At 61.2% G+C, this 114,088-nt stretch carries 105 protein-coding genes, 1 tRNA gene and 1 pseudogene (2 of these 107 running past the window's edge); 53 read left to right on the top strand and 54 right to left on the bottom strand.

All coding sequences use genetic code 11. The features are described 5' to 3' along the window. The 3 genes from lon to clpP form a co-directional block, all read right to left on the bottom strand. Positions 1–1,152, bottom strand: the beginning of a protein-coding gene (gene lon, locus AF337_RS23535; protein ID WP_049734040.1) for an endopeptidase La. Its footprint begins 1,266 nt before the window's first position; only the first 1,152 of its 2,418 coding nucleotides appear in the window; the start codon lies at positions 1,150–1,152; its stop codon lies beyond the left edge, outside the window. A gap of 422 nt (positions 1,153–1,574) precedes the next feature. Next, positions 1,575–2,852, bottom strand: a complete 1,278-nt coding sequence (clpX, locus tag AF337_RS23530) for an ATP-dependent Clp protease ATP-binding subunit ClpX (RefSeq protein WP_003573940.1) — start codon at positions 2,850–2,852, stop codon at positions 1,575–1,577. Positions 2,853–3,150: 298 nt separating this feature from the next. Further along, positions 3,151–3,780: an ATP-dependent Clp endopeptidase proteolytic subunit ClpP gene (gene clpP, locus AF337_RS23525; protein ID WP_003573944.1), complete on the bottom strand. Its 630-nt coding sequence runs from the start codon at positions 3,778–3,780 to the stop codon at positions 3,151–3,153. Positions 3,781–4,185: 405 nt separating this feature from the next. Between clpP and AF337_RS23520 the strand changes: the two genes are divergently transcribed. Then, positions 4,186–5,439, top strand: a complete 1,254-nt coding sequence (locus AF337_RS23520; RefSeq protein ID WP_049734149.1) for a GGDEF domain-containing protein — start codon at positions 4,186–4,188, stop codon at positions 5,437–5,439. Positions 5,440–5,580: 141 nt separating this feature from the next. Beyond that, a complete protein-coding gene (locus tag AF337_RS23515) occupies positions 5,581–6,825 on the top strand; it encodes a cytochrome P450 (RefSeq protein ID WP_049734039.1) in 1,245 nt (414 codons plus the stop codon). A gap of 47 nt (positions 6,826–6,872) precedes the next feature. On the opposite strand, the gene AF337_RS23510 is transcribed toward AF337_RS23515, so the two are convergent. Together AF337_RS23510 and AF337_RS23505 are read right to left on the bottom strand one after the other, a co-directional pair. Then, the gene (locus tag AF337_RS23510; RefSeq protein WP_049734038.1) at positions 6,873–8,996 is read right to left on the bottom strand and encodes a bifunctional diguanylate cyclase/phosphodiesterase; all 2,124 of its coding nucleotides are present in this window, start codon (positions 8,994–8,996) and stop codon (positions 6,873–6,875) included. 234 nt (positions 8,997–9,230) lie between these two features. Continuing rightward, on the bottom strand, positions 9,231–9,575 hold the full coding sequence (locus AF337_RS23505) for a cupin domain-containing protein (protein WP_049734037.1): 345 nt from the start codon (positions 9,573–9,575) through the stop codon (positions 9,231–9,233). 166 nt (positions 9,576–9,741) lie between these two features. Here AF337_RS23505 and AF337_RS23500 point away from each other — a divergent pair, with 166 nt between their 5' ends. Beyond that, entirely contained in the window at positions 9,742–10,938 is a 1,197-nt protein-coding gene (locus tag AF337_RS23500) for an adenylate/guanylate cyclase domain-containing protein (RefSeq protein WP_082336855.1), read from the top strand. On the opposite strand, the gene AF337_RS23495 is transcribed toward AF337_RS23500, so the two are convergent. The 3 genes from AF337_RS23495 to AF337_RS23485 form a co-directional block, all read right to left on the bottom strand. Further along, on the bottom strand, positions 10,939–11,634 hold the full coding sequence (locus tag AF337_RS23495) for a hypothetical protein (protein ID WP_049734035.1): 696 nt from the start codon (positions 11,632–11,634) through the stop codon (positions 10,939–10,941). A gap of 211 nt (positions 11,635–11,845) precedes the next feature. After that, positions 11,846–13,129, bottom strand: a complete 1,284-nt coding sequence (locus AF337_RS23490) for an O-acetylhomoserine aminocarboxypropyltransferase (protein WP_049734034.1) — start codon at positions 13,127–13,129, stop codon at positions 11,846–11,848. A gap of 117 nt (positions 13,130–13,246) precedes the next feature. Continuing rightward, on the bottom strand, positions 13,247–13,675 hold the full coding sequence (locus AF337_RS23485) for a CoA-binding protein (RefSeq protein ID WP_049734033.1): 429 nt from the start codon (positions 13,673–13,675) through the stop codon (positions 13,247–13,249). Between the two features lie 120 nt (positions 13,676–13,795). Here AF337_RS23485 and AF337_RS23480 point away from each other — a divergent pair, with 120 nt between their 5' ends. Continuing rightward, positions 13,796–14,119 carry a hypothetical protein gene (locus tag AF337_RS23480; RefSeq protein ID WP_049734148.1) on the top strand — a complete coding sequence of 108 codons (324 nt, stop codon included), beginning with the start codon at positions 13,796–13,798 and terminating at the stop codon, positions 14,117–14,119. 476 nt (positions 14,120–14,595) lie between these two features. Beyond that, positions 14,596–15,432 (top strand): EamA family transporter, encoded by an 837-nt coding sequence (locus AF337_RS23475; RefSeq protein ID WP_049734147.1) that lies wholly within the window; start codon positions 14,596–14,598, stop codon positions 15,430–15,432. Positions 15,433–15,649: 217 nt separating this feature from the next. Here AF337_RS23475 and AF337_RS23470 read toward each other — a convergent pair whose 3' ends face one another. Together AF337_RS23470 and AF337_RS23465 are read right to left on the bottom strand one after the other, a co-directional pair. Next, a complete protein-coding gene (locus AF337_RS23470; RefSeq protein WP_049734032.1) occupies positions 15,650–16,471 on the bottom strand; it encodes an enoyl-CoA hydratase in 822 nt (273 codons plus the stop codon). Between the two features lie 97 nt (positions 16,472–16,568). Then, positions 16,569–16,799, bottom strand: a complete 231-nt coding sequence (locus AF337_RS23465; protein ID WP_049734031.1) for a DUF1127 domain-containing protein — start codon at positions 16,797–16,799, stop codon at positions 16,569–16,571. Between the two features lie 73 nt (positions 16,800–16,872). Here AF337_RS23465 and AF337_RS23460 point away from each other — a divergent pair, with 73 nt between their 5' ends. From AF337_RS23460 to AF337_RS23430, 7 genes are all read left to right on the top strand, one after another. Then, entirely contained in the window at positions 16,873–17,772 is a 900-nt protein-coding gene (locus AF337_RS23460; protein WP_184342860.1) for a LysR family transcriptional regulator, read from the top strand. 315 nt (positions 17,773–18,087) lie between these two features. Further along, the gene (rplM, locus tag AF337_RS23455; RefSeq protein WP_010069368.1) at positions 18,088–18,552 is read left to right on the top strand and encodes a 50S ribosomal protein L13; all 465 of its coding nucleotides are present in this window, start codon (positions 18,088–18,090) and stop codon (positions 18,550–18,552) included. A 2-nt stretch (positions 18,553–18,554) separates the two neighbouring features. Next, the gene (gene rpsI / locus AF337_RS23450) at positions 18,555–19,022 is read left to right on the top strand and encodes a 30S ribosomal protein S9 (RefSeq protein ID WP_049734030.1); all 468 of its coding nucleotides are present in this window, start codon (positions 18,555–18,557) and stop codon (positions 19,020–19,022) included. Between the two features lie 314 nt (positions 19,023–19,336). Further along, a complete protein-coding gene (gene cml, locus AF337_RS23445) occupies positions 19,337–20,521 on the top strand; it encodes a CmlA/FloR family chloramphenicol efflux MFS transporter (protein WP_049734029.1) in 1,185 nt (394 codons plus the stop codon). A 218-nt stretch (positions 20,522–20,739) separates the two neighbouring features. Beyond that, positions 20,740–21,702 carry an agmatinase gene (gene speB, locus AF337_RS23440; RefSeq protein WP_049734028.1) on the top strand — a complete coding sequence of 321 codons (963 nt, stop codon included), beginning with the start codon at positions 20,740–20,742 and terminating at the stop codon, positions 21,700–21,702. A 58-nt stretch (positions 21,703–21,760) separates the two neighbouring features. After that, on the top strand, positions 21,761–22,693 hold the full coding sequence (gene argC / locus AF337_RS23435; protein ID WP_049734027.1) for an N-acetyl-gamma-glutamyl-phosphate reductase: 933 nt from the start codon (positions 21,761–21,763) through the stop codon (positions 22,691–22,693). A 4-nt stretch (positions 22,694–22,697) separates the two neighbouring features. Further along, positions 22,698–23,489 (top strand): sulfite exporter TauE/SafE family protein, encoded by a 792-nt coding sequence (locus AF337_RS23430; RefSeq protein WP_049734026.1) that lies wholly within the window; start codon positions 22,698–22,700, stop codon positions 23,487–23,489. 18 nt (positions 23,490–23,507) lie between these two features. Here the strand turns inward: AF337_RS23430 and AF337_RS23425 are convergent, their stop codons facing one another. Beyond that, positions 23,508–24,611 (bottom strand): COX15/CtaA family protein, encoded by a 1,104-nt coding sequence (locus AF337_RS23425; RefSeq protein WP_049734025.1) that lies wholly within the window; start codon positions 24,609–24,611, stop codon positions 23,508–23,510. Positions 24,612–24,726: 115 nt separating this feature from the next. On the opposite strand from AF337_RS23425, the gene AF337_RS23420 reads away from it, so the two are divergent. Both AF337_RS23420 and AF337_RS23415 read left to right on the top strand, forming a co-directional pair. Continuing rightward, positions 24,727–24,936, top strand: coding sequence for a DUF2842 domain-containing protein (locus AF337_RS23420; protein ID WP_003573983.1), 210 nt, complete (start codon positions 24,727–24,729; stop codon positions 24,934–24,936). 119 nt (positions 24,937–25,055) lie between these two features. Then, complete coding sequence (locus tag AF337_RS23415; RefSeq protein WP_049734024.1) at positions 25,056–26,297, top strand: GNAT family N-acetyltransferase; 1,242 nt, start codon at positions 25,056–25,058, stop codon at positions 26,295–26,297. A gap of 4 nt (positions 26,298–26,301) precedes the next feature. On the opposite strand, the gene AF337_RS23410 is transcribed toward AF337_RS23415, so the two are convergent. After that, positions 26,302–28,467 carry a GumC family protein gene (locus tag AF337_RS23410; protein ID WP_049734023.1) on the bottom strand — a complete coding sequence of 722 codons (2,166 nt, stop codon included), beginning with the start codon at positions 28,465–28,467 and terminating at the stop codon, positions 26,302–26,304. A 191-nt stretch (positions 28,468–28,658) separates the two neighbouring features. Here AF337_RS23410 and AF337_RS23405 point away from each other — a divergent pair, with 191 nt between their 5' ends. Genes AF337_RS23405 through AF337_RS23390 form a run of 4 tightly spaced genes read left to right on the top strand, consistent with a single transcriptional unit; the run spans position 28,659 to position 33,256 of the window. Continuing rightward, positions 28,659–29,234 carry a polysaccharide biosynthesis/export family protein gene (locus AF337_RS23405; protein ID WP_003573986.1) on the top strand — a complete coding sequence of 192 codons (576 nt, stop codon included), beginning with the start codon at positions 28,659–28,661 and terminating at the stop codon, positions 29,232–29,234. A gap of 3 nt (positions 29,235–29,237) precedes the next feature. Further along, a complete protein-coding gene (locus AF337_RS23400) occupies positions 29,238–30,407 on the top strand; it encodes a glycosyltransferase family 4 protein (RefSeq protein WP_049734022.1) in 1,170 nt (389 codons plus the stop codon). Between the two features lie 54 nt (positions 30,408–30,461). Next, positions 30,462–32,027, top strand: a complete 1,566-nt coding sequence (locus AF337_RS23395; RefSeq protein WP_049734021.1) for an undecaprenyl-phosphate glucose phosphotransferase — start codon at positions 30,462–30,464, stop codon at positions 32,025–32,027. Next, complete coding sequence (locus AF337_RS23390) at positions 32,024–33,256, top strand: O-antigen ligase family protein (RefSeq protein WP_049734020.1); 1,233 nt, start codon at positions 32,024–32,026, stop codon at positions 33,254–33,256. The genes AF337_RS23395 and AF337_RS23390 overlap by 4 nt, the downstream gene beginning before the upstream one ends. A gap of 65 nt (positions 33,257–33,321) precedes the next feature. Here the strand turns inward: AF337_RS23390 and AF337_RS23385 are convergent, their stop codons facing one another. The 3 genes from AF337_RS23385 to AF337_RS23375 form a co-directional block, all read right to left on the bottom strand. Beyond that, positions 33,322–34,152 carry a carbohydrate ABC transporter permease gene (locus AF337_RS23385; RefSeq protein ID WP_049734019.1) on the bottom strand — a complete coding sequence of 277 codons (831 nt, stop codon included), beginning with the start codon at positions 34,150–34,152 and terminating at the stop codon, positions 33,322–33,324. Next, on the bottom strand, positions 34,152–35,045 hold the full coding sequence (locus AF337_RS23380) for a carbohydrate ABC transporter permease (protein ID WP_049734018.1): 894 nt from the start codon (positions 35,043–35,045) through the stop codon (positions 34,152–34,154). Before AF337_RS23380 ends, AF337_RS23385 begins: the two co-directional genes overlap by 1 nt. Positions 35,046–35,173: 128 nt before the next feature. Continuing rightward, positions 35,174–36,508, bottom strand: coding sequence for an extracellular solute-binding protein (locus tag AF337_RS23375; RefSeq protein WP_049734017.1), 1,335 nt, complete (start codon positions 36,506–36,508; stop codon positions 35,174–35,176). Positions 36,509–36,684: 176 nt separating this feature from the next. Between AF337_RS23375 and AF337_RS23370 the strand changes: the two genes are divergently transcribed. Beyond that, positions 36,685–37,299 (top strand): GNAT family N-acetyltransferase, encoded by a 615-nt coding sequence (locus AF337_RS23370; protein WP_049734016.1) that lies wholly within the window; start codon positions 36,685–36,687, stop codon positions 37,297–37,299. 20 nt (positions 37,300–37,319) lie between these two features. On the opposite strand, the gene AF337_RS23365 is transcribed toward AF337_RS23370, so the two are convergent. Continuing rightward, positions 37,320–39,077, bottom strand: coding sequence for a glucosidase family protein (locus tag AF337_RS23365; RefSeq protein ID WP_049734015.1), 1,758 nt, complete (start codon positions 39,075–39,077; stop codon positions 37,320–37,322). A 362-nt stretch (positions 39,078–39,439) separates the two neighbouring features. Here AF337_RS23365 and AF337_RS23360 point away from each other — a divergent pair, with 362 nt between their 5' ends. The 3 genes from AF337_RS23360 to AF337_RS43760 are packed head-to-tail and all read left to right on the top strand — an operon-like array spanning position 39,440 to position 41,174. Further along, entirely contained in the window at positions 39,440–40,621 is a 1,182-nt protein-coding gene (locus AF337_RS23360) for an ROK family transcriptional regulator (protein WP_049734014.1), read from the top strand. Positions 40,622–40,670: 49 nt separating this feature from the next. After that, positions 40,671–40,964 (top strand): helix-turn-helix domain-containing protein, encoded by a 294-nt coding sequence (locus AF337_RS23355; RefSeq protein WP_049734013.1) that lies wholly within the window; start codon positions 40,671–40,673, stop codon positions 40,962–40,964. Between the two features lie 60 nt (positions 40,965–41,024). Beyond that, the gene (locus AF337_RS43760) at positions 41,025–41,174 is read left to right on the top strand and encodes a hypothetical protein (RefSeq protein ID WP_167347793.1); all 150 of its coding nucleotides are present in this window, start codon (positions 41,025–41,027) and stop codon (positions 41,172–41,174) included. Between the two features lie 3 nt (positions 41,175–41,177). Here the strand turns inward: AF337_RS43760 and AF337_RS23350 are convergent, their stop codons facing one another. After that, positions 41,178–41,390, bottom strand: a complete 213-nt coding sequence (locus AF337_RS23350) for a hypothetical protein (RefSeq protein ID WP_049734012.1) — start codon at positions 41,388–41,390, stop codon at positions 41,178–41,180. Positions 41,391–41,585: 195 nt separating this feature from the next. Here AF337_RS23350 and AF337_RS23345 point away from each other — a divergent pair, with 195 nt between their 5' ends. Beyond that, positions 41,586–41,819, top strand: a complete 234-nt coding sequence (locus AF337_RS23345; RefSeq protein WP_049734145.1) for a DUF982 domain-containing protein — start codon at positions 41,586–41,588, stop codon at positions 41,817–41,819. A 2-nt stretch (positions 41,820–41,821) separates the two neighbouring features. On the opposite strand, the gene AF337_RS23340 is transcribed toward AF337_RS23345, so the two are convergent. Then, positions 41,822–42,040 (bottom strand): hypothetical protein, encoded by a 219-nt coding sequence (locus AF337_RS23340; RefSeq protein ID WP_049734011.1) that lies wholly within the window; start codon positions 42,038–42,040, stop codon positions 41,822–41,824. Positions 42,041–42,600: 560 nt separating this feature from the next. Here AF337_RS23340 and AF337_RS23335 point away from each other — a divergent pair. Next, a complete protein-coding gene (locus tag AF337_RS23335; RefSeq protein ID WP_049734010.1) occupies positions 42,601–43,233 on the top strand; it encodes a class I SAM-dependent methyltransferase in 633 nt (210 codons plus the stop codon). An 81-nt stretch (positions 43,234–43,314) separates the two neighbouring features. Here AF337_RS23335 and AF337_RS23330 read toward each other — a convergent pair. The 7 genes from AF337_RS23330 to bcsN all read right to left on the bottom strand — a co-directional run bounded on the left by AF337_RS23330 (position 43,315) and on the right by bcsN (position 53,454). Then, positions 43,315–43,391 (bottom strand) — tRNA-Pro (locus AF337_RS23330). Between the two features lie 98 nt (positions 43,392–43,489). Beyond that, complete coding sequence (locus AF337_RS23325) at positions 43,490–44,158, bottom strand: HAD family hydrolase (RefSeq protein ID WP_049734009.1); 669 nt, start codon at positions 44,156–44,158, stop codon at positions 43,490–43,492. Between the two features lie 101 nt (positions 44,159–44,259). After that, the gene (locus AF337_RS23320) at positions 44,260–46,659 is read right to left on the bottom strand and encodes a hypothetical protein (RefSeq protein WP_049734008.1); all 2,400 of its coding nucleotides are present in this window, start codon (positions 46,657–46,659) and stop codon (positions 44,260–44,262) included. After that, positions 46,656–47,699: a family 8 glycosyl hydrolase gene (locus tag AF337_RS23315; RefSeq protein ID WP_049734007.1), complete on the bottom strand. Its 1,044-nt coding sequence runs from the start codon at positions 47,697–47,699 to the stop codon at positions 46,656–46,658. Before AF337_RS23315 ends, AF337_RS23320 begins: the two co-directional genes overlap by 4 nt. Further along, positions 47,696–50,170 carry a cellulose biosynthesis cyclic di-GMP-binding regulatory protein BcsB gene (locus AF337_RS23310; RefSeq protein WP_049734006.1) on the bottom strand — a complete coding sequence of 825 codons (2,475 nt, stop codon included), beginning with the start codon at positions 50,168–50,170 and terminating at the stop codon, positions 47,696–47,698. Before AF337_RS23310 ends, AF337_RS23315 begins: the two co-directional genes overlap by 4 nt. Then, positions 50,167–52,359, bottom strand: a complete 2,193-nt coding sequence (bcsA, locus tag AF337_RS23305; RefSeq protein WP_049734144.1) for a UDP-forming cellulose synthase catalytic subunit — start codon at positions 52,357–52,359, stop codon at positions 50,167–50,169. The genes AF337_RS23310 and bcsA overlap by 4 nt, the downstream gene beginning before the upstream one ends. A gap of 111 nt (positions 52,360–52,470) precedes the next feature. Next, the gene (gene bcsN, locus AF337_RS23300) at positions 52,471–53,454 is read right to left on the bottom strand and encodes a cellulose biosynthesis protein BcsN (protein ID WP_049734005.1); all 984 of its coding nucleotides are present in this window, start codon (positions 53,452–53,454) and stop codon (positions 52,471–52,473) included. Between the two features lie 330 nt (positions 53,455–53,784). Here bcsN and AF337_RS23295 point away from each other — a divergent pair, with 330 nt between their 5' ends. Further along, complete coding sequence (locus AF337_RS23295) at positions 53,785–54,099, top strand: DUF1236 domain-containing protein (protein ID WP_049734004.1); 315 nt, start codon at positions 53,785–53,787, stop codon at positions 54,097–54,099. 63 nt (positions 54,100–54,162) lie between these two features. Here the strand turns inward: AF337_RS23295 and AF337_RS23290 are convergent, their stop codons facing one another. Further along, positions 54,163–55,809 (bottom strand): ATP-binding protein, encoded by a 1,647-nt coding sequence (locus AF337_RS23290; RefSeq protein ID WP_049734003.1) that lies wholly within the window; start codon positions 55,807–55,809, stop codon positions 54,163–54,165. 269 nt (positions 55,810–56,078) lie between these two features. Between AF337_RS23290 and AF337_RS23285 the strand changes: the two genes are divergently transcribed. Beyond that, positions 56,079–56,426, top strand: coding sequence for a response regulator (locus tag AF337_RS23285; RefSeq protein ID WP_049734002.1), 348 nt, complete (start codon positions 56,079–56,081; stop codon positions 56,424–56,426). A gap of 52 nt (positions 56,427–56,478) precedes the next feature. Here AF337_RS23285 and AF337_RS23280 read toward each other — a convergent pair whose 3' ends face one another. The 6 genes from AF337_RS23280 to AF337_RS23255 all read right to left on the bottom strand — a co-directional run bounded on the left by AF337_RS23280 (position 56,479) and on the right by AF337_RS23255 (position 60,904). Beyond that, positions 56,479–57,018 carry a MerR family transcriptional regulator gene (locus AF337_RS23280; protein WP_049734001.1) on the bottom strand — a complete coding sequence of 180 codons (540 nt, stop codon included), beginning with the start codon at positions 57,016–57,018 and terminating at the stop codon, positions 56,479–56,481. 148 nt (positions 57,019–57,166) lie between these two features. Continuing rightward, positions 57,167–57,505 carry an integration host factor subunit alpha gene (locus tag AF337_RS23275; protein ID WP_003574027.1) on the bottom strand — a complete coding sequence of 113 codons (339 nt, stop codon included), beginning with the start codon at positions 57,503–57,505 and terminating at the stop codon, positions 57,167–57,169. A gap of 106 nt (positions 57,506–57,611) precedes the next feature. Beyond that, a complete protein-coding gene (locus AF337_RS23270; protein WP_049734143.1) occupies positions 57,612–58,583 on the bottom strand; it encodes a beta-ketoacyl-ACP synthase III in 972 nt (323 codons plus the stop codon). Between the two features lie 20 nt (positions 58,584–58,603). Next, positions 58,604–59,650 carry a phosphate acyltransferase PlsX gene (gene plsX / locus AF337_RS23265; RefSeq protein WP_049734000.1) on the bottom strand — a complete coding sequence of 349 codons (1,047 nt, stop codon included), beginning with the start codon at positions 59,648–59,650 and terminating at the stop codon, positions 58,604–58,606. Positions 59,651–59,748: 98 nt separating this feature from the next. Beyond that, positions 59,749–60,303 (bottom strand): YceD family protein, encoded by a 555-nt coding sequence (locus AF337_RS23260; RefSeq protein ID WP_049733999.1) that lies wholly within the window; start codon positions 60,301–60,303, stop codon positions 59,749–59,751. 10 nt (positions 60,304–60,313) lie between these two features. Then, complete coding sequence (locus AF337_RS23255) at positions 60,314–60,904, bottom strand: ubiquinol-cytochrome C chaperone family protein (protein WP_082336853.1); 591 nt, start codon at positions 60,902–60,904, stop codon at positions 60,314–60,316. 188 nt (positions 60,905–61,092) lie between these two features. On the opposite strand from AF337_RS23255, the gene AF337_RS23250 reads away from it, so the two are divergent. Further along, complete coding sequence (locus AF337_RS23250) at positions 61,093–61,626, top strand: outer membrane protein assembly factor BamE (protein WP_007626276.1); 534 nt, start codon at positions 61,093–61,095, stop codon at positions 61,624–61,626. 167 nt (positions 61,627–61,793) lie between these two features. Here AF337_RS23250 and AF337_RS23245 read toward each other — a convergent pair whose 3' ends face one another. From AF337_RS23245 to AF337_RS42495, 4 genes are all read right to left on the bottom strand, one after another. Further along, entirely contained in the window at positions 61,794–63,932 is a 2,139-nt protein-coding gene (locus AF337_RS23245; protein ID WP_049733997.1) for a sodium-translocating pyrophosphatase, read from the bottom strand. A 198-nt stretch (positions 63,933–64,130) separates the two neighbouring features. Further along, positions 64,131–64,613, bottom strand: a complete 483-nt coding sequence (nusB, locus tag AF337_RS23240) for a transcription antitermination factor NusB (protein ID WP_003587419.1) — start codon at positions 64,611–64,613, stop codon at positions 64,131–64,133. Between the two features lie 3 nt (positions 64,614–64,616). Further along, on the bottom strand, positions 64,617–65,072 hold the full coding sequence (gene ribH, locus AF337_RS23235; RefSeq protein WP_003574043.1) for a 6,7-dimethyl-8-ribityllumazine synthase: 456 nt from the start codon (positions 65,070–65,072) through the stop codon (positions 64,617–64,619). Between the two features lie 3 nt (positions 65,073–65,075). Then, positions 65,076–65,285, bottom strand: coding sequence for a hypothetical protein (locus AF337_RS42495; RefSeq protein WP_152971163.1), 210 nt, complete (start codon positions 65,283–65,285; stop codon positions 65,076–65,078). A 130-nt stretch (positions 65,286–65,415) separates the two neighbouring features. Here AF337_RS42495 and AF337_RS23230 point away from each other — a divergent pair, with 130 nt between their 5' ends. From AF337_RS23230 to AF337_RS23205, 6 genes are all read left to right on the top strand, one after another. Then, positions 65,416–65,775, top strand: a complete 360-nt coding sequence (locus AF337_RS23230) for a hypothetical protein (RefSeq protein WP_049733996.1) — start codon at positions 65,416–65,418, stop codon at positions 65,773–65,775. Between the two features lie 177 nt (positions 65,776–65,952). Continuing rightward, on the top strand, positions 65,953–66,456 hold the full coding sequence (locus AF337_RS23225) for a cupin domain-containing protein (protein ID WP_049733995.1): 504 nt from the start codon (positions 65,953–65,955) through the stop codon (positions 66,454–66,456). Positions 66,457–66,466: 10 nt separating this feature from the next. Further along, the gene (locus AF337_RS23220; protein ID WP_049733994.1) at positions 66,467–66,982 is read left to right on the top strand and encodes a GNAT family N-acetyltransferase; all 516 of its coding nucleotides are present in this window, start codon (positions 66,467–66,469) and stop codon (positions 66,980–66,982) included. A gap of 299 nt (positions 66,983–67,281) precedes the next feature. Beyond that, on the top strand, positions 67,282–68,145 hold the full coding sequence (locus tag AF337_RS23215) for a glycosyltransferase family 2 protein (protein WP_244471299.1): 864 nt from the start codon (positions 67,282–67,284) through the stop codon (positions 68,143–68,145). 66 nt (positions 68,146–68,211) lie between these two features. After that, positions 68,212–68,949 carry a class I SAM-dependent methyltransferase gene (locus AF337_RS23210; protein ID WP_049733992.1) on the top strand — a complete coding sequence of 246 codons (738 nt, stop codon included), beginning with the start codon at positions 68,212–68,214 and terminating at the stop codon, positions 68,947–68,949. 2 nt (positions 68,950–68,951) lie between these two features. After that, on the top strand, positions 68,952–69,938 hold the full coding sequence (locus tag AF337_RS23205) for a fatty acid desaturase family protein (protein ID WP_049733991.1): 987 nt from the start codon (positions 68,952–68,954) through the stop codon (positions 69,936–69,938). A 44-nt stretch (positions 69,939–69,982) separates the two neighbouring features. Here the strand turns inward: AF337_RS23205 and AF337_RS23200 are convergent, their stop codons facing one another. Further along, complete coding sequence (locus AF337_RS23200) at positions 69,983–71,005, bottom strand: hypothetical protein (protein ID WP_152971162.1); 1,023 nt, start codon at positions 71,003–71,005, stop codon at positions 69,983–69,985. Positions 71,006–71,152: 147 nt separating this feature from the next. Between AF337_RS23200 and AF337_RS23195 the strand changes: the two genes are divergently transcribed. Both AF337_RS23195 and AF337_RS23190 read left to right on the top strand, forming a co-directional pair. Then, positions 71,153–72,334 (top strand): ATP-grasp domain-containing protein, encoded by a 1,182-nt coding sequence (locus AF337_RS23195; RefSeq protein WP_244471297.1) that lies wholly within the window; start codon positions 71,153–71,155, stop codon positions 72,332–72,334. After that, positions 72,331–73,545, top strand: coding sequence for a Gfo/Idh/MocA family protein (locus AF337_RS23190; RefSeq protein WP_049733988.1), 1,215 nt, complete (start codon positions 72,331–72,333; stop codon positions 73,543–73,545). Before AF337_RS23195 ends, AF337_RS23190 begins: the two co-directional genes overlap by 4 nt. A 225-nt stretch (positions 73,546–73,770) precedes the next feature. On the opposite strand, the gene AF337_RS23185 is transcribed toward AF337_RS23190, so the two are convergent. Next, entirely contained in the window at positions 73,771–74,880 is a 1,110-nt protein-coding gene (locus tag AF337_RS23185) for a DegT/DnrJ/EryC1/StrS family aminotransferase (RefSeq protein WP_049734142.1), read from the bottom strand. Between the two features lie 197 nt (positions 74,881–75,077). On the opposite strand from AF337_RS23185, the gene AF337_RS23180 reads away from it, so the two are divergent. From AF337_RS23180 to rfbA, 5 genes are read left to right on the top strand one after another with little or no spacing between them, the layout of a single operon-like run. Further along, positions 75,078–77,054, top strand: coding sequence for a hypothetical protein (locus AF337_RS23180; protein WP_049733987.1), 1,977 nt, complete (start codon positions 75,078–75,080; stop codon positions 77,052–77,054). A gap of 24 nt (positions 77,055–77,078) precedes the next feature. After that, complete coding sequence (gene rfbC, locus AF337_RS23175; RefSeq protein WP_049733986.1) at positions 77,079–77,657, top strand: dTDP-4-dehydrorhamnose 3,5-epimerase; 579 nt, start codon at positions 77,079–77,081, stop codon at positions 77,655–77,657. Positions 77,658–77,663: 6 nt separating this feature from the next. Next, positions 77,664–78,719: a dTDP-glucose 4,6-dehydratase gene (rfbB, locus tag AF337_RS23170; protein WP_049733985.1), complete on the top strand. Its 1,056-nt coding sequence runs from the start codon at positions 77,664–77,666 to the stop codon at positions 78,717–78,719. A gap of 1 nt (position 78,720) precedes the next feature. Further along, positions 78,721–79,608, top strand: coding sequence for a dTDP-4-dehydrorhamnose reductase (gene rfbD, locus AF337_RS23165; protein WP_049733984.1), 888 nt, complete (start codon positions 78,721–78,723; stop codon positions 79,606–79,608). A gap of 10 nt (positions 79,609–79,618) precedes the next feature. Next, positions 79,619–80,488: a glucose-1-phosphate thymidylyltransferase RfbA gene (gene rfbA / locus AF337_RS23160; RefSeq protein ID WP_049733983.1), complete on the top strand. Its 870-nt coding sequence runs from the start codon at positions 79,619–79,621 to the stop codon at positions 80,486–80,488. A gap of 46 nt (positions 80,489–80,534) precedes the next feature. Here rfbA and AF337_RS23155 read toward each other — a convergent pair whose 3' ends face one another. The 7 genes from AF337_RS23155 to AF337_RS23125 form a co-directional block, all read right to left on the bottom strand. Beyond that, positions 80,535–81,146 carry a riboflavin synthase gene (locus AF337_RS23155; RefSeq protein WP_049733982.1) on the bottom strand — a complete coding sequence of 204 codons (612 nt, stop codon included), beginning with the start codon at positions 81,144–81,146 and terminating at the stop codon, positions 80,535–80,537. Beyond that, positions 81,146–82,273, bottom strand: a complete 1,128-nt coding sequence (gene ribD / locus AF337_RS23150; protein WP_049733981.1) for a bifunctional diaminohydroxyphosphoribosylaminopyrimidine deaminase/5-amino-6-(5-phosphoribosylamino)uracil reductase RibD — start codon at positions 82,271–82,273, stop codon at positions 81,146–81,148. Before ribD ends, AF337_RS23155 begins: the two co-directional genes overlap by 1 nt. 3 nt (positions 82,274–82,276) lie before the next feature. Next, entirely contained in the window at positions 82,277–82,753 is a 477-nt protein-coding gene (nrdR, locus tag AF337_RS23145) for a transcriptional regulator NrdR (protein WP_003547190.1), read from the bottom strand. A gap of 9 nt (positions 82,754–82,762) precedes the next feature. Beyond that, positions 82,763–84,061 (bottom strand): serine hydroxymethyltransferase, encoded by a 1,299-nt coding sequence (gene glyA / locus AF337_RS23140; protein WP_049733980.1) that lies wholly within the window; start codon positions 84,059–84,061, stop codon positions 82,763–82,765. A 217-nt stretch (positions 84,062–84,278) separates the two neighbouring features. Continuing rightward, positions 84,279–85,580 (bottom strand): L,D-transpeptidase family protein, encoded by a 1,302-nt coding sequence (locus tag AF337_RS23135; RefSeq protein WP_049733979.1) that lies wholly within the window; start codon positions 85,578–85,580, stop codon positions 84,279–84,281. Between the two features lie 442 nt (positions 85,581–86,022). Further along, positions 86,023–86,538 carry a transcriptional regulator LdtR gene (gene ldtR / locus AF337_RS23130; protein WP_003574072.1) on the bottom strand — a complete coding sequence of 172 codons (516 nt, stop codon included), beginning with the start codon at positions 86,536–86,538 and terminating at the stop codon, positions 86,023–86,025. A 129-nt stretch (positions 86,539–86,667) separates the two neighbouring features. Continuing rightward, the gene (locus tag AF337_RS23125; protein ID WP_049733978.1) at positions 86,668–87,105 is read right to left on the bottom strand and encodes a DUF6163 family protein; all 438 of its coding nucleotides are present in this window, start codon (positions 87,103–87,105) and stop codon (positions 86,668–86,670) included. Positions 87,106–87,324: 219 nt separating this feature from the next. Between AF337_RS23125 and hemB the strand changes: the two genes are divergently transcribed. The 5 genes and pseudogenes from hemB to AF337_RS23100 form a co-directional block, all read left to right on the top strand. Beyond that, entirely contained in the window at positions 87,325–88,338 is a 1,014-nt protein-coding gene (gene hemB / locus AF337_RS23120) for a porphobilinogen synthase (protein ID WP_049733977.1), read from the top strand. 180 nt (positions 88,339–88,518) lie between these two features. Further along, positions 88,519–88,977, top strand: coding sequence for an RDD family protein (locus AF337_RS23115; protein WP_003574079.1), 459 nt, complete (start codon positions 88,519–88,521; stop codon positions 88,975–88,977). A gap of 206 nt (positions 88,978–89,183) precedes the next feature. Continuing rightward, entirely contained in the window at positions 89,184–89,960 is a 777-nt protein-coding gene (locus tag AF337_RS23110; protein ID WP_049733976.1) for an arginyltransferase, read from the top strand. Then, the gene (locus AF337_RS23105; RefSeq protein ID WP_049733975.1) at positions 89,961–90,839 is read left to right on the top strand and encodes a DMT family transporter; all 879 of its coding nucleotides are present in this window, start codon (positions 89,961–89,963) and stop codon (positions 90,837–90,839) included. 16 nt (positions 90,840–90,855) lie between these two features. Continuing rightward, positions 90,856–91,133, top strand: a pseudogene (locus AF337_RS23100) (type II toxin-antitoxin system death-on-curing family toxin); the annotation flags it as partial. Here the strand turns inward: AF337_RS23100 and AF337_RS23095 are convergent. Together AF337_RS23095 and parC are read right to left on the bottom strand one after the other, a co-directional pair. Beyond that, complete coding sequence (locus tag AF337_RS23095; RefSeq protein ID WP_049733974.1) at positions 91,123–91,581, bottom strand: SRPBCC family protein; 459 nt, start codon at positions 91,579–91,581, stop codon at positions 91,123–91,125. The pseudogene AF337_RS23100 and the gene AF337_RS23095 sit on opposite strands and share 11 nt — an antisense overlap. 195 nt (positions 91,582–91,776) lie before the next feature. After that, positions 91,777–94,032, bottom strand: coding sequence for a DNA topoisomerase IV subunit A (gene parC / locus AF337_RS23090; protein ID WP_049733973.1), 2,256 nt, complete (start codon positions 94,030–94,032; stop codon positions 91,777–91,779). Positions 94,033–94,266: 234 nt separating this feature from the next. Here parC and AF337_RS23085 point away from each other — a divergent pair, with 234 nt between their 5' ends. Then, on the top strand, positions 94,267–95,454 hold the full coding sequence (locus AF337_RS23085; protein WP_049733972.1) for a YdgA family protein: 1,188 nt from the start codon (positions 94,267–94,269) through the stop codon (positions 95,452–95,454). A gap of 87 nt (positions 95,455–95,541) precedes the next feature. Here the strand turns inward: AF337_RS23085 and AF337_RS23080 are convergent, their stop codons facing one another. Next, positions 95,542–96,183, bottom strand: a complete 642-nt coding sequence (locus AF337_RS23080) for a TetR/AcrR family transcriptional regulator (RefSeq protein WP_082336851.1) — start codon at positions 96,181–96,183, stop codon at positions 95,542–95,544. Between the two features lie 66 nt (positions 96,184–96,249). Between AF337_RS23080 and AF337_RS23075 the strand changes: the two genes are divergently transcribed. Beyond that, the gene (locus AF337_RS23075) at positions 96,250–97,419 is read left to right on the top strand and encodes a serine hydrolase domain-containing protein (RefSeq protein WP_049733971.1); all 1,170 of its coding nucleotides are present in this window, start codon (positions 96,250–96,252) and stop codon (positions 97,417–97,419) included. A 106-nt stretch (positions 97,420–97,525) separates the two neighbouring features. Here AF337_RS23075 and aspS read toward each other — a convergent pair whose 3' ends face one another. Further along, positions 97,526–99,316 carry an aspartate--tRNA ligase gene (aspS, locus tag AF337_RS23070; RefSeq protein WP_049733970.1) on the bottom strand — a complete coding sequence of 597 codons (1,791 nt, stop codon included), beginning with the start codon at positions 99,314–99,316 and terminating at the stop codon, positions 97,526–97,528. Positions 99,317–99,572: 256 nt separating this feature from the next. Here aspS and AF337_RS23065 point away from each other — a divergent pair, with 256 nt between their 5' ends. Together AF337_RS23065 and rnd are read left to right on the top strand one after the other, a co-directional pair. Beyond that, positions 99,573–100,964, top strand: coding sequence for a multicopper oxidase family protein (locus AF337_RS23065; protein WP_049733969.1), 1,392 nt, complete (start codon positions 99,573–99,575; stop codon positions 100,962–100,964). A 129-nt stretch (positions 100,965–101,093) separates the two neighbouring features. Further along, positions 101,094–102,239, top strand: coding sequence for a ribonuclease D (gene rnd, locus AF337_RS23060; RefSeq protein ID WP_049733968.1), 1,146 nt, complete (start codon positions 101,094–101,096; stop codon positions 102,237–102,239). A gap of 77 nt (positions 102,240–102,316) precedes the next feature. Here the strand turns inward: rnd and AF337_RS23055 are convergent, their stop codons facing one another. Then, on the bottom strand, positions 102,317–103,447 hold the full coding sequence (locus AF337_RS23055; protein ID WP_063844344.1) for a hypothetical protein: 1,131 nt from the start codon (positions 103,445–103,447) through the stop codon (positions 102,317–102,319). Between the two features lie 231 nt (positions 103,448–103,678). Here AF337_RS23055 and AF337_RS23050 point away from each other — a divergent pair, with 231 nt between their 5' ends. Both AF337_RS23050 and AF337_RS23045 read left to right on the top strand, forming a co-directional pair. After that, positions 103,679–104,740 carry an adenylate/guanylate cyclase domain-containing protein gene (locus tag AF337_RS23050; RefSeq protein ID WP_049733967.1) on the top strand — a complete coding sequence of 354 codons (1,062 nt, stop codon included), beginning with the start codon at positions 103,679–103,681 and terminating at the stop codon, positions 104,738–104,740. Between the two features lie 105 nt (positions 104,741–104,845). After that, positions 104,846–106,204: an esterase-like activity of phytase family protein gene (locus tag AF337_RS23045; protein ID WP_049733966.1), complete on the top strand. Its 1,359-nt coding sequence runs from the start codon at positions 104,846–104,848 to the stop codon at positions 106,202–106,204. A 289-nt stretch (positions 106,205–106,493) separates the two neighbouring features. Here the strand turns inward: AF337_RS23045 and ppx are convergent, their stop codons facing one another. The 4 genes from ppx to AF337_RS23025 form a co-directional block, all read right to left on the bottom strand. Next, complete coding sequence (gene ppx, locus AF337_RS23040; RefSeq protein WP_049733965.1) at positions 106,494–108,014, bottom strand: exopolyphosphatase; 1,521 nt, start codon at positions 108,012–108,014, stop codon at positions 106,494–106,496. A 12-nt stretch (positions 108,015–108,026) separates the two neighbouring features. Next, entirely contained in the window at positions 108,027–110,231 is a 2,205-nt protein-coding gene (locus tag AF337_RS23035) for an RNA degradosome polyphosphate kinase (protein WP_049733964.1), read from the bottom strand. Positions 110,232–110,293: 62 nt separating this feature from the next. Beyond that, the gene (gene hdaA, locus AF337_RS23030) at positions 110,294–111,007 is read right to left on the bottom strand and encodes a DnaA regulatory inactivator HdaA (protein WP_049733963.1); all 714 of its coding nucleotides are present in this window, start codon (positions 111,005–111,007) and stop codon (positions 110,294–110,296) included. Then, positions 111,000–112,124, bottom strand: a complete 1,125-nt coding sequence (locus tag AF337_RS23025) for an AI-2E family transporter (protein WP_049733962.1) — start codon at positions 112,122–112,124, stop codon at positions 111,000–111,002. The genes hdaA and AF337_RS23025 overlap by 8 nt, the downstream gene beginning before the upstream one ends. Before the next feature lie 245 nt (positions 112,125–112,369). On the opposite strand from AF337_RS23025, the gene purM reads away from it, so the two are divergent. Both purM and purN read left to right on the top strand, forming a co-directional pair. Then, positions 112,370–113,443: a phosphoribosylformylglycinamidine cyclo-ligase gene (gene purM, locus AF337_RS23020; RefSeq protein WP_049733961.1), complete on the top strand. Its 1,074-nt coding sequence runs from the start codon at positions 112,370–112,372 to the stop codon at positions 113,441–113,443. After that, positions 113,440–114,088, top strand: the 5' portion of a protein-coding gene (purN, locus tag AF337_RS23015; protein WP_049733960.1) for a phosphoribosylglycinamide formyltransferase. Its footprint extends 23 nt past the window's final position; only the first 649 of its 672 coding nucleotides appear in the window; its start codon is at positions 113,440–113,442; its stop codon lies beyond the right edge, outside the window. Before purM ends, purN begins: the two co-directional genes overlap by 4 nt.

Genomic DNA, 114,088 nt, shown 5'->3' with positions numbered 1-114,088 from the left:
CAGCGCCATACGGACATACTCGCGGCCGGTCGCCTTGGCGATCGACTGGGCGAGCGAGGTCTTGCCGACACCCGGAGGGCCGACGAGGCACAGGATCGGACCCTTGATCTTGGTGGCGCGGGCCTGCACGGCCAGATATTCGACAATACGCTCCTTGACCTTGTCGAGACCGAAGTGATCGGCTTCGAGGATCTTCTCGGCATTGTTGAGATCGGCCTTGATCTTCGACTTCTTGCCCCAGGGAATGCCGAGCAGCCAATCCAGATAATTGCGCACGACGGTGGCCTCGGCCGACATCGGGCTCATCTGACGCAGCTTCTTCAGCTCCGCATCGGCCTTTTCACGGGCCTCCTTGGACAGCTTGGTCTTGGAGATGCGCTCTTCCAGTTCGCTCATCTCGTCGCGGCCTTCCTCGCCGTCGCCGAGTTCCTTCTGGATCGCCTTCATCTGTTCGTTCAGGTAGTATTCGCGCTGGGTCTTTTCCATCTGGCGCTTGACGCGCGAGCGGATGCGCTTTTCGACCTGCAGGACCGAAATCTCGCCTTCCATGAAGCCGAGGGCCTTTTCGAGGCGGGCCTTGACGCTGGTGGTTTCCAGCATCTCCTGCTTCTCGGTGATCTTGATCGACAGATGCGAAGCAACCGTATCGGCGAGCTTGGAATAGTCGTCGATCTGGCTGGCAGCGCCGACCACTTCAGGCGAAATCTTCTTGTTGAGCTTCACATAGCTCTCGAATTCGGAGACGACCGAACGCGACAAGGCTTCCAGTTCGACCGGATCGTCATGCGGCTCCTCAAGCACGTGGCCGAGCGCCTCATAGAAATCCTCGCGGCTGGTATAGGTGTCGATCTCGGCGCGGGCGCGGCCTTCGACCAGAACCTTGACGGTGCCGTCGGGCAGCTTCAAGAGCTGCAATACGTTCGCCACGGTGCCGACCTTGTGGATCGCGGAGGGATCCGGATCGTCGTCACTGGCGTTGATCTGCGTCACGAGCATGATCTGCTTGTCGGAACCCATGACCTCTTCGAGCGCACGGATCGACTTTTCCCGTCCGACGAACAGCGGCACGATCATATGCGGGAAAACCACGATGTCGCGCAAAGGCAGAACAGGGTAGGCAGTACTGCTCGCTACAGACGTTTTCTTCGTCATTTTTAAGTCCTTTCCATCGTCCCGTTGCCGGGCTCTCTGCACGGCCGCTTGGGACCGGCCGCACTCTCACTTGTTGCTACAAGTGGAGGTTCTGACTACGCTTTTCAAGCCACGCTAACGCCCGCGTTCCCCGGATGTGACAGCTTTATTACAACGGAACGCCAACACTATGAAGCGCGTGGCTGGACCGGCGCTTACCATTTTTGATCGGCTAAAATACAAGCGCCGACAATGGGCTTACGGAATCACGGCATCATTGCCCAACCACTCTTCCTTGCGCAACATCGGCCCCTTCCCAACATCGGCAAAGTCAATTCCGGCTCCCACCGGCAAAATACTAACAGTGCCTCGGATGGTTTTTCAAATAGAAAGGGGCCTGCCGATGGCAAGCCCCCAAAATAATCGTGCGAAAGCGCAAAAGGTTACGCCGAAGCGTTGGCCTTTTCTTCCTGACGATCGGCATAGATGTAAAGCGGACGGGCTGAACCGCGCACCACTTCCTCGGAGATGACGACTTCGCGCACGCCTTCCAGCGTCGGAAGTTCGAACATCGTGTCGAGCAGGATCTTCTCCATGATCGAGCGAAGGCCGCGGGCGCCGGTCTTGCGGACGATCGCCTTGCGGGCGATTTCGCGCAGGGCATCCTCGTGGAAGGTCAGCTCCACGTCTTCCATCTCGAACAGCCGCTGATACTGCTTGATCAGCGCGTTCTTCGGCTCGGACAGGATCTGGATCAGCGCATCCTCGTCGAGATCCTCGAGCGTCGCCAGAACCGGCAGACGGCCGATGAACTCGGGAATGAGACCGAACTTGACCAGGTCTTCCGGCTCCAGCTCGCGCAGGACTTCGCCGACGCGGCGGTCGTCCTGGGCCTTGACGGTCGCGCCGAAGCCGATCGACGTCTTCTCGCCGCGGGCGGAGATGATCTTGTCGAGACCGGCAAAGGCACCGCCGCAGATGAACAGGATGTTGGTCGTGTCGACCTGCAGGAATTCCTGCTGCGGGTGCTTGCGGCCGCCCTGCGGCGGAACGGAAGCGACCGTGCCTTCCATGATCTTCAAGAGCGCCTGCTGCACGCCCTCGCCCGAGACGTCGCGGGTGATCGACGGATTGTCGGACTTGCGCGAAATCTTGTCGACTTCGTCGATGTAGACGATGCCGCGCTGCGCGCGCTCGACATTGTAGTCGGCCGACTGCAGGAGCTTCAGGATGATGTTTTCGACATCCTCGCCGACATAGCCGGCTTCGGTCAGCGTCGTCGCATCGGCCATGGTGAAGGGAACGTCGATGATGCGGGCGAGCGTCTGGGCGAGATAGGTCTTGCCGCAGCCGGTCGGGCCGACCAGCATGATGTTCGACTTCGCCAGCTCGACTTCGCCGTTCTTGGAGGCGTGCGCCAGGCGCTTGTAATGGTTGTGAACGGCGACCGACAGGATCTTTTTCGCCTGCCGCTGGCCGATGACATATTCGTCGAGAACCTTGATGATGTCCTGGGGCGTCGGAACGCCGTCGCGGGACTTGACCATCGAGGACTTGTTCTCCTCGCGGATGATGTCCATGCACAATTCGACGCATTCATCGCAGATGAAGACGGTCGGCCCGGCAATCAGTTTCCGGACTTCGTGCTGGCTCTTTCCGCAGAACGAACAATAGAGTGTGTTCTTGGAGTCGCCGCCGTTGCTGCCGCTGACCTTGCTCATATCACTTTCCTTCCAGCACGCCGCATTTCAAGGCGAAATCGCGGTCCACTCAATCAGCTCCTGGCGGCACTCCGTTATCGGAGCCTTTGCCGAGAAGGGCTTCAGGGGGTACGAACCGGGCCCAATTATGTCCGGGTTCCGGCGGCAACGAATTCCCCTTCGAATGCCGAATGCTATGTCATAAAAATTCAACATAGCATTAATGGCTACTATTAGCGTCTTCGTCGCCAGTTGAAAGCCTTGTTCGATCACAAATGAGATAGAACTGTGGCGACGAAAACACCATCCCAATTAATTACTAGGCCTGCTCGCCTTCCATTTCGAGGCGCGAGGTCAGAACCTTGTCGATCACGCCCCAGCCCTGGGCTTCGTCCGCATCCATGAAATGGTCACGATCGAGCGTCTTTTCAACTTCCTCGTAGGTGCGGCCGGTGTGCTTGACATAGACCTCGTTCAGGCGGCGCTTCATCTTGAGGATGTCGCGGGCGTGGCGCTCGATGTCCGAAGCCTGCCCCTGGAAGCCGCCCGAGGGCTGATGCACCATGATGCGGGAATTCGGCGTGGCGAAGCGCATGTCCTTGTGGCCGGCGGCCAGCAGCAGCGAGCCCATGGAGGCGGCCTGGCCGATGCAGAGCGTCGAAACCGCCGGCTTGATGAACTGCATCGTGTCGTAGATCGCCATGCCGGCAGTCACGACACCGCCCGGCGAATTGATGTAGAGGGCGATTTCCTTCTTCGGGTTTTCGGCTTCGAGGAAGAGAAGCTGGGCGCAGACGAGCGTCGCCATATGGTCTTCAACGGCACCGGTCAGGAAGATGATGCGTTCCTTCAACAGGCGGGAATAGATGTCGTAGGAGCGTTCACCGCGGTTGGTCTGTTCCACGACCATCGGCACGAGGGCCATTGCGGTATCGACTGGGTTTCTCATGTGCGTCCTTTGTCAACGTCTCGCCGGCCGGCGCCGGGAATCAAAGAAAATGTCTTATCCCTACATAGAGTGTCCCGGCCCTCCTCTTCAAGACACGCATGCGGATAACGTTAAGAAGCCGGGGCAAGACGGGTTTAGCTGGTAGCCTCTTTCCAACAAGCGCCTGTTAACGGCGAGCCCATGGCACCGCCCTCCCCGGCTTTTCTCCGCGACAGGATGAAGGAATGCTTACTCCATTCGAGAGTGCTCACGCACGTTTACCCTAGGGAAAGCCTACCGGCAGATATCGGCGTAAAATCATGCCGCAGCGCAGCAGCATTAAGGAAGTGGCGAACTTCCTCGGCAAGGATGCAGGCCAATAAATCGGGGCCGACTTATAAGGCCGACGGGCAAGGGGTTGCTGCCGTGTTCAATATCGCTACAGGTCTCGCCATCTGGTGTTCCGAGGCCATGACGCTCGCTTTGGTGCTGTTCGTCGCCTGGCGCCACAATGTCAGGAACGAGGCCTATCTCTATTGGGGCCTCGGCTTCCTTCTGACCGGCATCGGCTTTGCGATGATCGCGCTGCGTGAGCAGGTCCCCAGCCTGCTGTCCATCGAGATCGGCAATGCCATCGCACTGCTCGGCCAGAGCGCCTGGGTGGCGGGTTTTCTGGCGCTTGACCGCAAGAAGATCGAATGGTGGGCGCTGCTGCCGCCGGTAATCTGGCTGGCCGGGGTCTTCCTGCCCTGGGTCAACAGCGACTATTCAAACCGCGTGGTGCTCTACAATCTCGCTTCGGCGACGGGTGCGACGGCGCTTGCCCTGGCGGTCGCCGCCGGCGACATGCGCCGTGAGCGTACCCGCGTCAAACTGATGGGCGTCTTCGTCATCCAGGGCTGCCTGTGCTTCGGCTCGGCGCTGACGATGGCGCTGACGCTGCCGAGCGATATCGAGGCAACCAATCTCGGCGGCGCCTCGGCCATGGCAAGCGCCTTCCTGCTCACCATCGCCTTCGCCTTCACCTGCCGGCTGATCATGGAGCGATCCGAACGGCACCTGCGCGCCCTCACCCTGACCGATTCGCTGACCGGCGTGCTCAACCGCCGCGGCCTGCTCGGTTATTTCGACGCCATCCAGGAAAAAGCCCATGACGAGCAGCGCCAGGTCGCGGTGATGCTCTTCGATCTCGACCATTTCAAGCGCGTCAACGACCGTTTCGGCCACCAGTCCGGCGATGCCGTGCTGACCGCATTCGCGCGCATGGCCCGCCAATATATTCCGAACAACATCTTCGGCCGTATGGGCGGCGAGGAATTCGCAGCCTTCGCCGCAGTTGCGGACCAGACCGAAGCCGAGGCGATCGCCGAAGCGATCCGCACCGAATTCTGCCGCCTGCCCGTCAGCACCGGCGAAGCGATCGTCCCGGCCACCGTCAGCATCGGCATCGCGCTCGCCTCCTCGATCGAAGCCAATATCGACAAATTGATCTCGGCCGCCGACCGGGCGCTCTATGCGGCGAAGGGCGCCGGCCGCAACTGCACGGTTACCTTCGGCGAAGCGGAGGCCGCAGCCCCGGCACCGGCGACGCCCAGCACCACCGCAGGCGAACTCGTGCCGACGGTCGACGACCAAGTCGAGGCGCTGCGGCGCATGGGCACGCTGTCGCGCGCCGGCTAACCGGAAAACTGGAATCAATCCACGGGGTTAGGCACGGATTTTAATGTGATCGGCGCGTCCTGCGGGCGCGTCGTTTCAGGATGGCTCGCCCTCACCCCGCCATCTTTCCGAGGCCCGGCAAATCCGCTAAGCCTTCGGGTCATGATGATACCGCCCTTTCTCTCAATCGACCCCGCCAGCCGCCACGTCTCGCTGGATGCCCGCAATCCTGCCTTCTACGGCAACCCGAATGCCGTCTATGCCGCCCTGCACGCCCATTGCCCGACCTTCTACTGGCGCGAGCAGAAGCAATGGTTCTTCACCGGCTACGACCATGTGAACGGGCTGCTGCGCGACCGCCGCTTCGGCCGGCAGATTCTGCATATCGCCAGCCGCGAGGAGCTCGGGCTTGCCGAGCCGATGCCGCATCTTGCCAGTTTCGATCTCTCGGAACGTTATTCCCTGCTCGAACTCGAACCGCCCGAGCACACGCGGCTGCGCACGCTCGTCAACCGCGCCTTTGTCTCCCGGCATGTCGAGAAGATGAAGCCGGAGCTTGCCGAACTCGCCAACCGGCTGATCGACGGCTTCGCCGACAAGGGTGAGGTCGAGCTGCTATCGGCCTTTGCCGACATCATCCCGGTGACGATGATCGCGCGGATGATCGGCATTCCCGAGGAGATGGGACCGCGGCTGCTCGCCTGGTCGCACGCCTATGTCCGTATGTACATGTTCGGCCGCACGCGTGCGCAGGAGGACGAGGCCGAACGGGCGGCGAAGGAATTTTTCGACTATGTCAGGACTGTCATCGCCGAACGCCGCGCCGAACCGCGCGACGACCTGCTGACCCACATGATCCATACCGAGCACAAGGGGCAGTATCTGACAGAGGAAGAGCTGATCTCGACGACGATCGTGCTGCTCAATGCCGGGCACGAGGCGACCGTGCACCAGATCGGCAATTCCGTGCGCACCATCCTCGAGAGCGGCTCGGATCCGGCGAACCTCTTCCGCGACGAGGCGGCGACGGAGCGCACCGTCGAGGAAACCCTGCGCATCTGCGCGCCGGTCCACATCTTCCAGCGCTGGGCGCTGGAGCCTGCCGAAATCGACGGCGTCTCCTTCCAGCGCGGCGACAAGGTCAGCCTCATTCTCGCCGCCGCCAATCTCGACCCGGCGAAATTCACCGATCCCCTCGCCTTCCGGCCCGACCGCAACGAGGCGGCAAACCTCTCCTTCGGCGCCGGCATTCATTTCTGCATCGGCGCGCCGCTGGCGCGGCTGGAACTCAACGTCGTGCTGCCGATTCTGTTCGAGCGGCTTTCTGGTCTGAAGCTGGCAAAGACGCCCGTGGTCAAGGATGTCTACCATTTCCACGGGCTGGACCGGCTGGACCTGCAGTGGTGACCCGTTCGGGAGCGCTGATCAGCCGTAGCGGCGGTGAATCCCCGGCGTCAGGCGGCTGACTCTTCCAGCTTGCTGGATATGTCGCGTGCCGACATGGGTCTGCCAATCAGATATCCCTGAAGCTGATCGCAGCCGGCCTCTCGCAAGATCTTCGCCTGGCGGCTGTTCTCGATGCCCTCAGCGGTCACCGGAATCTGCAGGGCGGTCGCCAGGGAAATGGTCGCCCGAAGGACCTCGGCGCCGTTGGCGCCTTCATCGAGGGCGGATACAAGCGAGCGGTCGATCTTCATGCGATCGAACCCGAACTGGCGCAGGGCGCCGATGCTGGCGTAGCCGCAGCCGAAATCATCGAGCGCGAACTTTATGCCGACGCGCTTGAGCTGGTCTATCGACCGGCGGGCCTGATCCGGATTCGTCATCAGCACGCCTTCGGTGATCTCCAAAGTCAGGCGCTTCGGATTGAAATCGAGTTCCTTCAGGACCGAAATCACTTCGGCGGCAAATTCGGGATTGCAGAGCTGGATCGGCGAGACGTTGACCGACAATGCGAGATCCGGCCAGCTCCTGGCATGCTCGATCGATGTTCTCAGCATGTGAACGCCGAGCGCATCGATGAGGCCGCACCTCTCGGCGAGAGGGATGAAAACTTCCGGGCTGATGTTTCCTGTCGGCGTTCGCCAGCGCGCCAGCGCTTCAAGACCGGTGACAGCGCCTGTCGTGGCAGAGACGAGAGGCTGGAAAACGGCCTCGATCGCACCACTGCCGATGGCGCCTTTCAAAAGGCCTTCCAGTTCGGCGATCCTTTGGCGCTCCTCGTCCAGTTCGGGGTCGTATTCGATCGCCTGGCCTCGGCCGTTTGCCTTGGCGCGATAGAGGGCCATATCCGCTCTGCGCAGAAGCTCCAAGGGTTCGATATCTCCGTCGCCGGCGGCAGCGCCGATGCTTGCGCCGACTTCGATCGTCCGGCCGTCGATTTTGAAGGGGTCGGCAAACAGCGCCAGAATGGTCTTTTCCATCTCTTCGCAGGTCGCGGCCCCGACATGCACCAGCGCAAATTCGTCGCCTCCCAGCCGGGCCGCGGCAATGACGTCGGGATGGCAGCCCACCAGCGCGGTCGAGACCAGTCTGATCAAATCGTCGCCGACCGCATGCCCCCAGGCATCGTTGACGGCCTTGAAGCCGTCAAGGTCGACCAGATAGAGCCGTGGCGGCGAAGAGCCCGGCCCCTCCAACTCCGCCAGCAGGCTGAGAAGTCCATGCCTGTTCAACAGGCCGCTCAGGCTGTCATGGCCCGCTTCGAAAAGCGCTGCCTGCGCCAGTTGGCGCAGGCGCCGCGCCTCGGATGCGCCGACCATCAGCACGCCGATCAGGAACAGCGAAAGGATGGCGACGGCGGCCGCGACATAGGGCGCTACCTGCTGAAACACGGTGCTTCCAGGGGCTTTGCTCGGCCAGACGAGATAGCCGATGACGGCCCCTTTGATGTCGGTGATCGGCGTGTTCAGAAATTCCGGCCTGGGCTTCGTCTCAAGGTGCAGGCCTTCGAGTTCATGTTCGTTCGAGAGCATGTCGAGAACTTCGGGCGTAAATTCCTTGTAGAAGCTCAGCGTGCTGAGCTTCGGAAGCTCGGTAGTGGGCTCGTATGGCTGGATCGCCTGCGATGCGAGCAGGGCGATACCGCTTTCGGTCTTGATGAAATTAACCACCGGCGCCCGAGCGGGATCGGCAGCCGCGTTGGTCTGCCGAAAAAAACCTTCGCCGAAAAAGGCGGTCGGCTCGAACGGTTTGCCCTTGGCATATGCGGAGACGATCGAAGACCGGTCGGGGCCGATGACGACCGCGCCGTCATAGAGCGCGTAGTCCTCGCTGGTCTTTCCCCAATTTTCATAGGCCCAATCGGCGGCGGTCGGAGACGAGGCCGCACCATAGGCATCGTCCCATATGGCATTATCCGTTGTCGTCCCGCTCAGGCGCGCCACAAAGGCTGAGATCGCCGCGCGGGCGGCGCGCGTGGCCCGCGCATCATCGATCTCATTCGCCGACCGGGTCATCGTGACGACGACATGCGCCATCAGGCCGGTCAGGACGAGGGCGACGACGAGGAAACAGACCGTTGTCGCAATGATGGAGGACGTTTGAGTCCGAACGTACCTACCTGCAAGAGTCGACATGCAAATTCCGCAAAAGATTAATTGCAAGACCATGTCTGTGAGACGGCAGGAGACATCATGTCCGCTATGCGCTGCGGACGAGATATAGCATTTTGACGATGTAGGCCCGATTAATGGGATTGGTTAAAAGCGTTCTATCTGGGAAAGAGGCGCGGTCATTCGCACAAAGACCGACCGTCCCCGCCGCAATTCGGGACAGGCCGACCATCATCGGCGGCGATTTGCCGGCGCAGCTTAAACCCTGATCACATAGTCCTTGCGAGTCGTTTCAACGACTTCCCAGGTTCCCTTGAAGCCGGGTCTCAGGATCATCCGGTCGCCCGTCTTCAGATGAACCGGCTCGCCGCCGTCCTCGGTGACGATCGAATGGCCGGACAGAAGGCTGAAATATTCCCATTCCTCATAGACGATCCGCCACTTGCCCGGCGTTGCCTCCCAAACCCCGGAATAGAGGCCACCTTCGGCCTCCTCCAGGTTCCAGGTGCGGAATTGCGGATCGCCTGAGACGATGCGGCTGGGCTCCGGGGCACCGAACTCCGGTTCGATGCCGTCGATGCTGAAGGTGATGAAATGGGTCATGGTCGTCGTGAACCTCTTCGGTATCCGTGTCCTTCGCAGCAAATGGCAGAAGGGGCGCTGCAGCAACGCATTGCAGATGCCCTAATCCGTATTGGCGAGGCCAGCATTCTTTATCGATCTGTGATCAGCCTGTATATTTCCATGGTCGTGTACCCTGGGGGTCGATATGGGCAGAAGGCTTACCACCATTCTAGCCGCAGACATTGCGCAGTACAGCCAGCACGTCGAAAACGATGAATTTGCCACTCTGTCTCATCTGGAAAAACTTCGCGAGATTATGGACGCCATTATCCGGCGTCATGAGGGGACAATCGCAAATACTGCCGGCGACAGCGTCATTGCCGTCTTCGACAGCGCCGTCGAGGCGGTTCTTGCCGCCATCGACATTCAAGCGGCGCATAAGACCTACAATGAAAGCGTGCCTTCGCCGCAGCGCCTGAAATATCGGATCGGAATCAATATCGGCGATGTCACCGTGCAGCCGAACGGCGATGTGCTCGGAGGCGGCGTGAACATTGCGGCCAGATTGGAGTCGATCGCGCAACCTGGCGGCATATGCCTTTCCGAGAGCGTCTTCGAACAGGTTGACCGAAAATTGCCGACCGATCTCAAAAAGATCGGGGAACATTATGTCAAGAACCTCGCGAAACCGATCAGCGTTTACGCAATATCGGACACCGATGAGGGCCTCATCGCGCGGTCGAAAAGAAAGTCCGCCGCCCTTGTTCGAAAGCCGGCATTTCTGGCCGGGCTGGCAACCCTGACGGTGGCGGCTTTCGGTGCCTCGGTCTTTCTCCTGGCGCAGCAGCGGACACCGGAATGGGCGCAACGGGCCTATAAAAGGGACGAGAGCGTTCAGGGCAAATCGGAGAAGGACATCCTGTCGAATTTCGATCTGGTGACGGAAGGGCGTCTTGGCCATTCGAGATATCTGGTCATCCGGACATGGGGAGCCAGCATGGCGGCGCTGCTGGACCTCGCCGCTGGTTTGAAAGGCCACCTTGCCACCATTACCTCCCGCGAAGAGAATGAATTCGTCTATAAGCTGACCCTTGAGAAGCCCGGTTACTGGGTGGTGCAGGATGTCGGCGGAGCGCCGCAAAGCAGCGGGCCGATGATCGGGCTAATGCAGGACGCTGGCGCCGAGGAACCAGCCGGCGGGTGGCATTGGGTCAACGGCGAACCGCTCTCCTATACGGCATGGGCGCGCTATCAGCCGGGGAATTCCGGCGGCCACCAGAATTACGCCCAGTTCCGCGCCGACGGTGCGGAACCGAAGCCCATCTGGGATGACATCGATCCGGCCCAGGATGCCGTGATCATCGAGATCGAGCAAAGCGAAGTCGGGCAGCGGACACCTTAGTTAAATCCGCAGAACCTGCATGCCGACCGACTTCATCTCGTAGTCGAATGGCTTTTGCGAATAGACGCCATGCTTCATATAGAACCGTTTTGACGTGACGAACTTCGGATCGCTCGATGGTTCGTACCTTCCGGACAAGACGCCGCTTCCATTGATCGCCACCGACACGTCGAAGCCGCCTTGTCCATCGAATGCGAGCGTGACGCGAAGATGGTAAGGCGTTCCGTCTCGCCTCAATCGAGGACCATGGTAGGCCGCACCCCGCAGGCCGCGGTTCGGCACGCAGCCCGCCATTCCTTTTCCGCGTGTATAATCGCTGTCGAACCGCAGGGCATCGCCACCCGTCCAGCGTAGGCTCATCGGCGGAGAACATCCGATCCGCCCGTCGTGAATCTGGAACAGAATGAAGTCGTCACTCTGGGCTGTCTTCATCGAAACGGTGGTGTCGAAGACATATGAAACCTTGCTGCCGACCGAAATGTTGCCCGAATTGATTTCGGATCGTTGCTTGAAAATTCCGCCGCTGCAGTGGTTGGAGCTTCGGTGAAAAACATAGGCGCCGCCCGAACGGTTTATCCCGCCCGGATCGACACCGCATGAGGTCTGCCATCCAAGCGAAACCTTTCGACCTTCAGCCCCGTCGGCGGTCGCCGTTCCCATCGCCGCGGCAATGGCCGCGACGAGCACAAAAGCCATATTTCTCATATCTCCTGCCCTCCGCAATCGGCACTCGCCATGCCTCACCGCATGGTATCACCGACAGCGACATCGCAGGATTCATCCAAAATAGGCAGGTCGTTGCCAACCGGTGGCTTAACCACACCGGCGGTTCTGGATCGCGACGTCGTTTGAGGCATGGGCGGAGCCTCCGTCCATGCCACCTAGCTTCGGACGGGCGCTTTCTCAATCAGATCTTCGAGAGCGCCTGTTCGAGATCGGCGATGATGTCCTTGACGTCCTCGATGCCGACGGAAAGACGGACGACATCCGGCCCGGCGCCGGCTGAGGTTTTCTGCTCGTCGCTCAACTGCCGGTGCGTCGTCGAGGCCGGATGGATGACGAGCGAGCGGGTGTCGCCGATATTGGCAAGATGGGAGAAGAGCTGCAGCCCCTCGACCAGCGTCTTGCCCGCCTCATAGCCGCCCTCGACGCCGAAGGTGAAGACGGAGCCTGCGCCTTTCGGCGAGTAGCGCTGCTGCAGGGCGTGGTTCGGGTCGTCGTCAAGGCCGGCGTAGTTCACCCAGGCGATCTTGCTGTGTGCCTTCAGCCATTTCGCCACCGCGATCGCATTGTCGCTGTGGCGCTGCATGCGCAGCGGCAGCGTTTCAATGCCGGTCAGGATCAGGAAGGCGTTGAACGGCGAGATCGCCGGGCCGAGATCGCGCAGGCCGAGCACGCGGGCCGCGATCGCAAAGGCGAAATTGCCGAAGGTCGCGTGCAGCACCATGCCGTTATATTCCGGCCGCGGGCTCGATAGCATCGGGTAATTGCCGGATTTCGACCAGTCGAAGGTGCCGCCATCGACGATGAGGCCGCCCATGGAATTGCCGTGGCCGCCGAGAAACTTCGTCAGCGAATGCACGACGATATCGGCGCCGTGCTCGATCGGGCGGATGAGATAGGGGGTTGCCATCGTATTGTCGACGATCAGCGGCAGGCCGTTGCGATGGGCGACATCGGCAATGGCGGCGATATCGACGAAGGTGCCGCCTGGATTGGCGAGGCTCTCGATGAAGATGCCGCGCGTCTTCTCGTCGATCTGGCTTTCGAAGCTTGCCGGATCAGCGGAATCGGCCCAACGCACCTGCCAGCCGAAATTCTCGAAGGCATGGCCGAACTGGTTGATCGAGCCGCCGTAGAGCTTGCGGGCAGCGATGAAATTTTCGCCAGGGCGCATGATGGTATGGAAGACGATCATCTGCGCCGCATGGCCGGAGGCGACGGCAAGGGCTGCCGTGCCGCCTTCGAGTGCTGCGACGCGCTCCTCGAGCACGGCCTGCGTCGGGTTCATGATGCGGGTGTAGATATTGCCGAAAGCCTGCAGGCCGAAGAGGGCGGCGGCATGATCGGAATCGTTGAAGACGAAGGCGGTCGTCTGATAGATGGGCGTTACCCGTGCGCCGGTCGCCGGGTCGGGCTGGGCGCCTGCATGTATCGCCAACGTGTTGAATCCCGGATCATTCTTGGCCATGTCGTCCTCCAATTATTGCTGACGGACGGGATCATAGCCGCTTGAAGACGAAAGTTAATCGCGATCCGTTTCAACCCAAGGGCGTTCGGTGGAAAATCCGTCTCTCCAGACCGCAACTCAGGCAATGAGACGGGGATATTCGATCGCCGGGCAGCGGTTCATCACCACCTTGATGCCGGCGGCCTCAGCCTTTGCCGCGGCTGCATCGTCGCGGACGCCGAGCTGCGACCAGATGATCTGCGGCAACCGCCTCAGCGCTAAGACCTCCTCGACAACGCCGTCCAAATATTCGGAAGCGCGAAAGACGTCGACCATGTCGATCGGCACGGGAATGTCGGCAAGCCGGGCATAGACGGTGCGGCCCTGGATCTGTTTGCCCGCCTGCCCCGGGTTGACGGGAATGACCTCATAGCCGCGCGACAGCAGATAACCCATGACGCCGTTGCTCGGCCGCGCCGGATTGGGCGAAGCGCCGGTCAGCGCGATGGTCTTTACCGAATGCAGGATTCCGGCGAGATAGTTATCCGTGTAGCTGTCATGATTCATGTCCGCTTCTCCGCTTGCGAAGGCCTTTGGCCACGGCGCGCATGATTTTTTGCTTTTGCATGAAACCAGCTGCGCGGCTTTCCCGTATATATGAATTGGATATTTCCTGAGGATGATTCGATGAAAAAAATCGCTCTTGCCCTCATGCTCGTGCTCGCAGCATCGCCAGCCCTGGCAATCTCGCGGTACAATCCGCTCACCATGAGCTGCGCCAGCGTGCGCGCCGCCATCCATAATCAGGGCGCCGTCATCTTTCGCTATCAGTCCCCCCGCGGTCTGCCGCTCTACGATCGCTACGTCCGCAACAGCAATTATTGCGACGCGACCGACTATGCGGAGTGGACCCACATCCCCTCGAAAGACGATCCCCGCTGCCCCGTTCTGAACTGTCAGAACATAGACAACCTTGACGGGATGCTGTTCGTTCCGCATTATCAGCTCTGATGTTTTTCTCCATCATGACCGACGCCGAACCGAAACGCCTTCCGCGGTTGCGAGAAGTTCGAACTCAATCGCGCGCTGCGATTTATTAAAGATAACACAACTTACGGCTTTGATTTTCCCCTATATCAAAGCTATAGAATAATATCTATATTTCAGCATCATAGAATAATCCTCTTCGGAATTCCGACAGGCACTTTCCCTTTTTGTTCATGATAAAACCCTTATGCGTTCCTACGTAAATTAGAAACATCTCATAGTTGAAAGCGTCACCTGGATTGAACGCATATCGCGCGCACGTAAAAATTGCCGCGACAATCCAACATTGTTCCCCTACGGAAAGGATGTTATTGGACATATGAACGCATCCGGAACCGCCTCGCGTTCATTTTCGTGCAAATGCCAGTTGTCTTTTCAAGAGGTTGCCCCGCCCGAGGGCGAAGCGTCTTCTCTTCCCCATCTGTTTGCGGATTTATCCCTTGCCTCTCGACGTCATCCTGCTCGTTCTCTTCGGCGCTTTGCTGCATGCGACATGGAACGCCATCGTCAAGGCCGGCAGCGATAAATCCCTCGATGCGGCGCTGATCTCGGCCGGTGGCGCGGTTTCGGCGCTGCCGTTCCTGGCATTTCTGCCGTTGCCGGACAGCGCGTCCTGGCCGTTTATCGGCGTCTCTGCCATCCTGCAGTTCGCCTATTTCCAACTGGTCGCCGCTGCCTATCGGGCCGGCGATATCGGCCTCGTCTACCCACTGATGCGCGGCTGCGCCCCGCTGCTGATCGCCGCGACAAGCGGCTTCATTCTGAAGGAAAATCTTTCCGGCGGCGCCCTTGCCGGCACGATGACGATCTGCGCGGGCGTGCTCACCCTAGCTCTGGAGGCGCGGCACGGCAGCAGCCGCGCCGTCATGCTCTCGCTTGTCAATGCCTGCGTCATCGCCAGCTACACCTATGTCGACGGCATCGGCGCACGCATTTCCGGCAATGCGGTGTCCTACACATTATGGATGTCGCTGCTGCCACCGGTGCTGCTGTTTTCCTGGGCGGTTTCGCAACGCGGCACCCTGGCCGTGGCCCATCATATCCGCCGCAACTGGTGGCGCGGCCTGATCGGCGGCGCCGGCTCGATCGCCTCCTACGGGCTGGCGCTGTGGGCGATGACGAAAGCCCCGGTCGCAACCGTTGCGGCCCTACGCGAAACCGCGATCCTCTTTGCGCTGGTGATCTCGATTACCGTCTTCAAGGAAAAGGCCAGTGTCTGGCGCTACGTCGCCGGCGTCGTCATCGCCATTGGCGGGCTGGTTCTGAAACTGGCGTGATTACTAGAGGCTTTCCTGGTCAGATTAAAGCATTCTGTTGGCTCAAACGGAGTCGGATGGTCGACCGGCCGGCGCGCGTCCGAAGGGCCGGGCATGTTTCCGCCAGGATCAGAGGCGATCGGCTCGGACGTACCAAGGGGTATGCCCACCGCCAATCGCCTCTGATCCTGACGAAAACCTGCTCCGGCAGAATGCTTCAAGCTGACCAGGAAAGGCTCTAGCCCTTCCATTCCGGCAGGCGCTTGCCGAGGAAGGCGCCGATCCCTTCCTTGGCATCCTGCGTCAGCATATTGTCGACCATCACCCCGGCGGCATAATCATAAGCGGCCTCGACCGGCAGTTCGAGCTGCCGGTAAAAGGCTTCCTTGCCGATCTTCAGGGTCAGCGGCGATTTGCTCGCGATCACGCCCGCATATTTGGCAACGACCTGCGCCAGATATTGCTTCGGCACGATACGGTTGATGAGGCCGAAATCCTTGGCGGTGGAGGCGTCGATCGTCTCGCCGGTCAACAGCATCTCCATCGCCTGTTTGCGATGGGCGGCACGGGAAACCGCCACCATCGGCGTCGAACAGAACAGGCCGATATTGACGCCCGGCGTGCAGAATGTCGACGTATCCGTGCAGATCGCCAGATCGCAGGAGGCGACGAGCTGGCAGCCGGCCGCCGTCGCCAGCCCGTCGACCTCGGCGATGACGGGCTTCGGCAGATGCGTGATCTTCAGTATCAGATCGGCGCAGAGCCGGAAGGCCCTCTCGAAGAAACCGGCTCCCTGATCCTCATCGGCACGATGGGCGGTGAGTTCCTTGAGATCATGGCCGGCTGAGAAGACATTGCCGGTCGAGGCGATGACGACGACGCGCACGCTCGCATCCGATCCGGCGTTTTCGAGTTCGGCGATCAGCGCTTGGAGAAGTGCGACCGTAAGCGCATTGGCCGGCGGGTTGTTGAGCACGAGGCGCAGCACGCCGTCGCGCAACGAGCGGAGCAGCAATCCATCTGCCCTGCCTGCGTCCGGGAAGGATACGATTTCGGCCATGATGCTGCTCCCTGCGCTCGATTTCCAGACTGAGGTATTGCCACAAGGCGCCGGCAATTTCGAGCGGGATTGACGCTTTTCACGCAAGCCTTCGCGGTCAGGACCAGAACCAGGATTTCGATATTTCAGCCTTTGCCTGCGCACGGGTCAGGCCGATATCGTGAAGCTCGTCCTCGGTGAGGTCGCACAGTGTGCGGCGGCTGCGGCGCTTTTCCAGGCGATGTTCGATAGCCGCCAGCAGCCGCCGGCCCCAGTTCGCCATCCCGTGACTTTCTGACCGAACGATATCGCGCGGCGTTTCGAGTATTTCGCTCCATTCCAGGGCCATCTCGTCTTCCTTTCTTCGACGGATGAAAGATGCGCTGGAGAATGCTACGAAGGAAGCTTATGGATATTATGAGATGCATAAGGATTCCTTTGGTATGGCGCTCAACCTCGATCAGCTTGCAACCTTCGTCAACGTCGCCGATCTTGGAAGCTTTACGGCGGCAGCCGACAAGGAAGGGCTGACGCAACCGGCCGTCAGCTTGCAGGTCAAGGGGCTCGAACAGCGGCTCGGCGTTCGGCTGATCGAGCGCGTCGGACGGCGGGCGCAGCCGACCGCGGCAGGCCTCGACCTGCTCGCGCATGCAAGACGCCTGCTCCAGGACGCGGCCGCCGCTGAGGAAGCGATGATGCCCTACAGGGATGGCGCCAGCGGCCGCGTGCGCATCGGCAGCGGCGGCACGGCGTCGATTCATCTGCTTCCCCGGGCCATCGCCGCCGCCCGCAAATCCATGCCCGGCCTCGAAATCACCGTCCATATCGGCAATGCCGACGACATCTTGCGCGATCTGGAGGCCAACAGCCTCGACATCGCCGTCATCGCGCTGCCGGCCTCGGGACGGAACCTCGAGATCGAAGCGTTCTACGAAGAGGAATTGCTGGCGGTCGCGCCCGCCGGCAGCCGCATGCCCGAAGGCGGACCGGACGCCGCCTTCATGCGCGACAGGACACTGCTGCTGTATGAGGGCGGCAATACGAGGCGGGCGATCGACGCGTGGTTGGCCGCCCCGGACACCAGAATCCGGCCAGCGATGGAGTTCGGCAGCATCGAGGCAATCAAGGAACTGGTGGCCGTCGGGCTCGGCTGGTCGATCCTGCCGGGGCTGGCGGTGAAGCGCGACCGCGCCGGCCTCGTGACGACATCATCGCTGCAGCCGAAGCTCACGCGCCGCCTCGGCATGGTTCTGCGCCGCGACAAACATCTGACGCGCGGCCTTCGCGAAATGATGAAATGCCTGCGCGCCTTCGAGGATTAGCGGCTGCTTTCGACAATGGCAGGTTCTTTCAAACCCGGCAGGACGATGCGAAAACGGTCAATTACGGCAGATCTTCAGCCGATAAATATGAGGTAACACGATACCGCATACTTAACTTATTGTTTTTGCTTGTAATTTTTTCCAAGCCTCGGGGAAGTCGATATTGACCCCATGTCACGTTCCCTTTATACACCGCGCCAGAACGCAGCCTGTCCGGGCTGCTTTCTTTTTGGCATGCCGCAAGCCTGTCAATCCAAGCAACAAGAAACGCCCTTCAAGCCCTCGGGCCAAGGGTCTCAAAAGAGAGTATTCACTATGGCAACCTTCTCCCAGAAGCCTGCAGAGGTGGAGAAGAAGTGGGTGATCATCGACGCCGAAGGGCTGGTCGTTGGCCGTCTCGCTTCCATCATCGCTATGCGCCTGCGCGGCAAGCACAAAGCAACCTTCACGCCTCACGTTGACGACGGCGACAACGTCATCGTTATCAATGCCGACAAGGTCGTTTTCACCGGCAAGAAGTATTCCGACAAGGTCTACTACTGGCACACCGGCTTTGCCGGCGGCATCAAGGAACGCACCGCACGCCAGATCATCGAAGGCCGCTTCCCGGAGCGCGTCCTCGAAAAGGCCGTCGAACGCATGGTTCCGCGTGGCCCGCTCGGCCGTCGCCAGATGAAGAACCTGCGCGTTTACGCCGGCTCCAACCATCCCCATGAAGCCCAGCAGCCGGTCGCCCTCGACGTTGCCGCGCTCAACAAAAAGAACGTAAGGAGCGCCTGATCATGGCTGACCTCTCCTCTCTGAAGGATCTCGGCACGGCTTCCGAAGCTGCTGCTCCGGCCCACGTCCGCAAGGTCGACTCGCTCGGCCGCTCCTACGCGACCGGCAAGCGCAAGAACGCCGTTGCCCGCGTATGGGTCAAGCCGGGCTCCGGCAAGATCATCGTCAACGGCAAGGAATTCGCGGAATATTTCGCTCGTCCGGTGCTGCAGATGATCCTGCGTCAGCCGATCGTCGCGGCTGCCCGTGACGGCCAGTTCGACATCATCGCAACCGTTGCCGGCGGCGGTCTCTCCGGCCAGGCCGGTGCCGTTCGCCACGGCCTGTCCAAGGCGCTCACCTACTTCGAACCGGGCCTGCGCTCGGTGCTGAAGAAGGGCGGCTTCCTGACCCGCGACAGCCGCGTCGTCGAACGCAAGAAGTACGGCAAGGCAAAGGCCCGCCGCTCCTTCCAGTTCTCCAAGCGTTAATCGCTTCGGACAGACGGAATTTACGAAGGCCGGGGAAACCCGGCCTTTTTGTTTTGCGCGTTCGATGAAAATTCTCGGCATAGCCTGCGCCAGCACGCATTTGCCGCATACCGGTTCCGCTGGTAGAAATCCGGAACAGCGCTTCGGGAACGTGCGAAGCAGCAGCTAAGGTCGCATGATGGGAACAACCAAGTCCGCAGACAGATAGGCCGCAACAACTCTGCCCTGTTGTTGCGGCGTCTGTCCGGCCAAATTCGATACTGATGAAAAGACAGATCGCCGCCGAATGAAATCATTTGAGCGGGTTCTTTCCCATGTCTTATTCCAAAATCCAGCGCTGGACCTATTCCGTGCCCGCAGCCTTGCTGCTGATGGCGCCTTTCGACATCCTGGCCTCGCTTGCCATGGATATCTATCTGCCGGTCGTGCCGACGATGCCGGAGGCGCTCGGCACCTCGCCTGCGGTCATCCAACTGACCCTCAGCCTCTACATGCTTGCGCTCGGTGCCGGACAGATCGTCTTCGGTCCCATCTCCGATATTATCGGGCGGCGACCCGTTCTGCTCGGCGGGGTGGCGCTCTTCGCCGCTGCCTCATTCTTGCTTGCCTGCTCCTCCTCTGCACCGCTGTTCGTGGCCTTGAGGTTGCTGCAGGCGATCGGCGCGTCGGCGGCTATGGTCGCGACCTTCGCAACCGTGCGTGACGTTTACGCCGGGCGTCCCGAAAGCAGCACGATCTATAGCCTTCTCGGCTCCATCCTGTCTTTCGTGCCCGCATTGGGCCCGATCGCCGGAGCCCTGATCGCCGATCACTTCGGCTGGCGCGCCATTTTTCTCGTCGTCGGTCTGCTGTCGGTTGCCGCCCTTCTCAACGCCGGCATGCGGTGGCATGAGACCCGCCCAGCGGCCACTGCGAAGATCGCTCTGCGCCCAATCCTCACAAGCTCTCCGTTCTGGGTCTATACAGCCGGCTTCAGCGCGGCGATGGGCGCCTTCTTCGTCTTTTTCTCGACGGCACCCCGCATCCTGATCGATAAAGCCGGCTTCTCTGGCATCGGCTTCAGCGTCGCCTTTGCCACTGTGGCGCTGGTAATGATCGTGACGGCGCGGTTCGCCAAGCGCTTCGTCATGCGCTGGGGCATCGCCGGCAGCCTTGCCAGAGGCATGGCCATGCTGCTTCTCGGCGCCGCGCTGCTGGCCTTCGGCGAGTTGTTTCTGCAGCCTTCGCTTCTCAGCTTCGTCGGGCCGATGTGTATCATCGCAATCGGAATCGTCTTTGCCACAGCAGTCGCCGCCAATGGTGCGCTCGACGCCTTTGGGGACATGGCAGGAACGGCCGTCGCGCTCTATTCGTGCATCCAGAGCATCATCGTCAGCTTTGCCGGATCCTTATTCGTGCTTCTGCTCGGCGGCGACAGTGCCTGGCCGCTCGTGGGTTATGTCTGCGTGACCGCGCCGACGACCCTTTCTGGATTGTGGTGCCTGCGAGAACCGGCCTGACAGCGACGAGAAGGACGGCCGCGCGATAACGACGAGCGGCCGTCGTCCGAACGACTGCTTGAAATCCGTGCGCACCTCGCCTACCCCTGTCTGCGCGACGGATCGGCCAATTCCTTCGCACGGACCAGGCACCGACGCTTTGACGTCGAGCATCCTGCAAATGCAGCGTCCGCATTGAACGCGACGATGGTTCTGCGACCGAAAAAAAGGAGCATGACTTGGCGAACAGATCGATTGATCACGCCTTCACGGCGACCAGCCTCACTTCAGCCGCCAGCGACCCGACCTTTGCCGGAGCGCTGTCCTTCATGCGCCGGCGCTTCACCAAGGAGCTTGCCGGCGTCGACGTCGCGGTCTGGGGTATTCCCTTCGATGCGGCAACGTCGAACAGGCCGGGCACGCGCTTCGGGCCGCAGGCGATCCGGCGCGCCTCGGCGATCTTCGACAATGACGCGCAATATCCCTTCAACCGCGATCTCTTCGCCGAGATGGCGGTGATCGACTATGGCGATTGCCTGCTCGACTACGGCAACCATCAGGATACGCCCGATGCCATCGAACGCCAGGCGAACGTGATCCTCGACAGCGGCGCCTTCCTGGTGACGCTCGGCGGCGATCACTACGTCACCTGGCCGCTGCTGAAAGCCCATGCTGCGAAACACGGTCCGCTGGCACTGGTGCAGTTCGACGCCCACCAGGACACCTGGTTCGACGAAGACCGGCGCATCGACCACGGCTCCTTCGTGGCACGCGCCGCCCGCGCGGGCATCATCGATCCCGATCGTTCGATCCAGATCGGCATTCGCACTCATGCGCCGGAGGATTGCGGCATCAATATTCTCTACGGCCATCAGGTCGAGGAGATGAGCGCCGGCGACATCGCCTCGGCGATCATCTCGCATACGCGCGGCGCGCCTGCCTATCTCACCTTCGATATCGATTGCCTCGATCCGGCCTTTGCCCCGGGCACCGGCACGCCGGTTGCCGGCGGGCCGTCGAGCGCCAAGATCCTCTCGGTGTTGCAGCGCCTGCATCAGCTCGATATCCGCGGCGCCGACGTCGTCGAGGTATCGCCGCCTTACGACCATGCCGATATCACCGCCATTGCGGGGGCAACGGTGGCGATGTATATGCTGGGGCTTCATGCCGAGCGACGCGCCATCGCCGTGTCACAAGGCTGACCTATTATCCCAAAATGAATCCGGAAATCTTCTGAACCCATTGAAAGCGCAGGTTAACATGGCACCGAAAATCTTCATCGACGGCGAACACGGCACGACGGGTCTGCAGATCCGGACGCGCATGGCCGGTCGCCGCGATGTCGAGCTTCTGTCCATTCCCGAAGCCGAGCGGCGCAACGCCGCCATGCGCGAGGACATGCTGAACAGCGCCGATATCGCCATTCTCTGCCTGCCCGACGACGCATCCAAGGAAGCGGTTCAGATGGTTTCGGCCAACAACAATGTCCGTGTCATCGACACCTCGACCGCCTTCCGCGTCAATCCCGGCTGGGCCTATGGCTTTGCCGAAATGGACGGCGCGCAGGCGGGCAGGATCAGAGCCGCCCGCTTTGTCGCCAATCCCGGCTGCTATCCGACAGGCGCGATCGGCCTCATCCGGCCGCTGCGGGCCGCCGGTCTCCTGCCGGACGGTTATCCGGTGACGGTCAACGCCGTCTCCGGCTATACCGGCGGCGGCAAGCAGATGATCGCCCAGATGGAAAATGCGGATCACCCGGATGCGATCACCGCGCCGCATTTTCTCTACGGCCTTCCCCTCACCCACAAACATGTGCCCGAGATGACCGTGCACGGCCTGCTCGACCGTGCGCCGATCTTCTCGCCGTCGGTCGGCAAGTTCGCGCAGGGCATGATCGTGCAGGTGCCGCTGCATCTCGGCGATCTCGCCGAGGGCACGACCATGGAAAGCATTCATGCCGCCCTCACCGCTCATTATGCCGGCCAGGAGATCGTCACGGTCGTTCCGCTCGCCGAAAGCAAGGCGCTCCCCCGCGTCAACGCCGTCGAACTCGAAGGCAAGGACACGATGAAGATCTTCGTCTTCGGCACGCCGGGCGGTTCCCAGGTCAATCTGGTGGCGCTGCTCGACAATCTCGGTAAGGGCGCCTCGGGTGCCGCCGTGCAGAACATGGACCTGATGCTCGCCTCGTGACGTCATGACGCTCGACGCGCTTATCGCCGGCGTGCACGCCTGGTTTGCCGCCGCCCTGCCCGACCATGGCATCTATGCGCTGATGGCGTTCGCCTTCGTCGCCGGACTCGCCCGTGGCTTTTCGGGCTTCGGCGCCGCGTTGATCTTCATTCCGCTCGCCGGCGCGATCGTCGGGCCGAAGCTGGTCTCGCCGATCCTGCTCGTCATCGACGGCATCGCGGCCCTCGGGATGATTCCGCCTGCCTGGCGCGGCGCCAACCGGCCCGAGGTCTTCGTCATGGCGGCCGGCGCCGCATTCGGCGTGCCGGCCGGCACGGCGATGCTGGCGCTGCTCGACCCGCTGCTCTTACGCTGGAGCATCACCCTCATCGCCATCGCCCTGCTTGCGCTTCTCGCATCGGGATGGCGCTATCACGGCGCGCCGTCGGCAGCGCTCAGCAGCAGTATCGGCCTGATCGCCGGGCTTTTCAGCGGCGCCGCGCAGCTCGGCGGACCGCCAGTCGTCGCCTACTGGCTTGGCGGTAAGAGCGACTTCACCCGCGTCAGGGCGAATGTCGTGCTCTATTTCTCGATCTCGTCGGTCTTCAGCGCCATCAGCTATTACGTCGGCGGATTGTTCGTGCCTGCCGTCTTCGCGCTGACCGCCGTCATCCTGCCGAGTTATGCGGTCGGGCTCTACGGCGGCTCGAAACTGTTCGGGCTCGCCGAGGAGCGGACCTTCCGCATCGCCTGCTACATCCTGATCGCCGCCGCCGCGATCATCGGCATGCCGTTGCTCGATGGGGTACTGCGTTAAACGCCTGACGCCACTGCTTCAGTCGTGTTCCGCGATCGCCGTCGCGTGCGGATATTCGCCGTAAAATCCGCGCCAGTTGGCGACGGCGAAACCGAAAACCACCAGGGCGCCGGCCTGATGCAGCAGGCCCCAGTGCAGCGGCACCTGCATCAGCAGCGTGGCGATGCCGATCGCCGCCTGCAGCGTCACCAGCGAGAAAAGCACGACGGCGCGGCGAGCATGGGTGGTCCAGGATGCGGCGCGAAGCGCGATCACCATGTTGATCAAGGTCAGTGCGAAAAGCGTATAGGCGCCGATGCGGTGGATGAACTGCACCGTCTTCGGGTTCTCGAAGGCATTGATCCAGAAGGGCTGCTGGATCAGGAGATCCGACGGGATGACGGCGCCATCCATCAGCGGCCAGGTATTGTAGGAAAAGCCGGCGTCGAGCCCCGCCACCAGTGCGCCGAGATAGATCTGGAACAGCGCGAAAATGGCGATCGCGGCGGCAAAACCGCGCGAACTGCGGGCCGGCGCCGGATCGCTGGAATGCGGTGAGAGGCCGCGCATGATCCACATGCAGCCGGCAAAGATCAGGCAGGCCATGACGAGATGCGTCGCCAGCCGGTACTGGCTGACGTCGGTGCGGACGGACAGGCCTGAAGACACCATCCACCAGCCGATAAATCCCTGCAGGCCGCCGAGCGCCAGGATGCCGACGAGCGGCCAGCGCAGGCGCCTTTCGATCCGCCCGGTCAGCCAGAAAAACAGGAGCGGCAGCGCGAAAATCACGCCGATGCCGCGGGCGATCAGCCGGTGCGCCCATTCCCACCAGAAGATGCCCTTGAACTCATCGACAGTCATGGCGCTGTTCAATTGCTGAAATTCGGGAATGCGCTGGTAGAGGCGGAATTCCTCCTCCCATTCGGCGGCCGACAGCGGCGGGATGACGCCGTGGATCGGCTTCCACTCGGTGATCGACAGGCCGGAATTGGTCAGCCGGGTGGCGCCGCCGACGAGCACGAGGCAGAAGAGCGCCAACAGCACGAAACCAAGCCAGAAGCGCAAGGCGCGGCGGTCGCGGTTCTGCTTTTGCACTTCGCTCAGGATCGCCTTTTCCGTGGTCGGGTTTGCGACGGCCATGATGTCTCCTTCTATCCGGCAGTTGATTTGCCCCACCGGCTCATGCAAAACAAGCCCCGAACCTTTGCGGCATGCCGTCGCGCCGGTCCGCCCCGTCCCTGCCGAGAGAGAATTGATGCCCGTCCGCCTCCGCAAATTCATCGGCACGATCCTCATCATCGTGCTCGTACTGGTCTATGCGCTGGTGGCGAATACGATCGCGGTGGCAACGCTCGGCAACGCGCCCTGGTGGGGCCACCTGCTCTATTTCCTGCTCACCGGCCTGCTCTGGGTCCTGCCGGCGATGGTGATCATCAAATGGATGGCCGGGCCGCGGCAGCAATAGGCCATTAACGGCCGAATAACCGTGATCGGTGGAAAACCTCGCCCAGCGCGCGCGAGTAAACCAAATATACGTCCTGCATTCCTACCTTCCCGTTCAGCATTCTTGACCGGAGAAAACCCGTGCAGACGCAAAAGCTCGATGTTCATGAACAGCCGTCGGAAGACATGGCGCTGGCCCAGACGGCCATTTCGCGCCTGCGTCAGCTGAGCATGAAACTCGCCATGGCCGAAGTCGATATCGAAGTCTTCGACGCAATGCAGCCGCTGGAGGACGACTGGCGGGCGCTGGAGCGTGACAATCTCCAGTCCCTGCATCAGAGCTACGACTGGTGCGCCGCCTGGGTGGGCGCCTTTCAACGGCCGCTGGCGATCCTCAAAGGCACCCATGCCGGTGAGACCGCTTTCATTCTGCCGGTCGAAATCGTCAGGTCGCGTGGGCTTGGCGTGGCGAAGTTCATCGCCGCCGATCACAGCAACATCAATACCGGCCTGTTTTCGGAAGGCTTTGCCGAAACCGGCGGGACCATCGATGCCGGCAAGCTCGCCGGCCAGCTTCAGCAGGCGCTCAAAGGCCGGGCCGATCTGTTGCTCCTACAAAACATTCCGCTGGAATGGCGCGGGCGACAGACCCCGCTCACGGGGCTGCCGATGGTGCAGAACCAGAATCATGCCTATCAGTTGCCGTTCTTTCCCGCCTTCGAGGAGACGCTGAAGCAGCTCAACGCCAAGAACCGGCGCAAGAAATTCCGTGTTCAATCGAAACGTCTCGAGGCGGCCGGCGGCTTCGAATATCTTGTCCCCGAGGCAACGGAAGAACAGCACCACCTGGTCGATATCTTCTTCCGGCTGAAGAGCGCCCGTTTCGCCAGCCTCGGCCTGCCCGACGTCTTTGCCGACCGGGAAACGCAGGCCTTCCTGCACGGCCTGATCGACAAGCGGGATGACGGCAGGCAATATTTCGGGCTGCAGATGCATGTGCTGCGGCTCAAGGGCGAGAATGAGGGCCGGGTCGCCGCGATTTCAGGGATTTCGCGCAAGGGCGACCATATCATCTGCCAGTTCGGCGCGATCGATGAAGAGCTGGTGCCGGATACCAGCCCCGGCGAATTCCTCTATTGGCAGACCATCTCGGGATTGCATGGCAAAGGTATCGCGCTGTTCGATTTCGGCCTCGGCGACCAGACCTACAAACGCTCCTGGGCGCCTGTGGAGACCGCGCATTACGACGTGGTGCTGCCGGTCTCGCCGTTGGGCGTCGCTGCCGGTGCGGCGCACCGGATCGTCACCCGCGGCAAGGCGCATATCAAAGCGCGCCCGAAGCTCTATAAATTCGCCCAAAACATCCGGGCACGGATCGGCTAGAGATTCAGGCCGCCTGGCCGAGCGTCTGCTCGCCCCCTTCCCCACCCGACATCAGCACGACGCGCTCGTAGCCCGCGGCCTGGAATTCCGTCATCAGGGTCACGAAGATCGTCTCCTCGATCTCCGGCAGGGAGAGAATGATCTCGACATCGCGGCTGCGCGTCAGCCGCGAGACACCGGCGACATCGGCCGAACCGCATTCGACCACCACGAGGTCATAGGCGGCGGCAAGCGCGTCGATCAGCAGCGACAGCCGGTCGACACCGCGCATGGCGCGGCGCACATCGCTCCGGCCCTGGGGGATCAGGTGGGCGTCGGAAAGGCGGTCGCCGTGAATGGTGTCGCCGAAGGCGGCCTCGCCGCACAGCAGATCGGTAACACCTGGAGCGGCCTGGTCCTCGGCCATCAGTTCCGTGGGATGACCGGAACCGGTCATGTCGATCAGGATGACGCGGCGGCCGGCGTCGGCGAGCATGCGGGTCAGCAAAACCGTCGCCGCCGAGCCATTGTCACCGGTCGGGGATATGGCGATTGCCAGCGGCGCACGACTGCCCGTGAGATAATCCGCAACGGAGGCGACGGAGAATTCATTGTCGTCCTCCGGCGGCTCCTCGGCAACCGGCACGTCTTCGATCGTATCGTCATCACCGACGATCGCGAGCATGCTCGGCTGGGCGGGCTTTCTAGGGGCTGCGACAACCGGAGCGGCCTGCGGCGCATCCCTCTCCTCGACGAGCCTTTCCGCTTCGATCGTCTCAGGGGACACATCGACAGGACGGAGAGCCCGGCCGCTGAAGAGTTCGGCCAGCATGGTGACGATGGCGCTCAGGATCAGCGTCGCGACGGCAGCGACGACGACGATCGGCACCACCTTCGGGAAATAGGGATCGACCGGCTCGATGGCCTTGGAAACGATGCGGGCGTCGGCCGGGCTCGAATTGCTGTCGGCGCGGGAGGCGGCCTCGCGGTAGCGCACCAGATAGGTTTCGAGCAGCTGCCGCTGGGCGGTCGCCTCGCGCTCCAGCGCATTGAGGCCGACCTCGTCCTCACCGGCGCGGGCGCTGTTGGCCTGCACCGTGTCCGACTGGCGCTCAAGCTCGCTGGCCCTCAGATCGGCGACCTTGGACTCGTTTTCGATGCTCGTCAGGATTTTCTGGGTCTCCTGGCGGATCTGGGTGCGGATATCGGCGAGCTGGGCGCGCAGGCTTTTCAGCCGCGGATGATTGTTGAGAAGGCTGGTCTGCAGATCCGAGATCTGCGACTGCAGGCCGGATTCCGTCGCTTTCAGCCGCTGGATCGCCTGGGAGGACATGATGTCGGGCAGCGTGTCGGAGGCCTCGCCCGAAGACAGCGCATTGCGCACTGCCTGCGCCCTCGCCTCGGCATTGGCCTTGTCGCCGCGCACGCGGGTCAGCTCGGCGGAGATGTCGTTCAGCTGCTGGGCCGGAAAGGTGGTGGTGCCGTTGGTCTGCAGCAGCCCGTGCGAGGTGCGGTATTCGGCGACCTTCTTCTCGGCTTCGCTGACCTTGCGGCGCAGGCCCTCGATCTCCGGCTCCAGCCAGCGCGTCGCTTCCGAATTGGAATCGAGCTTGGCGCCGCTCTGGGTCGAAAGATAGACATTGGCCATGGCGTTCGGAATGGCGGCAGCGAGCTTCGGGTCCTTCGAGGTGAAGCTGACGCCGATGACGCGTGAACCCGGCACCTGATAGACCTGCAGGCGCTCGACGAAAGCGTCGATCACCCGCTCTTCCGGCGGGTTCTCCATCGGATTCTTCTTCAGGTGCAGCTTCACCAGAATGCTGCTCATCGCCGAGCCGTTGGCGGCATCGTCGAATTCCGGCAGGTTGTAGAGCTTCAGATCGTTGATCACCTTCTTCAGGAGATCGGCCGATTGCAGCAGCTGCACCTGGCTGGCGATATTCAGCTCGTCCATCAGCGGGCCGGCGCCGGCGTCGTTGACCTGCTGGGTGCTGGCGAAGGCCGGCGCGCGGGGTTCGATCAGAATACGTGTTTCGCTGCGATATTGCGGCGACATGATCTTGGCGCCTGTAAAGGCGACGCCCGCCCCCGCAAGCGTGATCGCCAGAATCCTGAGCCGGCGCGCCCAAACGGCGCGGACCAGCTGGCCGAGGTCGATGTCCACATCCTGATCACGCGCTACGCCGGACATGCTGTTACTCCACAACAAAGGTGCCGCAAGCGTAAACGACCATGGTAACTCAACGGTTAATGGTAATCCTGCCGAGTAATGAGCAACCGCCGCCAAAGGATAGTGGGAAATTGCAAGCGGCCTTTACCGGGCATTAACCCTAACGGATCGATAACGGCTCTACCGAGTTCATTTTCTGTGAGCACCAACGGATGTCTGTCGTCCAGCCCAAGATCCTTTTGGCCCTGAGCCTTGCAGCCATGACGGCGGCATTGGGCGGCTGCACGACGTACAAGCCGGCTCCGAAGGCGTTCAACGAGGCGACCATTCAGCCCTATACGCTGGATAGCGGCGACCGGTTGCGCGTTACCGTTTTCGACCAGCAGAGCCTGACCAACACCTATACGGTGGATCAGGCCGGCTATATCGCTTTCCCCCTTATCGGCCAGGTCCCTGCCCGCGGCCGAACCCTGCAGCAACTCTCGGGGCAGATCGCCCAGAAACTGCAGCAGGGCTATCTTCGCGATCCCGACGTCACCATCGATGTCGATCGCTACCGTTCGATCTTCCTCATGGGCGAAGTCGGCCAACCCGGCCAATACGCCTATGTCCCCGGCATGACGGTGCAAAATGCCATTGCGGTCGCCGGCGGCTTCACCAGCCGCGCCAACCAGAGCATGGTCGACGTCACCCGCAAGATCAACGGACAGGTGCTGACCGGCCGCATCAACATATCGGGGCCGATCATCGCCGGCGACACGATCTACGTTCGCGAACGGCTCTTCTGAGCGATGGCAACACAGAAGCCGCTCCGCATCCTCCATTGCTTCAGATCGCCGGTCGGCGGGATTTTCCGCCATGTCCGCGATCTCGTCGAGGAGCACAGCAAGGCCGGTCATCATATCGGCATCCTCTGCGACAGCTCGACCGGCGGCGAGTACGAGGACAGCCTGTTCGACGATATAAGACCCTATCTGTCGCTTGGTCTGACACGGGTGCCGATCCGGCGTTCGATCAGCCCGTCCGATATTGCGACGATGTGGGATACATACAAGAAAATCAAAAGTTTGCGGCCGGATGTGCTGCACGGACACGGCGCCAAAGGCGGCGTGCTCGCGCGACTTGCCGGCTCAGCGTTGCGGGTGAACAGGTATCGCGTAGCCCGCCTCTATACCGCGCATGGCGGAAGCCTGCATTATTCGCGTTCCTCGTTCAGTGGACAGTTCGTCCTCAGGATGGAGCGCCTGCAGGAATATTTCACCGATGCGCTGGTCTTCATCTGCGAATATGAGCGCGACACCTATGCGCGCAAGGTGGGTAAGCCGCGGACGAAGACGAGACTGATCTACAACGGCATCGCCGAGCGCGATTTCGAGCCGATCCCCACCCGCTCGGATGCCGTGCATTTCATCTATGTCGGAATGCTCCGGGACCTCAAGGGTCCCGATCTGTTTGTCGATGCCTTCGCCAAAACCGAACGGCTGCTCGGCCGGCCGCTGTCGGCGCTGATGATCGGCGACGGACCGGATCGCGACCGCTACCGCGAAATGATGGTCGAACGCGGCCTCGGCAAGCGCATCGGCATGCTGCCGGCGATGCGGGTCCATGAAGCCTTCTCCATGGCGCAGAACCTCGTCGTTCCCTCGCGCGCCGAAGCCATGCCCTATATCGTGCTCGAGGGGCTCGGCGCCGGCAAGACGATCATCGCCAGCCGTGTCGGCGGCATTCCCGAAGTGCTCGGCGCCGACAGCGCAGCCCTTGTGGAGGCGGGAAATTCCGACGATCTCGCCCGCGTCATGGCGGAAACGCTGAGCACGCCCGACTGGCACGCCAGGACGATGCCGAAGCCCGAGGCGGTGAAGGCGGTGTTTTCCTCGGCCGTCATGGCACGCGATGTCCTGAAATTATACCACGAACTCGTCGAGCCCGCTGCCGGCCGAACAATGCCCGCCGCCCTGTAAATATTTCTTAGGGGCTTTCTGGTATTCGCTTGCTGACAACGAGCGAAAAGCCCCATGAACAAGCTGGAAAGAGGCGATCAATTCAACGTGGACGCTCTGCGCAAGCAGGTCTCCGACATCGAGGCGCGCGGCGACGCGGGTCAGGAAAAACCGTCCGACCCGACCGAAATCAACCCCTATGCCCGGCAGATCGCCGAACAGTTCCGCGACGGAACCAATTCGCCCGTGATCATCATCGGGCAATTGCGGCTGCTGGAATTCCTGGCGCTCTTCGCGATTGCCCTGATCGTGCATTATTTCTGGCCCGGCGACGGCAATGATTCAGCGCTGGTGCGGACAGGCATGGCGACGGTTGCCTCGGCCTTAACAGTCATCGGCCTGCAGCTTGCCGACAGCTACACCATTCCGGCACTTCGGGCCAAGCTGCGGCTGATCCCGCGCATCCTGGCATCGTGGACGATCGCGCTTCTCCTGACCGTCGGCCTGTTTACGCTGGTTCGCGGCAGCACATGGGCGATGATCGCCGACGCCTATCTGCCCTGGTTCGCGGCTGGCGCGCTCTTCCTTGCGGCCGAGCGTTTCCTGGTCGCCTACGGCATCCGCAACTGGGCGCGCAACGGCATCATGGAGCGCCGCGCCGTCATCGTCGGCGGCGGCGAGCCGGCCAAGGAACTGATCCGCATCCTCGAACAGCAGGATGACAACGACATCCGCATCTGCGGCATTTTCGACGATCGCGGCGAAAAGCGCTCGCCGATCATGGTCGCCGGTTACCCGAAGCTCGGCACCGTGGCCGAACTGGTCGAATTCGTGCGGCTGACACGGATCGACATGCTGATCATCGCTCTGCCGCTGTCGGCCGAGGCACGCATCTACGATCTTTTGAAGAAGCTCTGGGTTCTGCCGGTCGATATCCGCCTTGCCGCGCATGCCAACCGGCTGCGCTTCCGGCCGCGCGCCTATTCGCATGTCGGCTCGGTGCCGATGCTCGACATTTTCAAGAAGCCGATCCGCGACTGGGATTCCGTCGCCAAGCGCGGCTTCGACATCTTCTTCACGCTGATCGCGCTGGCGCTGCTCTGGCCGCTGATGGTCGCGACCGCCATCGCCATCAAGGCGACCTCCGAAGGCCCTGTTTTCTTCATGCAGAAGCGCCACGGCTTCAACAACGAAATCATCAACGTCTTCAAGTTCCGCTCGATGTACACCAATATGGCCGATCCCACGGGCAAGGCCGCGGTGACCAAGGGCGATCCGCGCGTCACCCGCGTCGGCCGCTTCATCCGCAAAACCTCGATCGACGAACTGCCGCAGCTTTTCAACGTGCTGCGGGGCGAGCTCTCGCTGGTCGGCCCCCGCCCGCATGCCGTTCTCGCCCAGGCCCGCGACCGCGCCTTCGGCGATGTCGTCGAGGGTTATTTCGCTCGCCATCGCGTCAAGCCCGGCGTCACCGGCTGGGCGCAGATCAACGGCTGGCGCGGCGAAGTGGACAATGACGAGAAGATCAAGTTCCGCACCGCCTACGATCTCTATTACATCGAGAACTGGTCGCTCTGGTTCGATCTCAAGATCCTGTTCCTGACGCCGATCCGGTTGCTCAACACGGAAAACGCTTATTGAGCGCGATCGAGGCGACATATCCCCGTGTCGCCCAGCCGCAGCGGATGACGCTGCGCCTGATCGGCTCGGCCTTCGTCGCCTTCGGTGTTTTCCTTTCCGGTTTCGTGATTGACGAGCCGGCGCCCTACGAACTCTGGATGGCCGGGCTGATCGGCCTCTGGTTCATCCTGGGCCTCAGGATTTCGCGCGGCGTGGCGCCGCTGCTTGCGCTGCTGCTCACCTTCAATATCGGCGGCATGCTGTCGCTGACGCAGATGAAGGATCTGGCGACCGGGCCGATGTATATCGCGGTCTCGACCTTCCTGGCGCTGACGGCGGTCTTCTACGCGGCGATTATCGAGGACAGCCACAAGCGGCTGCCGCTGATCTTCAACGCCTGGACCTTCGCCGCGGTCGCCACCTCAGCACTCGGCATACTCGGTTATTTCCACGCCTTTCCGGGCGCGGAGATCTTCACCCTCTATGACCGCGCCAAGGGCGCCTTCCAGGATCCGAACGTCTTCGGCCCCTTCCTGGTGCCGCCGTCGCTCTATCTCGTCCACGGCATCCTGGTCGGCGACCTGAAGAAATCGCCGCTGAAGGCTGCCGCCCTGCTGGTGCTTGCGCTCGGCATCTTCCTGTCTTTTTCCCGCGCCGCCTGGGGGCTCTTCGCGCTCGGCGTGGCGCTCCTGATCTTCATCATGCTGCTCAAGGAGCGCAGCGGCGCCTTTCGTCTCAGGGTGCTGGTACTGTCGCTGGCGGCGATCATCATGCTGGTCGGCTCACTGCTGGTGGCGCTGCAGATCCCGAAGGTCGCCGAACTGTTTTCGGCGCGCGCCCAACTGGTGCAGCAATATGACGGCGAGCATCTCGGCCGCTTCGAGCGTCACCGGATCGGCTTCACCATGATGATGGAGCGGCCGCTCGGCATCGGGCCGCTGGTGTTCGGCACGATGTTTCCCGAGGACGAGCACAATATCTGGCTGAAATCGCTGACCACCTATGGCTGGCTCGGCTTCGTCACCTATGTCGGCATGCTTGTCTGGACGCTGGCGCTCGGCTTCCGATACCTGCTGCTCGACCGGCCGTGGCAGCCCTTTTTGATGATTGCCTGGATCTCGGTTCTCGGCCACGCCACGATCGGCAACGTCATCGATATCGATCACTGGCGCCATGTCTACCTGCTGCTCGGCACGGTCTGGGGCTGCGCGGCGCTTGAAGTGCGTTATAAGCGCAACCAGAGACAATAGCGCCTACGGCGCTGGAAGTGCGTCATAAGCGCGGCCGGAGGCCATAACCGCGAGCACGTCGCAGTCTATTTCGTCGCGCCTGCCGTCAAGCCGGCGATGAACCGCCGCTGGAAAACCAGATAGGTCAGAATGAGCGGGGCAATGACGATCACCGCGCCGGCGGTCAGAACCGGCGTGTTGACGGTGTATCGCCCCTGGAAAAACAGCATGCCGAGGGGCAGCGTCCGATAGGCGTCGTCATTCACAAGGATGAACGGAATGAGAAATTCGTTCCAGGTCCAGATGAACAAGAACAGCGCCAGCGTCGACATTGCCGGCACCATCAGCGGGATAACGATCTTGCGCAGGATATAGAAGCGTCCGGCGCCATCGAGAACCGCCGCTTCGAGAACCTCCTCCGGCAGTTGCTGCATCGCACTGGCGAGGAAGATCGTCGAGAAGGGTATCGACATCGCGATCTGCGGGATGATGAGAGCCGCATAGGTATTGATCAGCCCAAGATAGCGCATTTCATAATAAAGCGGGATGATGAAGGCCTCCGCCGGCACCATCATGCCGAGCGTCAGGATCGCGAACAGCGTGCGCCGCAGCGGAAATGACAGGTAGGCGAAGGCAAAACCGGTCAGCAGGCCCAGAAAGACACTTGCGGCAACGACGGGTATGACGACGACGATCGAATTCCAGAAGTAAATATTGAAATGCCCGGCATTCCAGGCATCGAGGTAATTTTCGAAATGCGGATAGGCCGGAAGGGCGAATGCGCCTTTCAGAACGTCAGCCTTGCTCTTTATCGAGGTCAGCAACAGCAGCAGGAACGGCGTGATCGTGACGAAAGCCAGAAGCCAGAGGACAATGCGAAGGAACAGCGCGGCGGGGATGTTGGACGAACGGCTCATCAAGCCAATCCTTTGCTTCTGGAGCCCACCAGCCGGTGAATTGCAAAATTGATTGCGAATGTCAGCAAGGCGCCGACGATGGCGATGGCGGCCGCGGCGCCGAAGCGATTGAGTTCGAAGCCGAGCTGGTACATGTAGATATTCGGCACGAGCGTCGCATTCGCCGGCCCGCCGCGGGTCATCGTGAAAATCAGGTCGAAGCTTTTGATCGAGGCTATAACGGTCAGAAGCAAAACCACCCTGATCTCAGGCATCAGAAGCGGCAGCGTTATCCAGAAAAAGGTCTTTCGCGCCGACGCGCCGTCGACCTTGGCGGCGTCGAAAAGAGACGGGTCGATGCGCTGAATTCCGGTGAGGAAAATGACCATGCAAAAACCGAAGAAATACCATGTGGCAACGATCCCGACCGCGGGAAGCACAAAGTTGAAATCTCCGAGCCAAGGCAATGCGAACCTGCCCAATCCCACCGCTCTTAGAAACTGATTGAACGGGCCGAATGCCGGATTGTAGAGCCATGCCCAGATGATGCCCAACACGGCAGTCGGCATGATGTAAGGCAGGAACAGGAAGGTTCTGAGGGCGAGCTGTTCGCGCTGCTTCAGATTCCAGACACAGGCGGCAAGCGTTATACCGAGCACGAGCGGCAGGACGCAGTAGAAGATCATGAGCTCGGCATTGTTGCGCAAGGCAATGTAAAAACGGCTGTCGGAAAAGAGATCGGCGTAATTGCCGAGGCCAACCCATCTGGGCATGGTCAGGCCGTCCCAGCTGGTCAGGCTCAAACCCAGAGCTGCGACAATCGGCCCAAAGACAAACGCCCCATAGAGCAGCAATCCAGGCAATAAATAGATGAAATTGGTCTGTTGCGTTCCATCCAGTGCGGAGCGTTTCATCCAGTACTCCCTGAAGCCAAAGCTCTGGTCATCGCGCAGCAAGCCGCAAGCTCGCAACGCTCATTCAGCGTGATGAGCGGGACGCCGGCCGGACCGCCCGAGGGCATCGCAACCGGCGTCCGCACTTCTTATTTCTTATCCTTCAAGTAGGCCTGATAGTCCTTGTCCATGGCATCGACAAAGGCTTCGGGCGTGATCTTGCCGGACAAGAGAAGCGGCGTGTTGTCGTCGATTGTCTTGAGCATCGTCGGGCTCGACCAATCGGGGTAGTGGCCAAGCGCATCGTTGGCATTGAGCGTCTTCCACATCTCGATGCCGGAGGTCAGGAGCGGCGTGAGCTTCGGCTTTGCATCCGCCGGCAGCGATGTTGCAGGAAGATAGCCTGCCGCGGCCCAGCTTTCCGCGGCCTTTTCAGACACCATATAGTCGATGTACTCGCCGGCCAGGTCCTGCTTCGCCTTGTCTTTGGCAAGGCTGGTTATCGCCCAGGCAAGATCCACGCCGCCGACGCTCATGGGCTTGGAAACGCCCTTCGGAGCGGGAATTGCCATGAAGCCGATATCCGGATTGTTTTGCATGTCGCCGAAGTACCAGGTTCCGGAGATCAGGAATGCGCCCTGCCCTGATATGAACAGCTGGACTGCGTCGTCACCCGAGATGCCCTCGAAGCCGGGATAAAAATAGCCGCCCTGTGCCCATTGCTGCACGAGTTTGGCCGATTCGATGTTCCCCTTGGTGTTCCAGGAGCCGCCCTTGCCGTAGATCAGGTCGTCAAGCTCGGCGCGATTGGCCGCGTCGATATGCGCCTGATCGATAGCGCCGATCATGTGCAGGGCGAGATGCTGCTTGGCCGAGCCCATCATGAAGGGCGCAACGCCTTTTTCCTTGAGCTTGTCGAGATCGGCCAGAAGCTCCTCGAAAGTCTTCGGCAGCGCCACGCCCGCCTCGTCGAGGATCTTCTTATTGTAATAAAGGCCGACGATTTCGCCGAGACCCGATATGCCGTAGGTCTTGCCGACCCCGAATTTCGTCCCCTCCCAGCGGTCTCTGGCCAGCACGGAGTCCGACTGCCGCTTATCCCAGCCATATTTCTTGATGTACTCGTCAACCGGCAGAAGCAATCCTTCCTTGACCATCGCGCCCATGTCGCCGGCGCCCTGGTTGACTTTGGTGATGACGGGCCCGTCGCCTGCCGAAACCGCAAGTTTCAGCGTCAGCTTCATGTCATCGAAGGTGCGGGCGGTGCGTTTGATCGTGACGCCGGGATGTGCGGCTTCGAACTCCTTATTCAGTTGCTCGATGACCGCGCTCTGGCCCTCAAAGGTTTGGTCGTCCCACACCGCCAGATCGTCGGCGCGGGCGGCGGAAAGGCCGAAACTCATAAGCGCCGCGCCGGCGAGCGCGACAGCTGCTTTCAATCGGTATGCCGGCAGTATGCTGATCGATTTCACGGTTCTGTTCATCTGCTCCACCTCATTTGGTTTATTCTCCACTCCCCGTCCGCACCTCGCGCCTGGCGCCGGCCGAACGTTTTCTTCCCCAGAGCTTTGCCTGGCTGGCGAATCTGAGGTAATCGTCAATGCATCAGCCCCTCTCGCGATCCAGAATGACAAAGCGCCACGCAGGAGGTGGCAAAGCGATGGACAGCAACTGCTTCATCCGCCCGGCGATTGAAGCCGATACCGAGGCTCTTTTCGACATCTGCCTGAAAACCGCCAACGGCGGCGAGGATGCCAGCACGCTTTACAGCGACCCGCATCTGCCCGGTTACATCTGGTCGGTACCCTATCTCAAGTTTGCCAGGGACTTTGCCTTTGTTCTCGTTCAGGGCGACCGGCCGGTCGGTTATGTCGTCGGGGTGCCCAATACCGGCGGGTTCGACAAAACCCTTGAGGCAAACTGGTGGCCGTTCGTCCGCCGAGAGATCGCCGGGCTGACGCCCACGCGTCCGCGCGACGCCGACGTGATCGAACGAATTCAAAATCCGCGCAGCGGAACGACGTGGCTTCAAGACGATTACCCGGCGCATCTCCATATCAACATTCTTCCCGGACTTCAGGCAGGCGGCTGGGGGCGCCGGATGATCAGCACCGAGCTTGAAGCGCTTCGCAATCACGGGGTCGCAGCGGTGCATCTCGGTGTCGATCCAAACAATGAACGCGCCAGAGGTTTCTACCGTCACCTTGGCTTTTCCGAACTCGAACGGGACGGCTCCGTCGCCTTCGCCATGCGGATCGATAAGGGATCTGAGTAGAACCGACCGAACCGTCATGCTCATGAGATTGGCTCCGCATTTGCGGCGTCAAGTCCATATTTCAAAACGACTGCCGCCGGCATGGCGCTCCAGCCCTGAAGCAGGGAGCCGCGCCCGTACGGCGGCGAGAAATATTCCACTGCACCGATCCAGCCATTGTCGAGGCAGGTTTGCCACCAGCGCGTCAGCGCGTAACGTGCGCCTCCGAGCCCGTGGCGAAGGCGTTCTTCGGCATAGGCGCCATCCCAATAAGGCCAGTCCGAACCATTATGGTAGCGGTAGGGAAAAGCCGTCTTGGATCGCAGATCGCCTGGCCGTTTGAAGGGCGGATAGGCGCACATCACCCCCCAGCTGCCATAGGGCTGCTGCTGATTGTTGCGCGTTTCCAATTTGCTTTCAAAGGCTCTCAGCAAGCCAACGACCTTCGTGCCTGAAATTGCTGCGAATCGCGACAAGGTCAGGCTGTCGAGAGCCAGATGATCCTCGACAAAAGCGCCAGGCATTCCATAGTCGACATATCCTCCCGTTGCCGGAACGAAGAGTTTGGCCTCGATTTCCTGGCGGGCCAGATTCGCGACCTTGCCTGCGCGTTCGGCAAGAGCCGGATCGTGCCCTTCCCCAAGCCTTGCCACAGCGTCCATGGCGCCGACGAAAAGACCGAGATCATAGGAGACCAGACCCTCGCGATAGACGTTGTCGGCCCAGTCCCGGTCATTGCGCGGTTTCAGCGGCAGAACGCTGTCAGGACCGGCCAGGCCGAAATAACGATCCGCAATTGCCCTGACCGTTGGCCAATGTGCCTGTACCTCGGCTAGGTCCTTTGTTGCGCTGAAATAGTCGTCAATAAAAAGAATGAAGAAGAGCGGGCTGTCGAAGTGATCGCTCCACCAGTCTTGCGGACGGTTGTGGTATTCCGGAACGGCCTTTTTATGGGTTTTGGGATTGGCCTTGCTGTCTTCGACAAAGCGCTGCCACGCCTCTGACTGCGCAGGCCCGGTCAAGATCACCCCGCTCGGGGCTTCTCCATCCGGCTGCACCCCCTTGGCGAGCAGCCGGATCTCGTCGCGCACCGCCTCCGGTGCAAGCGTCAGAAGCGGCTGCATCGTCCAATAGCCATCGCGATAATAGGTCCGCGCTGGAGCGCTATAGGCCTGCCCCGCGGCGAGACCGGCGAAGGCACCGTTTTCGTCGCGCCGGATGCTGGAAAGGGCGGCATGGATGCCCTGGCTGACCATGCTGCGCATCAGCGGGTCGGCGTCGGGCGCCAGATCGCAACGCGCGGCATATTCGGCGGCTTCGGCAATGATCGCGCCGCTGGTGAGGCTGAGAGCCTTCTCGGCTTCGTCTCTCGAGGCGCCGACGGCAATCCGCAAATCGGAACCGAGAACCTCCACGATGAGCACACCCCAGCCCATTTCGGCAGTCTGCCGATGATGGGTCCGGGTGACTTTTGCCCTCGCGCCTTGCCCATCCGGCTCATGCCACCAGGCGCAACGACGCGCCGGATATACGCCCTGAAGGCGCACGCCGCTGATCAACATCACCGGCAGCGACTGCGCGACAAATATGCCGCCATGTCCGGAGACCATTCGGTTCGGAGCATAGGTATAAGGGCCACCGATGGCAGAAAATCTGACACGCCCCAGACTGCCGGCGCCCCACAGAGCGAGATCGGCATATCCGCCCGGATGAACATCCGCCTGAAGGCGTGGCGCCATGACAGGCAGTAAAACGCCTTCTTCGGCGGCAAGCTGTCCATCGGTCGAGGGCTTCATCATGGATAATCCCCCCGCAGCCAAGTTGAAGCCGCTGCAGAAGGCGAGAGAGAAAAATAGAGGCACGAGCCTGGGCCTGCTCCTCCTCGGGCGACCTTGGCTGGCGCGCGGCTATCCAGACGATGCGGGTGGCGCATACTTGTCTTCAACCCTCTTTATTTCATCGCGCATTTCATTGCGCGTTGAGATCAGCCTACAGCCGACCTCCCATTTGTCAAGGACATAGACAAATTGCCGCCTTGGGTGTACTGAAATGCAATAAGATGACGAAGTTGAAGCGCATACCTCGTTTTCGCGATTGTTGCGGGTCAATGGCAACCCTTAATTAGGTATATGCTCCGAACTAATTGGAACGAGTTAGCCGGATGCCACCGACACCTTCTGCCACGCAGACTCCCATCGCGCGAAAAATCTCGACCAATGCGGTGATCCGCACCGTGTTGGCGAGCGGGTCGATCTCCCGCGCCGATATTGCCAAGCTGACCGGCCTGTCGAAACAGACGATTTCCGATGTCGTGCGCGACCTCGAGGATGACGGATGGCTGAAACCTGTCGGCCGGACCGATGGCCGCCCGGGCCGCAATGCGATTACCTATGAACTCAATGCCAGGGCGGGTCTGGCCGTCTCCATCGATCTCGGCGGCACCAAGATCGCCGCGGCGATCTGCGATCTGCTGGGCAACATCGTTGCCGAAACCAAAGTAGCGACCGATCCGCGCGGCGGAATGCATCTCGTCAATCAGTTCAGCGACGTGATCGGTGAACTCGCGCTTGCCGCCGGAACGACCGCCGGCAAGCTCCGTCTCGTCGTTCTCGGCAGCCCCGGCGTGCTCGATCCGGCCACCGGCCATATCAATGTGGCGCCGAATATCCCCGGCATCGACGCGATAAATCTGCGGCAGGTCTTCAGCGACAGAATGGGCATACCTGTCATCGTCGAAAATGACGTCAACCTCGCCGCGCAAGGGGAGAAATGGCAGGGACACGGTGTCGAAACCGGCAATTTTGCGTTCGTCGCGCTCGGGACAGGCGTCGGCATGGGCATCATCGCCAATGGCGCTCTGTTGCGCGGCGCACGTGGCGCGGCCGGCGAAATCGCCTATCTTCCGATCGGCGGAGATGCCTTCGATCCCGGCGGGTTTACGCTCGGAACCTTTGAGAGCGCGGTCGGCAGCGTCGCGATGTTACGCCGCTACACCGGTTTCGGCGGACGCAACGCATCCACCGTGGCCGATCTCTTCGCCGCGTTCAATGCGGGAGATACCAGCGCCGTCGCCGCAATCGAAGAGACAGCAAGGCTGGTGGCGGTCGCCATTGCCGCCATCGGAGCGACTCTCGATCCCGAACTGGTGATCACCGGCGGCAGCATCGGCGCCAGACCGGAACTCGTAGACGCCATCCGGAGGTTCCTGCCGCGCTGCACGCCCTACCCGCCGCGCATCGAGATCAGCCGCTTTGGTAACCGGGCCGCTCTCATGGGAGGTATGGGGATCGCGGTCGAGCGCATGCACGACGATCTGTTCGGCGTGAAATTGAAGGACGCTTGATCGGCTCGCGCCACTTGAGAAGTGCGGTAAATGCGCTAGATTTTCCGCCATGATAACAGCAACGCAGATACGCGGCGCGCGCGCCATGATCGGGATGAGTATCGAAGAGCTTGCCGCCGCAAGCGGCTTGCCCGTGGAGACCGTGACGGCGCTGGAAAACGGCGAATTCGCAGGCGAGCCGCACGCGCTGTTCGATGTGCGCAGCACACTCGAGGCGCACGGCATCATCTTCCTGTCGAGCGGCAATCAGGATGAAGGCGGCCCCGGCATCCGGCTGCGCGCGCGCACCATGAGCGACGACGGCATCCGGCCGGAGAATCTCAACGCCGCCAACGACGACTAACGGAACCAATCTGGTGCTTGGCCGTTTCCGCTGTCCTATCAGGTATTTGGGGGCAGTCATTTGAACCGCAGCAATGGTCTCTACGTCATCATCGGCGTACTCGTCGTCGCCGTCATCGGCCTCGGCGCCTATATCTACCGCGAGGAAAACAAGCCGCAGGGGATCGAGATGAGCATCGGCAAGAACGGTGTCTCGATCGAGCAGAACTGAGCGTCAGAGATAGGTCTTGGCGAGATCGGCGAGTTTGCCGCCGTCCTTCACGCCCTGCTTGTAGAGCTGAATGATGACCGCACCGATCCGCTCGGCCTCGGGTGTCGTCCTGGCGAGGCCGCGTTCGTCGCAGACCTTGTCGAGCACCTGGGACAACAGATCGAGATCTTCCGAAAACAACGGCAAATCATGCGGATGAATTGATGATCGTAACATCACGCCGCATTCCCTCCGAGGGCAAACGCATCCACGCTTGCATTGCCGGCCGCCCTCCGCAACCGGCAAAGATGATTATGCGCGAGGGCCCGAACTTTAGCAACTATGCAAATTTCCACAGAACAAAATTCGGGAACAAAATTTCGCCCCGCGCGTTTTAGGCGCGTTTGCAGCAGGAATGAGCGAGTGCAGACGTTGACTGAAATACGCTTTCCCTCCCCGGTCCGGGTCGTTTCTCAAAACCGCAGCCTGATCGTTTCCACCGTTTGGGAAGCCGTCGAATATTTGAAACGATGGCCGAACAAGCGTGGGCGCGACTATCGCGTTGCGCGCCAGCATTGCCTGGATGCGCTCGACGGGCTACGCAGCCCGCGCGCCGCACAGGCTTCTTTCATCACGGCGGCGAAGACGGCGGGATTATTGCTGTGAGATCAGCTGCCGTGGCGGCCGGCGGCGGCGAGCTGCGGGTGAATGGAGCCTTCCATGATCACCTTGGCGGTTACCTCGATCACCTGCTCCTCGGCGAGCTCAGCAAGCGCGAGGGCGACATCGCCCTCCGGCCAGCCAGCCTTGACGGCCTCATCGGACAAAGCCTGGAATGCGCCGGCGAGGGCTTGTCTGCAAGTGAGATTCTGCTTCATATCCGCCATGCGCTCGCACTAGGCTAATTGTGACAGGGACGTTTTAAGCTACACATATTGGCATGAATGCGAAGAGGTTTCACGTTATTTAAATTCGAAATTGGATATTCCATATTCAATCTTGGTATAACCTTAACAAAAAACAACAAATACCGCCTCCTATAATTGGAGGAGTGCCAAAAAGAACTAATAGATTTATTTGAGACCACACCCTCAAGGGGTATTTCATTACGCTATTTACTGCAAATGGCCGCAGTATCGGAGTCGAAGCAGCGACTGCTTACCCCCGCCCGACCAGACGAAATCCGAATTGCGGCACGTTTCATCATCTTCCCTGCACCCTGTCAATCGGCTTCGACATCTACCAAGGCGAGCGCCCGGCGGACATGGTTCATGAGGCAACGGCGCGCCCGGCTGAATGCGCATATCGTCAACAATATCCTCAGCTGCCACGAGCGCCTTCGGCTAATCACTTTAATACCACAACGACACCACACTGCCGTCAAAGTCCGCCGTACGATTGTGCTGCGTATTATTGGGTTGGCGGGCCCACTTCTCCAGGAGCTAAAATGTCTATCGAACTAGACGCGACGACCTATGTGCATGCCAAACCAGCGACCGCGCATTCTTATATTTTGCCGGCCGTTGTCGATGTTCTTGAGAACAGTTTTCACCAGGCAAACGAAACGTCTGTCTTCGACCTCGGTTGCGGTGCCGGCGGTGCCGCAGCCGTGCTTGCGGGAAAAGGCTATGATGTCATCGGCGTCGATCCGTCCGAGGACGGCATCGCAAAAGCGCGAACGGCCCACCCCGATCTGCCGCTGGAAATCGGCTCCGGTTACGAAGATCTTTCCAGCCGCTACGGGACCTTCGATGCGGTGATCAGCCTCGAGGTCGTGGAGCACGTTTATGATCCCAAGGCGTTCTCGGCCACCATGTATGATCTGGTAAGGCCCGGCGGCATCGCGGTCATGTCGACGCCTTTTCACGGTTACTGGAAAAATCTGGCCTTGGCCGTAAGCGGAAAGATGGACGACCATTTCATGCCTCTCAAGGACCATGGCCATATCAAATTCTGGTCTCCGGAAACGCTGAGCACGCTGCTGCACGAAACAGGTTTCGAAGACGTCGACTTCGAATATGTCGGGAGGATTCCGCTCCTGGCCAAATCGATGATCGCAATCGCCCAGAAACCGCACTGAAGATCCACCGTTCTCCGCAATGGCCGCGAGAGCGGCCGCCACATGAAACGTGATGTTCTGACTGGATTTCAAGGGGATAAATGGTCGGGGCGACTGGACTCGAACCAGCGACCCCTTGACCCCCAGTCAAGTGCGCTACCGGGCTGCGCTACGCCCCGACCTGCCGAAACGGCTTGCTTCGTTTAGTTTTTCGGCGCGTGCAATGCAAGCGGAAAAAACTCGCCTCCGACAAAAAGGAGGCGGTTTGTCGGATTGATTAGATCGCCGCGAGCTTCAGCTGGCCTTCGGCGGTGTGGCGGGGCTGCCATGACTGGTAGTTGGCGATCGAGAAATGCGGGGTTTCGAAGGGGGTGGCGTGGGTTTCGGTAATGACGGCGACATCGGCGCCGGCCGCTTCACCGGCGAGGATGCCGGCGACGGCGTCTTCGAAGACCAGGCATTTCGCGGGATCGACACCGAGGCGGCTGGCGCCGAGCAGATAACCCTCGGGGCTGGGCTTGCCCGATTTTACCTCGCCACCGCTGACGATGACCTTCGGCATCGGGATGCCGGCGGCTGCCATGCGGCGTCTGGCGAGCTCGATCGGCGCCGAGGTGACGATCGCCCATTTGCCATCTGAAATGGCGGAGAGGAAGCGGATGGCGCCGGGGATTTCGACGATGCCGGAGACATCCTCCATCTCCTCGGCGAGCAGCAGGTCCGCCTCATGGGCCGGGTCGACGCCGGGAAGGCCAAGCCCGCGGATGACGTCGGAAGCGCGGATGCCGTGGATCGTCTTCAAGAAGACTTCCGGTTCGAAGCCATGGCGCCTTGCCCATTCGCTCCAGACGCGTTCGACGACGGCGATGGAATTCAGCAGCGTCCCGTCCATATCGAAAAGGAAGGCGTCATAGGATCTGTCGAGGATATCGTGGAGAGCGGGCACGGGGCGTTTCCTTGCGGGGGCGAGGCCGGGACGACCCCTGCACAGGCGAGTAGCGGAGAGCGGCCGCGGCGTCAACGTCAGTCACGACGTCGACGTCAACGCTAGTCGTTGACATCGGGATGGGTGACGTTGCGAACGTCGGCCAGACCGCGGGCGGCGTCGCGGCTGCCGGTCGCGGCAGCAGCTTCGAAGATACGGGTCGCGTCGCCATACATTTTAAGATTGAGGTAGCTATAGCCGCGCAGCACCATCAGGTCGATGCGTTCCTGCTGCAGTTGGGCGCGCTGATCGAGATAGATCAGGGTCTCGCGATAACGCCCGGCGTCGAAGGCCGAAAGCGCACGGTCGGCGAGGATCGCCACCTGGAGCTCGGCAGCGCGCTGCCGGTTCTGCGGTGCCTTGGTGGCGGCCACAGCCGCATTGCTGGAAAGGCCGGCGCGCAGATAGGCAAGGCTCTGGCCGTAGGCTGCGTCTTCACGATCCTTGCGGACGGGGCTCTGCAATGCCGTCTCGAAGGCCGAGATCGCCTCCATCGGCCGGTTGATATCCATCAGGCACCAGCCGCGCGACAGCGCGTTTGCCGGGCTGAGCTGACCCGCATCGATGGTTGTCGAGCAACCGCGCGTCTGGCGTGAACCGCGCTGAACGGTCACCGTCTGCATCGCCGGCCCTGCCGGGCGAACGGCAACATCGGGCGCCGGCTGCAGCGGGGTGCGGCGTTCAGCCGGAAGCGGCTCGGCCGCCGTGGCAGGGCGTTGCGCCGGCTGCGTCGGCTGAACCGGCTGCTGCGGGGCAAGCGTGCCCTTTTCCGGCGGCTGGACGCTCCCATTCGGCATCAGCGAGGCGGTGTCTTCGAGATTGGCGATCCGGGTCGACCGGCCGGCCCAGGCGCGCTGCAGGTCGAGCACGCCCTTGCGGTCGTTCAGTTGCTCGCGGGTGACGGCAAGGCCATAGGCCGACGGCTCGTCATCGGGCTTCCAGGCAAGCGCGGTCTCGAACCAGCGTGCGGCGGTCTGGAACTGGTTGAGCGAGCGGGCATACCAGCCGAACTGCTGCGCCGTCGGCACATATTTTCGGGCGATAATCTCGGCGGCGATGCGATGCAGCACGTCTTCGGCGAGATCGGCCGGCGGCTGCAGCGCCATCAGATTGGCGGTTGCGGCGAGATAGGTGGCGGTCGCATCGTCGGAGTCGGCACGCCAGCGGAACATCACGTCCTCGGCCTCCTCGGGCGCCTTGCGGGCGATCAGCGCCAGCGCCAGCCCCTGCGAAGCCGCCGCCGTATCCTCCTTGGCTCGGGCGGCGCGGAACCACTTCTCCGCCTCGGCATCGTTGTTGCGGCGAAGCTGGTACCAGCCGAGCAGCAGCGCATCCGAGGCAAGCCCCTCGCTGCCGGCGAGTTTTTCGAGGCGGGCGACGTAATCTGGCGCGATGGCGAGCTTCGGATCGTCATTGCCTTCGGCCATGAAGCGCCGCGCGAGATTGTCGCGGATCGCGTCGAATTCCCTGCTGCCGTCGGCAGCAGGCTTCTCCAGCGCCAGCAGCGTCTGCATCGGCTGATAGGCAAGCAGTGTCGAGGCCTTTTCGATCGTCGCCTGCCGCTCGGCCGGATTGGGGCAGTTCTTCAGTATATAGCTGTAGGCGTCCTGGCCACGCTGCACCCTCTCCGTCTGAAGGAAGGCTTCGGCGACACGCCACAGAACGTCGACCTCGCTGCAGGTGAGCAGGCTCGGCGTTGCGGCGGCGATATCAACCACGGTCGCATATTGCTTGAGGTCCGAAGCGTTGATGAGGCGGGCGCGGGCCTCGGCGACATCGAGCCGGTCGAGCAGATCGGCCGGCGGCTGCCATCCGGCATCGGCTGCCTGACGGTCGGCGACCGCCTTGCGCAGCTCGGCATAACGGCCCTCGGAATAAAGCTGCCACATGGCCTCGAGCTGTTTGTCGCCATTTTGCGGCACGGCGAGCGGATTGGCCGGCGGAACCCAGTTCGGGTAGAGCGCCTGAAGGCGGGAGATTTCGGCCTGCAGGCGCACCTTGTCGCCGCGGCTGGCGAAATAGCGAAGTGCGCTTTCATCGACGGCAGGCTGCTGCGGCGGCGCGGCGGCCTGTTGCGGCGCTGGAGGCTCGGACACGATGGGAGGCGTGACCGGTGCCGGCGGAGCCGCCGGCTGAGGTGTAGGTTGGGGCGCAGATTGAGGCGCGGCGGATGGCGGCGCTGCAGGCTGCTCTGCGACGGCATTCGGATCTGAAGTATCCGACGCTGGTGGCGGCGAGGACGTGATCGCCTCGATCTTGTCGGCGACGAGCTGCGCATTGAAGTCGGAATTACCGGCAGGGGCATCAGTCGGCTTGATGCGGCCCATCATCATCAGCTCCGGCGCCGGCTTGCCGGCAGAGCCAAGGCCGAACTTTTCCTGCAGAGCGGCACGGTCTTTCAGCCCGGTGACGAGGCTCGCCACCACCACTGCCGCTGAAACCGCCACGAGAGAAGACTTCACAGACACTCCGGATGCTTCTCCCCGATATAGGCCAGCCCCAGCAGTTGAAGGGTGGACGGATAATAGAGTGCGGGGGCAAACTGCAGCGCCGAGCTTGGCAGCCTGGTCCCATCGACAACACAGGCCACAACATCGTTAACAATTCTATAACCGGGATCCGACAGCACTGTCTTCGGCCGGCCGGTGGTCAGATCGATGGTGGCGGGAACGCCGTCTTGCGACATGCCCTTTTGCAGGCGGATGAGCAGCGCCTTGTCAGTGATGCCGCCGCGGGCGAGATAGAGCGGGATGCGGATGGCGTTATATGAGAATTCGGCGTCGAACCCTTCTGCCGGCCGCGGCTTATCCCGCAGGCTCACCCATTCGGCGGGAAGCTTGCGCGGGCCGAATTGCATCGTCTTCAACAGCTCCACGCCGTCGTCCGACAGTTTTTTCCAGGCATCCGACGGAGCGAGTGCCGACATCACCGGGATCGCTTCATAAATCCAGTAGGACGGGTTGACGACCGGACCATCGTCTCGGTCGCTGCCGGTAAAGCCTTCGGTTCCCGGCATCAGCAAAGTGCGGCCCTGCGAGCGGCCGACGGTTTCGGCAAGCAGTGCCTGCGCCATGCGGGAGGCGGCGAGGATGTAGTCTTCTCGTTTCCATGCCGTGCCGGCCAGCGCCAGCGCGTAGGCGATCAGCATATCGCCGTCCGTGGCATTGTTGGTGTCGGCCACATGCGGCCTGACGTTCGGATCCCATTTCCAGACGGCCAGTCCGTCGTCGCGCAGCAGCAGCTCGGTGCGGGTAAAATACCAGATCTGCTCAAAATCGGCGGGGCTCGCAGCGAGATAGGCGAGCAGCAGGCCATAGCCCTGCCCTTCACTGTGGCTGATGTTACCGTTGCCGTTGTCGACGATGCGGCCGGTCGGATCGAGAAACTTCGCCTTATAGGCCGACCATGCGCCGGCATTGATCATCGCCTGCTGCGCGATGGCCGGCAGGCCCGGTGCAAGCGCGACCGATGCCGCCAGCAGGAGCGCGCGCCACCGCCTCATTTCGACCGACCCAGCCTTTTGAGCATCTTCGACGTGGTGATGCCGATCAACAGCACGAAGACGACCAGCAGCGAGGCGTAGGAGAGGATATTCGTCGACAACCAATTGGCGGCGATCAGCCGGTAGTTGGCGATCGACCAGGGCGTCGACGGCACGAAATCGAAACGGGTGACCGGTACCGCCTCGATCTTGCCGGTCTTGCTGGAATAGGTAGTGATGTGGCCTGATATCTGCGGCCAGTTCAGCTGCGAAGTCAGAACCTCGACCCCTTCCCGCAAGTCCTTCGCCGATGGCGCCGCCACCACGGTCCAGGCCCCGGCTCCCGCCGGGCTGGAACCCTGCCCTACCAGAAGCGAGGCGGTGTTGGGCGGCGTAAAGATTTCCTCGGCGCCCGGCACGAATTGCAGCGAACTGCGGGAAATATCGAAATTGCGCCACAGCCACTCGCGGAACGCGGTCATCCGGCTGCGCAAGACACCGCCGCTGACCTTGGAATTCCATTCCTCGAAGGCCGCATCGGTGTCGACGACGCCCGTCTGCGCATCCGTCACCGGACGCCACGAGGCCTGGCTCGCCGTGGCGATATTCGTTTGCGACAGAGCGGTTGCCGGCATCTGCGAGATGGAACCGATGAAGATGGCGTCACGATCACCGATCGTATTCGGCGAGGCGACGGTTTCCACAGGGATCGGATGGCCGGCCATGATCGCCATCTGGCCAAGCAGGGTGGCGGCGGCCGAAAGCGTGTCGGCATCGACGCGGTCGATGAACAGCGGCGTCGGCTCCGTGGCCCGGCCATAGGGATAAGCGGTGCCGGCCATGGCGGCCAGATTCGGCCGCTGACCGACGCGGGCGAAATCCGGCATGTGCAGCTCGGAAGTGTCGAACAGGGCAAAGCGGGGACTGGCGCCGGCGGTGGCGCCCGGCGCGCAAGCCGCATCGTCCTTGGTCATCAGGATCGCCTCGATCGCCACCGTATTCAGGCCGGGCTTGAAGTGGCGCATCGTCACGCGGATCGGCAGATGACGCAGAATGCCGCCTGCTGTGGTGGTGATCGGCACGGTCGAGGCGATATTGTCGTTGACGTAGATATCGATGTGGCTGCCGGGCAGCACGTTGTCGGTATAGGCGGCGTCGAGCAGCACCTTCGCCTCGCCATAGGCATTGGCATAAAAGTCCGCCGGCACGGCGATATTGAAGCTGGTCCGCAGCCGCCGGCCGGAGAATTCGGTGGTCTTCACGCCGAGCTGAGACAAAGCGATGCTGGTATCGGAAAAGACCAGCGGCGCATTTGGCGCGCTCCAGCGTTCGGTGGTCAGCACGTCGCGGCGGATATCTTCGGATCTGTCCGTCGGTGAGACGATGGTATCGATGGCCGAGGACACCGCCTGCCAGGAGGGGCCGCTGATCAGAAGCACCGGTGAGCCGCTGCGCGGATCGGTGACGAAAGCGGCCAGTGCCGCACTTTCGGCGCCGGGCGGCAGGCCGGGAAAGAGCGGCCGAAGTTCCGCCGCGGTGCCGACGAGCACACTGAGCTTGCCGGCGCCGCCAGCCGGCAGCGAAGCGGTGCTGAAGGCAAAGTTCTGGTTCGGCATGCTGCTCAGCACAGAAAGCCCCTGCGCCAGCCGCAGCAGCGGCCTGGTGGTTCCCGGCTGTTCCAGCGCCGGGACGACGATGTCGAACTCGGTCCTGCCGGCGCCGTCGACACCGATGGCGCGGATCGCATCGGCACTCGCCGGCTCAGCGACCTCGCTGCCGGCAAAGCTCAGATAGGTGCCGGCCGGATCGATATTCGACCATAATTCATAGGTGGACTGGATGCTGCAATCGGTGCGGTGGCGCTGAGCGGCTTCGAAGCTGACGACATTGGCGCCCGGCTGCAGCAGACCTGGCGGAACCTTGAAGGTGACAGCCGACGCGCCGTCCGGCGAGCCGATACGCTGCTGGCCGATCGGGCGATTGTTGAGATAGACGGTCAACGCCGAGGCCTCGGGGGCGACGACGATCGCATTCTGGTAGGCGAAGGTGAAGCTTGCCTGGGCGGCCGCCTGTTCCGGCGTCAGATAAACGGACCATGACCGCCGGTCATATTCACCGTTGAGACCGAGCTTCGAAAAGGGCACGACATAACGGCGGACGCTCTCGGGGCGCTGAGCCGGCGCCGTATCTGTCGCGGCCGCCTGCAGCGCCTGCGGCGGAACGGTAATCGGCGGGGGAACCGGCGCAGGTGCCGAAGCCGGGGCAGGAGCAGGAGCAGGAGCAGGAGTCGCCTGGGGTGCAGGCGCCGGCAATACGGAAACCGGAGGCGTGACGGGAACCGGCGCGGCTGCCGGTGGGGTCGGCGGTGTCAGTCTCGGGGTAACGGAGGCGCCGGGCGGCCGCTCGCCGGACATATCGAAGGGTGCCGTCTGCGCCTGGGCGAAGGCGGAGGCGTTCAGCAGGAAAAGCGAGGCGGCGATGATGCTTCTCATCCGGCGTTGACCTTTGCCGCCTGCTGCTGGGCTTCGCGCTCCGGCCGCATGCTGCGGAAGAAATAAACGAGGCCGCGGCTGGTCTGATAAAGCGCCGTGCCGAGGAACCAGATGGTGCCGCGGATCAGGCCGGGATTGCGGCGGCGCGAGGCCTGGAACTCGGTCCACTGGCCTGAGTTGGCAAACATCAGGTCGGCGATCAGGCGATGGTCGAGCGCGCTTTTCGGCACGTACTGGCAGCCGACATTGCTGATGTCGCCTGACGGCTCGATGTTGCGAACGATCAGCGGCAGGGTTTCCAGTTCCGCGCCGCTATAGGGCCGGAAGCGGATTTCGCCAACAGCACCGACCAGCATCTCGTCGAGCTGCTTGTTGAAGATGTGAAGCCTGGCGCCATGGACGGAGACGTCCTCGATCGAAGCAGCATACCACTTGCCGTTGGCGCCGAATTCGCAGCGCCGGTTGACGCGGACGCGGCGGGACAAGGCGCGCTCGCCGCGCTCCGACACCACACCGAGCGCGCAGCCGGCCATGATCAGGTTGATGAGGTTCCAGCCGCCGACGACGAGTGTGACGTCGGCCTTATAGGGCTCGGCATAGATCCTGTAGATGGTGATGACGAGCGCGATGATCTGCACCGCAAAGATGACGAAGAACGGCCGGCTGATCTCCGACAGGCGGCTGACGGCGATCGATTCGTCCTTGGCGGTGACCTTGAAGGTCGGCTTCCTCGGATTGAGCATGACGGAGATGACAGCCGGCAGCAGATGCACGGTCTGGACATATTCGTAGAGCTCGGAAATCCATGGCCAGCGGAACGACCCGTAGAGGTAGTTCTGCATCATCAGGTTCACCAGCATGTAGGCAAGCGTATAGGCGAGGAACTCGCCGCCCGACGCGGTGAAGATTTCCAGATCGAAGAACAGGTAGAAGAGCGGCGCAAACAGGAAGATCGTGCGCGGGAACGGGAAGAGCCAGAAAAGCGTGGAGGACATGTAGCAGAGACGCTGCGGGATCGACAGGCCGCGCTTCAGCAGCGGGAAGCGGAAGCGCAGGATCTGCATCATGCCCTGCGCCCAGCGGCTGCGCTGGCCGATGAAGCTTGCGAAGGTGGCGGGCTGCAGACCGGCGATCAGCGGCTTGTCGACATAGATGCTGTTCCAGCCGGCGCCGTGCAGCGCTAAGGCCGTCTCGCAATCCTCGGTGATGCTGATGCCGGAAAAGCCGTTCTGGGAGTCGAGCGCCCTGCGGCTCAGAACCGCGGCCGAGCCGCAGAAGAAGGCGGCGTTCCATTTATCGAGGCCGCGCTGGATGATGCCATAGAACATTTCGTTCTCGCTCGGCATCTTGTCGAAGGTGCGCAGATTGCGCTCCAGCGGATCGGGATTGATGAAGAAGTGCGGGGTCTGGACGAGGAAGAGCTTCGGGTCGTCTTCGAAGTAACCGACGGTCTCGAGCAGGAAATCGCGGGCCGGCGCGTGATCGGCGTCGAAGACGGCGATGAGTTCGCCGGTCGAGTGTTTCATGCCGTTGTTGAGATTGCCGGCCTTGGCGTGTTCGTTGCGGTCGCGCGTGAGGTAATGGACGTCGAGATCCTGGCAGAGCTGCTTCAGCTCGATATGGCGGGCAGCGGCGGCCTGGGCCTCGAGCAGCTTGCCGGAATTGCGCTTCTGCAAGGTGCCGCCGTCGTCGAGCAGCCAGACATGCAGCTTCTCGGCCGGGTAATCCATCGCCTTGGCGGCCGCCAGCGTATTGCCGAGAAGCCCGGCGTCTTCGTTATAGGACGGCACGAAGACATCGACATGCGGCAAACGCCCGGGATTGGCGGCACGCGAGGGGCGCGACGGCAGCGGTGTGGCGACGATGAACAGGCTGAGCGCCAGCATGGCGACGCTGTACATTTCGGCGAGATAGAGCAGCAGGCCGGGAATGAAATTCTCAAGCTGGTTGACAGGCGGCAGCGTGTTGGTGGTGCGCCAGTAAACGTAGCGCAGCACGATCGAGGTGCCGAAGGCGAGCGCCACCAGGCGCCATGTCCCCTCGCCCTTCAAGACCTTGATCAGCGCCATCACCGTCACGACCGTGATGCTGGTGATGAGCTGGGTCTGCAAATTGACCGGCAGCGTGATCAGCACGATCATGCAGAGCGAAACCACGGCCCATATGAAGACACTGCGGGCTTTGCGCATCGACGTTCCTTCGAAATTGCTCAACCGAGGCGCCGTTCGGCACTTCGGGCATGCTCACTAGAACAGGCATGACGTCGTCCGAAAACCGCTCACACTTTTCGGCATCATGCTCTATCTCCGGCAGGCGGCCGTCATGACCGCGTCGCCTATGCAGTCCGGCGACGGCACGGTGACGCCGATCGCCCTTGCGGATTGTTCAACCGGCTGTTCGGGCGGGGCTGCCGCATCCGGCATAACCCGCGCCTGCGGCGCTTCGCCGGGCAGCGGCACGCGCGGGCCGATGGGCGCGGGCATCGGTGCGGCGCCCTGTGCCGGTGGCGAAGCGCTGCGGGCGGGAGCGACCCGCGGCCGGCTGACAATGGCAGGCGCCGGCTCATAGCCGATCGGCATCGGACTGGCGCGATAACCGCCCTGGTCAGGATAGATCGGCTCGCCGGTGCGCCCGAGCGCGGCATCGGCGGGCGGCGGATTGCCGTAAGGATTCCAGATCTCCCCGTCGAAGGCGCCCGATATGGTATAGCCATAGACGATGCCGAGCAGCTGACGCTCGCTGGCGTTGGCGTCGCAGAGACGCAGGCGCAGCTGGATCATGCCGAAATTGCGCGCCTGGGTATTGGCGTTGACGCTCGAGCGGATCTGCTGCCAGGCATAGATGCAGGTATCGCCGGCACGGCTGCGGCCGGAGGCATAACCGAAGGGGCCATAGCTGTTCTGCAGGAAGGTTGCCGACGTCGCCATCGGCACGCCGGGGGCCGAACGCGCCACTTCGCGGGCGATGCCGCTCTCGTTGATCATGCTGAAGCCGGCATTGCCGGTGCCGGGATTGGCCCCGGACGCACCGAAGAACTGAACCTTCAGAAAGTTCTGACCGGCCACGGAGGATGAGGTAAACAAGGAGACCGTCTGCTCGACGCCGTTGCCACGCTTGCGCTCGACGACGCTGACGATCGACGGGCCGCCCGGCGGCGGCAGGACCAGCGCCTTTTCAGGCGCCACGGTCTCCGGCCCGGAGGGCTGACGCACACCGCCTGTCGAGGTGCAGCCGGCCATCATGCCCACTACGGCCACCAGCGATATCGTCATCCGCAAACGCATGTTTCGAGCCGCCGCAATCGTCTTTCCAGATATCCATTCGCAAACCGAAACGCGACGGACCTTCGAATCAACGACCACGCGGCCGTTCACAGGGTATAAATCGCCAACATGGTTAACGAACGGTAAACAACCGCCCCCCCCCTGACGCCACCGGACGAACGCGCATTGACAGTGATTCGAACTAATCAACCGTATGGTGCATAAATTGACATAGCAACACTTCCATTGCGCTCATCGCGCCTGTCTCGCGCCGCCTTGAACGCGGGAGCGGGAACTATGCCGCATGGCCGGCGTTGCCTTGATGTCTCAGGTTAAAAAGGAGAACATCCCATGCGCAAGATCATGCTGGCTGCGGCCGCCATGCTGACGATCAGCTCCGCCGCCTTCGCGCAGAGCACCGTCATCGTCACCGATCCCGCCCCGACCGGCTCCGTCGTGCTGCCGGGCGAAGTTCGCACTTATGTGATGGAGCAAAACACGCCGTCCGTCGTCTATGAAGGCGATATCGCCGTCGGCGCGACGCTGCCCGATACCGTCGAAATACATACGGTGCCGAATATCGACGGCTATGGCTATACCGTCGTCAATGAGCGGCGCGTCATCGTCGAGCCGAAGACGCACCGCGTGATCCAGGTCCTGGAATAAGGCGATCGGGAACAGTGGACGTGCGGCTGCATGGAACAGGATGGCCCGGTTAAAGGAGCGGCTTCACGTCCTCTCATCTTCCATTCTCGCCGGCACATTCAGAAGTTCGCGGATCTTGTGGGCGAGCTGCTCCAGGCTGAAGGGCTTGGCAAGCAGGGAGACGCCGTGATCTAGCACCCCGTTATGGACGATGGCATTGCGGGTATAGCCTGTGGTGTAGAGGATCCGGATCGCCGGCCATTTTTCCTGAACGATATCGGCAAGCTGGCGCCCGCTCATTTGCGGCATGACGATATCGGTGAAGATCAGGTCGACCTCCCGATTTTCTTCCAGAACGAGAAGAGCCTCCATGCCGCTTGCCGCCTGCAACACGGTGTAACCGAGTTCATGCAGGCTTTCGGCGGTCATGATGCGGACGTTCTCATCATCCTCCACTACCAGGATCGTATCGTTGACGCTGCCCTGAGGGATGGGCTTGGCGCCTGAGGCACTCAGCCTGGCGTCCGTCGCGCCGACATGACGGGGCAGATAGATCTTCACCGTCGTGCCCCTGTCGATCTCCGAATAGATCTTGATGTGGCCGCCGCTCTGCTTGATGTAGCCGTAAACCTGGCTGAGGCCGAGACCGGTGCCCTTGCCGGGTCCCTTGGTCGTGTAGAACGGGTCGAATGCCCGCTCGATCACGTCGGGCGACATGCCGGTGCCGGTGTCGGTCATGCTGATCATCACATATTGGCCGGCTTCGACCTCCGAATGCATGCGGGAATATCGCTCGTCGAGTTCAGTATTGGCGGTCTCGACGGTGAGATTGCCGCCGCCAGGCATGGCGTCGCGGGCGTTGACGGCAAGGTTCAGGATGGCGTTCTCAAGCTGGCTCAAATCGGCAAAGCTCGGCCAGAGGCCGCCGGCCAGCACTGTCTCGATCCGGATCTGCTCGCCGAGTGTACGCCGCAGCAGTTCCGACATGCCGCCGACCAGCTTGTTGAGGTCGATCACTTCAGGGGCGAGCGGCTGCTGACGCGAAAAAGCGAGAAGACGGGCGGTCAGGACCGCGGCCCTCTGGGCGCCGTCTTTGGCATTCTGGATGGAGTTCAGCAGGCGGGGATCCTCCTGTCCGGTCATCCGCCGCTGGGCGAGATCGAGATTGCCGATGATGATCGCCAGCATATTGTTGAAATCATGAGCGACGCCGCCCGTGAGCTGGCCGATCGTCTCCATCTTCTGCAACTGACGCACCTGCGCCTGCGCGGAAGCATTCTCTTCCATCTCGTGCCTGAGTTCGACGGTACGCTGGACCACCGTCTGTTCAAGGCGGGTGTTGAAACTGTTAAGCTCCTCGCGGAGGCGGCTCTGCCGACCATGCGCGATGATGATCATTTCCATCAGGCCGATGATGATCACCGCATTGATGAGATAGGTTGAAAGCCCAACCCATTGGCCGGCGCTGACCGGCCAGAAGATATCTTGCGGCTCGACGAAAAACTGCTGGACGATGAAAGCGGCCAGTATCGCTGCGACGAAGCCCGGCCCCGCGCCGCCTATGAAACTCGCCAGCAATATCGCCGGAAGGAAGCTCAGGAAGGGAAAGCCGGAGAGATAGTCGCTGACGGCAAGCCTCAGAAGAAACGTCAGGCCCACGAAGGCAACGGCCAGCGGATATGTATAACCCGGCCTATGACGCAGCCAATCCGTGGCGCTCAGCAAATCCATTCCAGACCCCTCCTTACGGCATCGCGTCTTTTCAGACCTGCAAAGAACGCCGTAACACTTTGAATCACTGCATAGTTTTATCCTAAAATCGAATCCGATTTAAGAATTATGCAGTCGCCGTTGCGCAGACGGCATCTCAGCTTTTACACATCGAATTTCACCCGGCAATATGCTGTTTCTCGCACTGCCGGGCACGACGTCTTGACGAGCCGTGCCAGGAGTCCACATAAATCCGCATGCCCGGCAAGGGGAAATGGGTGGACGGGAACATGAAAGACATATTCATCGTCGAAGACGACGCGCTGATTGCCATGCTGCTCGAGGACATGCTCGCCGATCTCGGCTACCGGGTTTGCGCCAGCGCGCCCGATCTGGAACGGGCGCTGGCCGCCGCCAGGGACACGGAATTCGACGCTGCGATTCTCGACGTCTCGCTTGCAGGGCAGAGCTCGCTGCCGGTTGCAAAACTGCTCGACGAACGCGGCAAACCCTATGTCTACGCGACGGGATATGGCGCGCCTCCTGCGGGCAGCAGCCCAAGCACATTGCCCGTGCTGCAAAAGCCCTTCCAGCTCAGCGAACTCGAACAGACGATGAAGCGGCTTACCGAAGCCTGATGCCCGTTGCCGGAAGCGTGCCGCGGTTCCGGGACAACCATAAGAGTTCCGGTCAGCGTACCTGATCGAGCAGACGCTTGCATTCCAGCAGGTCGTAGAGCGCCTCCTGCAGCAATGCCCTGTCTTCCTTGCCGACGCTCGACTTGCCGATCGAGACTTCCTGTTCGTCCTCGCCAGCCACAAAATTGAAGAAGCGGCGGGTAATCGGCGGCTTGGCGCGGCCGACAATCTGATCTTCGTCGGCCATGCCGACGCGTGGTTCCCCGGCACTCGTCTCCTGAACGCCCGATGCAAGCGCCTCGACGCTGGCGAGATCGCCGTGGCCAACCGAGATGACGAACTTGTTGCCGTTGGTTTTCAGAAGCTTCTGCACACCCTTGATCGTATAGCCGTGATCATAGAGCAAATGCCGGATACCCTTGAGGAGATCCACATCCTCGGGCCGGTAGTAGCGACGGCCGCCGCCGCGCTTCATCGGCTTTATCTGCGGGAAACGCGTCTCCCAGAAGCGCAGCACATGCTGCGGCAGATCAAGATCGTCTGCGACTTCGCTGATGGTGCGAAAGGCATCGGGGCTCTTGTCCAACGTCATACTGCTACGCGACCTCGCGGCTCGATCTTACGGCGACTCATCATATTTCAACGGTTTGGCGCCGACAATTCAAGTCATGTCTCGACGTTGCGCACAACGCAGGACAGTGCGAAGGGAAAAAAGCCGTTCAGAAACGGCAAGCCGATGATCAGGAGGCCGGATTCTGCGGCTTCAGCTTGACCTTGCGAGACACATGCGCCTTGAGGATGCGCGTCTTCAGCACGTTCGACGCCTTGAAAGTCATGACCCGGCGGGGAGAAATCGGAACCTCTTCGCCGGTCTTCGGGTTGCGGCCGATCCGCTCGTTCTTGTCGCGCACCTGGAAAGTGGCGAAGGAGGACAGCTTGACGGTTTCACCGCGCACGATGGCGTTGCAAACTTCGTCGATGACGGTTTCCACAAGTTCCGCAGATTCGGTCCGGGAAAGCCCGACCTTTCGGAAAACGGATTCCGCCAGGTCTGCTCGCGTCACTGTTTTTCCGGTCATGGTTTCCCCGCCCATTACAAATATTTTGTGAAATCGCGCAAAGAGTATTTGTCTTGCGCCTTACGGTCAAGCTCTTGTTCGCCGTCAGTTTTTTTTGGATTCGTGGCTACCAGCGCAGCAGAACGGCGCCCCAGGTGAAACCGCCGCCCATCGCTTCGAGCATCACCAGGTCGCCCTTCTTGATGCGGCCGTCGCCGGCAGCGGTCGCGAGCGCGAGCGGGATCGAGGCCGCCGAGGTATTGCCGTGCAGATCCACGGTGACGACGACCTTCGCCGCATCGATGTTCAGCTTCTTGGCCGAGCCGTCGATGATGCGCCGATTGGCCTGATGCGGCACCAGCCAGTCGAGGTCCTCGGCGGTCGTGCCTGTGGAATCGAAGGCAGCCTGAATGACATCGGTAATCATGCCGACGGCGTATTTGAAGACCTCGCGGCCTTCCATGCGCAGCTTGCCGACGGTGCCCGTCGTCGACGGTCCGCCATCGACATAGAGCTTTTCCTTGTGCGAGCCATCGGAACGCAGATGCGCGGTCAGCACGCCGCGATCGGCAACGGTGCCCTCGCCTTCGGCCGCTTCGAGCACGATCGCGCCGGCGCCGTCACCGAACAGCACGCAGGTGGTGCGGTCGTTCCAGTCGAGAATGCGTGAAAAGGTTTCAGCGCCGATGACGAGAACGCGCTTGGCGAGCCCGCCGCGGATATAGGCATCCGCCGTCGTGACCGCATAGACGAAACCGGTGCAGACGGCCTGAACGTCGAAGGCGAAGCCGTGGCTCATGCCGAGGCGGTTCTGGATATTGACCGAGGTTGCCGGAAAGGTGTTATCCGGCGTCGATGTGGCGCAGATGATCATATCGATATCGGCGGGCGTCAGTCCGCCATTGGCAAGGGCGGCACGCGCGGCGGCCTCCCCCAGCGAGGCCGTCGTCTCGTCATCACCGGCGACATAACGCTGGCGGATGCCGGTGCGCTGGACGATCCATTCGTCCGACGTGTCGACGATCGCCTCCATGTCACCATTGGTCATCACGCGCTTCGGAAGTGCGGCTCCGAACCCGCGAACCACTGAACGGATCATATTCGATTGAACCCCATTGCTCATGCAGCTTCCGGGCCCATCGGGGGCAGCCGCTTGGCATGATATTTCTTAAGATCGTTTTCTATTTTCTGATTGAGGCCGTTCTTGGCCATATCATAGCCGACTTCGATGGCCGCTGCGATGCCTTCGGCATTCGCCCCGCCATGGCTCTTGATGACAATGCCGTTCAGGCCGAGAAACACGCCACCATTGACCTTGCTCGGATCGAGCTTCTCGCGAAGCAGGTCGAAGGCGCTTTTGGCAAAGAGGTAGCCGATGCGGGCAAGCAGCGTGCGCGACATGGCGGCACGCAGATATTCGGCGATCTGCTTGGCGGTGCCTTCGGCGGTCTTCAAAGCGATATTGCCGGAAAAACCTTCGGTGACGACGACGTCGACCGTGCCCTTGCCAAGGTCGTTGCCCTCGACGAAGCCGGAATATTCGAGCGAATCGATGTTCGCCTCGCGCAGCAGCCGGCCGGCCTCCTTGACCTCTTCCTGGCCTTTCATCTCCTCGACGCCGACATTCAGAAGGCCGATCGTCGGACGCTCGACCTCGAACAGCGCCCGCGCCATGGCGCCGCCCATCAGGGCGAAATCCATCAACTGCTGCGCATCGGCGCCGATCGTCGCGCCGACATCGAGCACGATGCTCTCACCCTTCAGCGTCGGCCAGATCGCCGCGATCGCCGGGCGCTCGATATTGGCCATGGTGCGCAGACAGAACTTCGCCATCGCCATCAGCGCCCCGGTATTGCCGGCCGAGACCGCGACATCGGCCTCCCCGGTCTTCACCGCCTCGATCGAGCGCCACATGGTGGAGATATAACGGCCGCGGCGCAGCGCCTGGCTCGGCTTCTCACCCATGCTGACGGCAAGCTCGCAATCGTGAAAAAGCGATTTTTCCTTGAGTTTCGGAAATTTTGCGAGAACCGGATCGCACTGTTCCTTGAGACCGTAGAAAACGAAGAAAATATCCGGATGCCGGTCCAGCGCCTTGGCGGCGCCTGGGATGACAACCTGGGGACCAAAGTCGCCACCCATGAGGTCGAGAGATATTCTGATCACGCGTCCCTGATCCTTCTTTTCGCCGAGGGCGAAATTTCGGCCAAAATACCGGTTTTGGCGTCGCTTACAACTGAATTATGTCAAATGCCAGAGGCGCTTCAGTCCTTTTTCCAATCCTTGAGGGCAGCGAAAGCCGAGGGCTTTTTGTCGTCCTCTCCGCTATCCTCGATATGGCCTGCGAATTCGATGTCTTCCTTCCGCGGATAGGGATCGATCGCAAGAGCGGCGAATTCGGCAACCACCTCGCCGGCATCGATCGTATCGCCGACAAAGGTTTCGGGCAGATCGGGACCGTCGGGATCGAGCAGCATCTCGCCGGCATCATTGCCGGCCTGGCGGGCAAGCTTGGAACCTTCAGGCACGAAGATCTGCTCGAAGCTCTCGTCGATGGCGGATTCGACCGGCTCCAGCGTCACGACGCAGGACTGGACGATTTTCGCCTTCACGCGGCCCTTGATGCGCACGCCGTCGCGCTTCCAGCGGGCAATCTGCAGATCGGCGCTGAGATCGTCGACGGAGACGACGTTCCAGCTCTCGGCAAGCGCCTTCAATTCGCTGGCGTCGGCCTCGACATGAACCTCGACGGGATTGGCCGAGATATGGCCGACCTTGACGTGATAGGAGAAGGGAACATCGTCCCGATGGCTCTTCATGATTTCCTCCTTAAGCAACTGGCGGGAGCGTTGCCGAACCGGTGGCGATCTCCTCTTCGGCGAGAGCCGACAGATGCGATTCCGCGGCGATCATCCAGCTTGCGAGGCCGGACATATCGGCCGGCGCCGGGCTTTCCGGATAGATATTGCGCGTGAGCGCCAGGGCCAGCGCTTCGGTATCACCCGTGTCCATCGCCTTCGAATAGGCTTCGAGCCGGCCGTAAAACATGCCGGCGAGCTTCTTCATGCGCTTCGGCACGCTGTTGTCGCCGATGCCGAGTTCGCGGATCGAATAGTCGATATCCTGGAAGAAGGCGTCGACGATCTCCTGGGCGATCTCCTGGCCGCTCACGGCGGAGCTGCGCGTGCGGCGGAAAAACAGAATCATGGCGATCGACAGCATCTCGAAACGGCCCATGACCGTATCCGGCACATTGAGCCGCTCATAAATCTCCGGCATGCGCGCGGCCGCCGTCAGCAGCGCATATTGCCTGTCGACGATTGCCTGATTGTTGTTTTTCCTACGGAACAGCCCGAAGATCATTGTTTTTTCCGGAAATGCCTCATTCTTCACGCCGGCTGGCCTCTGGCCTTGTTGCATGATTTCGAAAGCTGGTTTACCGAAGCAGGCGCGAATTGCAATGCCGATCGTGGCCAGTTTCGGGACGACGCCCTCGACGCGTCAGCGAAGCGAATTCGGGATATTCGACCCGGAATGGCCACAATGGTTTTGCAGGAGGTAAAGCGTGCAAGGCCCCAAATGGCTGCTATCGACACTCAAGGGAGTAGATGTCGTTGAAGAAACGGTATTTCAAGTCTGACGTGAAATTCTTCAGCAGTGCGGCCATTGCCTTTATAATCGCCTCCACCACAGCTCTTTCCGGTTGCCAGACCAGCACCGTGCTCAATGGCGGATACGTCGCCGATCAGCAATCGCTGAACCTCGTTCCTGAGGGATCCAGTCGCGAGCAGGTGCTGCTTTCGCTCGGCACCCCGTCGACGACCGCGACCTTCGACGGCGAAGTCTTTTATTACATCTCGCAGCGGCGCACGCGTGCGGTCGCCTTCCAGAAGCTGAAGGTCGTCGACCAGAGCGTTCTGGCGGTCTATTTCGACAAGGACGGCGTCGTCAGCCGCCGCGCCAATTATGCGCTGCAGGACGGCAAGGTGTTCGACACGATCGGACGCGTCACGCCGACCGGCGGCAAGGAACTCACCTTCCTGCAGCAGATGCTATCCGGCGGCAGCGCTGCAAGTGCTGCCCGCAGCCTGTTCGGCGGCGGCGCCGGCGGCACACCGCAGAATCCGAGCAGCCTGCGCTGATCGGCTGCAGCGCCGCGCGCCATCCGAGACGCGCAAAGGACGCTGTCACTCTTTGAATCTACGCATCGGCCCGATGCGTTAGAGACCTCCAATAAAAAACCCGCCTTCCGGCGGGTTTTTTATTGGTCAGGGTATGGTACCGCGGCGAACCGCAGTGCCTGGATGTATCAACCGGCGAGAACGGCGAGCAGCAGCAGCGCGACGATGTTGGTGATCTTGATCGCCGGGTTGACGGCAGGGCCGGCGGTATCCTTGTAGGGATCGCCGACGGTATCGCCGGTGACGGAAGCCTTGTGCGCATCCGAACCCTTCATGTGACGCACGCCGTCCTTGTCGACGAAGCCGTCCTCGAAGCTCTTCTTGGCATTATCCCAGGCGCCGCCGCCCGATGTCATCGAGATGGCGACGAAGAGACCGTTGATGATGACGCCGAGCAGCGATGCGCCAAGCGCGGCGAAGGCCGAGGCCTTGGAGCCGGAGATGAGCAGCACGCCGAAATAAACGACGATTGGGGCCAGCACCGGCAGCAGCGACGGCACCAGCATTTCGCGGATGGCGGCCTTGGTCAGAAGGTCGACGGCCTTGCCGTAGTCCGGCTTGTCCGTGCCCTGCATGATGCCCGGCTTCTCCTTGAACTGACGGCGCACCTCTTCGACGATCGAGCCGGCGGCGCGGCCGACGGCCGTCATGGCGATGCCGCCGAAGAGATAGGGGATCAGGCCGCCGAACAGCAGGCCGGCGACGACATAGGGGTTCGACAATTCGAACGAGATTTCGCCGATATTGGCGAAATAGGGATATTGGTCGCCATGGGCCGCGAAATACCTCAGGTCGTTGGCGTAGGCGGCAAAGAGCACCAGCGCGCCGAGACCGGCCGAGCCGATCGCGTAGCCCTTGGTGACAGCCTTGGTGGTGTTGCCGACGGCGTCGAGCGCGTCGGTCGACTTGCGCACCTCAGGCGGCAGATGCGACATTTCGGCGATGCCGCCGGCATTGTCGGTGACCGGGCCGAAGGCGTCGAGAGCGACGATCATGCCGGCAAGGCCGAGCATGGCGGTGACCGCGATGCCGGTGCCGAACAGGCCGCCGAGCTGATAGGTGGCAAGAATGCCGCCGACGATGACGATGGCCGGCAGGGCGGTCGATTCCAGCGAGACCGCCAGGCCCTGGATGACGTTGGTGCCGTGACCGGTGACCGACGACTGGGCGATCGACACGACCGGACGCTTGCCGGTGCCGGTGTAATATTCGGTGATGACGACGATCAGCGCGGTGACGACGAGGCCGACAAGACCACAGACGAAGAGGTTCGTGCCGGTCACGTCGGCGCCGGCGACGGTGCCGAGCGAGCCCCAGCCAACCGTCAGCGAGGTGGCGGCGCCGAGACCGACGATCGACAGCAGGCCGGTGACGATGAGCCCCTTGTAGAGAGCGCCCATGATCGAGCCGTTCGAGCCGAGCTTGACGAAGAAGGTGCCGATGATCGAGGTGATGATGCAGGCGCCGCAGATCGCCAGCGGATAGATCATCGCAGACTGCAGGATCGGTGCGCCGGCAAAGAAGATAGCAGCGAGAACCATGGTGGCGACGACGGAGACCGCATAGGTCTCGAAGAGGTCGGCGGCCATGCCGGCGCAGTCGCCGACATTGTCGCCGACGTTATCGGCAATCGTTGCCGGGTTGCGCGGATCGTCCTCGGGAATGCCGGCTTCCACCTTGCCGACGAGGTCGCCGCCGACATCGGCGCCCTTGGTGAAGATGCCGCCACCAAGACGGGCGAAGATCGAGATCAGCGAAGCGCCGAAGCCGAGCGACACCAGCGCATCGATGACTTCGCGCGAACCGCTCTCATGGCCAAGGCCAAAGGTCAAAATGGTATAGTAGATGGAGACGCCGAGCAGGGCGAGGCCAGCCACCAGCATGCCGGTGATCGCACCAGACTTGAAGGCGATGTCGAGACCGGCGGAGAGGCTGGCGGAAGCCGCCTGGGCGGTGCGCACATTGGCGCGGACGGAGACGTGCATGCCGATGAAACCGGCAGCCCCGGAAAGCACGGCACCGATCAGAAAGCCGATGGCGGCCGTGGCGGAAAGAAGCAGCCAGGCTGCGATGAAAACAACGACGCCAACGAGGGCAATGGTTCTGTACTGGCGCGTCAGATAGGCTTGGGCGCCTTCGCGGATATAGCCCGCGATCTCCTGCATGCGGCTATTGCCCTGATCGGCGGCAAGCACCGACCGGGTTGCCCAGGCGGCATAGACCACCGAGAGCAGACCGCATGCGATTACGCATAAAAGAATCGTCATTTCGCTCTTTCCTCCCATAGGCCGGAGATCACTCCTCCTCCGGCAGATACGCCGCCGAATCGCCTTCCTCTCCACAGAAATGCCACAGCTAAGCGGTGCGGAGATTGCGTGGTCGATCACGTGGCGTCAAGACCGCAACCGGCGAAAACCGTTGCAGTGCGAAGAAAGACTTAGGGAGATTGTTTGGCGGCTAAAGACTTACTTCTTCGTCTCGCCGCGAACCTGCTTGGCAATGCGGTCGAGCACCGCATTGACGAGCTTCGGCTCGTCGTCGTCGAAGAAGGCCTGGGCGATCTCGACATATTCGGTAACGATGACCGCCACCGGCACGTCCTTGCGGTCGGTGATCTCGAAGACGCCGGCGCGCAGAATGGCGCGCACGGTGCTGTCGAGGCGCGACAAGGCCCAATCATCCTGCAGGGCTGCGGCAATCAGAGGATCGAGACGGGTCTGATCGCGCACGACGCCGGAAACGATCGAACGGAACCAGCCGGCATCGGCCTTCAGATAGGTCGCGCCGTCGAGTTCCTGGCCAAGACGGTGCGCCTCGTATTCGGCGACGATTTCCAAAACGCCGGTGCCGCCGACATCCATCTGATAAAGTGCCTGAACGGCAGCAAGACGGGCAGCGCCCCGCTGGTTTGCAGTCTTGACCGGCCGTTCCGTCTTGTCGTCGTTCATTCTTTATGCACCCAGTTTCTGCTTCAGCTCGATCATCGTCAGAGCCGCGCGGGCGGCAAATCCGCCCTTGTCCTTGTCCGAGCGGCGCGCACGCGCCCATGCCTGTTCGTCATTTTCGACGGTCAGAATGCCGTTGCCGATGGCAAGCGACTCGCTGACCGCAAGATCCATCAATGCGCGCGAGGATTCGTTCGACACGATATCGAAGTGATAGGTCTCGCCGCGAATGACCATGCCAAGGGCGACATAGCCATCATAATGCGTTCCGCCATTGTCGTCTCCATCGAGCGACATGGCAATCGCCGCCGGAATTTCCAGTGCGCCGGGAACGGTGACGACCTCGAAGGTGGCGCCGGCCTGTTCCAATGCGAAGGTCGCGCCTTCGAGCAGGGCGTCGGCCATGTCGTCGTAGAAGCGGGCCTCAACGATCAAAATATGGGGAGCGGTCTCTCTCGGCATGGTTCACCTTCGTTTTGTGGGGCGTTTTCCACTCGGCAGCCCGCGGTCAAAACATGCCTTCACCAGAATGGCAAGCACTTTCGCCCGATGCCGCAGCACCAAAGAGGAAATATCCGCAAGGGGATAGCCGCGCCACGACCGCACCGCTCGGCAGGCCTTTCGAGCCAGTTTTTCCGCATGCCTGGAAAACGGCAATTCGAAGGCGGATTTCATGAACAATTCTTAATGGGTTTTCAGTGACTTAACCTATTGAATCGCGCGGAGAAGAACGCCAATTCCATGTCGTGACAGACGATCCCCTGCAACGACAGCCGACCGTCAAAGCAGATGAAAGGATATAATCATGAACCGCGTTGTCACTATCACCCTCGCTGCAGCCCTCTCCTCCCTCGCATTTGCCGGCGTCAGCCGGGCCGAAAGCCTCGGGATGAATACTGCCCAGGGCATCGAGCAGACACTCCGGACCTTCCACGGCAGTGATTTCAACGTCGAGCAGGTCCATAACTGGCGCAATCTCGACGACGAGAGCACCGGGCCGCGCTCGGCGCCGGAACGTTCCGGCCAGGCCGTTCATGCCATCCAGGCCTCGATCGACGCCAACAGGTCGCTGGCCCGTCGGCTCAACAACGAGGGCGTCGACGTCCGCAACATCGTCAATGCCGAACAGGCAGCCGACGGAAGCCTGACCTTCTACGTCCGCTGACGCTTCAGCGCATCGCGTCCCTTTCGGTGCGCGGCGCTCAAAGCATGGGCGGCGGTCTCCTCTCCGCCCATGCTTTTCTCCGCCTATGCCTTTCTCCGCTTATGTCGGCGATTTTCCAGAAAACCATTGAATTTTCACAGGCGATGATGGTTTCTCTTCCTGCAACAGGAGGACATCATGGCCAGGGAATCGAAGGCGGTGATCAATATCGCCGATCTCAAGCTCGACCACTGGCAACAGGGCGCGCTCTATGAAAGCCTCGACACTTCGTTCGGCACCCTTCTCGGCCTGACCGGCCTCGGCATCAGCTACAACGAGGTGCCGCCGGGCAAATCGGGCTGCCCCTTCCACAATCACCATGTCGAAGACGAGCTTTTCTACGTGATTTCAGGCACCGGCGAATACCGCTTCGGCAGCGAACGCCATGCGATCAAGGCGGGCGACGCGCTCGGCGCCCCGGCCGGCGGGCCGGAAACGGCGCACCAGATCATCAACACAGGCACGGCTCCGCTCGTCTATCTCGGCATCTCGACGATGGCGAAGACCGAGATCGTCGAATATCCCGATTCCGGAAAATTTCTCGCCAAGACCAATAGGGGCGATAGCAAACCTCAACGCTTCCGCCATATCGGCCGGCCGGAAAGCGATCTCGACTATTGGGACGGCGAGCCCGGCGCCTGAAGGACCCGATATGACCGACATTCCAACTCTCGAAACCGAGCGGCTGACGCTCCGCCCTCACCGCCTCGACGATTTCGAGGCACATGCGGGACTCTGGGCGGACGAGCATGTCGTTCGCTTTATCAGCGGCATCCCATCGACGCGCGAACAGAGCTGGAGCCGCCTGCTGCGAATTGCCGGCATGTGGCACCATATGGGCTTCGGCTTTCTCGCAATCGAGGAAAAGGCGAGCGGCCGGTTCATCGGCGAAGCGGGATTCATGGAATCCCGCCGCGAGATGGAACCGTCGATCGAGGGAACGATGGAGGCCGGCTGGGCACTGATGCCCTCGGCGCATGGCCGCGGTTATGCCACCGAGGCGCTGACTGCGCTGATCGGCTGGGCGGAGCGCTATTTTCCGGGAAAACCGATGAGCTGCATCATCAGCCCGGAAAACCAGGCTTCGCTCAGGGTCGCAGCCAAACTCGGTTTTCGCGAGATCACGCGCACGCAGTATAACGGCGAGATCATTCAGTTTTCGCGGTAGGGAATGCCGCCAAGGGGCAGCGTGACGCGGAGCGTCCACCGCACCGGCCCGATGTTCGTGGAATGCGGAGTTGCGAATGCCCGAGGGCGCGCTACTTTCTCCAGGAAACTATCTATCCATCTGGCCAGATCAGCGGCCTTATTTGCCGCTTGGCCTTCTCCTTCTGCGCAAGCCTCGCGTAACGTCCGCGTTCTATGGTCACGGCAAGTGGTCTGCTTCGGTCCTTCGGAGAGCCGGCCACCGCTCTCGCCGACGCAGGCTGGAGAGAGGCGTTTCAAGGGGAGAAGCATTTGCCGCGCGTGTCGATCTGTATACCGGCCTACAAGCCCGATTTCTTTGAACTCGCCCTGAAGAGCGCAATCGCGCAAAGTTTCGATGACACGGAAATCATTGTCTCTGACGATTGCCCGACGGATGCAATCGAGAAAATCTGCGAGAGATACTCAGGCGTTATCCAGTACAGCCGCAATCCGGATCCTGCCGAGTACAAAAACGTCATACGGCTCGCCGGGCTCGCCAGCGGCGAGTACATCAAATATCTCTTCGACGATGACGTCCTCAATCCGTTCTGCATCCAGTACCTGCTCCAGGCGCTTGAAGCCACACAGAACAGAGGAACGAAACTCGCGTTTTCCCCGCGCTATTTCATCGACGAGCGAAACCAGGTTACAAATCTCGGCAACGGATTGATGGTCGAAGGCTCTCTGAAGGTGATCGAGGGTCACGACTTCATACGCATCACCGCCGTCAAGCATCATAATCTGCTTGGCGAATTCTCGTCGGTGCTCATGCGAACGGCCGATTGCTTCGATGAATCCGGCCGTTTCGGTCTTTTCAAGGTCGTCGATGGCATCATTTCCGGGCCACTCGATCTTTCCTCCTGGGTCGGGCTTTCCCTCCGCGGGGCGATCGTCGGGCATCCCATGCCTCTCTCTTATTTTCGCCAGCACACCAATTCACAGTCCAACCCGGTGGCCAACCGCTATTTCATCTATTCGATCACCTACTACGAGGAAGTGCTCGATCTCGCGATCGAGAAGGGCTACCTGCAGCCCTCCGATCTGCCCGTCGCCTATCGGAACCTCGTCAATCACTATTCCTACTGGAGAGGATCGTTCCCGGAACTGGATGAACGGATCGCCCGCATCAGCACACGTCTCTAATTCCCAGCAGGCGCAATAGAAATCGCAAAGGATTAAATCGCAATGGACGGAATCACGGGATCAGGGATGCAGAAGCTCATTGAAAGTGCCGAGGCATTACGCTTCGCGCTTGCCGCGAAATCGGGAATTTACGAACTGAAATTGCGCGCGCTTTTGGAACTCGCCGACGAATTACAGATCGCGAAAGAATATACCGCCAGCCTGCCGCCGATTGAAATCGGCAGCATCACGCTTGTCGACCAGGTTGTCTTGGTGCTGCTCGCCAAGATCGTGACGCCCCACAAGATCATCGAGATCGGCACCTACAAGGGTTTCACCACACGCCTTTTCATCGAAAACACGCCGGAAGACTGCAACGTGGTCTCCATCGACCTGCCGAGGGGCCTCACGGCGCATCTGGCAGAGACCGACGAGCGCAGCGCCTTGTCGTCCGCCGAGCAGAATGACGATTATCTCCGCAAGCGCCAGGAAATCGACGGAGAAGCCTATCTCGCGTCGATCACGGAGGCGCAAAGGAAGCGCCTGACGCTAGTCAAGGAAGACTCGACGACGATCAATTTCAAGGAGGCCTTCCAGTCGGCCGAGATGATCTTCATTGATGGCGGGCATGAGCACCAGATCGTCCGGGCGGATACGGAAAACGCATTCGGCATCGTCAAACGTGGCGTCATCGTCTGGCATGACTACAATTCTAAGATCCACGGGGACGTCACCGAGTATTTGGCGGAGTTCTCGAAATCGCAGGTGGTCTTCCATGTCGCAAACAGCCTTGTGGCCTTTGCGTTGGTCAACATAGAGCTCTGATCATGGGTGCTAGCGAGATCAAAATCGGCAGCCTGTTGACGAAGGACGAGTTCCGGGAACTAACGGCATCGAACGACTGGATCGCTTATTCCCACCTCGCGCTCAGGATCGGCATCCATGCCGGCCTGCTTTTGGCGATGGTCCGCGCATGGGAAGGCAGCTATCCCGCGCTTGCTGTCGCAGCCTTTTATCTTAACGCCGTCCTATGGCAGTTCGCCGGCTATGCCGGCATCGGCCATGAGCTGTTTCACAAGAAGGTCTTCAGCAGGAAATGGCTGAACACGCTGCTCTTCAAGCTGTTTTCCTATGTGACCTGGAACAATCCGAGCTATTTCGAAAAAAGCCATCAGTTCCACCACGCTTCCACTTTTCATGAGGATGACAGCGAAATATATCGCGATTTTCCGCTCGACTTACTGGGTGCAGCGCGTCTCGTCCTGCTTGATTATCAAAGCCTTTGCAGGCGGATTCTCTATGCGCTCTGCAATGCCTTCGGCTACGAAGCTTATTTCGGCAAGGGCATCCGACTGAAACTGATGCCTCCCGAACGGCGCGCGGCGCAATCCGATGCGATCTCTATGCTTGCGCTCAACGCCATCTGCCTGGGGCTGTTTTTCCTGGTGACGCGGTCGCCTGCGCTCGCTCTCATGTTTTTTGTCACGCCGTTCGTCGGATCGCTGCCGAATCGTATCCTGGCGCTTGCGCAACACGTCGGTCTTGAAGACCACAAGGACGAAAGCGCGCTTCTTTTTTCAAGAACGGTCAACCTGCCGGCACCGGTCGCATTCTTCTATGCCAACATGAATTACCACGCCGAGCACCACCTGCTGCCGTCGGTTCCCTATTACAATTTGCCGAAGCTGCATGATATCCTGAATGCCACGCTCAAAATGGAGCGCGAGGAAAAGGAATTCGGCTATCTCTTCACCCGGGACTTCTGGAGTTCGGTCGGAGTATCGGCAAGATTGGAAGGCAATGCCGTGCCCTGAATGACAGACTGGAGGGTTTTCTGCGCTCCAGTCTGTCGGCGCAATCAGCCCTTGGACGTCAAGATCATGAAGCGCATAACGTTTGGCCGCCCCTCGGAGCAAATAAGGTAGCGGTTGTCGTCAGTGAAATCGTTCAATTCCGGAAACTGCGTCAGGTCCCTGACTGCGGGAGCAATGAATTCGACATTGAACAACGCTGCGGCCGAGGTGAGGAAACGGGTGTATTTGTCCCAGAAATCCTCAACCCAATTGTGGATCTCGATGACGATCGTCGCCTGTTTCAGGGCCGCCAAGGAGTCGTCGTCGAAGATTTCGAATTCCGCACCCTCGGCGTCAACGAGAACGACTGTTTTCGCCAGATCAAGGTGGCTGAGCTTTTCATAAAACAGCCTGTCTGCGGCGCCGAATATTTCGATCCTGTCCGACACGGAATTCGACTCGGCATTCGATGCAATGGTGCGCTGCCCTTCCTCGCTTAGCTCGAAACAGACGGCGTTTTTCACCCGACCCGACCGAAGCATGCCGATCGCATAGTATCCATCGGCCGCGCCGACGTCGACGAAGCTCTCAAAGCCATCCAATCTTTCGGAGAACAGGAAATCCAATACTTCATTCTCATAGAGGCCCAAGAGCATCGACCCGAAGTCGCCGCCGCCCCACCAGTTGTTCTTCGCAAGCGAAAGCCCCTTGAACGGACCGTATTTCACCACCCCGCCAAGCAGGTCGTAGATCTCCGACGACACGCGTCTTCTTCGCTGAAGAATCGTTTCCGAGCGCCATTGCTCTCGCATCTCCATTGTCGCGCGGGACTGCCGTTCGAACACCTTTTGGAAGAAGATACGCTCGCCTTCAATCAGATCAGGCAGTTTTTCATTCATTGCTCGGCGTCTCTTTTCGCAGCTGCAGTCTGCATCTTTGTCCGATTCGGACGTTGGAATCATAGCTGAAAGCGTATGAGATGGTACTCGGCTTAACAAGGCGGCCCGTCTGCTTCCCACAAACAAGGCAGCGACGCCGGGATGAACACAGACGCCGCCCAGACGGCAAGCCTCAGGCAACGCCCGCATCCTATGACTCTCGCCATCGCGTCCGTTTCAGTCTTTCGCGAAACCGGACGAAGTGGAACGGCACACCCTGTTTCGGTCTGTGCCGTTCCAACAGGTCAACGTGCAGCGCATCTGACCCATCCAGAGGGGCGTGGAATGGATTTGAGAATGACCAAGAGAGCATTGCTTGTCGGCAGTAACTTCAGCGCAGTACCTCTTCTATTCGCTTTGAAAAGGCGCGGCCTGCATATTTCCGTTTGCGGAAACCGGCCGGATGAGCCCTGCCACGCGCATGCGGATCAGTCGCACGCCATCGACTACAGCGATCCGAACGCGCTGCTTGTCCTCGTCGAGAACGGCGATTTCGATTTCATCGTGCCGACGGGCAATGACGTTGCCTATATGTCGACCACCTTCGTTGCAAAAAAACTCGGATTTCCACGCTTCGATTCGATGGAAACCGCGACGATCATTCACACGAAGCAGGCGTTCCGTAGCTTTACCGAGCAGTACGATATCCCCGCGCCGCGTTCGGTTCGCCTGCATGGCGGCTCGCTGATGGAGACTGGCGCGCTGCGCTATCCGTTGCTGGTGAAGCCAAGCGACAGTTTCAGCGGCCGTGGTGTCACGAAAGTTTTCGACCGAGAAGAACTTGCCGACGCTATCGCCGATGCCCGGCGCAACTCGCGCACGGCGGAGATCGTTATCGAAGAATTTATCGAAGGCAGCCTGCACAGCCATTCCGCCTTCATCAAGAACCAGGAGATCGTCTTCGATGTCTTCGTTGACGAATATTGCACAGTCTATCCATACCAGGTCGATTCATCGAACCATCCCTCGCGCCTTTCCGATACCCTCCGCTCGAAGACGCGGGCCATTATGGCGCGCGTCGTCAAGCTGCTCGGACTGCAGGACGGCCTGATTCACACGCAGTTCCTGTCGAATGACGACGATGTCTGGATCGTCGAATGCATGCGGCGCTGTCCGGGCGATCTTTACGGCTCGCTTGTCGATCAGTCTCTCGGCATTGATTATGCTGACCTCGTCATAACGCTGCTGCTGGGTGAGGAGTTTTCCGTCAGACCGCGTTTCAATCCACCGCTGTTCTTCGGGCGCCACACCATCACCTCTGAAACGCCCTCGACGCCGTTTTCGTTCTCGCATTCCATTCCATCATCCGATGTACGCATCGCGCAGCTCAAGACCACCGGCAAGCCGATGAATTCGGCACCGCTCGACAAGCTTGCTATCCTTTACGCCCGTTTCGAGACCCGAGACGAGATGCTGAAGGTGGCGCCGGATTTCAAAACGTTCATTTCGCTCCAAACGATGCAAGGAGATCTCGCATGACCCGCTCAAGCCATGGAGTACCGGAGAAGCTGCACCTCGCCTTTCTAGGCGGTGCCGTCAATTCCGCTGTGGGTCGCGCTCATCGCGATGCAATCGAGCTCGATCAGAAATTCGATCTTGTCGCCGGCTGCTTCAGCCGCCATGACGACATCAATCGCGAAACGGCGAGGCAGTACCGCATTTTGCCGGAGCGCTGCCATGCCGACTTCGATACCTTGCTCTCGAAAGAGGCCGGCAACATCGATGCTCTCGTCGTGCTTACGCCGACGCAGCAGCATACCAAGCAGGTTGTCGCCGCACTCGAGGCAGGTATTTCGGTGATCTCGGAAAAGGCACTTGCCGGTTCGAGCGCCGAGACGCGCAAGATCGACAATGCGCGCAATAACGGAGCCTTTCTGGCCGTAACCTACAACTATACGGGATACCCCATGCTCCGCGAAATCCGCAGCATGGTCGAGCAAGGTGTTTTCGGTGAATTGCAGCAGATTCATGTTGAGATGCCGCAGGAGAGCTTCCTCCGTTTCCGCCGTGACGGGACGCCGATGACGCCGCAGGATTGGCGCCTGCGCGACGGCGCCGTACCGACGGTTTCGCTCGATCTTGGCGTTCATGTGCACTCGCTGCTGCATTTCCTCACTCAGCGCGAGCCGAAAGAAGTCTGCGCAACGAGCCAGAGTTTCGGTAACTTTCCTCAGGTGCTGGACAATGTGCAGGCCCTAGTGCGCTGCGCCGGCGGCCTGCATTGCAGCATGTGGTACGGTAAGACCGCGCTTGGGCAACGCAATGGCCTGCGTGTGCGGCTCTATGGCTCCAAGGCGTCGATCGAATGGCTTCAAGAGACCCCCGAGGTTGCCTATTTCTACGACTGCAACGGCCGCAAGCAGATCCTCGATCGCGCCAGCCCGGATATCATGATCGCTAACGATACCCGCTACGAGCGGTTCAAGGCGGGCCACCCCTCGGGCTTCATCGAAGCCTTCGCGAATTATTATGCCGACCTTGCTGACGCCCTGCTGCAACGTAAGCACAATACCGCAAGCCTGCCCCATCCCTACGTACTTGGGCTCGCGGAGGCGGAGGAAGGACTAAGGCTGCTGGAAGCGATCGAACGCTCGCGGCTTGAGAACCGTTGGGTCGAGATTGAGCCGCAAGGCGCACGGCGCCCGGTGACGGAGCGAATCGAAATCCAAGCTCCGCAACTGGCGCTTTAATCGGCTTCTGAGGGATAAAAGAAGGCGGCGTGATCGATGGTCACGCCGCTTTTCGTATGAGCAGCGGCCGGCAATGCGCCCGTTGGCGATTTCTTGTCTGGTCACCCGCCACCAGAGCTCACCCTTCAAGTCTGCTGACAAATGGCGGCCTAGCCTATCGGAGCGCGATCTCGCACCGCAGATACTTTCGATCTGCAGTGCGAGATGACAGTCCGAATACTGTTTTTAAGCCGACGCAATGAGCGCGCAGACCTTGTCGACGATCTCCATCTCCATGTCCGGATAGATGGGAAGGCAGAGCACCTGCTCTGCGGCTTCGGTTGCGACCGGCAGATTCGAGGGGTGCGCGGAAGGCAGGCTGCGGTACATCGAAAAGTTTGAAATCAGCGGATAGAAATAGCGGCGCGGATGAATATTGTTTTCCTTCAGCCATTCATAGAGCCCATCGCGTGAAATGGGATAGCCAGGGCGTACGAGGATCGGGAAATACGAGAAATTGGAGACGGTCTCGCCGGAACGGTCCAGACATTCTATGCCCGCAACGCCGCGGAGCCGCTCGCGGTATGCAGCATCGATGAGCTCACGCCTTTCGAGTGCGAGCTTGATGTATTTCAGCTGCAACAGGCCGAGCGCAGCGTTGAATTCGCTCATCTTGCCGTTCGTGCCTGGCGCCACCACGGTCACTTCATCGACGTAACCGAAGTTCTTCAACTGGTCGATGCGGGTCTTCGTCTTGACATCAGGGCAGATGATAGCCCCGCCTTCGAATGTGTTGAAAACCTTCGTCGCATGGAAGCTCAGGATGGAAAGGTCGCCGTGATTGAGAATGCTTCCCCGTTCGTCTTCCACGCCGAAGGCATGGGCGGCATCATAGATGACCTTGAGATTGTAGAGATCGGCGATCTTCTGGATCGCATCGACGTCGCAAGGGTGGCCGTAGCAATGCACCGGCATGATCGCCGTCGTCTGCTGCGTGATCGCTGCCTCGATCTTCGCTGGATCGAGATTGAGCGTCACCGGATCGACGTCGACGAAGACGGGCTTTAAGCCGTTCCAGAGAAGCGAATGCGAAGTGGCCACGAAGGAATAAGGCGTGGTGATGACTTCGCCCGTGACGCGGAGCGCCTGAAGCGCCGTCAGCAACGCAACGGTGGCGTTCGAAAACAGGCTGATGTGCTTCACGCCGAGATGGCTGCAGAGCTCCTGCTCCAGTTGCTCGTGGAAAGGCCCGCCATTGGTCAGGATGCGATTGTTCCAGATAGCTTCCAGCGAAGGAATGAATTCTTCGAGCGGCGGCAGGCTGGGCTTCGTTACATAGATCTTTTCGTTTTTCATGACGCCGTCCAAAGTTGGGCACTAGCACGCAATTGGCCTGGCGCGAACATCACGGCTTAACCTGTTCCCAGGCTGACCAGCGAAATTCCTGCCCAACAGTGTGGCGCAAGCTTCACGTCCAATAGTCGACACCAGAACCAGCCCGAATGCCGTTTCGTGAATCACGAAAACGGTAGCCATGCGCGAAGGACGACGCCTTGACGATCAATCAGCCCATTTCCTCTTTGCCGGCCGGTCTTCCCAATCTGGCGCTTCTCACGGAGAAAGCGGCCGGCACGGGATCCGTCATTATCTATCAGCCTTACCTCGATCCTTCGCAACGCAGCCAGCTCGACGCGGCGGCCATGCCGTTGGACATCTCGTTCAATACGCAGGCGACGACCCGCGAATACGAACTCTTTCTCACGCTGCATCAGCATCATGAGGCGATCGGTCTCGGCGACGACGTGTTCTGGGGGCTGCTTTCGAGCAAATTCGAGATGAAGTCGGTGACGAGCTTCCCGTCCTTCGTCACGGAAGCGGAAAAGGCCAGGGCGGAAGGTGCGGACGCCTATCTTTACAATCCGCTGATCGGCCACGCGGCGATCTACAGCAACGTCTGGGAACATTCGCTGCTTGGCGGTCATCCCGGCATGGAGCCGATCTTCCTGCATCTCCAGGAGCTCGGCTATCCGATCGCGCCGCCGCAGGACAAGATTGCCTTCCTGTTCTGCAACTATTTCTGCGGCAACCGGAAATTCTGGTCCGGGTATTTCGCCTTTTGCGAACGCATTCTCGAATCGCTGGAAAACCAGGCGCGCGCCGGCACTGCGGCGGGCAACGCATACTCCGGTACGGCTCACTACTCACGCGATGCCAACGCGAAGATGCGCCCCTTCGTGATCGAGCGTCTGCTCGGCCTTTATGTCCAGCAGGCTATTGCCTCCGGATTGAAGGTCGCTGCCTTCGTGCCGACCCTTGCCGATTTCGAATGGAAGTTCGGCGTCCGCCTCGGCCGGGTGCTGCATGGCCTCTTCGCCGCCAAGGAAGCCTTTCTGCGGAGTCCTGAAGATGCTCTCCTCAACGCGTGGCAGCAAGGCCGCCAGCCGCTCATCAAGCAGCCGCATCTGATCTGGGGGGCCGATGATCCGCCCGGCTGGATGCCGCGCGGCCAATTTATCGGCGGCCGCGAATTGATGCGCGCCTATGCCCAGCAGCCTTCAGGCGCCGCTCCGGTGTCGCAGCAGCCGCTACAGACGGAAAGGCCCGCTATACCGGCCGCGCCGAAGATCGAGCAGTCGCTCCGCAACCTGTTGCAGCCCTTTGCCGGCGGATGGCAGGCACACAAGGACCGTCATTGCATCTGGATCGTGACGCCCGAAAACTACAATCACAGCCACGCCTTCGACGAAGTCGCGCTCGGCCTGCAAGGCGCCTTCGAGGAACTCGGCGGCTCGGCGCCGATCGTCCGCGACATGAACGCCTTCGCCGGCCGTGCGCCGATCATCTATGGCGGCAATCTTCTCGCCGCCGAAATCGTCAGCCATCTGCCGAAGGACAGCATCCTCATCAATCTCGAGCAGGTGTCCGAAGAAAGCAGTTGGATCAATTCGCGCTACACCTCGGTCCTAAAGTCACTTCCGGTTCTCGACTACAGCCCGCGCAACCGGCAAAATCTCGCCGCCAAGGGCATCGATCACGCCGGCGTGCTCGAAATCGGCTATAGCCGCTGCCTCAGCCAGATAAGCCACGCCGCCGTCAAAGATATCGACGTGCTCTTCTACGGCTCGATGAACGAACGCCGCCACCATATTCTGAAGACGCTGAAGGACGGCGGGCTCAAGGTCGCGCATCTCTTCAACATCTATGGTGCGGAACGCGATGCGGCCATTGCGCGCTCCAAGATCGTGATCAACATCCATCATTATGCGAGCGGCGTCTTCGAGATCGTGCGCATTTCCTATCTGCTCGCCAATCGCGTCTGCGTGCTGACGGAAGGCGACATCCGCGATCCGGACCTCCAGCCCTTCATCGGCGGCTTGGCAATCGAGCCTTATGACGACATGATCGAGCGCTGCTACAAGCTGGTCGCAGATGCCGACGAGCGCGATGCCATTGCCGCAGCAGGTCTTGCCGCCATGCGGAGCCGCTCGCAGGCGGACATGCTGATGAGCGTCATGAAGGCGGGCGCCTGATGAAGGCCACAGAAAAGGTACGTCATGCGCATTGAGACCGCGGCCATCGAGGGCATCGTTGCAATCACCCCGCCACGCTTCGGCGATCACCGCGGCTACTTTTCCGAGGTCTTCAAGGATGCCTGGTTCCGGGAAAATGTGGCCGACGTCACATTCATCCAGGACAATGAATCGCTCTCGGCGCAGGCCGGTACCGTCCGCGGGCTGCATTTCCAGATCCCACCCTTCGCACAGGGCAAGCTGGTGCGCTGCCTTGCCGGCCGGATCATGGATGTCGTCGTCGATATCCGCGTGGGATCACCGAGCTTCGGCAAATGGCTCTCTCAGGAGCTCTCGCCGGAGACCGGCACGCAGCTCTGGATACCGGCCGGTTTCGCACACGGTTTCGCAACGATCGAGCCGAACAGCGTCATCAGCTACAAGGTAACCGCGCCCTACAGCCCGCAGCATGATCGGGGCATCGCATGGAACGATCCGGCGATCGGCATTCGCTGGCCCTTCGATGAGAGAGAGATGGTATCATCAGACAAGGACAAGACACTGCCGCGGCTCGCCGATCTGCCAGGCCATTTTTCCTATACAACACAGCAACCCCAGGATTGATCGACGATGCGCATACTGGTCACGGGCGGAGCGGGTTTCATCGGATCGGCATTGGTGCGCCATCTCGTCAGCGAGATCGGCGCCGAGGTGCTGAATGTCGACACGCTGACCTATGCCGGCAATCTGGAATCGCTGAAATCCGTCGAAGCGGCGCCGAATTATCAATTCCTGCGCGCCGACATCTGCGACAGCGCCGGGATGCAGGAAGCATTCGCGTCCTTCCGTCCGGACATTGTCATGCATCTCGCGGCAGAGAGCCATGTCGACCGCTCGATCTCGGGCGCGGCCGATTTCATTCAGACCAATATCGTCGGAACATTCAGCCTGCTGGATGCCGCACGGCACTATTGGGATGGGCTTGACGCTCGCCGCAAGAGCGCCTTCCGCTTTCTGCATGTCTCGACGGACGAGGTCTACGGCTCGCTCGGCGACGAAGGCCTCTTCGAGGAGACGACGCCTTACGATCCGTCCTCGCCCTACTCCGCCTCCAAGGCTGCGAGCGACCATCTGGCGATCGCCTGGCACCGCACCTACGGCCTGCCCGTCGTCGTCTCCAATTGCTCCAACAATTACGGCCCGTTCCATTTCCCGGAAAAGCTCATTCCGCTGATGATCCTGAACGCACTGGAGGGTAAGCCTCTTCCGGTTTACGGCAATGGCGTGAATGTCCGCGACTGGCTCTATGTCGAAGACCACGCCCGCGCGCTCTTCACGATCGCATCCAGAGGGCGCCCTGGCGAAAAATACAATGTGGGCGGCCGCAATGAGCGCAGGAATATCGATGTCGTTCATCGCATCTGCGCTATTCTCGACGGCGTCTACAGTGACAAGGCACCGCATGCGCGTCTGATCACCAATGTCACGGACCGCCCCGGACACGACGCACGCTATGCGATCGATGCCTCGAAACTGGAAGGCGAACTCGGCTGGAAGGCGCAAGAGACCTTCGAAACCGGCATCGAGAAGACCGTGCACTGGTATTTGGAAAACGAATGGTGGTGGAGGCCGCTGCGCGAAAAAGTCTACTCCGGCGAACGCCTCGGCGTTGTCAAGGGGCGATAGGATGCGCATTGCCGTCACCGGCAAACAGGGCCAGGTCGTTCAGTCGCTGCTCAGACGCGGCGGCGAAACGGGCGTCGAAATCAGCGCGGTCGGGCGCCCGGAAATGGACCTCGCGAATCCTGCAAGCATCGCAGCCGCCTTCTCGGCCCTGCGCCCGGATGTGATCGTCTCGGCCGCCGCCTATACGGCGGTCGACAAGGCCGAGAGCGAAGCCGAGCTTGTTTTTGCCGTCAACGCAGCGGGTGCCGGGGCGGTTGCCGAGGCTGCCGCGCGGATCGGGGTCCCGGTCATCCACATCTCGACCGACTACGTCTTCAGCGGCGACAAGGCCTCCCCCTATTCCGAAGAGGATGCGACGGCGCCGATCTCCGTCTACGGACGCTCAAAGCTCGCTGGCGAGACGGCCGTCGCGGCGGCGAACCCGAACCATGTCATCTTGCGCACCGCCTGGATCTACTCGCCCTTTGGCACCAATTTCCTGAAAACCATGCTGCGGCTTGCCGAGACGCGCGATCATCTTCGCGTTGTCGCCGATCAGACAGGATGCCCGACTTCGGCACTCGACATCGCCGACGCGATTCTTGCGATCGCAACCCGTGTTGCAGCGGACCCCGCGCCATCACTCCGCGGCACCTTTCACCTGACCGGCAGCGGCGAAGCAAGCTGGGCCGATTTCGCCGAAGAGATATTCGCGGAGCTTTCTAAATCCGGCGGCAAAAACGTCGGCGTCGAGCGCATCCCGACGGCGGACTATCCGACACCGGCGAAGCGTCCCGCCAATTCCCGTCTCAACGGCGACAAGCTCGCCAGGACATATGGAATCCGGCTCCCCGAGTGGAAGCAGTCTATGACAATTGTCATGCAAGACCTTTTGAACAAGGGTCTTTAAGGAGATGGGCATGAAGGGCATTATTCTCGCCGGCGGCACCGGCACGCGTCTGCATCCGATCACGCAGGCGATCTCGAAACAGTTGATGCCGGTCTACGACAAGCCGATGATCTACTATCCGCTGACGACGCTCATGCTCGCCGGCATCAGGGAGTTGCTGATCATCACCACGCCTCACGACGTCGAAGCCTTCAAGCGCCTTCTCGGCGACGGCTCGCAATGGGGAATTTCGCTGAGCTATGCCGTACAGGCGAGCCCGGACGGTCTCGCCCAGGCCTTCATCATCGGCGCCGACTTCGTGCATGGCGACAGCTCGGCACTCGTTCTCGGCGACAATATCTTCTACGGGCACGGACTGCCGGAAATCATGAAATCCGGCACGGGTCGGCGGGAAGGCGCGACGGTGTTCGCCTATCACGTCACCGATCCGGAACGCTATGGCGTCGTCGGCTTCGACGAAAAGATGAATGCGCTGTCGATCGAAGAGAAACCGAAAGAGCCGAAATCGAACTGGGCGGTGACCGGCCTCTATTTCTACGACCAGCAGGTGGTCGATATCGCCGCCAATCTGAAGCCGTCACCGCGCGGCGAATTGGAAATCACCGATGTCAACCGCACCTATCTCGAACGCGGCCAGCTTTTCGTGGAACTGATGGGCCGGGGCTATGCCTGGCTCGACACCGGCACGCCTGATAGCCTGCACGATGCCGCCGCTTTCGTCAGCACGCTGGAAAAACGCCAGGGCTTCAAGATCGCCTGCCCCGAAGAAGTCGCCTGGCGCATGGGCTACATCTCGCAGGGCGACCTCGCCAAGCTCGCGGAGAAGCTCGGCAAAAGTGCCTACGGCCAGTATCTGAGGAAGCTATCCCCGGATTGGTGAGATATCTGGCCGACGCGCCCCCTGGAAACCGGTACAGGTTTTCGATTCAGGCGCTCGGGAATTCGGCCAGCCGGGCGGCGTAACGCGCCATGGTGTCGACTTCGAAATTGACGAAATCACCGGCCTTGCGCTCTCCCCAGGTGGTGACCTCGAGCGTGTGGCGGATGAGCAGGACGTCGAAATCCGTGCCGTCGACCGCGTTGATGGTCAGCGAGGTGCCGTCAAGCGCGATCGATCCCTTGGGGGCGACGAATTTCGCCAAATGTTCAGGCGCCCGCAGGCGGTAACGGGTGGCGTCGCCCTCCGATGTTACCGAGAGGATTTCCGCCTTGCCGTCGACATGGCCGGAAACGATGTGGCCGCCGAGTTCATCGCCGATTTTCAGCGACCGTTCGAGATTGATGCGGCTGCCTTCCCGCCAGGTGCCGATCGTCGTCAGCCGCAGCGCCTCTTCCCAGGCCTCGACCTCGAACCAGCGGCCGTTGCTGCCTTCGTTAGGAAGCGCGGTGACGGTGAGACAAATTCCGGCATGCGAGATCGAGGCGCCCATGTCGATCGTCGTGGGATCATAGGCGGTGGCGACCCGCAGCCGGATGCCTTCCTTCAGCGGGGAAACGGATTCGACCGTGCCGACATCCGTGACTATTCCGGTAAACATCAAAGCCCTCTTTCGTATTCGTCCAGGCGATCTTCGCCGAACATCTGCGTGCCCGTATGGGCAAAACCCGATGGTATGTCGGTTATCTCAAGCGGCGATTCAATACCGCCCTCGCCGATCACGACAGGCGCCTGGTAAAGCTGGATGCGATCGACGAGGCCAGTCTCGAGGAAAAGCCGCGCCGTCTTGGCGCCGCCTTCGACCAGAAGCGAGGAAATACCACGTGTTGCCAAGGCCGGCAGCAGGATTTCCGGATGATAGGGATTGCAGTAGACGATCTCGACACCGGCGGCTTCGAGAGCGGTGCGGCGGGATTCGAGGTCCGAGCGAGTGGGCGGGGCACCCCCCTCTGACCCTGACGGCGAAATCTCCTCACTCGCCACCACGATGACAGGCACCTCCCGCGCGGTCGCAACCAGCTTGCTGGTCAGCGGCAAGGCCAGCAACGGATCGAGCACGATGCGGATTGGCGACTGCGCCTCCAGACCTGGTGTCCGCACCGTCAGCAGCGGATCATCCGATATCGCTGTGCCGATGCCGACGAGGATCGCGTCGGTTTCGGCGCGCAGCGCCTGCACCTCGGCGCGGGCCTCCGGGCCGGTGATCGCCACTTGACCCTCCCCCTCGCGACCAATCATGCCATCGGCCGAAACGGCAAGTTTGAGAGTCACATAAGGCCGGTTCTTCGTCTGGCGGGTGAGGTAGCCGGCCAGTGAACGCCGGCCTTTCGCCTCCAACACGCCGGCATCCACCTCAATGCCGGCTTCCCGCAGCATGGCGATCCCGCGGCCGGAGACGCGCGGATCGGGATCGGTGACGCTGATGACGACGCGGGCCACGCCAGAGGCGATCAGCGCCTCGGAGCAGGGCGGCGTCTTGCCGTGATGCGAGCAGGGTTCGAGCGTGACATAGGCGGTGGCGCCGCGGGAAAGTTCTCCTGCCTCGGCGAGCGCCTGCGTCTCAGCATGCGGGCGGCCGCCGACGGCGGTGATCGCCTGGCCGACGACGACGCCGTCCTTGACGATCAGGCAGCCGACGGACGGGTTGGTGGCGGTGCGGCCGAGATGCCGGCGCGACAGGCGGATCGCCGCCGCCATGAAACTCTCGTCATGCGGCGTGACGCTCATGGCTCACCTGTCCAGCGGGTCGCGGGCGATCTTGGCGTTGATTTCGGAAATGACCTTCTCGAAATCCTCGGCAAGCGAGAAATCCCGATAGACCGAGGCGTAGCGCACGAAGCCGACATCGTCGAGGCTCTTCATGGCTTCCAGCACCTGCAGCCCGATCTGCTCGGAAGAGATTTCGGTCTCGCCGGAGCTTTCAAGCCGGCGGACGATGCCGGAGACGGCACGCTCGATGCGGTCACGCTCGACAGGCCGTTTGCGCAGCGCCACTTCGAAGGAGCGTACCAGTTTGTCGCGATCGAAGGGCACCTTGCGGCCAGTCTTCTTGATGACCATCAGCTCGCGCAACTGCACGCGCTCGAAGGTCGTAAAGCGGCCGCCGCAATCCGGACAGATACGCCGCCGGCGGATGGACGTGTTGTCCTCCGCCGGGCGCGAATCTTTGACCTGAGTATCTTCCGAACCGCAATAGGGGCAGCGCATCGCTACTCCTTATCCCATGTAGTCATACATTGGGAAGCGGTCTGTGAGGTTGACCACCTTGCCGCGCACGGCGGCTTCGACGGCGGCATTGCCTTCATCCGAGTTGGCGACCTTCAGGCCGTCGAGAACCTCGACGATGAGATTGCCGATTTCGCGGAATTCAGCTTCCTTGAAGCCGCGGGTCGTGCCGGCCGGCGCGCCGAGGCGCACGCCGGAGGTGACGAAGGGCTTTTCCGGGTCGAAGGGAATGCCGTTCTTGTTGCAGGTGACGTAGGCGCGGCCGAGAGCTGCCTCGGCGCGCTTGCCGGTGGCGTTCTTCTTGCGCAGGTCGACCAGCATCAGATGGTTGTCGGTGCCGCCGGAGACGACATCGAGGCCACCAGCGATCAGCGTTTCGGCCAGCGCCTTGGCGTTCTTGACGACCTGAGCGGCGTAGTCCTTGAATTCCGGCTGCAGCGCCTCACCGAAGGCGACGGCCTTGGCGGCGATGATGTGCATCAGCGGACCACCCTGCAGGCCCGGGAAGACGGCCGAATTGAACTTCTTGGCCAGATCCTCCTCATTGGTGAGGATGACGCCGCCGCGCGGGCCGCGCAGCGACTTGTGGGTCGTGGTCGTCGCGACATGGCAATGCGGGAACGGCGACGGATGCTGGCCACCGGCAACGAGGCCGGCGATGTGAGCCATGTCGACCATCAAATAGGCGCCGACCGAGTCGGCGATTTCGCGGAAACGCTTCCAGTCCCAGATGCGGGAATAGGCGGTACCGCCGGCGATGATGAGCTTCGGCTTGTGCTCTTCGGCCTTGCGGGCGACGTCATCCATGTCGAGCAGGTTGTCGCCTTCGCGCACGCCGTAGGAGACGACGTTGAACCACTTGCCGGACATGTTGACCGGCGAACCATGGGTGAGGTGGCCGCCTGAATTCAGGTCGAGACCCATGAAGGTGTCGCCCGGCTGCAGCAGCGCCAGGAACACGGCCTGGTTCATCTGCGAGCCGGAATTCGGCTGGACGTTGGCGAAATTCACACCGAACAGCTTCTTGGCGCGCTCGATCGCCAGTTCCTCGGCGATATCGACGAACTGGCAGCCGCCGTAATAACGCTTGCCGGGATAACCCTCGGCATATTTGTTGGTCATGATGGAGCCCTGGGCTTCCAGCACGGCGCGGGAGACGATGTTCTCGGAAGCGATCAGTTCGATCTCGTGCCGTTGGCGACCGAGTTCCTTTCCGATCGCGCCGAAAATCTCAGGATCGACGTCCGCAAGCGAGCGATTGAAGAAGGATTCGGTGGAAGCATTGGTCATGGGCGGGCTCCTCAACTGGAATGCGCTGAGGTATTATCCTTCCCCTGTGGCAAGGGCAATACGAAGAACGACATTTGCTGAGCAAAGCGCGCGCTCCCATCATTTTGCGACAGCGCGGCACCGGTAATTGAGAACTACGTTACCGAGCGCCCTCCCAGGGCATAAAAAAACCGCGCCGGGAAGGCGCGGTTTGAAGATGCGATGCAGACGTCGCCGCTTATTGGACCGGCTGTTCCATGCCGGCCGTGGTATCGAGCGCCAGCTCGGCATTGCCGTCCATCTGGTAAATGTCGTCGCGGAACTGGACGATGCCGTCGGGCATGCCCCAGGCGGAGATGTAGACGAAATAGACCGGAACTTCCGTGCCGAGTTTGATCGGCGTGTTGACGCCGGTTGCGATCACCTGCTCCATCTGCTGGCGGTTCCAGCCGGGGGTCTCGCGCAAGAGCCAGTTCGACAAGTCGCGCACGTTCTGGACGCGGACGCAGCCAGAGGATTCGAAGCGCATCAGCTTGTTGAACAGGCCCTGCTGCGGCGTGTCGTGCATGTACTCGCCGTTCTTGTTGTAGAAATTGATCTTCGTCGAGGCCATAGCGTTGGTCTTGCCGGGGTCCTGGCGGAACATCAGGTTCGGCGCCTCGCCGTTCCAGTCGATGGTCTCGGGGGCAACTTCGTTGCCCTTGCCGTCGATCAGGCGGATGGCGTTCTTTTCGAGATAGGTCGGATCCTTGCGCATCAGCGGCATGATATCCTTCTCGACGATCGAGCGCGGCGAGGTCCAGTAGGGGTTGAGGATGACCTCGTAGATCTTCGAATTGACGAGATGTGTCGGACGGCTGAGACGGCCGACAACCGCGGTGTGGCGCGTCGCGACAGTGCCATCCTCGACAGCCTCGACATAGGCAGCCGGGATGTTGACCATCACGTGGCGGCGGCCGAGATCCTCGGGGAACGTCTGCAAGCGGATGATGTTGGTGTTCAGCTGCTGCAGGCGGACATCGGCGGGGATATTCATCGCCTTCAGCGTGAATTCGCCGAGCACACCATCGGACGGCAGGCCGTGGCGGGCCTGGAAGCGCTTGACGGCGCCGTCGACATAGGAATCGAAGGCACTCGACATGCCGGCCTCGCGCGGCAGGTCGCCGGTGATCGCCAGGCGCTGGCGCAGCGCCTGGACTGCGGGATGGCTGACGCCGAGCTGCAGCTTCTGGTCACCGGGATTGACTTCAGGCCAGCCGCCGGCAGCCGCGATCTGCTGATACTGCATGACCGCCTGCTGGGCGCTGGCGAGCGATTGGGGACCGAGGATCGGCGTATTGGAAACGACGGCGCTTGCCGTGCGCGAAGCCGCCTTGGCATCGAACTGGTCGTCCCAGTTGCCGCGGCGCGGCGCATTGATCAGCGTATCGATCGCCGATTGCGCGAAGGCCGGCGCGGCAATCGCGCTTACGCCAACCGTTGCCGCGGACGCAAGGAAAGCGCGGCGCGAGAGAGCTTCATTTCCGTTTTTCTTCGACATAGTCCCAACCACTGAATGCGGCGATAAAGAGAAGCCGCGGCTCTTTGCGATATTTCTGCGCTCTAACGCAGATCTCTGTGCATTTGTTGTCCCGGCAGATCAAAACTTTCCGCTTGCCCCATCACACGTTTGCGATGCGACAGGCTGAACATTCCTGATCGGTCCATTGAAAGCGCCGGTTGTTAAGCCTTCCGCTGCCACACCAATATGGCCAATTCGTGTTGCCGGGCCGGAAGACGGATGCCGGCTACCGGAAACGCGACACAACGAACCATATGACGGGCTAAACCGTGCCGGTTAATAACGGCTAAAAAACGGCTTGGATACGGGAGATAATGCTTGGGCCGCCTTGCGTTGCAAAGATGCCACGCGGCGCCAACGGCAAAACCGGACGCGCAGGGACACGTCCGGTTTTCTGCAACCCTGATGGAGGTCCAGGGTCTTAGAGGCGATACATGATCGAGTCGTTCCAGAAGCGGTCGAGGCGCTGGAGCAGCTTGTTCATCTGGGTGAACTCGTCGGTGCCGATGCCGCCGACCTTGTCGATCGAGGTGATGTGGCGTTCGTAGAGTTTGGCGACCGTTTCGGCGATGTCCTGGCCGGTTTCGGTCAGGCTGATGCGGACCGAGCGGCGGTCGATGCGCGAGCGCTGGTGGTTGATGAAGCCGAGGTCGACCAGCTTCTTGACGTTGTAGGAAACGTTGGAGCCGAGATAGTAGCCGCGCGAGCGCAGCTCGCCGGCGGTCAGTTCGGAATTGCCGATGTTGAAAAGGAGCAGCGCCTGGATGGCGTTGACGTCGCTGCGGCCCTGACGGTCGAACTCGTCCTTGATGACGTCGAGAAGACGACGGTGAAGACGTTCAACAAGATGAAGGGATTCCATGTAAAGATCACGGATGCCCTGGTCCTGCTGGTCACGGAAATTCGATACCGCCTGCGGCTTGATTTTCGTATTCATATTGACTGCCTCACTGTTTGTTTGGCGGTGTCGTTTTCTTCCCGCCTTGAGTGAGACCCTATCGAATACATATAAAATTCGACTTAAACCGCAGGCTTAACGGAGCCTTACTGGAAACCCCACGTTGTCTCAGGGTAAATCAACACTTACCTGGCGGCGGTGGCGGCGCTTTTCCAGCCAGAGCAGCAGGCGGAAAATCCAGTAGACGACGGCGACGATCAGATGCAGCAGGATGATCAGCTTGTTGGGGCCGAAAATATCCGGCAGCAGGCCATACATCAGGATTTGTCCGCCGGCGGCCAGCACCCAGATGACCGGCCCCCAGGAGACGGTCAGCCAGAGGCCGAGGGAAGCGACGGGAAAAAGCACGGCAAGACTGGTGCTCGCCACCTTCCACGGCAGGCTCAAAAGATCGAAGCGGCCGGCGCCGACCAGCGAATAGCCGACGAGCATCGCCCAATATTGCAGGCCGAACCAGAAGCAGGAAACGGCAACCAGCCTCAGGAAAAGAATGAAGAGTATATCCGCCAGCGTGCGTTTCGGTATCGTCGGGGAATCGGTTTCCATAGCGCAGACATCGGTTTGGGGTTGCATCGTCTCAAAGAGCGCCGCGCATCTGACGACGTACAAGGACCCTCTATCATATTGCATTCGCGCGTAACGCAGAAAATCGATTGCGGGTTATACGCCTGAGGTTTTCCGCCGCGGCCAATCGTCCGGTTTGGATTTTTCGGGCGTCATGATAATGAGCGCTCCGATAAATGGAATGGGCCAGGGGCAGATATCATGCAGGATAGGACGCATCTCGTCGACGACATCACCGGCCATCGCCGGATGCGGCGCAACCGCAAGGCGGACTGGACACGCCGGCTGGTGCAGGAAAACCGGCTGACGGTCGACGACCTGATCTGGCCGATCTTCATCGTGCCGGGTTCCGGCATCGTCGATCCGATCCCGGCCATGCCGGGCGTCAACCGCATGAGCATCGACAAGGCGGTCGAAGCGGCGCGCGAGGCGGCCGGCCTCGGCATTCCCGCACTCGCGACCTTTCCGAATATCGAGATGGAACTGCGCGACGAGACCGGCTCGAACAGTCTCGAAGCCAACAATCTGATCAATCAGGCGACGGCGGCGATCAAGAAGGCGGTGCCCAATATCGGCGTCATCACCGACGTCGCGCTCGATCCCTTCACCAGCCATGGCCATGACGGAATTTTGAGAGACGGCGAGATCGTCAACGACGAGACGGTCGATCAGGTGGCGCGCGCCGCGGTAATGCAGGCGGATGCCGGCGCCGACATCATTGCGCCGTCGGAGATGATGGACGGACGCATCGGCGCGATCCGCATGGCGCTCGATGCCGCCGGCCACCAGGGCGTCGGCATCATGAGCTATGCGACGAAATTCGCCTCCGCCTTCTATGGCCCCTATCGCGAGGCGATCTCGACGGGCGGGCTGCTGAAAGGCGACAAGAAGACCTATTATATCGACCCGGCCAACGGCACCGAGGCGATCCGCGATGCGGCCCTCGACGTCGAGGAAGGCGCCGACATGCTGATGGTCAAGCCCGGCCTGCCCTATCTCGATATCTGCTGGCGGATGAAGGAAGCCTTCGGCCTGCCGACTTTCGCCTACCAGGTTTCCGGCGAATATTCGCAGATCAAGGCGGCGGCGATGAACGGCTGGATCGACGGCGAACGGGCGATGCTCGAAACGCTGCTGTCGTTCAAGCGGGCGGGATGCGACGGCATCCTCACCTATTTCGCGGTCGAGGTGGCAAAAATCCTCGCGAAACGGTGATTGCGAGCATGATGCCGAAAAGTGTATGCGGTTTTCGAGTGACATCATGCTCTATTTCTTCGATTTAGATGCGGATGTTTCAGGCCGATCCGGCCTGAAACATCCGCATCTAGGAAGAATTATTGTATTTTGTCCTGCCGATACCATATCTGCGGCATCGCTTTTCCGCAGGAGATTGAGATGAGCTACAACCCCAATCCGCTTTATGCCGCACCGGAGGACTGGCGCGCCTATAGCGGCGTGTTGAGCCGCCGTGTCTTCGCCTTCATCCTCGACTACCTTATCGTGCTGCTGCTGTGCATCCCCGCCGGGATCGTGCTGTTCTTCCTGTCGATCGTCACGCTCGGGCTCGGCTTTCTGCTCTACCCTGCCCTCTTCGTCATCGTCGCCGGCATCTATTTCGGCCTGACTGTCGGCGGGCGGAGCCAGGCCTCGCTCGGTATGCGCGCGATGGGCATCGCCATCGTGCGCGTCGACGGCCGGCCGATGGATTTCCTGACGGCGATCGTGCATCTGGCGCTGTTCTGGATCCTCAACTCGGTGCTGACGCCGCTCATCCTGCTTGCCGGCCTGTTTACCGAGCGAAGCCGTCTCATCCACGACCTGCTGGTCGGGACAGCGACGGTTCGCACTGCCTGAGTGTCGGATTGAGACCACGGGCTAAACCCTTAAGCGGAGACGAAATAAAGTCTCCGCTTTCTCTTTGCCCGAGGGTGCCAGCGCTCCATATCTAAAATTAGAAGACCGAAATGAAGGGCGAGAACCGCCCCGCTGTTGACGTTTTTTATTCTTAGGTCATGCTGTCAAGAAACAGCACAGTCTCGACAAGGAAATTTCCGCGACAGATGAATACGCAGACAACGCCATCCCCGCAGTTTTATCTGACGGCTCCGGCTGCGTGTCCGTATCTGCCGCATGAGATGGAGCGTAAGGTGTTCACCCATCTGGTCGGCCCGCGCGCCGCCGAGATGAACGACATCCTGACCCAGGGCGGTTTCCGCCGCTCGCAGAATATCGCCTACCGCCCTGCCTGCGAATCCTGTCGCGCCTGCGTTTCCGTGCGTATTCTCGCCCAGGAATTCGAGCCGACGAAATCGATGAAGCGGGTGCTTGCCGCCAATTCCGACGTCATCGCCACCGAATTCACGGCCCAGCCTTCCAGCGAGCAATATTCGCTTTTCCGCCGCTATCTCGATTATCGCCACCAGCAGGGTGGCATGTCCGACATGACCGTGCTCGACTATGCGATCATGGTCGAGGACACGCATGTGAACACGCGAATCGTCGAGTACCGCCGGCGTGAAGAAGGCTCCGGACTGGAGCAGCGGCCGAAGGGCGAACTGCTTGCTGCCGCGCTGACCGACACGATGAGCGACGGGCTATCGATGGTCTATTCCTACTTCAATCCCGATATCGAGCGGCGATCGCTCGGCACCTTCATGATTCTCGACCATGTCAGGCGCACGAAGGCGCTCGGCCTGCCGCATGTCTATCTCGGCTACTGGGTTCAAGGGTCGCGAAAAATGGACTACAAGACACGCTTCCAGCCGCAGGAGCATCTGACCCCGCGCGGCTGGGAGCGTTTCGATCCCTCATCCATGCCTCAAAGCCCCCACGACTGAATGTCCGCTCTTTCCGATCATCGGAAGGGCCTGCTGCTGACGGCGATCGGCGGGCTGGCGCTTTCCATGGACATCCCGCTCGTCCGCCTGGGCGGCGGAGACGTCTGGTCGATCCTGGGAATACGAAGCGCAGCCACGGTTCTCGCCACGCTCGTCATCCTTGGCGCAATGCGCCTTGCCTCGGGCAAATGGCCGATCCTCGTTCCTGGACGAGCCGGCCTGTTCGCCGGTCTGCTCTACGGCCTCTCCTCCCTCACCTTCGTGCTGGCCATCTTCAACACGGCCACAGCCAATGTCGTCTTCATCGTCGCCTTCAACCCGATGTTCGGGGCGCTTCTTTCTTGGATTTTCCTCAAGGAGAGACCGCAGGGCGCAACGCTGATCGCCATGTTCTTCATGATCCTCGGCGTCGGACTGATCGTGCGTGAAGGGCTTTCCAGCGGGCATTTTTTCGGCGATGCCATGGCGCTTCTCAGCGCGCTTATTCTTGCCGCAGCCATCACGATCGGGCGTGCCTCGCGCCGGGAAATGGGCTTCGTGCCGCTGCTAGCCGCCATCCTGCCGGCCGCGCTCGGTCTCGCGCAAGCTCTGCCGTCAGGGCTTTCCATCGCCCATCCCGGCTGGATCCTCTTGAATGGCGCCATTGTGATGCCCGTCGCCTTCTGGTGCCTTGCGACCGGGCCGCGCTACCTCTCGGCGCCTGAAGTCGGCATGTTCTACCTGCTTGAAACCGTGCTCGCTCCGATCTGGGTCTGGCTGATCTTTTCGGAAACGCCGGCGACGATGACACTCGTCGGCGGCGGCATCCTAGTGGCGGCGATCGCCGGGCATTGTTTCTGGATGGTGCGGGGAAGCAGCATCCGGCCGTTGGCGGAATAGGCGTTGTCGCCTACCTCTCGCGCGGCCGACGCACAAAGCGCATTATGGCTGCGACAACGTCATAGAACTCGCCGCCGCGTATCTCTTTGGCCTTGCCCGCAACCACGCCTTCATCGACGGCAACAAGCGGATCGCGATCGTAATCGCAGGTGTGTTCCTTCTCGAAAACGCTACGAGATCGAAACGACCGACGCCAATCTCTACGCCTTCGTGCTTGCCGTCGCAGCCGGCGAGATCGATGAGGAAGGTGCTACCCGCTTCCTTCGCGACTTCAGCGTGCCGCTCAGCCCGTAGGCTTCAGTTGCTGCTGTTCCAACTCGCGGCCAAGTCCTTCGACCACGTGCGCCCAGCCTTGCCGGGTCTTCTCCTCGTGTTCGGCCCATTCGGCGCACATTTCGTGGGTCAGCGTCAGTCGGCTGCCGCCAGCGAGAGGCTCGATGTCGATTTCGACGCGGTCGCAATTGTGGTCGTGGTCCTCGACGGAAAAACTGAAGACCATGCGTTGCGGGCGCTTCAGCTCCAGGAAGACGCCCTGGTGAAAGGCGTCGCCGGTGGGGCGGCGGTCGACGATGAAGAAACGGCCGCCGACATGCGGATCGATATCGGCGCGGATGACATGACCGTCATCGGTGGCAAACAGGAAGCGGCGGGCGATTTCAGGGTTGAGCCAGGCGTCGTACACGACAGCAGGCGGCACCCTGTAGGTGTGGCTGACATGCAATTTGATGGTGCTGGCGGGCATCGATTTTCCTCCGGTAAACGGCGCCTTCTCCAAGCGCACGGGCCATAGCCGTTCCATCCGCCCGCGGACCGGCCTTCTCTTATTTTGGGTAACAGCAATGAGATAGAGAAGTTCCAGCGCCCGCCAAGAGACGAGCGTGGAATTTTTATGCCTGTCGTTATTCCCGAACCGCAGCGCATGTCCGGGCGAAATGCATTAGCCGGCGAACTTACCGCTGCGCGGAAAGCCCTTCGGCACGGTGCGGCCGGCGGTGGCGCGGTCGGACAGCCATTCGGCGAGCTCGTCCTTGTTCTTCGTGAAGGTGCGGCCGGCGCTGTCTTCCCAGACGAGGCCGTCCGATATCGCGAAGCAGCGGACGTCGGAAATGCCGCCATCCTTGTAGCGCTGCAGACGCACGCCCTTGCCGCGCGACATTTCCGGCACCTGCGCTAAGGGGAAGACCAGCAGCTTGCGGTTTTCGCCGACGACAGCGACATGATCGCCGCCGACGGGCACGAGCAGCTGCGTTTCCTCGGGCAGCGCCACGTTCATGATCTGCTTGCCCTTGCGGGTGTTGGCGACAAGCTCAGCCTCCGGTACGACGAAGCCGTTGCCGGCTGTGGAGACGATCAGCTGCTTGCGCGAGGGATCGTGGACGAAAGCGGTCAGCACCGCCTGATCGTTATCCATGTCGACCATGATGCGCAGCGGCTCGCCGTGGCCGCGGCCGCCCGGCAGCTTGTCGCCGCCAAGCGTGAAGGCCTTGCCGCCTGTGGTGACGATCAGGATCTTGTCCGTCGTCTGCGCCGGGAAGGCCACCTTCAGACCATCGCCTTCCTTGAAGGTCAGCGTCGCGGTGTCGGCAATATGACCCTTCAGCGCACGAATCCAGCCCTTTTCGGAGATGACGACAGTGATCGGTTCCTTCTCGATCATCGCCTGCTGGATGGCTTCCTCGTCGGCCTCAGGCGCGTCGGCAAACTGGGTCCGGCGGCGGCCGACCTCGGTCGCCTTGGCGAATTTCTTCTTCACCTCGCCGATTTCCCAGGCGACCGTCTGCCACTGCTTGTCGTCGGAGGACAGCAGCGCTTCGATCTCGCCCTTCTCCTTGGTGAGTTCGTCGAATTCCTTGCGGATCTCGAACTCTTCGAGCTTGCGCAAGGCGCGCAGCCGCATGTTGAGGATCGCCTCGACCTGAATATCGGTGAGATCCCAGCGCGCCATCATCACAGGCTTCGGCTCATCCTCCTCGCGGATGATCCTGATCACCTCGTCGATGTTGAGATAGGCGATCAGAAGACCGCCGAGGATTTCGAGGCGCCTTTCGATTGCCGCCAGGCGGAAGCGGGAGCGGCGCTGGAGGACTTCGCGGCGGTGATCCAGCCACTCCTTCAGCACTTCGTTCAGCGCCATGACCCGCGGGATGCGGCCCATGGAGAGCACGTTCATGTTGAGCGGGAAGCGGCTTTCCAGCTCCGTCAGCTTGAACATCGATTCCATCAAGATCGTCGGATCGACGCTGCGGGTCTTCGGCACCAGGACGACACGGATGTCCTCGGCCGATTCGTCGCGGATGTCTTCCAGGAGCGGCAGCTTGCGGGCAATCAGCAACTCGGCGATCTTTTCGATCAGCCGCGACTTCTGCACCTGGAAGGGAATTTCGGTGATGACGATCTGGTAGCCGCCGCGGCCGAGATCCTCGGTCTGCCATTTCGCCCGCACGCGGAAACCGCCGCGGCCGGTGCGGTAGCTCTCGATGATGCTGTCGCGGCTGTCGATGATGATGCCGCCTGTGGGGAAGTCCGGGCCGGGAATGAACTCGACGAGCTTTTCGACCGTCGCATCCGGATGTTTGATCAGATGCAGCGCGGCGTCGCAAAGCTCGTGCGCATTGTGCGACGGGATCGAGGTCGCCATGCCGACGGCAATACCGGAAGAGCCGTTGGCGAGCAGGTTCGGGAAGGCGCCGGGAAGGACGGTAGGCTCGGAATTCGATTCGTCGTATGTATCACGGAAATCGACGGCATCCTGATCGATGCCTTCGAGCAGCAGTTCGGAGACCGCCGTCATCTTCGATTCGGTGTAACGCATGGCGGCGGGGCTGTCGCCGTCGATATTGCCGAAATTGCCCTGGCCGTTGACCAGCGTGTAGCGCTGCGAGAAGTCCTGGGCGAGACGGGCAAGCGCATCATAGATCGACTGGTCGCCGTGCGGATGGTAGTTACCCATCACCTCGCCGACGATCTTGGCGCATTTCCTGAAGGCCGAAGTCGGCCTCAGCCCCATCTCGTTCATCGCATAGACGATGCGGCGATGGACGGGCTTCAGCCCGTCGCGAACGTCAGGCAGAGCGCGGTGCATGATGGTCGACAGCGCATAGGCGAGATAGCGCTGCTCGAGCGCCGCCTTGAGGTCGACCGGCTGGATGTTGTCGTCGTCTCCGCCGGAAGGCGGCAAAATCTCTTGTCCCATAGGTTCTGACTAGCCCAGAAGCGGCTGGCGGGCAAGGAATCCAGGCCATTGCAGCTGTGGATGAAGTCTTGGCACCGACATCAAAGGATGAGACAAACGTGCGGCCGCAATTTGGACTTCGTTTGCCGTTCCTTTCAACGGAAATTTAGAAGTCCGCAAATATAAAGCAGGCCCAATCCGTAGTAGCGTAACTGCAGATTTCCAACCGCCACACGCCACCAGAGGAATCACCCCATGAACATTTACCGGACAACGCGGCTGATGCTGTCGGGCGCCGCCTTTTTCTCGCTCGCCGGCTCGGCTTTCGCTCTCGACGGCACCGATCTCTTGAAGAAGATCAATGCCGCCTATGCCGCCCAGGGTGGGACGATTGCGGCTGAAAGCGTCGATATCGACGGCACGACCGTCACGTTGAAGAATGTCACCGTCAAGCCGACCGGCAGCGAAAGCCTACCCATCGGCGAAATCACACTTTCCGGCGTCGAAGAAGACGAAGACGGCGGCTATTACATCGAAGAAGCAGCCTTTCCCGACATCAACAAGACGCAGGACGGCGTCACCGTGACGGCGCAGGAGCTGACGCTCGGCGGCATCTCCGTGCCGGCAACGCCGGGCGGCGACACGCTCGACACCATGATGCTCTATGAAACCGCGCATATCGGCCCGGTGAAGGTGGTCAAGGACGGTGCGGAAGTGTTCTCGCTGCTCGAAAGCAACATGAACCTGACGCTGCGCGAGGACGAATCGGGCTTCGATTTCGACGGCGCCTTCAAAAGCATGAAGGCCGATCTCACCAAGACCGAGGATGCGCAGAGCAAGGATGCGATCGAAAAGCTCGCCCTGCAGCATGTCCAGGGCGACATCACCATGAAGGGCGCTTGGGAACTCGCCCCCGGCACGATCGACATTTCGGAATTCGCCTTCGACTTCACCAACGTCGGCAAGCTGAATCTCGGCTTCAAGATTTCGGGCTACACGATGGCCTTCATGAAATCGATGCAGGATGCGATGAAGGAATCCGAAACCAACCCGAACAAGGAGCAGTCGCAGCAGGCGCTCGGCCTCGCCATGCTCGGCCTGATGCAGCAGCTTTCCTTCGAAGCGGCGCAGGTGCGTTTCGACGATGCCTCGATCACCAAGCGCGCGCTTGATTATGCCGGCTCGCAGCAGAACATGTCGGGCAAGCAGATGGCGGATTCGCTGAAGGCGATGACGCCGATCATGCTGGCGCAGCTGAACATCCCGGAACTGCAGAACGCCGTTTCGGCTGCCGTCAACACCTTCCTCGACGACCCGAAGAGCCTGACCGTCAAGGCCGCTCCTGAGAAGCCGGTGCCGTTCCCGACGATCGTCGGCGCTGCCATGGGCGCTCCGAACACGCTGCCGCAGGTGCTCGGCGTCAAGGTTTCGGCCAACGACTGATCGTTTCAATCTGACGACAAAAGGCCCGGCAGCGTGTGACCGACCCCAGTAGCTGGTGTCAGTCACACGCTGCCGGGCCTTTCCTTTTCAGACGCGGTGGCGGGCGACTTCGGCAAGGGCGAAGCTTGCAATCTCAAGCAATTCCTCAAGCGATGCGCCGTCCCTCGCCTGCACGGACATGCCCTGGACGATCGCGCCGAGGAAGCGCGCCAGCGCGCGAGGGTCAGTATCGGCCCTGATGTCGCCCTCGCGGATGCCGCGCTCGATCCTTGCCGCATAGGCCTCCAGCGACCGACGGCGCAGCGCCGCGACATGGTCGGCAATGACCTCGTTCTCGCTGGCGCAGTTCAGCACGGCCGTGGAGATCATGCAGCCTTTCGGATGTTCCGGGGCCGAAAACCGCGCGGCCGAGCCCCGCAATATCCGCTCGAAGGCGGCGACGGTATCGATCGGCTCGCCGAGCGCGGACGAGGTGTCGGCGCCCAGCGCTCGGTATTGATCCAGCGCCGCACGATAGAGATCGGCCTTCGAATTGAAGGCGGCATAGAGGCTTTGCGGCGTGATGCCCATGGCCGCCGTCAGATCGGCGATCGAGGCGCCCTCGTATCCATGCGCCCAGAAAGTCTCGCGGGCGGCCGACAGAACCGTCTCGCGGTCGAAGGCCGGGGGACGGCCACGGCGGCGAGCGGAAGGATTTTTTATCTCTGGACTATTTTTCACAACGATCACTCTAGAAATTCTGACGCACCTGTCTAATTCAGGAATGGTCATTGTGATTATAGAAGGTTTGATCTGATGAGTCTTCCCCTCGAAACGGCGAATGCCGACAGGCATTCATCCCTTGGCGCGGCTGTCGACGCCGCAATCACAAGCGCGCTTGAAGAGAAGCGCTTGGTCGGAGCGGTGGTGCTCGTCGCCCGCAACGGCGACATCGTCCATCGCCGCGCAGCCGGCTTCGCCGACCGTGAAAATAGGCAGGCGATGCGTGAGGACACCATCTTCAGGCTTGCCTCCATCACCAAACCGATCGTCACCATCGCCGCAATGCGGCTCATCGAGGAAGGCAGGATTGGGCTCGACGAGCCGGTGACAAGATGGCTGCCGGATTTCCGGCCGAGGCTACCTGATGGCAGCGAAGCCACCATTCGCATCCGCCACCTGCTGACCCATACGTCCGGGCTCGGTTACAGCTTCTCCGAAGAGGACGGCGGTCCCTATATCAGCGCCGGCATTTCCGACGGCCTCGACCAACCGGGACTGCGGCTCACCGAAAATCTCCGGCGGATCGCCAGCGTGCCGCTGCGTTTCGCGCCAGGCAGCGACTGGCAATATTCCCTTGCCATGGACGTTCTCGGCGGCGTCATCGAGGCGGAAACCGGCGTGCCGTTGGCTGAGGCCGTTGCCGAACTGGTGACAGGACCGCTCGGGCTTGCCGACACGGCCTTTTCGGTTCGTGACCGCAGCCGGCTTGCAGCCGCTTATAGGAACGCATCACCCGAACCGGCGCTCATGGGCGAAGATGCGGTGGTGATATCGCAGATGGGCCCCATCCGCTTCGCGCCGAACCGCATCTTCGATCCCGCCTCCTATCATTCGGGCGGCGCCGGCATGGCGGGAACGGCTGGTGACGTCCTTTCCGTGCTCGAAACCATCCGTAGGGGTGGCGCACCGCTGCTCTCCAGCGAAACCGTACGGATGATGACGACCGATCAGGCCGGCGGCCTTCGCCAGCAGCACGAACATGGCTCCGGTTTTGGCTTCGGCTGGTCTGTCATCACCGATCCTGCTGAAGCCGGCGTCCCCTTCCCCCGTGGCACGTTGAAATGGGGCGGCGTCTACGGCCATAGCTGGTTCATCGATCCGGTGAACCGGCTCACCGTCGTCGCCCTGACGAACACGACGCTGGAGGGCATGTGGGGTAAGTTCACGCTCGATCTGCGTGAGGCGATCTACGCGGCCTTGTGAACGACAGCAAAAAGCCCGACGATTTGAACTGCACCCGAAAGTTGGGCACCAACTTTCGGGGCAGTTCAGAGGTCGCCCGGCTTCTTTAGGTTCAAATCAGACGAACTCAGTCCTTCTTGACCGGCGGGATCGGCCGGATCGAGAGTTCGCGCAGTTGCGTCGGCGTTGCCGGGCTCGGCGCACCCATCAGCAGATCCTGGGCCTGCTGGTTCATCGGGAAGAGCGAGATTTCGCGCAGGTTCTTCGCGCCGACGAGCAGCATGACGATACGGTCGATGCCGAAGGCAGCGCCGCCATGCGGCGGTGCGCCGTACTGGAAGGCGCGGTAGAGGCCGCCGAAACGATCCTCGACGTCCTGCTGGCTGAGACCGACCTTCTCGAAGGCGGCGACCATGGTTTCCGGCGACTGGTTGCGGATCGAGCCCGAGGCGATTTCGAAGCCGTTGCAGACGGCATCGTACTGGAAAGCCTTGATCGTCAGGGGATCCTGGTTCTGCAGCGCGTCAAGGCCGCCCTGCGGCATCGAGAACGGGTTGTGCGCGAAGTCGACCTTCTTCTCTTCCTCGCTCCACTCGAAGAAGGGGAAGTCGACGATCCAGCACAGCTCGAAGCGGTCGCGGTCGACGAGGTTCAATTCTTCGCCGGCCTTGGTGCGGGCCTCGCCAGCAAACTTGTAGAATTTTTCCGGCTCGCCGGCGACGAAGAAGCAGGCGTCGCCATCGCCGAGACCGAGCTGGGCGCGGATCGCATCGGTGCGCTCCTCGCCGATGTTCTTGGCAAGGGGGCCTGCGCCTTCGAGCTTGTCGTTCTCGCTGCGCCAGAAAATGTAGCCGAGGCCCGGCTGGCCCTGACTCTGCGCCCAGGCGTTCATGCGGTCGCAGAAGGCGCGCGAGCCACCGGTCTTTGCCGGGATCGCCCAGATCTGCACCTTCGGGTTGGAGGCGATCATGCCGGCGAAGACCTTGAAGCCGGAGCCGGCGAAATGCTCGGTCACCGCTTCCATGACGATCGGGTTGCGCAGGTCCGGCTTGTCCGAACCATATTTGCGGATCGCCTCATCATAGGGGATGCGCGGCCATTCCTTGGTGACCGGCTTGCCTTCGGCAAACTCCTCGAACACGCTTGTCATCAGCGGGCCCATTGTGTCCCAGACGTCCTCCTGGGTGACGAAGCTCATTTCGAGGTCGAGCTGGTAGAATTCGCCCGGCAGGCGGTCGGCGCGCGGGTCTTCGTCACGGAAGCACGGCGCGATCTGGAAGTAGCGGTCGAAGCCGGCAACCATCAGCAGCTGCTTGTACTGCTGCGGTGCCTGCGGCAGCGCGTAGAAGGTGCCGGGATGGATGCGCGAGGGCACGAGGAAGTCGCGCGCGCCTTCCGGCGAGGAGGCCGTCAGGATCGGCGTGCTATATTCGGTGAAGCCGACATCGCCCATTTCGCGGCGCATCGCCGAGATCACCTGAGTGCGCTTGACGATGTTCCGGTGCAGCGTTTCGCGGCGAAGATCGAGGAAACGATACTTGAGGCGGACATCCTCGGGATAATCCGGCTCGCCGAAAACCGGCAGCGGCAATTCCTTGGCGGCGGAGAGCACTTCGATCTCCTGGGCGTAGAGTTCGATCTCGCCGGTTGCCATCGTCTTGTTGACGGTGTCTTCGGTGCGAGCCTTGACCAGGCCGTCGATACGGATCACCCATTCGCCGCGCACGGTCTCGGCCATCTTGAAGGCCGGGCTGTCCGGATCGGCGACGACCTGGGTGATGCCATAATGGTCGCGAAGGTCGATAAAGAGAACGCCGCCATGGTCGCGGACGCGATGGACCCAGCCGGAGATACGGACGGTCGAGCCGACATCCGTCTTGCGGAGGGCGGCGCATGTGTGGCTGCGATAGCGATGCATGATCTCAAATCCTGGAATGTGGCTTAAGACGGCAGCAAGGGTTCAAAGACCCTCAAGCGCCGACAAGAAAATCGGGCGGAAAAGCGCATGGACGCTCCGATTTGTCAAGGCTTGGCGCGCGCCGCCTGCGCGTTTGGCACGCGTTTATGGCGAGGCTGGGGCCTGTATGCTGCGGCAGTTTGGCCGCGCTTCCCGTATTGATGAAGGAGCCGGTCAACTTTAAAAGGATCGGCATTCTCACTGTGGAGCGCCCCGCATGCCTCTCCTGACCCGCCGCAACCTTCTCAAGGCATCCGCCGTCGCGGGCGCCTATGGCGTCGGCATCGGCATTGCCGGCAAATTCGGGCCTGCGGAGGCAGCACCCGAGCCGCAGCTGCTGACGGCGCTCAAGACCGAGGCGATGCTGACCGAGGCGGGACCCACCCGGGATATCATGAGTTGGGGCCATGACGGCATGCCGCCGGTTCTCCGGATGACGAGGGGGCGCCCTTACGCCGCGCGGCTGAAAAACGGGCTCGACGAGCCGACGACGATCCACTGGCACGGGCTTCGTATCGACAACCGCATGGACGGCGTGCCCTTCATGACGCAGCCCTACATCTATACCGGCGACAGCTTCAATTATGCCTTCACGCCGCCCGATGCCGGCACCTTCTGGTATCATCCGCATTGCAATACGCTGACGCAGATGGGGCACGGCATGACCGGCGTCATCGTCGTCGAAGATCCGGCCGATCCTCACTTCGATGCGGAGGTGGTGCTGAACCTGCGCGACTGGCGGCTTGGCGGCGACGGGCAGTTCATCGCCGCTTTCCGGCCGCGTGACGCCGCCAAATCCGGCACCTACGGCACCGTGCGCACCGCCAACTGGCATCAGGAGCCGCAATATGACGCGCCGGCCGGCGGGCTGGTGCGGCTGCGCATCGCCGTGACCGACGTGACGCGGATCTTCTCGCTGAAGGTGGAAGGTGCGGTTGCAACCGTCATCGCAATCGACGGCAATCCGGTGCCGAAGCGTTTCCCTCTCGATCTGCTGCAGATCGGGCCAGGACAGCGGCTCGATCTTGCCGTGCGCATGCCGGATGGAGAAGGCGCCGTCGCGACACTCGAGGATATTCGCGGCACCATGCCGAAGACGATCGCCAGTCTGCGCGCCACCGGATCGTCGCTGAAGCGCGAGATCGGCGATCTCGGGCCGCTTGCCGAAAATCCGGTTGAAAAGGCCGATCTTTCCACAGCCGAGCAGATCCCGCTGGTGCTGAGCGCCACCGCAGAGAGTGCCGCGGTCGACAGCATCTGCGGCACGCTCGGCTACAGTTTCTGGGCGATCAACAAGGTGCCGTGGCCGGGCGACACGCCCGACCCGACGGCGCCACTTGCGGAACTGAAGCTCGGCAAGAGCTACGTCTTCAATCTGGAGAATGTCACGCCGCATGCGCATCCGATCCATCTGCACGGGATGAGCTTCACGGTGATCTCCTCCTCGACGCGGGAGGTGATGCCGTTGGTGTCGGACACCTATCTCATCCAGCCGGACGAGAAGGTACAGCTCGCCTTCGTCGCCGACAATCCCGGCGACTGGCTGCTGCATTGCCATATCATCGAGCACCAGAAGACCGGGATGACCAGCTACGTCAGAGTGAGCTGAGGCGGCCTTTGCCGCAGTTCGGACGTAATTCTTAGCCAGCAATGCGCGAAGCTTATGCTGTTGTATTGACATATCGAAGCGAAAGGAGAAGGAAGGTTCAACCGACCTTTTCCTTGCGAATGAAATGATATGATCGAAACCACCGCCGATTTGGCGGCCGCCTGCAAAGAGCTGGCCAAGTCCGACTTCATCACCATCGACACCGAATTCCTGCGCGAGACGACCTTCTGGCCGGAGCTTTGCCTGATCCAGATGGCAAGCCCGACGACCGAAGTGCTCGTCGATCCGCTGGCCAAAGGCATCGATCTCGCCCCCTTCTTCGAGCTGATGGCCGATCCGAAGGTGCTGAAGGTCTTTCACGCGGCCCGCCAGGACATCGAAATCATCTTCAATCGCGGCAATCTCATCCCGCATCCGATCTTCGACACGCAGGTCGCCGCGATGGTCTGCGGCTTCGGCGACAGCGTCTCCTATGATCAGCTGGTCAGCCGCATCAAGAACGTCCATATCGACAAGTCGTCGCGCTTCACCGACTGGAGCCGCCGGCCGCTCTCCGACAAACAGCTGGAATATGCGCTGGCCGACGTCACCCACCTGCGCGACGTCTATCTGTCGCTGAAGGCGGAACTCGATCGCGAGGGCCGCACCTCCTGGCTCTCCGAAGAGATGGACATTCTCGAGGCGCGCGAAACCTACGACCTGCATCCCGACGATGCATGGCAGCGGCTGAAGATGCGCCTGCGCAAGCCGCAGGAGCTGGCGATCCTGAAATATGTCGCCGCCTGGCGCGAACGCGAGGCCCGCGCCCGCAACGTGCCGCGTTCGCGGGTTCTGAAGGACGATGCGATCTACGAGGTCGCCCAGCAGCAGCCCAAGGATACCGAAGCGCTTGGCCGTCTGCGCACCATTCCGAAAGGCTGGGAGCGCTCGACCTCCGGCGCTGCCGTCATCGAAGCCGTCAATGCGGCGCTCGCTCTTCCGAAGGCCGATATGCCACATGTGCCGCGCCAGGCGCAGGCGCCCGAAGGGGCCGCTGCCGCCGTCGAACTCTTGAAGGTGTTGTTGAAGCTGATTTCGGAAAAACACGGCGTGGCGCCGAAGGTGATCGCCAACAGCGAGGATCTCGACAGGATCGCCGCCGAGGGCGAGAAGGCCGAAGTCGCCGCCCTCAACGGCTGGCGGCGCGATCTTTTCGGCGAGCCGGCACTGCAGCTGATCCAGGGTCAGATCGCTCTGCGCTTCGTCGGCCGGAAGGTTGAGACCGTCAGCCTCTGAGACGGCTGCATATCAAAGCTTAGCCGTCACGGCTAAGCCATTGCTTTGTTTTAGGCTACTACCTTATCTCTCTAGTATTAGGGCCTGATAAATCCCCAGGCAGCAGGCTCGAGGTAATCACGAGGTGGTTGCATTTCATCCATGCTCACAGGCCGGCGCGTTAACGCCACTATTTTGAATATCTCGCCGTCACCCCAGCCGGACCAGTGTTCATCAATCAGCGGTATACCGTCCGAAGTCAGACATTGCATCAGACCTGCATCAGCGGAATCTGGTGTCCGGTTATACCATGCGCAGTCTTCGCCGAGCAGCCGATCCTGTTTTTTCATGTCGACCATCCCGGACACCATGTCAAATCTCTTGGAGAATGGCCCAGGATTCGAGGAGGAGCGGATAGCTTCGAACCTGCGCTCACCCTTGGATGCGGAATATTGGAGCCCTTGGTCTTCGAGTTCGTTCCAGACGGTGATCAGGATTGATCCATCCTCGCCGTCACGCTGTCGGAGCCACCAGGGATAATGACGTAACAGCCTCTCCTCGGATCTGTGGCTGACCAGCTTCGCCTCAAAGTCTCCAGCATTTGGAGTGTAATCGTCATAGCTTGGCAATGGTTTGAGCCAGGTACCGGCTTCAAAAAGCTGCATAGATGGTCGTACCGCCGCCCCCGGCACAGGCCCGCGCTGCAGTTCAACCAACCGCGTCTCGGACATCACCTCTCGACTGGAGAAAAGTACTTTCGTCGCGACCTCTATTCCGTCGCCGGTCAGGCAAGTTAACCAAACAGGCCCGGACCCGTCCTTATTCATTTTCCGAACAATCTCCCGCCAACGACACTGCTCACCGCCGATGGCCTCGACATCATCGGTTTCCTTGACCTCCATGATGCCGTTATAGTCCTGAGACGGCTCGACCTGCCTGACCTCGATTGAAGAGATCTCACCATTCTTCCTGGATGCCCTCAGAACAACGTTCTTGAAGAAGTGTCCGTAATAAATGTTCGTTTCTCCGCGTCTGTCCTCTTCAACATGCGTCCAGCCGTTGTGATGTTGGACGACCCGTTGGCGGCCCCCTTTGTCATTATAGGTATCACGCACGATCATCTTTGCGGAATAGTCGGGCACATCAGGACTGGCGAAAAACGGAACCCCGCTTGCATGTGCGGAGCCAGCCGCGATCGTGATCACTGAGAAAACCATCAATCTGTACATGATACTCCTGTGCAGGAAGGCGCCCACAACTATTGATAGCAATACGGCGAAGGCCTGAGATTGACAAGGTGTTTGCAGAGGCAATCACGTGGCCCAACAAAGTCGGCGAATTGGCTTCGGAACAAGCGCCGCCGCCTCTAAAAGACGCGTGGTGCTGCAGTTCGAATTCGCTTGACGGTTTTTTCCGGCCTGAAACAATGGCAGGAAGAAACATCACGGCGCAGAGGCGGCATGCGGGAAATATCTCCGACACAGAATTGGATCCTGATCACGATCGTCCTTGCGGCCAGCGGCGTCGTCTATGACCTGATGTTCTATTCCGATCAGACGCCCGTTATCGGCGCCATCTTCGCGCTGTTCATCGGCATGCCGATCATCGCCTTCGAACGCAAGGTGCTGTTTCGCGGGCTCTACAGGCGCATCCAGAAGCTGCCGACTTTCGCCTTCATCATCACCGAGCTGGTGATCTACGAGATCCTGATGAGTATCGGCTTTGCCTGCGGCGGTCTGCTGCTTTGGTCGGTCGGCATGCTGAAGCCGCCGTCGCTCCTCGATCTCGTCATCATGCCGTATGAGGTCTTCTTCTATGCGCTTGCCGTCTGCTCGGCGATGATCTTCATTCTGCGCGTGCGGGAACTGCTCGGCCGCGAGGTATTCCTGAGCATGCTGGTCAGCCGCTACCGCAATCCGGTTCGGGAAGAGCGTGTCTTTCTGTTCATCGATCTCGTCGATTCGACGGCTTTTGCCGAAAAACACGGCGACCTTCGCGCGCAGCAGCTGCTGAGTTCGCTGTTTGCGACCTTCGCCGAGCCGGTCCGGCGCCACAAGGGCATGATCAACGACTATGTCGGCGATGCGGCGATCATCACCTGGCCGCTTGCCCGCGGCGTCAAGAATGCGCGCTGCGTGCGCTGCATCTTCGATATCCTCGCCGATATCGAAGCCAATGCCGCCGGCTGGCGGAAAAGCTATGGGCAGGTGCCGAAGCTGCGGGCCGCGCTTCACGGCGGCGAGATCATCACAGCCGAAATCGGCGTCGATCATCACAAGATCAGCTATTTCGGCGATACGGTAAACACCACCGCCCGGCTGGAAACGCTCTGCCGCAGCCTGAACCGGCCGGTGCTGATCTCCTCCGAGCTTGCCCGACGCATGGAGTTTCCCGACGATATCGCTTGCGAGGATCTTGGCACCCATGCCGTCAAGGGACGCGGCCAGGCGCTGGGTGTCATGGCGCTTTCCTCGCGGGCGGTGACCGTGCTGAACACGCCGGCAGTCATTCTGCACGGCTGAGCAACGGCATTTCCACCCGTCACCAAAGCTTCACCCAACCGTCAATTCGCTGACACGGAAGCCCTGCTAAGCGGAAGCCATTGGCATCTGTTCCATGGGGATATTATGAAGAACGTCCTTTTTGCTTCCGTATCGCTTTTCATCCTGATCGGCGCCTCCGCTTCGGCCGACCAGCAGCAGTTCCCGGCCAAGCTCGCCGGCCAGGCAATCCTGCCTGCCAACACCCTGGTTCCGGCTCCGGCCGACGCTCCTGAATTCCTCAAGCACTCAGGCAAGTTCACGACGCCGGACCGCAAGCGCACCGAAGCGCTCGGCACCGTTCCCGGCAAGGACGGCGCCCGCGTCACCGATCTGAAGCTCCCCTTCGACGGTCAGGCGGTCCAGGGTTTCTCCGGCATCAAGACGATGGCTGACGGCACCTTCTGGACGCTCACGGACAACGGCTTCGGCTCGAGGGCCAATTCCTCCGACTCCATGCTCTTCCTGCACCAGATGAAGTTCGACTGGGCGGCCAACAAGGCTGAGGTCGTCAAGAACCTCTTCCTCTCCGATCCGAACAAGATCGCCCCCTTCCCGATCGTGCTGGAAGGCACCGATACGCGTTACCTCACCGGCGCCGACTTCGATATCGAATCGATCCAGCCGGTTGCCGACGGCTTTTGGCTCGGCGACGAATTCGGCCCCTACATCCTCAAGTTCGACACCGCGGGCCGTCTGACCGACGTCATCGCGACGACGCTCGACGGCAAGCCGGTGCTTTCGCCCGACAATCCGCTGATCCAGCTTCCGGGGAACCCGGCCGCGAAGATGCCGGTCTTCAACCTGAAGCGCTCCGGCGGCTTCGAGGGCCTCGCCATGTCTAGGGATGGCTCCAAGCTCTACGGCCTGCTCGAAGGGGCGATCTACAAGGATGACGGCCAGATGGAATCGGTCGATGGCCACACCGCCGTCCGCGTCATCGAATTCGACGTCGCCTCCAAGAAGTGGACCGGCCGCAGCTGGTTCTATCCATTCGAAGATAAGGGTGTGTCGATCGGCGACTTCAACATGCTCGACGACACGACCGCTCTCGTCATCGAGCGCGACAGCGGCGCCGGTACCAAGGACAAGGCCTGCGCCGACCCGAAGCAGCCGAAGCCGGATTGTTTCGAGGCGCCGGCCGAACTGAAGCGCGTCTACAAGATCGAATTCAACGACGCCAATGTCGGCAAGGCCGTCCGCAAGATCGGCTATATCGACCTTCTGAATATCCAGGACCCCGACAACAAGAAGAAGGCCGGAGCCAAGGACGGCGTCTACGACATGCCCTTCGTGACGATCGAAAACGTCGACCGCGTCGACGCCACCCACATCATCATCGGCAACGACAACAACCTGCCCTTCTCCGCCGGCCGCGCCGTCGACAAGGCTGATAATAACGAGTTCAGCCTGCTTGAGGTTGGGGAGTTTTTGAGCGCGAAGTGATTTGGGTTTGATGTGATATGGAGGGGCGGTGCGCGAGTGCCGCCCTTTTTCGTTTGGTTTGGTGGGCACATCGTACGATATGCCGTGCCAGCCCCCTCTGCCCTGCCGGGCATCTCCCCCACAGGTGGGGAGATCACAAGTGGCTTGGCCTTACCCACGCCTCTACCGTTTCGTCGCGCTGCCACGGCAGTTGTTTTGGGAAACCGGTGCGCCCAGCCGATCTCCCCACCTGTGGGGGAGATGGCCGGCAGGCCAGAGGGGGCCGGCACGGCACAACGCCTCCCGCAGACTACTCGAACAAAAACGCCAGCCTCTTGTTCGTCAGCCTCGACAGCTGCTGCAATCGGCCGTCCAGACGTTCGCCGGCGAAGTCGCGGTATTCGGGGGGAACGACGAATTCGAGGTCGAGGTCCGGGTTCTTCGATTTGCGGAAGGTCAGGTTTTTGACGATGCCGGGCATCGAGGCCGAGAAGAGATAGACGACGCGCAGCATGCCGCCGAGCAGCTTGGCGCGGTCGATGAGCTGCGGCGTGGCGATCTGCGCCAGCGGGCCGGTGGCGCCGTCGTCGTGCAGGCCCTCGAAACGGTAGTAATTGGTCAGCGCGATGAAGGCGCGGCCGGGATGGCTGATGCCGACGAAGGAAGAGTGGGCGATGACGTTCAGCGCCTGCAGGCCGCGATAATCGGGATGGGCGCGCCAGCTGATATCGGCGAGCAGACAGGCGGCCTGGCGATAGCGGCTTTCCTCTTCGGTTTCCTGGATGCCGAAGAGGGGCATCATGCGGCCGGTCCATTCCGCCAGCTCGCGGGCATGCTCGGGCGAACGGGCACGCAGGATCGCCAGTTCGCCGGCGGCGGCAAGCAGCGGATCGAGGCGGCGCTCGCCCTCCGACAGCAGCGAATAGAGATATCCCTCGCGCACACCCTGCGCCGAGAAGGAAATCACCGACGGCTTCATCGCGCTCAGCACTTCCTTCATGGCGACGGCGCCGAAGGGCAGCAGCGAGCGGCGATGTTTGGATACGGCCTGCAGCGCCGGTTCCTTGGAATCGCGCGCGGTCACCACCTGTTCGAGGAACAGCATCATCGCTTCGAGCGAGACCTCATAACCCTGCATCATATGCAGCGGATAATGCGTCATCTCCATATGCAGCTTGGCGATGTTTCGCCAAGTGCCGCCGACGGCGTAGAAGGTGCGCCCCTCGCCTTTCGACAGCAGCTTTGCCGTCTTCACCTGCTTGCGGGCAAAGGTGCGGGCCTTGGAGAGCGAACCGCCGGCATATTCCGACAGGCGCAGGCCGCCGAGCGGCAGGGTGATGCCCTTGCCGAACTCCTTGCCCTTGATATCGATCAATTCAAGCGAGCCGCCGCCGAGATCGCCGGCGATCCCATCGGGATTGAAGAAGCCGCTGATGATGCCGAGCGAGGCGAATTTCGCTTCCTCCTCGCCCGAGAGCACGCGGACCTTGCGGCCGAGGATGGTTTCCGCCTGATGGATGAAATCAGGACCGTTGCTCGCCTCGCGCGCGGCGGCCGTCGCCAATACATACATGGTGGCGGCGCGCGCCTGGTCGGACAGGGCTTTGAAACGATGCAGCGACGCCAAAGCCCTGCCGACGCTGGCTTCATCCATTTTGCCGGTCAGGGCTATGCCCCTGCCGAGGCCGCAGAGAACCTTTTCGTTGAAGAGGACGGTTGGCGAACGGGACATGCCTTCATAGACGACAAGACGAATGGAATTCGATCCAATATCGACGACGGAGACCGGGGCGATCCCCGGAAGGCGCCCCTGGGCTTCAGATTCAACCATCTAGGTCCAGTTTTACTTGTTGTTGCGGCCTTCGAGCAGGCCGGCGATCAGCTTCGGCGCACTGGACTTCAGAGCTTCACCACGGCCCGACAGGCTCGGATTGGTCATGAAATACTGCTGCGCATTGAACGGTTCCTCGCCTCTGCGCACTTCCATGCGCCGGGACGTACCGTCGGGCAATATCTCGTAGCTTTGTTGATTGTCAATCACGTTGCCGAGCATAATCTGTGACAAGACCTGCTCGTGAACGGTCGGATTCGTCAGCGGAACCATTGTCTCGACGCGGCGATCGAGATTTCTCGGCATCATGTCGGCCGAACCGATGTAAACCAGCGCCTTGTCGGACGGCAGGCCATGGCCGTTGCCGAAGCAGAAAATGCGGCTGTGTTCGAGGAAGCGGCCGATGATCGACTTGACGCGGATCTTTTCGGAAAGGCCGGGCACCTGTGGGCGCAGGCAGCAGATGCCGCGCACGACGAGATCGATTTCAACGCCGGCATGGCTGGCGCGATAGAGCGCGTCGATGATGTCGGGGTCGACAAGCGAGTTCATCTTCATCCAGATTGCGGCCGGAGCGCCGTTCCGGGCATGCTGAATTTCTTCCTCGATGTGGCGCAGGATGCGCGGGCGCATCGTATAGGGCGAAATCGCAAGCTGCATGCCCTGTTCCGGCTCGCCGTAGCCGGTGATGAAATTGAAGATGTTCGCCATATCGTGGGCGATGACCGGATTGCAGGTAAAATAGGACAGGTCGGTGTAGATCTTCGCGGTGATCGGGTGGTAGTTGCCGGTTCCGAGGTGGCAATAGGTCCGGAGCTTACCTTCCTCGCGGCGGACGACCATCGACATCTTGGCGTGGGTCTTGAGCTCGATGAAGCCGAACACGACCTGCACGCCGGCGCGCTCGAGATCGCGCGCCCAGCGGATGTTCGCCTCTTCGTCGAAGCGGGCCTTGAGCTCGACCAGCGCCGTCACCGACTTGCCGGCTTCGGCGGCGTCGACCAGCGCACGCACGATGGGGCTGTCGTTGGAGGTTCGGTAAAGCGTCTGCTTTATCGCCAGGACGTCAGGATCGCGCGCAGCCTGGAGAAGGAACTGGACCACCACGTCGAAGGATTCATAGGGGTGATGGACGACCATGTCCTTTTCGCGGATGGCGGCGAAGCAGTCGCCGGCATGTTCGCGGACGCGCTCGGGAAATCGCGCGTTGTAGGACGGAAACCTGAGATCTTCGCGCGGCGCCTTGGTGATCTCGGACAGAGTATTCAGCGCCAGAAGGCCCGGCAGAACGGCGACGCGATTGTCAGGGATATTCAGCGCCTGAACGACGAACTGGCGCAGCGAGGCCGGCATTTCCGAGTCGGTCTCGATGCGGATGACCTTGCCGCGGCGGCGGCGCTTCAGCGCGGTTTCAAAGAAGCGGACGAGATCCTCGGCCTCTTCCTCGACTTCGATATCGCTGTCGCGGATGACACGGAAGGTACCGGAGCCCTGCACCTCGTAACCCGGGTAGAGCCGATGGATGAAGATGTTGGCGACATCCTCAAGCGTGATGTAGCGGATGGTGTTTCCATCGTCCGGCAGACGGACGAAGCGATCGAGCGCCGGCGGCAGACGCAAGAGCGCCGTCATCGGCTCGCGGCCGTTCTTGCTGACGAGCTGCAGGCCGATCGAGAAGCCGAGATTCGGAATGAACGGGAACGGATGGGCCGGATCGATCGACAATGGCGTCAGAACCGGAAAAATCGCCTGTTCGAATTCGGTGGCCAGCCACTGGCGGTCGGCATCGCTCAAGGCGCCGGGGCGCACGATCAGGATGTCTTCCTTGGCGAGATATTGCTGCAGCACGGCGAGCGAGGCCTGCTGCTCCATCTGCAGATGGTCGATCTCCTGCAGAATCGAATCGAGCTGCTCGGCTGGCGTCTTGCCGTCGGGGCTGCGGATGACGATGTTCTGGCGCACCTGGCCCTCGAGGCCGGCGACGCGCACCATGAAGAATTCATCGAGGTTGGCGGCCGAGATCGACAGGAAGCGAACGCGCTCGAGCAGCGGATGCTCGGTATTCAGCGTTTCTTCCAGGACACGGCGGTTGAACTGCAGCCAGGAGAATTCTCGGTTGATGAAGCGCTCGGGGCTTTTGAGCAGCTCTTCCAGCGGGGGAGTGTTGTCGTTGGTTTCCGGAGTGAGTTCCTGATGCTCTGCGACTGCACTGTCCATGGTCCACCCCGTTCTCAATCGCCGAAGGCAATTATATCAGTTTCACGACGGAACTGTGACAGTCAATCGGCCGGCTCCGAATTTCCCAATTCATTCAATACTTCGGCAGCCATAGACCGGGTGATTTTCGTACCCCGCGACAGGGCGAGCCGGTCCAGCCTTTCGACGATCGTCTGGGCGGCATTCAGCGACCGCTCCATCCGGTTGACGATATAGAGCACGAGTTTGTCATCTATATAAAGCTGGCGGTCGGCGAAGAGCTTGACGATCACCTGCGACAGCAACGCCTCGTCGGGCTCACCGATCTCGACGACGGTCACAGCTTTCAGGCGAGAACGCAGATCCGGCAGCAAAACCGGCCAGGAGATCGGCCAGAGACGGCTTGTTATCAACAGGCTGGTGCCGTTTTCGCGCACGCTGTTGATGACGTGGAAGAGCGCATTGTCGTCGAAGCCGAGGCGGTCGGCATCCTCGAACAGCACCGGGCCGGCGGCGGCGGCAATTGCGGCGTCCGAGCCAAGCTCGGGATGGATGTCGACAGCGCCGCTCAATTCCCGCCAGATGCGGGCGAGATGCGATTTTCCCGAACCGACCGGGCCGGCGAGCACGACGACCGGCGACGGCCATGCGGGCCAGGCATCGACGATCGAAACGGCGGCGGCGAGACGCTCCGAGATCAGGAGGTCGTCGCGCCCGCTTGCGGCATCGTGCGAAAAGACCAGCGGCAGCTGCTCTCCGGCCTTGCGCTTCGGATCAGCGTTCTTCACGTCATTCATTGGAAACTGATTTCGTCTTCCGGGCGCGGCCGCCTGATGACCCGCCAAAATAAAGATCGCTCTGAAGGTAGCGTGAAAGCGCGAAACGGACAAGGACGCCGACGGCGGCAGCAGCCGGCACGGCGACCAGAAGACCGACGAAACCGAAGAGCGCGCCGAAGGCAAACAGCGCAAACATCAGCCAGACCGGGTGCAGTCCGACGCTGGAGCCGACGAGCTTCGGCTGCAGGATGTTGCCCTCCAGGAACTGGCCGCTGAAGAAGACAACGAGCACCAGGCCGATCCAGGGATAATCCGGCCAGAACTGGACGATCGCCACGCCGACGGCGAGAACCAGGCCGACCAGCGAGCCGACATAGGGAATGAAGCTGATCATGCCGGCAAAGAGCCCGATCAGCAGGCCGAAATTCAGCCCGACGAGCGACAGGCCGGCGGCATAATAAATGCCGAGGATGAGGCAGAGCGAGCCCTGGCCGCGGATGAAGCCGGCGATCGCCTGATCGATCTCGCTGGCGATCTGGCGGACGTCGCTGATATAATCGCGCGGGATCCACTGATCGACCTTGTCGACCATGCGGTCCCAATCGAGCAGGATATAGAAGGCGACAACGGGGGTGACGACGAGCAGCGATATGACGTCGACGATCGCCTTGCCGGAATTCCAGATCTGCGCGAAGAGCCCGGTCAGAAAGCCCATGCCTTCGGAGAGGATGCCGGAGAAATTGTCCTTGATCGTGCCGGCCTGGCTTCTGACCCAGTCCGGCAGCAGCGAGTTTTTCGAGTTGTCGATGAACTGCTGCAGCTGGCTGATATAGGTCGGCAGCCGCTCGGCGAAATCGTTGAACTGGCTGACGAGCACGGGAATGAGGATCATCAGCGCCAGCGCGAAGGTGATGACGAAGGCGATCAGGATGACGACCGTCGCCATCATGCGGCTCAGGCCCAGCCGCTGCAGCCTGTCTGCGACCGGATCGAGGAAATAGGCGATCGCCATGCCGGCGATGAAGGGCAGCAGGATCGAGCTGAAGACGTAGAGAAAGACGATGAAGAAGACGAGCACGATCAGCCAGAAGAAAATCTGACGCTTGAGACTGCTGCCGCTGACTTGCTGTGGCATCGCTTCCCCGCTGATCGCTTTCCGCCGCCAAACGCCGCATCCGAACCGACGCGGCCATTCAGCACATAGGATGCGGGCGCAAAGATGGTCAACCCTGTCGCGCCAAATCCCGGAAAGGCTCGGGGAAGACGCGGGAAATTGGGGGCTTTTGCCATGCGACGCTTGCATAAAGGCCCCTGTCATGCAATTGCGACCGGCAGATGACGCGGCGCGTCCGCCGCCTGAAATAGCCATCGGAGACCAGCATGAGCCAGTCTGGGAAAAACGGCCTGACCTACAGCGACGCAGGCGTCGACATCGATGCCGGCAACCTCCTCGTCGAGAAGATCAAACCGGCGGTGCGCTCGACCCGGCGTCCCGGCGCCGACGGCGAGATCGGCGGCTTCGGCGGGCTGTTCGACCTCAAGGCCGCCGGTTTTACCGATCCGGTTCTGGTCGCCGCCAATGACGGCGTCGGCACCAAGCTGAAGATTGCCATCGATGCCGATTATCACGACACGGTCGGCATCGACCTCGTCGCCATGTGCGTCAATGATCTCGTCGTCCAGGGCGCCGAGCCGCTGTTCTTCCTCGATTACTTCGCCACCGGCAAGCTCGACCCCGACCAGGGCGCAGCGATCGTCGGCGGCATTGCCGCCGGCTGCCGGCAGGCCGGCTGCGCGCTGATCGGCGGCGAGACGGCCGAAATGCCCGGCATGTATTCCTCCGGCGACTACGACCTCGCCGGCTTTGCCGTCGGTGCTGCCGAACGCGGCAAGCTGCTGCCCTCCGGCGATATTGCCGAGGGTGACGTGATCCTCGGGCTTGCCTCCTCCGGCGTTCATTCCAACGGCTTCTCGCTGGTGCGCAAGATCGTCGAACTGTCCGGCCTCGGCTGGGATGCGCCGGCGCCCTTCGCCGAAGGCAAGAAGCTCGGCGAAGCCCTGCTCGAGCCGACCCGCATCTATGTGAAGCCGCTGCTGAAGGCGATCCGCGAGACCGGCGCCATCAAGGCGCTGGCTCACATCACCGGCGGCGGCTTCCCGGAGAATATTCCGCGTGTGCTGCCGAAGCACCTGGCAGCCGAGATCGATCTCGCCGCCGTCAAGGTTCCCACGGTGTTCTCGTGGCTCGCCAGGACGGGCGGCGTCGAAACCAAGGAGATGCTGCGCACCTTCAACTGCGGCGTCGGCATGATCGCCGTCGTCGCCGGCGAGAATGTCGCCGCCGTTTCCGCCGCCCTCGAAGCCGAGGGCGAGACCGTCGTCACACTCGGCCGCATGATCACCCGCGACGAAGGTGCCGCCGGCACGGTCTATAAGGGCACGCTTGCCATATGAGCGCGAAGCGCAAACGCGTCGTCGTCCTGATCTCCGGCGGCGGCTCCAACATGATGGCGCTGGTCGCTGCGGCCAAGGCCGCCGACTATCCGGCGGAAATCGTCGGGGTAATCTCCGACAAGGCCGAGGCCGGCGGGCTTGCCAAGGCGGCTGCCGAAGGCATCGCCACTTACGCCTTCCCTCGCAAGGACTATGCCAGCAAGGAGGCGCATGAGGCGGCGATCTTTTCCGCACTCGATGAGCTTTCCCCCGACATCCTCTGCCTCGCCGGCTATATGCGACTGCTGACCGCGACCTTCATCCAGCGTTACGAAGGCCGGATGCTCAACATCCACCCTTCCCTGCTGCCGCTGTTTCCGGGCCTGCATACGCATCAGCGCGCGATCGACGCCGGCATGCGCATCGCCGGCTGCACCGTGCATTTCGTCACCGAAGGCATGGATGAGGGACCGGTCATCGGCCAGGCCGCCGTTCCGGTTCTCACAGGCGACACGGCCGAAAGCCTCGCGGCGCGCGTGCTCACCGTCGAGCATCAGATCTACAAACAGGCGCTGCGGCTCTTTGCCGAGGGCCGCGTCACGATGCAAGGCGGCAAGGCCATCGGTGCCGAGGCTTCGGCCACTGCGCCTAAAGCCCAGCTGATTT

The organism is Rhizobium ecuadorense, assembly GCF_001187535.1.
In the GTDB taxonomy this organism is placed as follows: Bacteria; Pseudomonadota; Alphaproteobacteria; order Rhizobiales; family Rhizobiaceae; genus Rhizobium; species Rhizobium ecuadorense.
Note: the sequence above shows the minus strand (reverse complement) of the source record. Positions and strands in the feature narration are given on the sequence as shown.

What these genes read in the sequence shown, in the direction of transcription:
- clpX (WP_003573940.1), bottom strand. Translation starts at nt 2,852, where the DNA reads ATGAGCAAGGTCAGCGGCAGCAACGGCGGCGACTCCAAGAACACACTC.
- clpP (WP_003573944.1), bottom strand. Translation starts at nt 3,780, where the DNA reads ATGAGAAACCCAGTCGATACCGCAATGGCCCTCGTGCCGATGGTCGTG.
- AF337_RS23515 (WP_049734039.1), top strand. Translation starts at nt 5,581, where the DNA reads ATGATGATACCGCCCTTTCTCTCAATCGACCCCGCCAGCCGCCACGTC.
- AF337_RS23510 (WP_049734038.1), bottom strand. Translation starts at nt 8,996, where the DNA reads ATGTCGACTCTTGCAGGTAGGTACGTTCGGACTCAAACGTCCTCCATC.
- AF337_RS23505 (WP_049734037.1), bottom strand. Translation starts at nt 9,575, where the DNA reads ATGACCCATTTCATCACCTTCAGCATCGACGGCATCGAACCGGAGTTC.
- AF337_RS23500 (WP_082336855.1), top strand. Translation starts at nt 9,742, where the DNA reads ATGGGCAGAAGGCTTACCACCATTCTAGCCGCAGACATTGCGCAGTAC.
- AF337_RS23495 (WP_049734035.1), bottom strand. Translation starts at nt 11,634, where the DNA reads ATGGCTTTTGTGCTCGTCGCGGCCATTGCCGCGGCGATGGGAACGGCG.
- AF337_RS23490 (WP_049734034.1), bottom strand. Translation starts at nt 13,129, where the DNA reads ATGGCCAAGAATGATCCGGGATTCAACACGTTGGCGATACATGCAGGC.
- AF337_RS23485 (WP_049734033.1), bottom strand. Translation starts at nt 13,675, where the DNA reads ATGAATCATGACAGCTACACGGATAACTATCTCGCCGGAATCCTGCAT.
- AF337_RS23480 (WP_049734148.1), top strand. Translation starts at nt 13,796, where the DNA reads ATGAAAAAAATCGCTCTTGCCCTCATGCTCGTGCTCGCAGCATCGCCA.
- AF337_RS23470 (WP_049734032.1), bottom strand. Translation starts at nt 16,471, where the DNA reads ATGGCCGAAATCGTATCCTTCCCGGACGCAGGCAGGGCAGATGGATTG.
- AF337_RS23465 (WP_049734031.1), bottom strand. Translation starts at nt 16,799, where the DNA reads ATGGCCCTGGAATGGAGCGAAATACTCGAAACGCCGCGCGATATCGTT.
- AF337_RS23460 (WP_184342860.1), top strand. Translation starts at nt 16,873, where the DNA reads ATGCATAAGGATTCCTTTGGTATGGCGCTCAACCTCGATCAGCTTGCA.
- rplM (WP_010069368.1), top strand. Translation starts at nt 18,088, where the DNA reads ATGGCAACCTTCTCCCAGAAGCCTGCAGAGGTGGAGAAGAAGTGGGTG.
- rpsI (WP_049734030.1), top strand. Translation starts at nt 18,555, where the DNA reads ATGGCTGACCTCTCCTCTCTGAAGGATCTCGGCACGGCTTCCGAAGCT.
- cml (WP_049734029.1), top strand. Translation starts at nt 19,337, where the DNA reads ATGTCTTATTCCAAAATCCAGCGCTGGACCTATTCCGTGCCCGCAGCC.
- argC (WP_049734027.1), top strand. Translation starts at nt 21,761, where the DNA reads ATGGCACCGAAAATCTTCATCGACGGCGAACACGGCACGACGGGTCTG.
- AF337_RS23430 (WP_049734026.1), top strand. Translation starts at nt 22,698, where the DNA reads ATGACGCTCGACGCGCTTATCGCCGGCGTGCACGCCTGGTTTGCCGCC.
- AF337_RS23425 (WP_049734025.1), bottom strand. Translation starts at nt 24,611, where the DNA reads ATGGCCGTCGCAAACCCGACCACGGAAAAGGCGATCCTGAGCGAAGTG.
- AF337_RS23420 (WP_003573983.1), top strand. Translation starts at nt 24,727, where the DNA reads ATGCCCGTCCGCCTCCGCAAATTCATCGGCACGATCCTCATCATCGTG.
- AF337_RS23410 (WP_049734023.1), bottom strand. Translation starts at nt 28,467, where the DNA reads ATGTCCGGCGTAGCGCGTGATCAGGATGTGGACATCGACCTCGGCCAG.
- AF337_RS23405 (WP_003573986.1), top strand. Translation starts at nt 28,659, where the DNA reads ATGTCTGTCGTCCAGCCCAAGATCCTTTTGGCCCTGAGCCTTGCAGCC.
- AF337_RS23400 (WP_049734022.1), top strand. Translation starts at nt 29,238, where the DNA reads ATGGCAACACAGAAGCCGCTCCGCATCCTCCATTGCTTCAGATCGCCG.
- AF337_RS23395 (WP_049734021.1), top strand. Translation starts at nt 30,462, where the DNA reads ATGAACAAGCTGGAAAGAGGCGATCAATTCAACGTGGACGCTCTGCGC.
- AF337_RS23385 (WP_049734019.1), bottom strand. Translation starts at nt 34,152, where the DNA reads ATGAGCCGTTCGTCCAACATCCCCGCCGCGCTGTTCCTTCGCATTGTC.
- AF337_RS23380 (WP_049734018.1), bottom strand. Translation starts at nt 35,045, where the DNA reads ATGAAACGCTCCGCACTGGATGGAACGCAACAGACCAATTTCATCTAT.
- AF337_RS23375 (WP_049734017.1), bottom strand. Translation starts at nt 36,508, where the DNA reads ATGAACAGAACCGTGAAATCGATCAGCATACTGCCGGCATACCGATTG.
- AF337_RS23370 (WP_049734016.1), top strand. Translation starts at nt 36,685, where the DNA reads ATGGACAGCAACTGCTTCATCCGCCCGGCGATTGAAGCCGATACCGAG.
- AF337_RS23365 (WP_049734015.1), bottom strand. Translation starts at nt 39,077, where the DNA reads ATGATGAAGCCCTCGACCGATGGACAGCTTGCCGCCGAAGAAGGCGTT.
- AF337_RS23360 (WP_049734014.1), top strand. Translation starts at nt 39,440, where the DNA reads ATGCCACCGACACCTTCTGCCACGCAGACTCCCATCGCGCGAAAAATC.
- AF337_RS23355 (WP_049734013.1), top strand. Translation starts at nt 40,671, where the DNA reads ATGATAACAGCAACGCAGATACGCGGCGCGCGCGCCATGATCGGGATG.
- AF337_RS23350 (WP_049734012.1), bottom strand. Translation starts at nt 41,390, where the DNA reads ATGTTACGATCATCAATTCATCCGCATGATTTGCCGTTGTTTTCGGAA.
- AF337_RS23340 (WP_049734011.1), bottom strand. Translation starts at nt 42,040, where the DNA reads ATGGCGGATATGAAGCAGAATCTCACTTGCAGACAAGCCCTCGCCGGC.
- AF337_RS23335 (WP_049734010.1), top strand. Translation starts at nt 42,601, where the DNA reads ATGTCTATCGAACTAGACGCGACGACCTATGTGCATGCCAAACCAGCG.
- AF337_RS23315 (WP_049734007.1), bottom strand. Translation starts at nt 47,699, where the DNA reads ATGAGGCGGTGGCGCGCGCTCCTGCTGGCGGCATCGGTCGCGCTTGCA.
- AF337_RS23310 (WP_049734006.1), bottom strand. Translation starts at nt 50,170, where the DNA reads ATGAGAAGCATCATCGCCGCCTCGCTTTTCCTGCTGAACGCCTCCGCC.
- bcsA (WP_049734144.1), bottom strand. Translation starts at nt 52,359, where the DNA reads ATGCGCAAAGCCCGCAGTGTCTTCATATGGGCCGTGGTTTCGCTCTGC.
- bcsN (WP_049734005.1), bottom strand. Translation starts at nt 53,454, where the DNA reads ATGCGTTTGCGGATGACGATATCGCTGGTGGCCGTAGTGGGCATGATG.
- AF337_RS23295 (WP_049734004.1), top strand. Translation starts at nt 53,785, where the DNA reads ATGCGCAAGATCATGCTGGCTGCGGCCGCCATGCTGACGATCAGCTCC.
- AF337_RS23290 (WP_049734003.1), bottom strand. Translation starts at nt 55,809, where the DNA reads ATGGATTTGCTGAGCGCCACGGATTGGCTGCGTCATAGGCCGGGTTAT.
- AF337_RS23285 (WP_049734002.1), top strand. Translation starts at nt 56,079, where the DNA reads ATGAAAGACATATTCATCGTCGAAGACGACGCGCTGATTGCCATGCTG.
- AF337_RS23280 (WP_049734001.1), bottom strand. Translation starts at nt 57,018, where the DNA reads ATGACGTTGGACAAGAGCCCCGATGCCTTTCGCACCATCAGCGAAGTC.
- AF337_RS23275 (WP_003574027.1), bottom strand. Translation starts at nt 57,505, where the DNA reads ATGACCGGAAAAACAGTGACGCGAGCAGACCTGGCGGAATCCGTTTTC.
- AF337_RS23270 (WP_049734143.1), bottom strand. Translation starts at nt 58,583, where the DNA reads ATGATCCGTTCAGTGGTTCGCGGGTTCGGAGCCGCACTTCCGAAGCGC.
- AF337_RS23260 (WP_049733999.1), bottom strand. Translation starts at nt 60,303, where the DNA reads ATGAAGAGCCATCGGGACGATGTTCCCTTCTCCTATCACGTCAAGGTC.
- AF337_RS23255 (WP_082336853.1), bottom strand. Translation starts at nt 60,904, where the DNA reads ATGCAACAAGGCCAGAGGCCAGCCGGCGTGAAGAATGAGGCATTTCCG.
- AF337_RS23250 (WP_007626276.1), top strand. Translation starts at nt 61,093, where the DNA reads ATGTCGTTGAAGAAACGGTATTTCAAGTCTGACGTGAAATTCTTCAGC.
- AF337_RS23245 (WP_049733997.1), bottom strand. Translation starts at nt 63,932, where the DNA reads ATGACGATTCTTTTATGCGTAATCGCATGCGGTCTGCTCTCGGTGGTC.
- nusB (WP_003587419.1), bottom strand. Translation starts at nt 64,613, where the DNA reads ATGAACGACGACAAGACGGAACGGCCGGTCAAGACTGCAAACCAGCGG.
- ribH (WP_003574043.1), bottom strand. Translation starts at nt 65,072, where the DNA reads ATGCCGAGAGAGACCGCTCCCCATATTTTGATCGTTGAGGCCCGCTTC.
- AF337_RS42495 (WP_152971163.1), bottom strand. Translation starts at nt 65,285, where the DNA reads ATGAAATCCGCCTTCGAATTGCCGTTTTCCAGGCATGCGGAAAAACTG.
- AF337_RS23230 (WP_049733996.1), top strand. Translation starts at nt 65,416, where the DNA reads ATGAACCGCGTTGTCACTATCACCCTCGCTGCAGCCCTCTCCTCCCTC.
- AF337_RS23225 (WP_049733995.1), top strand. Translation starts at nt 65,953, where the DNA reads ATGGCCAGGGAATCGAAGGCGGTGATCAATATCGCCGATCTCAAGCTC.
- AF337_RS23220 (WP_049733994.1), top strand. Translation starts at nt 66,467, where the DNA reads ATGACCGACATTCCAACTCTCGAAACCGAGCGGCTGACGCTCCGCCCT.
- AF337_RS23210 (WP_049733992.1), top strand. Translation starts at nt 68,212, where the DNA reads ATGCAGAAGCTCATTGAAAGTGCCGAGGCATTACGCTTCGCGCTTGCC.
- AF337_RS23205 (WP_049733991.1), top strand. Translation starts at nt 68,952, where the DNA reads ATGGGTGCTAGCGAGATCAAAATCGGCAGCCTGTTGACGAAGGACGAG.
- AF337_RS23200 (WP_152971162.1), bottom strand. Translation starts at nt 71,005, where the DNA reads ATGCGGGCGTTGCCTGAGGCTTGCCGTCTGGGCGGCGTCTGTGTTCAT.
- AF337_RS23195 (WP_244471297.1), top strand. Translation starts at nt 71,153, where the DNA reads ATGACCAAGAGAGCATTGCTTGTCGGCAGTAACTTCAGCGCAGTACCT.
- AF337_RS23190 (WP_049733988.1), top strand. Translation starts at nt 72,331, where the DNA reads ATGACCCGCTCAAGCCATGGAGTACCGGAGAAGCTGCACCTCGCCTTT.
- AF337_RS23185 (WP_049734142.1), bottom strand. Translation starts at nt 74,880, where the DNA reads ATGAAAAACGAAAAGATCTATGTAACGAAGCCCAGCCTGCCGCCGCTC.
- rfbC (WP_049733986.1), top strand. Translation starts at nt 77,079, where the DNA reads ATGCGCATTGAGACCGCGGCCATCGAGGGCATCGTTGCAATCACCCCG.
- rfbB (WP_049733985.1), top strand. Translation starts at nt 77,664, where the DNA reads ATGCGCATACTGGTCACGGGCGGAGCGGGTTTCATCGGATCGGCATTG.
- rfbD (WP_049733984.1), top strand. Translation starts at nt 78,721, where the DNA reads ATGCGCATTGCCGTCACCGGCAAACAGGGCCAGGTCGTTCAGTCGCTG.
- rfbA (WP_049733983.1), top strand. Translation starts at nt 79,619, where the DNA reads ATGAAGGGCATTATTCTCGCCGGCGGCACCGGCACGCGTCTGCATCCG.
- AF337_RS23155 (WP_049733982.1), bottom strand. Translation starts at nt 81,146, where the DNA reads ATGTTTACCGGAATAGTCACGGATGTCGGCACGGTCGAATCCGTTTCC.
- ribD (WP_049733981.1), bottom strand. Translation starts at nt 82,273, where the DNA reads ATGAGCGTCACGCCGCATGACGAGAGTTTCATGGCGGCGGCGATCCGC.
- nrdR (WP_003547190.1), bottom strand. Translation starts at nt 82,753, where the DNA reads ATGCGCTGCCCCTATTGCGGTTCGGAAGATACTCAGGTCAAAGATTCG.
- glyA (WP_049733980.1), bottom strand. Translation starts at nt 84,061, where the DNA reads ATGACCAATGCTTCCACCGAATCCTTCTTCAATCGCTCGCTTGCGGAC.
- AF337_RS23135 (WP_049733979.1), bottom strand. Translation starts at nt 85,580, where the DNA reads ATGTCGAAGAAAAACGGAAATGAAGCTCTCTCGCGCCGCGCTTTCCTT.
- ldtR (WP_003574072.1), bottom strand. Translation starts at nt 86,538, where the DNA reads ATGAATACGAAAATCAAGCCGCAGGCGGTATCGAATTTCCGTGACCAG.
- AF337_RS23125 (WP_049733978.1), bottom strand. Translation starts at nt 87,105, where the DNA reads ATGGAAACCGATTCCCCGACGATACCGAAACGCACGCTGGCGGATATA.
- hemB (WP_049733977.1), top strand. Translation starts at nt 87,325, where the DNA reads ATGCAGGATAGGACGCATCTCGTCGACGACATCACCGGCCATCGCCGG.
- AF337_RS23115 (WP_003574079.1), top strand. Translation starts at nt 88,519, where the DNA reads ATGAGCTACAACCCCAATCCGCTTTATGCCGCACCGGAGGACTGGCGC.
- AF337_RS23110 (WP_049733976.1), top strand. Translation starts at nt 89,184, where the DNA reads ATGAATACGCAGACAACGCCATCCCCGCAGTTTTATCTGACGGCTCCG.
- AF337_RS23105 (WP_049733975.1), top strand. Translation starts at nt 89,961, where the DNA reads ATGTCCGCTCTTTCCGATCATCGGAAGGGCCTGCTGCTGACGGCGATC.
- AF337_RS23095 (WP_049733974.1), bottom strand. Translation starts at nt 91,581, where the DNA reads ATGCCCGCCAGCACCATCAAATTGCATGTCAGCCACACCTACAGGGTG.
- parC (WP_049733973.1), bottom strand. Translation starts at nt 94,032, where the DNA reads ATGGGACAAGAGATTTTGCCGCCTTCCGGCGGAGACGACGACAACATC.
- AF337_RS23085 (WP_049733972.1), top strand. Translation starts at nt 94,267, where the DNA reads ATGAACATTTACCGGACAACGCGGCTGATGCTGTCGGGCGCCGCCTTT.
- AF337_RS23075 (WP_049733971.1), top strand. Translation starts at nt 96,250, where the DNA reads ATGAGTCTTCCCCTCGAAACGGCGAATGCCGACAGGCATTCATCCCTT.
- aspS (WP_049733970.1), bottom strand. Translation starts at nt 99,316, where the DNA reads ATGCATCGCTATCGCAGCCACACATGCGCCGCCCTCCGCAAGACGGAT.
- AF337_RS23065 (WP_049733969.1), top strand. Translation starts at nt 99,573, where the DNA reads ATGCCTCTCCTGACCCGCCGCAACCTTCTCAAGGCATCCGCCGTCGCG.
- rnd (WP_049733968.1), top strand. Translation starts at nt 101,094, where the DNA reads ATGATCGAAACCACCGCCGATTTGGCGGCCGCCTGCAAAGAGCTGGCC.
- AF337_RS23055 (WP_063844344.1), bottom strand. Translation starts at nt 103,447, where the DNA reads ATGTACAGATTGATGGTTTTCTCAGTGATCACGATCGCGGCTGGCTCC.
- AF337_RS23050 (WP_049733967.1), top strand. Translation starts at nt 103,679, where the DNA reads ATGCGGGAAATATCTCCGACACAGAATTGGATCCTGATCACGATCGTC.
- AF337_RS23045 (WP_049733966.1), top strand. Translation starts at nt 104,846, where the DNA reads ATGAAGAACGTCCTTTTTGCTTCCGTATCGCTTTTCATCCTGATCGGC.
- ppx (WP_049733965.1), bottom strand. Translation starts at nt 108,014, where the DNA reads ATGGTTGAATCTGAAGCCCAGGGGCGCCTTCCGGGGATCGCCCCGGTC.
- AF337_RS23035 (WP_049733964.1), bottom strand. Translation starts at nt 110,231, where the DNA reads ATGGACAGTGCAGTCGCAGAGCATCAGGAACTCACTCCGGAAACCAAC.
- hdaA (WP_049733963.1), bottom strand. Translation starts at nt 111,007, where the DNA reads ATGAATGACGTGAAGAACGCTGATCCGAAGCGCAAGGCCGGAGAGCAG.
- AF337_RS23025 (WP_049733962.1), bottom strand. Translation starts at nt 112,124, where the DNA reads ATGCCACAGCAAGTCAGCGGCAGCAGTCTCAAGCGTCAGATTTTCTTC.
- purM (WP_049733961.1), top strand. Translation starts at nt 112,370, where the DNA reads ATGAGCCAGTCTGGGAAAAACGGCCTGACCTACAGCGACGCAGGCGTC.